Raw genomic sequence first — 112,075 nt, 5'->3', positions numbered from 1 at the left:
CGTGCGGTCTTCGGCATCCGGAACGATCACCGCAACGCCCTGGCGCGCCATCTGCTCGGCATAGAAGCCGTGCTCCATCGTGTAGCGGGTCGCCAGCAACAGCGGTCGCTGCCGCCCCGCCGCCTTCAACGCCTTGGCCGTTTCGTCGATGATGTTGATCACCGGCACGCCGACGGCCGCCTGCACGGCGTCGGCCACGATGTGCATCGTGTTCGTGCAGATCAGCGTGCAGGAGGCCCCGGCGCTTTCGAGCCCCCTGGCGACCTCGCCCAGGCGCTTGCCGGCGCTGTCCCAGCGCCCGGCCTTCTGCAGGTCGACGATGCTCTGGAAGTCGACGGAATGAAGGACGATTTCGGCGGAGTGCAGCGCGCCGAGCCGGTCTCGCACCGCCTCGTTGATCATGCGGTAATAGACCGCCGTGCTTTCAAAGCTCATGCCGCCGATAAGGCCAATCGTCTTCATTGGGTTGCCTTTCCTGTCGAGGTCGATCCGAAGGCGATGATGAAGCGGAATGCGCGCCGATTGTTCGCAATCTTGTGCGCAATAATTTGGTGTTGGCGCAAAAAATTCGCTCGTTCTATAATCTATGCGCGAATTATGATCGAGAACCGGAGTGAGCACGATGCCCCTCGACGAACGGGACCGCAAGATTCTTGCGCTGCTGCAAACGGATGCGGGCGTGCCCGTCGCGGAACTGGCGGAGCGGGTCAACCTGTCGCTGTCGGCGTGCGCGCGACGGATCCAGCGGCTGGAGGAGAGCGGGCATATCGCCGCGCGGGTGGCGATCCTCGACCGCGAGCGCATGGGGGTGCCGACGACCGTGTTCGCCCTGATCAAGACCGCCCATCACAGCGACGAGTGGATCGAACTGTTCCGCAGGGCGATCAGCGGGATCGCGGAGATCGTCGAGGCGCACCGACTCACCGGCAACTACGACTATATTCTCAAGATCGTCTTGCCGCGGGTCGAGCACTACGACGTCATCTACAAGGAAATCGTCCGGCGGGTCGAGCTGTTCGACGTCTCGGCCTCGATCTCGATGGAGGTGCTCAAGAGCGGCAACGCGGTGCCGGTCGATCATGCGCTCTAGGCGATGCCTGCCGAGGGCGGCGGGCAATAAAAAAGGCCGGACAAATGCCGGCCTTTCCTTCATTTCCTGTCGCTGCCGGTTCATCCGTGGTCAGCGCGGAAACATCGAGCCTGAGATCAGGCTGCTTCCAGCTGATCAGCCGACATCTTGCCCGACTTGCGGTCGCGGACGAGCTCGTAGCTCACCTTCTGACCGTCGTTCAGGCCGGCGAGGCCCGCACGCTGTACGGCAGAGATGTGAACGAAGACGTCCGGCTCGCCGCTATCGGGAGCGATGAAGCCGTAACCCTTGGTGGTGTTGAACCATTTGACGGTACCAGTTGCCATGACGAAACCTTTCCTATCCGGCATATCGTTTTCGATCTTCGGCCGTTTCGGCCGCGATCTGTTCGGTCGAAATTGAAAGGGAAGTTCGTCAAACTGTGCGCAGGGCACAAAAGCAAAAGTCGTCGTTCAATTCTCGATGGGCGTGAAGATAGGTGCTTTGCCGTGAAAGGTCAAGGCAAAGACCGCGGCGGCATGAGCCGGGGGAAATGACCGGGCGGCCAAACCATCCGCCGCCGCATCCCGTCTCGGATTGCGGCGGCGGATCGGCGCACCGAGGGGCGACAATGTGGTCAGTGCAGCTGCTGGCAGGCGCTCTGCTCGGCGGCGGCGAGGACGGCGAGCGTCTGCCCCTCCTGCAGGCGGCGCTTGCGGGTCAGAACGCCCATGATGCGGGCGGCGGTGGAAAAGGTCATGGCGTCGAGGGGGCCGTCGCCGTCCCAGGGCTTCGTCAGTCGCTCGGCGACCATTTCCTTGACGATCTTGGGAACGATGTCGCTGCATGCGCGCATCGCATCGAATACGGTGCTGATCGGCACCATCGAGCCTTCATGCATGACGGATGGCTCGCCTTCGCCGACCTTCCAGTCGTCGAAAGCCTCGATCGCATCGCGAAAGAGGTGCTGCAGGGTGATCGGAGCATGTCCTTCGTGAAGGTCAGGCAGGATGTTCATCTCTGTCTCCTTGGCGTCGGGTACGGTCGCTGTCTCCAGCAGCGATCACCATCGATGCCGGTACAAACCACCACGCACGACGAGTGACATCACCAATTCTATCGAGGCGTAATGTCTTGGGAAGCGAAAAATGATGCTCCTATCGGCGAAACTTTCGCGGAAAATTGCAACATTGTTTCAATTCAAACGGTTGATGTGGGTCGCTCATGTGGTGGTGGATGCGGGCCAACGGACACTCCACGCCCGCTTTCCGACATTGTGGCGACCGAATCACGGCTCCGCGCCGCGGGCACGGCTCGCCCGGCGGGCTGATGGAGGCAGAAGCGGGCAGTCCGTTTTTTGCTGTTGACGGGGTGTGGCAATGGGCCTAGAAGGGGGGCCGAACCGTACCGTACGGTACGCATAAGGAGCAGCGGCGTGCAGGTTGTCGAGCATAGCAAGGTGGCGGGGGAGCGGGGCGGCATGACCGACCGCCAGAGCGCCGTGCTCGAGAGCGCGCTCAACCTTCTGGTGGAGGGGGGCGAGAAGGCGGTGACCACCGCCGGGGTGGCGCGCGCCGCCAACTGTTCCAAGGAAAGTCTCTACAAGTGGTTCGGTGATCGCGACGGGCTGCTGTCGGCGATGATCGCCTACCAGGCGGGCAAGGTGCGGACCGTCGAGGTGAAGGCCGAGGTGCTGACGGGCGAGGGCCTGCGCGCGCATCTTCATGCGTTCGCGCGCGACCTGCTGGAGGTGTTGTCCGGCGACGTTTCGCTGGCGCTGAACAGGCTCGCGATCGGCCAGACGGTCGGCCGGCGCGCCCGCGGTGGGGCGGGGCGGGCCGGGCCGACGCTCGGCCGGTTGCTGGAGGAGCGTGGCCGCCGCCAAGTCGGGCGCCGGGCCGCCAGCCTGCTCGAGGCCGGCCGCCGGGCCGGACTGCTGGCCTTTGACGACGCCGGCGAGGCCTATGGCACGCTTTACGGGCTGATCGTCACCGACACGCATCTGCGCATGCTGCTCGGCGAGGACAGCCAGGCATTGAAACAGGAATTCGCCGGGCGGGCGGAACGGGCGGTGGCGTCCTTCCTCGCTCTCTACGGCGCGAAGGCAATGGCGGACGCCTAGGCGGCCGTCGTGGGAAAATCGGACAAGCAAGGGAAGGAAACATCGATGCGCGTCTATTACGATCGTGATGCCGATCTCAACCTCATCAAGGCCAAGAACGTTGCCATCGTCGGCTACGGCTCGCAGGGCCGCGCGCACGCGCTGAACCTGAAGGATTCCGGCGCCAAGAACGTGGCGATCGCACTGAAGGCCGGTTCGCCGACGATCAAGAAGGCCGAAGCCGACGGCTTCAAGGTAATGACGGTTGCCGAAGCGGCGAAGTGGGCCGACCTCCTGATGATGGCGACGCCGGACGAACTGCAGGCCGACATCTACAAGGCCGACATCGCCGGCAACATCCGCGACGGCGCGGCGATCGCCTTCGCCCACGGCCTCAACGTCCATTTCGGCCTGATCGAGCCGAAGGCCTCGGTTGACGTCGTCATGATCGCGCCGAAGGGCCCGGGCCACACGGTTCGCGGCGAATACCAGAAGGGCGGCGGCGTGCCCTGCCTCGTCGCCGTTCACCAGAACGCGTCCGGCAACGCGCTCGATCTGGCGCTGTCCTACGCCTGTGGCGTCGGCGGCGGCCGCTCCGGCATCATCGAGACGAACTTCAAGGAAGAATGCGAAACCGACCTGTTCGGCGAGCAGGTCGTCCTCTGCGGCGGTCTGGTCGAATTGATCCGCGCCGGCTTCGAGACGCTGGTCGAGGCCGGGTATGCCCCGGAGATGGCCTATTTCGAGTGCCTGCACGAAGTGAAGCTGATCGTCGACCTGATCTACGAGGGCGGCATCGCCAACATGAACTACTCGATCTCCAACACGGCCGAGTGGGGCGAGTACGTCACCGGCCCGCGCATCATCACCGACGAGACGAAGGCGGAGATGAAGCGCGTGCTGAAGGACATCCAGACCGGCAAGTTCACCTCGGAATGGATGCAGGAGTACCGCTCGGGCGCGGCCCGCTTCAAGGGCATCCGCCGTCTCAACGACAGCCATCAGATCGAGGAAGTCGGCACCAAGCTGCGCGGCATGATGCCCTGGATCGGCAAGAACAAGCTGGTCGACAAGTCGGTCAACTGATCGATCCCTCGTCCGGCGAGCGGACGCAACGACATCGAAGCCGGGTGGGCGACCACCCGGCTTTTTGCTTTTCGAACCGGCTCGGCCGCTCCGCGCCGCCGCTGTCTCCCGCCGGCAGGTAGCTTCAGCCGGACTGCTGCTGGCCCGACAGTTGTGCGGCGTCTTGAATGCTTGCATAAGTAGCATCAATTCACTATATTTAACCTTGGATTGTGGTGGGGGTGAGCCCGAGGGAGACCGACCGTGAAGCTGGAATCCGCGCTGGAGCTGCAAGGCGAGATTTTTCGCAAGGTTCTCAATTTCGAAGAGGTGCCGATGGCCACGATCGACGGGGGGCCGACGGCGGCGACGTTCGTCGATCCGCTGCTGACCGACGAAACACGGGCTAGCCGTCGGCTCCTGACGCGAGCCCGCCGTCGCGTTGCCGAGGATATCGCCCTCGGGATTGCCGAGGGACCGGGGCACGAGGAGGCGCAGCTCGCCGTGCTGGTGCAGAACCGTCAGCTGATGAACAGTCCGGCGATGGAGGAGATACAGTCCCTGGCCCGACAGGAGACGGAAATCATCTACATCGGCCGGCAGGTTCCGTTCTGGACCCGGATGCGGAACCAGCCGCTACGCATCGGATGCAGTGCCTCTCCGTCGACGGTGACCTACAGCGGCACGCTGGGCTGCTTCTGCCGTGACGTGCAAAACGGCAAGATCGGCATGCTGTCGAACAATCACGTGCTGGCCGACGTGAACCGGGTACCGATCGGCACATCCATCATCCAGCAGGCCGCCGGGGACCTCGGCCATCCGATCAATGACGTCGTCGGCCGACTCACGCGTTTTGTCCACATACAGTTCGGCGGCGTGCCGAACGCGGTCGACGCGGCTTTCGCCGAACTTACGCAGCATAATCGCGGCATGGACACGCGCGGCATCTTCGACGGAGGCTCGCCGCCGACGCAAGTCCTGACATTGCAGCCGGGCGGCGTGTCGCCAGCCGTGCCGGGGATGCTTGTCTATAAGACCGGGCGGACAACCCGACACACCGCCGGTCGCGTTCGTGCGGTGAATGTCAACAACTATGTCGTCAACATGGGTGTCGGGCTGGCGCGCTTCGACGGCCAGATCGTCTTCGACGCCATGAATGTTCCGTGGCATTTTTCGCAGCCGGGAGACAGCGGATCCCTGATCGTCGACAGCCAAGGTGTTCCGGTCGCGCTTCTGTTTGCCGGCTCCCGGTCCGGCGGCACTGGAAACCTTGGCATTACCGGCGGGAATCCTATATCCTTGGTCAAAGCCCAGTTGGGCATAGACTTGATCTGAGGATATCCGGATGGGCGGATTGCGGCACTCGCTGGAGCAGGCAGTCGAAATCCAGAAGAACTTTGAAAAGCTCTACGCCAACGACACCGGTGTCGTCGGTATTGGCATTGGCCTGAATAATACTGCCGACGATCTGGCACTGAATGTTCAGGTCGCCCGCGCCGCAGTCGGGCAAAACCTGCCGGAGACGTTTGATGGTCTCGACGTGGTCGTCGATGTGGTCGGCACCATCAAGGCATACTGACCAGCGGCCAACGCTCCTCCGACGTTCAAGATAGCGCCACTTCTTCGGCTGAAACCCGGCCGCCCGGCCGGAGGGGATGCATCTGTCTTTTGTCCTTGATGTCCGGACCGCCTAGGTCGCCGCACCGGCGGGGCGTTCGGCACAGACCTCGCGAATGCAGCCCCGCAGCCATCGATGCGCGGGATCGGCATCCATCCGCGGGTGCCATAGCAGCGAGATCGTGACTGCTTCCATCGGAACCGGCAACGGAATGGTGGCCATTCCCTCGCGCAGCATGCCCGTCCAGCGTTCGGGAACGCTCGCGATCAGGTCGGTACGGCGCGCCAGCGCCAACGCCTCGGAAAAGCCGCTGACCACGGCGACGATTTCCCGCTTCAGCCCCAGCGCCTCCAGCCCGGCATCGATGCTGTCGCGGTCGCGCCCGTGGCGCGAGGTCAGGATATGACGGCCGGCAGCGTAGCGCTCCGGCGTCACCGGCCCGGCGCACAAGGGGTGTCCCGGCCGCACCACGCCGACGAAACGGTCGCGAAACAGCGCCCGGGTCCTGACCTCCGGGCCGGTCGTCCCGGCGACGACACCGGTCTCGAGGTCGACGCTGCCATCGCGCAGCGGCGCGCTGTCCTTGTCCAGCTTCGGCACGAACCGCAGCCGCACGCCCGGCGCCTGACCGGCGATGTGCGCAATCAGGGCCGGACCGAAGTTTTCGACGAAACCGTCCCTGTTCCGCAGCGTGAATGTGCGCACCAGCCGCTTAAGGTCGAGGGTCTCGACCGGGCGCAGGACCGCCTCGGCGTCCTGTACGATCCGGCCGACGCGCTCGCGTAGCATCAGGGCGTGCGGCGTCGGGACAAGGCCGCGTCCCGCCCGGACCAGAAGCGGGTCCCCGGTCGTCTCGCGCAGCCGGGCCAGGGCGCGGCTTGTCGCCGACGGGCTCAGGCGCAGCCGGCGGGCAGCGCGCGCGACGCTGCCCTCGGCAAGCAGCACTTCCAGCGTGAACAGCAGGTTGAGGTCGGGTGAGTTCATGAACGTACGATAGCACGTATGGCGTCCGATGACATAGCGTCGGATGCACGAATTGAATGCATATGCTGCGCGTTCCGCCATTCCAGGTAAGGACCTATCTTGCTCCGGTCCATTCATCCCTGCGGAAGGCCACTCCATGTTGAAGTCCCTGGATCAGTCCATTGCTCCCACCACGGCAGACCCTGCCCCGGACCGGCGACCGGCCCGCGGCGCTATCGCCAGCCTCTGCCTGTGTCTGTTGCTGTCCTCGCTCAGCACCAGCAGCGCCAACGTCGCCCTGCCGACCCTGACTTCGGCGTTTTCCGCGCCGTTCCAGCAGGTGCAGTGGGTCGTCATCGCCTATCTGCTGGTGGTCACCACCCTGACCGTCGGTGTCGGGAGGCTCGGTGACATTGTCGGGCGCCGGCGGCTGCTGCTATTCGGGATTGCCGTGTTCACGGTTGCCTCGGCGCTCAGCGCGATCGCACCCACGCTGTGGCTGCTGATCTGCGCCCGAGCGGTCCAGGGAGTGGGAGCGGCGATCATGATGTCCCTGACGATGGCCTTCGTCGGCGAGACCGTGCCGAAGGAGAAGACCGGCAGCGCCATGGGCCTGCTCGGAACGGTGTCGGCCGTCGGGACCGCGCTCGGCCCGTCGCTCGGCGGCATCCTGATCGCCGCGGCCGGCTGGCCGGCGGTGTTTCTGGTCAATGTTCCGCTCGGCATCGCCGCGGTCTTCCTGGCCTGCCGCTTCCTGCCCTCCGGATGCGTTACTACGCAGGCGGCGCGCCCGAGCTTCGACGGCGTCGGCACGCTTCTGCTTGCGGGCAGTGTTGCCGCCTATGCGCTGGCGATGACGATGGGGCGCGGCGACTTCGGCGTCGTCAATGCATCGCTGCTGCTGGCGGCCTTTGCAGGCACCGGCCTGTTCGTCCTTGCCGAAACACGGGTGGCATCGCCACTGGTGCAATGGTCGGCGTTCGGCGACCGGGAACTCGGCGTCGGGCTGGCGGCGAACCTGCTGGTGTCGACGGTGATGATGGCGACGCTGGTAGTGGGACCGTTCTACCTGTCGCTGGGGCTCGGGCTCAACGCGGCCCTTGTCGGGGCCGTCATGTCGGTCGGCCCGGTCGTCTCCAGCCTGAGCGGGGTGATCGCCGGCCGGGCGGTCGATCGCCTGGGCGCGTCGGCGATGGTCATTGCCGGGCTCGCCACGATGGTTGCCGGAGCGGTCGGGATTGCCGCGTTGCCCGGATTGCTCGGCATCTCGGGCTATGTTGCCGCGCTCGTCGTGCTGACGCCCGGCTACCAGCTGTTTCTGGCCGCCAACAACACCGCCGTGATGGGCGACGTCCCGGCCACCCAACGGGGCGTCGTCTCCGGCCTGCTCCATCTGTCGCGCAATCTCGGTTTCATCACCGGCGCCTCGCTGATGGGGGCGGTGTTCGCCTTCGCCACGGCCGCGACCGACATCACCGCGGCGGAGCCGGCAGCGGCCGCCTTCGGGATGAAGGTGACCTTTTCCGTCGCAGCCGTTCTGCTTGTGGTTGCAGTCGCCATCGCCCTCGGCTGCCGCCCGCCGCGTCGGCGGCGGGCTTGAGTGCTGGCGGTGGCGAGCCGGGGCAGGGCCTCCTACCGGTGGTACGGGCCGGCAGAAATCGTACCATCACACGTTGACCGTCGCCATGAAGCTGGTGCATCCTCCGCGGCGTCGTTGCCGGGTGGGACGCTCCGGGGGGAGTAATGCAGGGCGACGATGTCTCCACGCCGACACGGTCGGCCATTCGCATGCAAGCCGTTCTTTCTGGACTTTCTGGGAGTGTGCTGTGAAGCGAAGTGCATCGAACATTCTGTCAGCTTCCGCGCTTGCGGCCGTGCTCGCCGCGCCTGCCTCGCAGGCCGCGGATCTCGTGATCGCAGCGCCCAACTGGCCCTCGGGGCAGGCGACGGCCAATATTCTCAAGGTCGGCATCGAGAAGCAGTTCGGCCTGCAGGTCGAGGTGCAGGAGATGGGGACGATGAACTCATTCGTCGGCATCGAGAAGGGCAAGGTCGACATCCAGCCGGAAGTCTGGCGGCCCAACTACGACGACCTTGTCCGGAAGTTCGTGGACGACAAGGGCGCGGTGACGCTGACCAGGCGCAGTATTGCTGCCTGGCAAGGGTTGTGCGCGACGCCGGCAGCCGCAAAGACGATCAAGTCCGTCGCTGACCTCAACGATCCGGAGAAGACCGGGATTCTCGACACCGACGGCGACGGTCGTGGTGAATTGTGGATCGGTGCGGCCACTTGGGGGTCCACCGGAATCGAACGTGTCCGGGCCAACAGCTACGGCTATGCGGCGAACCTGACCCTGGTCGAGACCGAGGAGGATGTGGCGATGGCCGCCGTCGACGCGGCGATCGCGACCGACCAGGCGATGGTGTTCTACTGCTACGGGCCGCACCACGTGTTCGAACTGCATGACCTGACGATGCTCGATGAACCGGCGCACGATCCGGCCAAGTGGAAGCTCGTCTCCGCGCAGGACCCGCTTTGGCTGAGCAAGTCGAGCGCCACCACCGCCTGGGATGCGGCCCGCTTCCACATCGGTTACGGGACGAGCTTCGCCGGCAAGCATCCCGACGTCGCGCGCTTTCTCGAAAGCGTGGACTTTTCTCCCGAGGAGGTGACGAAGATGAGCTATGCCCTCGGGGTCGAACGGCAGCCGCCACTCGACTATGCGAAGCAGTGGGTCGAGCAGAACGCGGCGCGTGTCGAGGGGTGGGCCGGGCAATGAAGGCAATCCAGCAGATGTTCACCGCGCGTCGCGCCGGCATCGCGCTCCTGGCCGCCGGCGTCTGCCTGGGCGCGTTTGCGGCACTGGCGCAGACGCAGATCTACGATGCCCGTACCGGAAAGTGGATCGACTACGACCGGAAGAAGGCGCGGCAGCTCTACGCCCGCAACAAGCAATTGCCGGAGGCGTTCCAGCGACAGGTGGTGCGGTTCCGCACGGCCGAGGCACCCGGCACCATCATCATCGACGGCAACCAGCACTTTCTCTATCTGGTGCAGCCGGGCGGGCAGGCGATCCGCTACGGCATCGGCGTGGGGCGCGAGGGCTTCGGCTGGGCCGGCATCGTCCGCGTCGGACGCAAGGCCGAGAACCCCACCTGGACGCCGCCGCCGGAAATGGTCGCGCGCGATCCGCACGCCGCCAAGTGGGCAGGAGGGATGCCGGGCGGCCGGCCGGACAACCCGCTCGGTCCGCGGGCGATGTATCTCTTTGTGGGCGATACCGACACGATCTATCGGATCCATGGCACGATCGAGCCCTGGACAATCGGGCTCGACGTATCATCCGGCTGCATCAGGATGAACAACGACGACGTCATCGATCTCTACGATCGCGTCCAGGTCGGCGCCAAGGTGATCGTGCTGATGCAGGGGGCCGCGCTCTACAAGGGCGTGTAAGGCAGAGTGGGGACAATCGGTCAAACCGGAGGGCGGGTCGTGTCGAGAGCGAATTGGGGGAAAATTGTGGAATGGGCCGCTGCGGCGGCAAGCTGCGCGCTGCTTGCCGGGTGCCAGTCCGCGGCGACGCCCGCGCCGCAGGACATGGCGCGCACGAGCCTCGGAACGGCGCCGGCCGACCTGCAACTCATCTGCGCGAACGCCGCGGCCGGCTCCAGCGGCGTCGAAAGCGCCAAGGTCCTGCCGATGAGCTCGCGCCAGCTCGATGCCTCGTCCTATAGCGTCGACCTTGACGCTGGTGGGCGCATGTTCACCTGCGTGGTTGACGAGACCGGCTCGGTGAGGTCGGTCGCTCCGTCCGCCTGAGGCCTCACGGCACCGGCGTGTGCCGGCGTCCGGGTGCAGACCGCCAATCGCCATATGGGTTGCCATCGGCGCGCCATCGACACATTATTCTCCCATGTCGTTTCACGATCGGGAGGATAGTGTGATGACGACCTTCTTCTACCACTTCGCCTGGTTCGATTTCGCGATCCTGGCCGCGATCGTGGCGCTCGTGGTCGCAAGCCTGTTCGGCGACCGCAAGGCGTAGGCCCGAACGGGCAAATCGAGCGCTGGCAGACGGCCGGACGGTTCGGCCCGACTGTATGTGCGCGCAGGTCGAATCTCCACCGAAAGCCTTGAACGCCGACAACTGCGCCCCGCACGGCAGGCGGACGGCACGCCTGCGCACCGTCCGTTCGGCATGGCTCAGTCATTTGGGCGGCGCGACCGCCGCCTTGTGCTATTTCTCGGCAACCACCAGCTTGCGATAGAGATGCCATGTGGCATGGCCGAGGATCGGCATGATGACGGCCAGGCCGGCGAAGACCGGGATGGTGCCGATCACCAGAGCCACCGCCACGATCAGGCCCCAGAAGGCAACCGGGATCGGGTTGGCGAGGGTCGCGCGCAGGCTCGTCTCCACGGCGGAGACGGCGCCGACGTCGCGATCGAGCAGCAGCGGGAACGCCACGACCGTCGTCGCCAGGACCACGGCGGCGAAGCAGAAGCCGACCAGGTTTCCGACCACGATCAGCGTCCAGCCGGCGGAGGTGCCGAGCACCTGCGACAGGAAGGCCGAGACCGAGGCCGGTGGCTCGGGGCCGAAGAGGCTGACATAGAGATACTGGGCGACCAGAAGCCAGGTGACGAACAGCACGAGCAGCATCAGCCCGACCGTGAGGATCGCGGGCAGGGCCGGCGAGTGCCGGACCTTCAGCGCATGCGGCCAGGAGGTGTCCATGCCTGCCTCGCGCCGGCGGCTGATCTCGTAGAGACCGAGTGCCAGGAACGGCCCGAGCAGGGCAAAGCCGGCCATCAGCGGAAAGATGATGGGCAGCAGGTTTGCACCGGAACTCCACGTGATGAGGACGACGCCGGAGATCGGATAGATCAGGCAGAGAAACACGTAATGGGATGGCTTCTCGCGGAAATCGTCGAAACCCTTCCACAAGGCATCCCAGACATCGCCGATCCCGATCTTGCGGATCTGGGGATGGGCGACCCTGCTTTGCGCGTCCGACATGACGTGAAATGTGGCCATGCTCAGTCCTCCTTGCCGGTTGAACCGTCAGGGCCACCGCGGGCGGGAACCTTGCGCCACCACGCGGAGGTCCTTCACTGATGGCTAAACGATAGCATCCTTGCGAGGGATTGTCCTGCCCCTTGACTTCGCGGCCCGACGGACGCACATCGCCTGTCATGAAAGCGTCTGAAGCAGAGATCCTGATCGTCCCCGGCTACACCAATTCAGGGCCGGGGCACTGGCAGAGCCGCTGGGAAAACAAGCTGTCCTCCGCGCGCCGCGTCGAGCAGGCCGAATGGGCCAAGCCGGTGCGCGAGGACTGGGTGCAGCGGGTGGTCGAGGAGGTCGAGGCGGCCGAACGGCCGGTCGTTGTCGTCGCCCATTCGCTTGGCGTCGCCGCCGCGGTCCACGCGGTGCCGCAGATCGGTCACAAGATCGCCGGCGCCTTCCTCGTTGCGCCGCCGGACGTTGCCAATCCGATGATCCGGCCGAAACACCTTATGACCTTCGGTCCCTATCCGCGCGATCCGCTGCCCTTTCCCTCGCTCCTGGTGGCCAGCCGCAACGACCCGTTCGGCAGCTACGACCATGCCGACGACATCGCCAACGCCTGGGGATCGATGCTCGTGGACGCCGGCGAGGCGGGGCACATCAATACCGAGTCCGGGCACGGCCCCTGGCCGGAGGGCGGCATGGTCTTCGCCCAGTTCCTGAGCCGCCTGAAGCCGTGACGACCAGACCGGTCAGCGCGAGCGTGGCCGTGAAGGGCGGGCATTAATCGGAACTTCATTCAAATTTCGGAAGCTGCGCCGGTGTTTCCGCAAGCAGGCGTACCCATGGGTCTATCCAGCGTTCCGAAGTCGATGCCGCGCGAGAGCGACGCTTTGGGCCTTGTGGCGCAACACTCGCCGTTCGGCATCGGGCTCGTTGACGCCGCGCTGGCCATCACCGCCGCCAATCCGGCGCTTCTGCGGATGCTCGGTGCCGCCGAGGGCGCAGAACTGCCTGCGCTCGACCGGCTGGTGCATGGCGACGAGGTCGAGACGCTGGCGCGCTTGCTGGCGGCCGCGCTGGCCGGGCATCCCCCGGCGCAACCCGAGGAACTGCGGTTTCGTCGCGGTGACGGCACGTTTCTGTGGTGCCTGCTGGCGCTTGTCCATTGCGGCGAGGCCGGCGTTCCCGCCTTCACCGTCCATCTCGTCGACATCGACGAGCGCAAGCGCCGCGAGCTTGCGCTGGCCGATCGCGAGAGCCGCTGGAACCACGCGCTCGAAAGCGCCGGGCAGGGGGTCTGGGACCACGACTATGCGAAGGGGGAGATGTTTTACTCCCGCCAGTGGAAGACCATTCGCGGGCTCGCTCCCGACGCGGTGGTCGACGGCACGCTGGAGACCTGGATCGAGAGCGTTCATCCGGACGACCGCGAACTCGTGCTGCAGGAAATCGCCAGGCAGGAATCGGCCGAGGCGATCTTCAACGTCTTCGCCTACCGGGAACGGCATCGCGACGGGCACTGGGTCTGGATCGAAAGCCGCGGCGCCGTCGTCGAGTACGGCTTGGACGGCCGGCCGTCGCGCATTGCCGGCACCGACACCGACATCACCGAGCGCAAGAAGGCCGAGGAACTGCTGGCACAGATGTCGCGCCGGCTTGAACTGGCCCTGGACATTTCGCGCATCGGCGTGTTCGAGGTCGACCTCAGGACCGGTGTGGTCAATTGGGACGAACGGCTGCGGCAGATGTATGGCAAGGGTGCCGCACCGGTCGTGCACGCCGACTGGGAGGGCGCCCTCCATCCGGACGACAGGGAGCGCGCCGTTGCCGTCGTCGCGGCGGCGATCCGGGAAGGGGTCGAGTTCAGCCATGCCTTTCGCATAGTCCGACGCGACGGCGACATTCGGCATATCCGCGCGCGCGGAACCGCCTTCGTCGATGCCGAAGGCGTGCCGATGCTCATCGGTGCCAACTGGGACGTGACCGAGGATGTTCTGCTGCAGCAGGAGTTGCAGCGGTCGAAGGACCTCGCGGAGACGAGAAGCGCGGCACTGGAGGAGGCGCGGGCGCGGATCGAGTACACCGCCCTGCACGACCACCTGACCGGACTTCCGAACCGGCGCTTTCTCGACCGCGCGCTTGAGGAGCGCGCGGCTCGGGCGGTGCGGCAGGGAACGCGGCTTTCGGTCCTGCACATCGACCTCGACCGGTTCAAGGAAATCAACGACACGCTCGGCCATGCCGCCGGCGACGGCATGCTCACCCACGCGGCCGGGGTCCTGCAGGCGCATATGGGGCCGGACGACTTCGTTGCGCGAATCGGCGGGGACGAATTCGTCCTGCTCGCCTGCGGGCCGGAAAAGCGCAACCTCGGCGCGCTCGCCGAGCAGATCGTGACGGCCATGCGCCAGCCCGTAAGCTTTGACGGGCATGTCTGCCGTTTCGGCGCCAGCATCGGCATTGCCAGCGCCGCGGGCACCGCGATCGATGGCAAGCAGTTGCTGATCAACGCCGACCTGGCGCTCTACCGGGCCAAGAACAAGGGGCGTGGTCGCCACGAGTTCTTCACCAGCGACTATCAGGCGCAACTCATTGTCAGCCGGAGGACGGCCGACGAGATCATGGCCAGCCTCGAACAGCGCCGTTTCGTTCCGTATTACCAGCCGCAGTTTTGCGCGCGCAGCCTCGATCTCGTCGGCGTCGAGACGCTGGCGCGCTGGGACCATCCCGAGCGCGGCATGCTTGCACCCGACGCCTTTCTTCCCATCGCCGAGGACCTGAACCTGGTCGGGGCGATCGACCGGAGCATGCTGGAGCGCGCGCTGCGCGACGTCGAAGCGTGGGACGAGGCCGGGGTCCTTGTCCCGAAGCTGTCGGTCAACGTCTCCTCGCGCCGCCTGCACGATCCCGCGCTGGGGGCGTCCCTGCACCTGCTCCGGCTGCCGCCCGGACGGCTCTCCTTCGAACTGCTCGAGTCGACTTTCCTCGACGACTGCAACTCCACCGTGCTCGAGAACCTGTCCGAAATCCGCAAGCTCGGGATCGAGATCGAGTTCGACGACTTCGGAACGGGGCACGCCTCGATCGTCAGCCTGATGCGGCTGCTGCCGCGGCGGCTCAAGATCGATCGCCAGCTCGTCAAGCCGATCGTCCATTCGGCCGCACAACGCAGGCTTGTCGCCACCATCATCGAGATCGGCCGTTCGCTCGATATCCTCGTTACGGCCGAGGGGGTGGAGACCGCCGCCCATGTTCAGATGCTGCGTGACATGGGGTGCGACATCCTGCAGGGCTACGCATTGGCGCAACCGATGCCGGCCGAACAGCTTGCCGGTTTCGTGCGGGAACAACGCTGGCGCGATGGCGTCTCCGCGCCGGCGGACCGCTGGGACCGGCCGGCACCCGTGGCGCACCGCTGACGGCCGCCAGCTGTTCCTGCCGATGCTATTGCCGCCCGGAACGCGGGGTGCTACGGCCTGCCGGTGAGACATGATTTTAGGTCAGCAATGTTGACTTAATTCGGCCGCTGTGGTGCTCTCCCGCATCCAAGAAAATCCGAGGAAACCCTCATGCTGAAATGGGAAGACATCTTTGCCACGCGCGCGTCGCGGATGAAGGCGTCGGAGATCCGCGAACTGCTCAAGCTGCTCGATCGCCCCGACATCATTTCCTTCGCCGGCGGCATTCCGGATCCGGCGCTGTTTCCGGACCAGGACTTCAAGGCTTCCTATGCCGAGATCTTTTCCGGCAACGCCGTCAGCGCGGCCCTGCAGTATTCCGTCAGTGAAGGCTACAAGCCGTTGCGCGAATGGCTTGCCGCCGAAATGAGGAAGCTGGGCGTCGACTGCACGCTGGACAATGTCTTCATCGTCTCCGGCTCGCAGCAGGGGCTCGACTATCTCGGCAAGCTCTTCCTGTCTCCCGGCGACACGGCACTCGTCACCTGGCCGACCTATCTCGGGGCGCTGCAGGCCTTCAACGCCTATGAGCCGACCTACGACCAGCTGACGCTGAACGGCAACCGCACGCCGGAATCCTATCGCAAGGCGGCGAAGGATGCGGGCGGCAAGGTCAAGTTCGCCTATCTTTCGGCCGACTTCGCCAACCCGACGGGCGAGACCGTCGATCGGGAGAGCCGCGAGAAGCTGATCGCGCTCGCCGAGGAACTCGATATTGCCATCATCGAGGACGGCGCCTACCAATCGCTGCGCTACGACGGCGAGGCGATCCCGCCGATCCTGGCGCTGGAACTGGCGCGCAAGGGCTGTGACATCAACGCCTCCCGCACGATCTACTGCGGCAGCTTCTCCAAGACGCTCGCCCCCGGCCTGCGCGTCGGCTACATCGTCGCCAATGCCGACGTCATCCGCAAATTGGTGCTGATGAAGCAGGCTGCCGACCTGCATTCCTCGACGATCAACCAGATGGCGATCGCCCATGTCGCCGAGCGCGGCTTCGACGCCCAGGTCCGCAAGATCCGGGCGGCCTACAGCAAGCGTCGGGACGCGATGCTGGCGGCGCTCGAGACCTACATGCCCGCGGGCGTCAGCTGGACCCGGCCCGAAGGCGGCATGTTCATCTGGGTGACGCTGCCCGAGGGTATGGACGGGGCAAGTCTTCTGGCCAAGGCGATCGAGACGAAGAAGGTCGCCTTCGTGCCGGGCAAGGCCTTCCATGCCGACGGCAGCGGTGCCAACACCTTCCGCATCTCGTACTCCTGCGCCGACGAGGCCACCATCGACGAGGGCATCTCCCGGCTCGGCGCGCTCGTCCGCGACGAGCTTCCCTGACGCGGCTTTTCTGCCGCGGTACCGGTCCCGGGCATTGTCCATGCCCGGGATTTTCGTTTGCGCGAGCTCAGCTACGAAGGCAGGCGATCGCCGCCTCGTGGACCAGGTCCGGCAGCACGCCGAACGAATAGGGGGCATGAACCCGCTCCCATTTCTGGTGGTAGTCGCGCCCCCACGGACCGATGTTGACCACGGGGAAGGACAACAGATCGTCCGGTACCTCGTCGGAAAAGGCGGCCGCAGGCGTGTTGTCGGCCAGCAATGCCGCCTCTGTGCCGTCCGGGCGGTGCCCGAAAAAGCTCATGTCGGAAATACCGGCGAAGATCTGCTTGAACTTGATCGAGGTGGCGTGGCGTTGGCCGATGCGCTGCATCACCTGCGCGAGCGCGTCGCGCAGCGCGGCCCCGCGGGCCCCGAAGCGGTCGAGATGGACCAGCGGATAGTGCAGGCTGGCAAAGCCGGTCACCACGGCGGGCCCCTCCAGCCCGGCCTCGCGCACCATCGAGGCGACGAGCGCTCGGGTGACGGCGAGCGGATTGTCGCCGCCGGCGAGCGACTGCTCCAGCGCCGCAACGCGTGCGAGCGCCTCTGCGCCGCCGCGGTCGCGCACCAACCTGCGGAGCGTGGCATAGGACAGGACGGCTCCGGGGGCGTCCGGCACGTCATCGGCCAGCGCGCGACGCCGGTTCCGCGCCTGCCGGGCGAGCGCCTTCCCCAGTGCGTGGCCCACCTCGCGCTCGAAGTCAGCGAGCAATTCGGCCGCGCCGCGGCGATGGGTCAGCCAGTTGAAGGCGAGCCAGACGGCATCGGGCGTGGTCACGTCGTAGCCGTGGCGCATGTCCTTCATCTCGAGGCAGACCGGCGCCGGCGAGGCTTCCCCCAGCGCCGCGTCGCGCAGGTCCGGGTTGGTGTCGATCGCGCCAACGATGGCGGCGGCGATTGCGGTCGCGCTGGTTCCGTCGAAGGGGTAGCCGGCATGCGTCGGCCGCCCGACGACATAGGCGAAGGGCAGGAACTTGCCGACCGAGCCGAGATAGACCGCGCGGCCCTCCTCGCCGTCGCGTTCGCAACTCGAGGCGTCGAGATTGATGCCGGCGACGATGTCGAGGTCGAAGCGCCGGGCAAGCGCCGGGAAGGCGTCCCGCAGGCTGCGCATGCCGCGGGACAGCGCCTCCTCGTCCGGCGTCGCGACGAACAGCACGTTGCCGTCGAGCCGACCGTCCGCGGCGAAGCGTTCCATCGCCGCAATCCCGGCGGCAAGGCCGCTCTTCATGTCGAGCAGGCCCCGGCCGGGGAGGAATTCGCCGCCTTCGAGATCGGCGAGCGCCTTGTCCTCGGAGCCGTTGCGGCGGCGGCCGGCGAGCTCGGCCACCAGCGCCCTTGTCAGGTCCACGGGTTTCAACGCCAGCGGCTCGAGCGTGCCGTAGTTGCCGGTCGCGACGGTGTCGAAATGGCCGGCCAGCACCACCGTCCGGCGCCCGCGGCCGCGTACCAGCGCCACGACGCTGCGGGTGAGCGGATCGCCATGGCTGTCGACCGTCACGAGTTGGTCCGGATGCGCTGCGAAATACGGCGTACGGGCAAGCAATGCATGCAGCCGAGTCGAAAACTCCGCCTCACCGGGCGTGCCCGAGACGCTCGGCCAGCCGGTCAGCTCGAGGCTGAGGGTGCGGGCGCGGGCGGATGTGGCGGCAACGGCGCTGCCGGCGTCGACGGTCATGGCGAAGGTCCTCTCACAGGTGTTTGTCGAGACTATTTCCAGGCTAGTGAAGCCGGTGACCAAGCGATATGGGAATTTTTTGAGAAAATGTGCTATCGGATTAGCAATTTGTCATCAAACTTGAACAATACGACAGGGCTAGCATGGATACGATCGATCGCAAGCTGCTCGCCGCTCTGAGGGTCGACGGTCGTGCCTCGGTGTCCGGGCTGGCCGACGCGCTGAAGGTTTCGCGCGGAACGGTGCAGAACCGTATCGACCGGTTGACCGAGGAGGGCGTCATCACCGGATTTACCGTTCGGGTGGCGGCATCCGAAGATCCACATGCGGTGCGCGCCATCATGCTGATCGAGATCACCGGTCAGAAGACGCTGTCGGCGATCAAGGCGTTGCGCGGGATTCCCGAGGTGCATGCCCTGCATACCACCAACGGCGCCTGGGACCTCGTGGCCGAGATCCAGGCGGTGAATCTGGTCGAGTTCGACCGGGTGCTGCGCCACATCCGGGCGATGGACGGTGTGTCGAAATCGGAGACAAGCCTGCTCCTGACGACGCTCTGAGCCATCGGGCTCATCGCGGCAGGACCACGTCGATCTCGTCGCCGGAAGAGGCGTAGGTGACACGCCCATTCTTCTGTCCGTCCGGGCTCTCGACCCGGACCTCGAGGGTGAGCCTGCCGTCCGGCGAGGGGACCATGTAGATCCCGTCCGGCCCCATGAGCTGGCCGATGCCGAAGGTGTAGCGGCTGACCGGCATGGTGTTGCCGTCAACGCCGAGACGGCGGTAGGTGCGGTCCCGGAAGTCGGCAAGGCGGCCGTCCTTGACGAACACCGCCGCTGCGTCGAGCGCAAACAGGCGCCCGGGGCGAAACGCCTCGTCCCAGGGCATCAGATCGTCCGACCGGGTGATCCCGGTCGCATCCGCGAGGAACTCCGCCATCGCGCCCGGCCGTTCCGGGGCCTCGGCCAGCACCCGCAACTTGCTGCTGTCGAAGGTCAGTTCGGCGAACCGGGCGCCGGGCCGGAAGTCGCTGCCAATACGGGCGAGCGTGGCGGCGACGGACGACGGCGCGAGCCAGTCCTGATCCTCGAGGTCGGAGACCGGCCGGCTGACCTGCGCCACCTTGCCGTCGGGCGTGACCTCGACCGTTCCGCCCGCCCCTCCTTCGGCGCCCGGCTTGCTGAAGTAGACGACCCACCGCAGTTCCGGCGGCCCGGGCACGTCGACCGTACGCCGCAGCATCATGTAGTCGAGCCGCGCATCGCCGCCCCAGGCGTTGCGGGCGGCGTCGCGGACTCGGCCCAGCCCGGAAAGATCCACGTCCTCGAGCCCGAAAAGCTCGTCGCTGCCGGCACCATGGGCGAGCGGCGACAGGAGCGGGGAGCGGGTGACGCCCGAGATCGTCCAGTTGTAGTCCTCCTTGTGCCCTGCGACCGTGGGATGATCGACGGTGAAGGACAGGGCGTGCGAGCGGACGGTGAGGTTGCGCAGCCGCCGGCTGTCGCCGACGATCCCCGCGATCGCGTCCATCGCCTCCTGACGCGGCCAGTCGGCGTCGGAGAGCAGGTCCATGTTGCGGGCGCGGTCGGTGTTGGACAGGTCGCCCCCGATGATGTTGCCGGCGGCGTCGGCACGGATTTTCGCGCTTTCGCGCCCGGTCGTGACATAGATCGACCAGCGCACCTCGCCGAACGCGGCCTCGGGCAGGATGTCGACCTGCCGCGCGATCTCGATCGACTGCACATGCGCCTCGTCCTTGAGCTTCGCATAGGCGATTGCCCTGGCGGCGATCTCTGACACCCGCTCGAGGGCGATGTCGCCGCGGTCGAAGAAGCCGGCAGCCGTGTCGCTGACGAGGCCTGGCGATTGATAGGGGCGGGGACCGACGGTCGTCTCGAACTCGAAGAACAGGCGCCTGACGTGCCCGATCTGCCACTGGTCGACGTCGGTGGGCGCCGGGCCCCGGAGTTGGACGCTGACGCTGCGGTCGGTCAGTTGGACATTGAACAGGCGGCTTTCGCCCGCCTCGGCGATGATGCTGTCGACAGCCCGGGCCGCTTCGCCTGGATCGGCGATGTACGAACTCGCCGCGCTCGCACCCGGCGCGAGGCAGGCCAGCCACGCAAAAAGGCAGGCCGCGACGACGCCGCCCGCCATGGACGATACCTTCATTCCGGCCCTCCCAGACCGTTGCACCCGGCACCGGCGCGATGATGAGGGCCGCCTGCCGCGGATGCAAGACGCCTTGCCCGGATATGCCCCGTTTCCTTCGGGCGCGCCACGGGATCCGACAAAGTCTCTTTCCATCCGGTCCGGGGCAGATAAACTCCGGGACATTTCAATGGTTGTGCCCTCCATGTCGCTGCGCCTTGCCACCTTCAACGTCGAGAACCTGCTGTCGCGGTTCGATTTCACCGGTTTTCGCAACGAGGCCAGGCAGGACCGGGTGCTCAGACTGTTCAACATCCGCTCCGAGGACGAGTTCAAGCGGCTCGAGGCGGCGCGTTCGGTCGCGCTGACCGACGACGCGCGCCAGCAGACGGCGCTCGCCGTCGCCGACGCCGATGCCGACATCCTCTGCCTGCAAGAGGTCGACAATATGGAGTCGCTGCAGGCCTTCGAATACGGCTATCTGTTCCGGATGGTCGACAACGGCTATCGCCAGCGCTACCTGCTGGAGGGCAACGACAGCCGCGGCATCGACGTGGCCGTGCTGATGCGCGAGGAAACCCGCGACGGCCAGAAGATCGAGTGCGTCGACATCCGCAGCCATGCGACCGTCACCTACCGCAATTTCGGCCTCTATGTCCCCGAACTGGCGCCACTTGACCCGGATGACCGCATCTTCAAGCGCGACTGCCTCGAACTGGACCTGAGAATCGGCGGCCGGCCCCTGACCCTCTTCGTCGTGCACTTCAAGTCGATGGGGCCGGGCCGCGACGGCCTGGACGGGCGTTCCTCAACGATGCCGGTGCGCGTGGCAGAGGCCAAGGCCGTGCGGCGCATCATCGAGAACCGGTTCGGCGCCGGTGACACGGACCGAAAGCATTTCGCCATCTGCGGCGACATGAACGATTACCAGGAGCGACTGGTGGTGGAGGGCGACCGGCGCAACGGCTACAGCTTCCGCCGGGTGGCGGAGGATTTCAGTTCGATCGACGCGCTTACCGATGACGGCTTCGTCGAGAACCCGATGCTGCTCCGGCCCGAGGACGACCGCTGGACGCTGTTTCACAGCATGGGGCCGGGCGACCGGCACCTGTGCCAGCTGGATTATATCCTGTTGTCGCCGGCCCTGGCGCGGCGCAACCGGACCCGGGTCCCCGAGATCATCCGCGCCGGCCAGCCGTTCCGCACGATCTTTCCCCCGGGCCAGACGGTGGAACGCTATCCCCGCATCGGCTGGGACCGGCCCAAGGCCTCGGACCACTGCCCGGTCGTGATGACGCTGGACGTCTGATGGCCGCTTCTCCGCCCCCGCTGCACCCGTGGTCGCCGGAGGGCGTGCCGTTCGCGGTCGACCGGATCGACATCCGGGTGTCGGCGGATCCGCATCCCTTCTACCTTGCCGAGCGCTCTGCCATCGCGGAGAACTGGCTGGCCGAGAGCGCCGCCAATCCGCGCCTCTACGACGGCGAAATGCTGCTGCAGAGCGACGTCAGCATCGCGGACGGCACGATCCGTGCAACGGCGCATCGCGTGCCGTTCTCGACCCTGCTTCTGTGGCGCCGGCGGCGGCCGGCCGCCCCTGGCTATCACCTGTTCGGGCTTCCGCTCGTCGTGTCTGCGGATGGGGCCGTGATCGCGATCAGGATGGCCCCGCACACGGCCAATCCCGGCAAGGTCTACTGCGCGGCGGGCTCGCTCGACGGTGGCGACATCCGGGACGACCGCTGCGACATCGACGCGAACATGGCGCGCGAGGTGGCGGAGGAGACGGGGCTCGACCTCGGCGAGGCGCAGGCCGGGGCCGGCTATCATGCCGTCCAGATCGACCGGGTGCTGACCATCTTCCGGTCGTTCCGGTTTCCGGGCTCGGCCGACGAACTGCTGGCGCGGGCCAGGCGACACATGCGCGGCCAGGCCGAACCGGAGATCGACGACGCTGTCGCGATCTGGGACAGCGATCCGCACCGCCACGCCTATGCGCCGTTCATGCCGCCGGTGCTGCGCTGGTTCTTCGATCGGGGGGCGCCGTGATTTGCGCTTGCCGGGGGCGATGGCGTCGTGCAGTTTGCGGACGCAATGATTGATCAGGGAGCATGCCGTGTCGCGCCGATACGCCGTCTATGACGTCTTCACCGACCGCAGGCTCGCCGGCAATCCCCTTGCCGTCGTGTTCGACGCCGACGGGCTGGACGATGCCGAGATGCAGGCGATCGCCGGCGAGTTCAACCTGTCCGAGACGGTGTTCGTGCGCCGCGCGCACAATCCGGCCCACACGGCCAGCCTGCGCATCTTCACGCCTGCTGCCGAGTTGCCCTTTGCCGGCCACCCCACGGTGGGCGCGGCCGTGGCGATCGCCGAAACGCTGAACGGCGGCAGCGCCCGTCCGCTCGATCTCGTCAGCGTGCTGGAAGAGCAGGTCGGTCCGGTGCGCTGCGCGGTGAAGCTGCCGGCAAGCGGGGCCGCATTCGCCGAGTTCGACCTGCCGCGGAAGTCGGCGCGGCTGGACGCGGCGCTCGATCGCCAGGCCATTGCCGATGCACTCGGCCTGAAGACGAGCCAGATCGGTTTCGAGAACCACGTGCCATCGTTGTGGAGTGCCGGCGTCGCCTTCGTGATGGTCCCGGTCCACGACCTCATTGCAGCGTCCGCTGCCGAGTTCGATCCCGCGGTATGGCAGCGCTGCGTTCCCTTCGCCGAGGGACGGCTGGCATCGGCCTATCTCTACTGCCGCAACGGTGTGAACCATCTGGCGCGCTTCCACGCCCGCATGTTCTCGGCGGACATGGGGATCGCCGAGGATCCGGCCACGGGCTCGGCGGTGGCGGCGCTTTCGGGCGCGATCCAGCACTTCGACCAGCTTGTCGACGGCCATCACCCGATCCTGATCGAGCAGGGCGTGGAGATGGGCCGGCCGTCGCTGATCCACCTGCACCTCGACGTCGTCTCGGGGCAGATCGCCGGCGCGCGCATCGGCGGCCAGGCCATCCGCCTCGCCGCGGGCACGCTGGAACTCTGACCGGACCGGAGCACGGCTCTCCCTGGCACGGCAAGGTCCGATGCCTCGCCTTTGTTTGGCTGCCAATCCAACGGCTTACCCGACGCCCCGACGGCGCGGCCCGCGATGACGGCCGCGTCGATGAAGCTCGTCCGGATCGCCGGAAAAAAATCGTGCCGATCGCAAGAAATTTTCGAAGAGTGGCTAGACAAGCCCGGTCGCGGCCAGTATACGCCCCTCCAGACCGCAGCGACGCGGTCCTGGACGGGTGATTAGCTCAGTTGGTAGAGCAGCTGACTCTTAATCAGCGGGTCCACGGTTCGAGCCCGTGATCACCCACCAAATCTTTCAAAGACTTAGTTGTATAGTCTGGACGGCAGGCCGGCGATCCGTTCGCGCCACGTGATCAAAGTGATGTGCGTCAGCGCTACGCCGGTCACGGACGCGAGATCGACGCCGACCGCCTCCGGTCGATGGACAAACCGTCCGGCCCGCGGGAAGGCGGGGTGCTCCTTCCCCGAGGCCACTGTCGATCGGTATCGTCCGGCCGCCGCTGCAGGCTACGATCGCGTTTAGCGCCCAGTCGAAGGCGTCCTTGGACAGCGATTGCGCCAAACCTTGGTATGACTATTTTTCCCCGTACCCGCCGCCTACCATCCGTAACATCATCAAGCGATGAACAGGAGATGCGAAGTCTCGCGCAGGGGGCGCAATTTGAACCAGTTTCGCGCGATCCCTTTGAACGGTCGCGGTTTTGCGGCCCTTCCTGCTGCACCCGACCGCGCGGCCCCGCGTTTGCGCTAGGATCGTTCCATGACACCCCGTCGCAAGAGTGCAGTCACTCGGGCCAGTACAGCGGAAGAACTCGTGGCTTGGTTGATCGGTCCGGCGCGCCTATCCGGAGACGCGAATACCGTGATCTCCGGCTTCGCACAGCGGTTGACGGCGATGGGCGTACCCTTGCACCGGTTGCGTATCGCCATGCGCGTTGACAATCCACTCGTGACGGCCTGGGGCGTCATCTGGGTTCCGGAATCGGCGGCAGAGACTTTCACCATCAGCCATGCCCTCCTCGACACACGAACCTATGTCGGCAGCCCGGCGCAGCATGTGATCGAGACCGGCACCTGGTTTCGACGGCGGCTTAACCTGCTTGGGCCCGAGGAGCACTCCGTCCTACACGAGCTGACGCGAGCGGGCTTTACTGACTATGCGGCGGTACCGGTCGCCTTCGGCAACGGGATCATCCAGGCGGCGATGTTTGCCACTCGCGACGGCGATGGATTTGCCGAGAACCACCTTACTCTGCTTCAGAGCCTGTCCGTTCCGCTCTCCGCCGCACTTGAACCCGTCGCCATGCGCCGCTCTACCGCAAGCTTGCTGGCCACCTTTCTTGGCGACGGTCCTGCCGCGCGCGTGCAAGCAGGTGAGATCCACCGCGGTGACTTCGTCGAAACCGAAGCGGCAATTCTTCTTACTGACTTGCGCGGGTTCACGCCTCTCTCGCTCACGTCGTCACCCTCGCAACTCCTTGCGATCCTGGGACATTATTTTGAGGCGGTGGTGGACGCGGTGCGGGCAGAGGGAGGCGACGTTCTCAAATTTATGGGTGACGGCGCCTTGGCGATTTTCCAGTCGGCAGAGGGCGGCCGAACTGCTGCCTGTGTCGCGGCTGCGCGCGCCGTGTCGCGGGCGATCGCGGCTGCCCGCCGCGAGAACCTGCCTGCTTTCACTGCTGCCCTGCATTTTGGCCCGGTGATGTATGGAAACATTGGAAGCCCCACCCGACTGGACTTTACGGTGGTAGGACCGGCGGTGAACACAGTCGGCCGTCTGGAAGGGATCGCCAAGGCGACCGGCGAGACCGTGATTTGCTCCGCGATCGTCGCCTCTGTTCTGCCCGCCACCTTCAGCAGAAGCATGGGGCGTTTCGAGCTCAAGGGCTTGGCTGGGGAGCACGATGTCTTCGCCATGAATGTTGATGAGGTCAGCCAGGCATGAGCAACAAGGCTGTGCCACTGTCGCAAATCCAGAGCCTTTCTGATCATCACCAAGAACGGCGATCGCCCAGACACTCCGCCGCCGCTGGCTGCTGTGGCGCAATGTGGTTTGCACTGTTGCGGGTGGTGGCGGCAACCATGCGAGGGCGGGAGGCGCGATCGGCGGGGGCTGCTTCCGTTTGGGCTTGCCAAAGTCGCTCCGGCACCGCATCAGATTATGATCGCCAACCAGAGACCAAGGAATATTGTTTTGTCGGACGAACCAATCGTAAGGGACAGCAACGGCACCCAACTGGGCGATGGCGACTCGGTCACCCTGATCAAGGACCTCAAGGTCAAGGGAACCTCCGAGACGATCAAGCGCGGCACGCTCGTGAAGAACATCCGCCTCAACGGCAACCCGGGCGAGATCGAGTGCAACACCAAGCAGGTAAAGGGCCTGGTGCTAAAGACCGAGTTTGTGAAGAAAGCCTAGCTCCGGGAGCGCATCGATGGCCAGGAAACCGAAGAACGAGCATTCCGAACTCTCCGGCGAATTTACCGATGACGGCGTTACGGTCCTCGTCGACATCTTCAGGCCGGCCGACAGCAACAACGACTGGCGCATGGAGGTCGTGACGCAGGAGGACGACCTCATCGAGTGGGAGGAACCGTTCGCGACCGACCGTGAGGCGTTCGACGAATTTCTGGCGACCGTGGCACGCTACGGCATCCGATCATTCCTGGAAGACGAGCCGTCGGTGCATTGATGCAGATCTTCAAGCTGGCCGATCGCCGAAGGGCGCAGGCCGGGCAGGGGCGGGCGGTCAGCCGAGCAGCTCGCGCAGCCGCAGTGCAAGCTCCCGGGTGGTATAGGGTTTCTGCAGCCAGCCGCCTGCACCGTCGTCTTCCCCGCTGGCGCTGCCTGGCGTGGCATAGCCGGAAGTCAGCAATACCTTCACGCCCGGCCGCATAGCGCGAACGTGGTGCGCCAGCTCCGCGCCGGTCATCCCGCCCGGCATGATCATGTCGGCGAACACGAGCGCGATTTCAGGGTGGTCGGCGAGCAGTTCCAGGGCCGACGCGCCGGCGTCGGCCTCGATCACGTCGTAGCCGGCGTCGAGCAGCCGCAGCACCGCGATACGGCGCACCCGCGCGTCGTCCTCGACCACCAGGATCGTCCCGCGGCCCCTCGGAATGGCGGTCGACGGCGCATCCTCGGCCGGGCGCGCCTCATCGTCCTCGTCCGGCTGCGTCGCCGGCAGGAACAGGCGCACGCTGGTGCCCCGGCCGGGCTCGCTGTGCAGCTGGATGTGCCCGCCGGACTGGCGGACGAAGCCATAGACCATGCTGAGGCCGAGACCGGACCCAATGCCCTTTGTCGTGAAGAACGGTTCGAAGGCGCGCCGCCTGACCTCCTCGGACATGCCGATACCGGTGTCGGTGATCGCCACGAGCACGTAGCGCCCCATCCTGACCTCGGGGTACGCCAAGGCATAGTCCCGGTCCAGCGTCGTCGTCGAGATCTCGACCGCCAGCCGGCCTCCGGCCGGCATCGCGTCGCGTGCGTTCAGCGCCAGGTTCAAGAGCGTGTTCTGGAGCTGGGAGGCGTCCACGCGGGCGAAGTTGGCGCTGCCGCGGACCGTGGTGGCGAGTTCCACCGTCTCGCCGAGCGTCCGGGTCAGTAGGTTGGAGAAGTTGGCGACGAGTTCGCCGATGTCGACCAGCTTCGGCTGGAGCGACTGCCGGCGACCGAAGGCGAGCAGTTGCGCCGTCAGCTTCGCGCCGTCGTCGGCGGCCGCCCGCGCCTCCTGCAGCAATTCGGTCAATGTCTCGTCCTCGATGCGGGCGGCGAGCATCTCGAGGTTGCCGGCGATGACGGTCAACAGGTTGTTGAAGTCGTGGGCCAGCCCCCCGGTCAGTTGTCCGATCGCTTCCATCTTCTGCGCCTGCCGCAGCTCTTCCTCGATGCGCTGGCGGCTCGTCAGATCGCGGATGAAGCCGGTGAAGATGCGCTTGCCGGCGGAGGCGGCTTCGCCGACCGAAAGCTCCATGGGAAAGGTCGTCCCGTCCTTGCGCTGACCGGTGACGACGCGGCCGATGCCGATAATCCGGCGCTCGCCGGTGCGCAGATAGTTGCCGATGTAGCGGTCATGCGCCTCGCGGTCCGGCGACGGCATCAGCATCTTGACGTTCTGCCCGCGCACCTCCTCCTCGGCATAGCCGAACAGCCGCTCGGCGGCTGAGCTGAAGGAGGCAATCGCTCCCTTCTCGTCGATCACCACCATCGCCTCGGGAACGGTGTCGAGGATCGACCGCAGGTGCGCCTCGCGCGCCGCCAGGTCGGCCTGGGCGTCCTTGAGGCTGGTGATGTCACTGTCGGTCCGCATGATCATGACGCGCCGCCGTCCCTGCGAGCCGCGGCGTATCCACTGGCTCGTCACGTGCACATGGTGGCCGTTCCTGTGCTTGTGCGTCAACTCGCCGGTCCATGCGCCGTGCGATTCCAGCCGGCCGTGAATGCTGCGGATCGATTCGGGGAACGCCGTCACAAGCAGGTCGTGGACGATCTTGCCCTCGGCCTCGGCGCGCGGCCAGCCGTAGAGCGCCTCGCAGCCCTTGCTCCAGTGATAGATCGTGCCGTCGCTGCCGTGAACGATCAGGTTGGTGCCGTCGAGGGAGCGGACGATTTCCTCAAGGCGCTTTCCCATCACACCTGACTCGCAAGTCTCCGGGCCGGCGCCGGCGAGTGCCGATAGCCGGGCGTCGCCGGCGACCGTCGCCGGACAATGCCGTCGCCCCGCGCCAATGCGCGAAGCGCCTCCGGACGCAGGACCTCGATCGAGCGCCGACCGGGCGGGGAAATGATGCCGGCGCTCGCCAGCCTTGTGATCGTGCGCGACACCGTCTCGATGGTCATGCCGAGATAGTCGGCAATGTCGAGCCGGCTCATCGGCAGGTCGACCACCCGGGGGACGGCGCCGCTGCCGGCCATCAGCTGCAGAAACGCGGCGATCCTTTCATCGGCGCTTCGGCGGGAAACGAGCACCGTCTGGTCCTGGGCGGCGGACATCTCGTCGCACAACCGGGAAAACAACTGCTCGCGCAGCCGCGGCTGCCGGGCCAGCTCGTCATCGAAACGGCAACGCAGGACGCGCCGCACGGTAACGGTCGTCAGGGCCTCGACGGTATAGATGTAGCGCTCCTTCAACGATACGCCGAGCAGGTCGCCGGCACGCAGGAAGCCGACAATGACGCGCCGGCCGTCGGCCAGCAGGCGCAGGGCACGAACCATGCCGCCCGCGACGAGAAACACATGCTTGGCCTCGTCTCCTTCCCAGAAGATGGCCTGGTCCGCGGCGAATGCTTCCGTTGGCTGCTGGCTGAAGACCGAGGCGAAGTCGTTGGCGGGCAATTTCAACGCATGCGCCGGTCTTGTCGGTTGCTGGCCAACAGCTCGAAGCTTCATCGTCCTTCCTCCACCAGATCAGGGAAGAAGTTGACCGTCGGCGCGTGATCCCGGGACGACGTGCGTGTAAGAATTGGTGCTATATTGTGACGGTTTGTAACGGCGGCCATCGCTCGGCCGCGCTTGAGGTTGGGATGACCAGGCAGAACGCGCCCGAGCACATTCTCGTTGTCGACGACGATCCCCGGATACGGCAGATGCTGGCGCGCTATTTCGAAGGCGAGGGATATACCGTCAGCGTGGCGGGTGACGGCGAGGAAATGCGCAGGAGCCTGCATGCCAACCCCGCCGACATCATTCTGCTCGACCTGGTCCTGCCGCGCGAGGACGGCCTGGCGCTTGTCCGCGACCTGAGAAGCCGTTCGGACATTCCGATCCTGATGCTGACCGGCCGCAGCGACGTGGTCGACCGCGTCGTCGGCCTGGAAATGGGCGCCGACGACTACATCGCCAAGCCTTTCCACCTGCGCGAGGTGCTGGCGCGCGTCAGGACCGCGCTCAGGCGACGCCGGTCGGCGGAGGTGTCGCACCATGACGAGGCGGTGACGGAGGCCTACCGCTTCGACGGGCTGTGCCTGGACGTGGCCCGTCGCCAGTTGTCCTCGCCCGGCGGCGGTGAAATCGGGCTGACGACCGGCGAGTTCGACATGCTGTGCGTGCTTGTCCGGCATGCGGGCCGGGTCCTGCCGCGCGAGGTGCTGATGGACCTGACGCGGGGCCGCAATCTGGAGGCCTACGACCGGGCGATCGACGCCCAGATCGCCCGGCTGCGACGCAAGATCGAGCCGGATCCGAGCCACCCGAGCCTCATCAAGTCGGTTCGCGGCGTCGGCTACGTCTTCAGTGCAAGGGTGTCGCGGCAGGAGGGCTCGTCTTGCCTGGATGGCTGAAGCCGCGACGGTAAGGCGCCCGCTATCCGACCGGGATGAGCAGTGCCTGCTCGCCCCCCTGCGGAGCGCCGGGCCAGCCGGCCGGCACCGAGCCGGCGATCCGGACGAGGCGGCAATGCCTGCCGCGCGCCATCGCCATCGCGTAGCCAAGCAGGGCGTTGCGTGTACCGGCGGCGTTGGCGGTGCTGATGACGATGAACACGGGGACGTCGAGCACGCGGCCGAAGCGTCTGCTGTGCCGCACGCGCACGACGGCAAGGCCCGCGACATAGCCGTGCGGCGTTTCGACGGTCACGATGTCTTCGGCCGGGTGGCGGTTGACGGCGTTCGAACAGTATTTTCGCCACCGGGTCAGGCCGATATCGCAACCTACGGCCTCGACCAGGCGGTATGCTCGATCAACCTGGCCGCTAGCGATCGGGCCGACGATATATCCGGACGTCATCATGGCCCCTCCAGCCGAGCCCGGTTGATGGGGGTCCATTTCGCGCCGGCTGGCCGCGCTTGTCTTTGATGCCCATCAAGGAGCATTCTCCGATCGCGCATCGAGGGCAGGCCGGCTTTGACGCGCGTCAATGCGACGGCTTGCGATGGCGGCTGAAATTGCGCCCAGTACGCGGCAAGCGCCGATCGATTTGGCGCCGAGGAAAGGCAAAGCCGTACGTGTGCCGGCGTTGCGGTCGAGCGCCCCCGGGCGATGGTCGACCATCCGGCAGTCGGGCGCTGCTTTGCCGTGGTATCAGCGGGTGGACAGGCCATGGAATGGAACGTCAAGCTTGGAACCGTTGCCGGAACCGCCGTCCGCGTGCACATGACGTTCGTGCTGCTGCTCGTGTGGATCTGGTTCATGTACTACCGGATCGGCGGTGCGCCGGCAGCGTGGGAGGGCATCGCCTTCATTGTCAGCGTGTTCGCATGCGTGGTGCTGCACGAGTTCGGGCACATCACCGTCGCGCGCCGGTTCGGCATCAGGACGCCCGACATCATCCTGCTGCCGATCGGCGGCGTGGCACGGCTCGAACGCAATCCGGACAAGCCGATGGAGGAACTGCTGATCGCCGTTGCGGGCCCTATGGTCAACGTGGCGATCGCGGCGGTGCTGATCGTGGCGATCGGCGGCACCGTCGGCCTGGACCAGCTCACCAACCCGCAGGATCCCGGCCTCGGCTTCCTGGTCAGGTTGGCCAGCGTCAACATCGTCCTCGTCGTGTTCAACATGATCCCGGCCTTTCCGATGGATGGCGGCCGCGTGCTGCGGGCGTTGCTGGCGATGCGCTGGCCCTGGGCGCATGCGACCCGGATCGCGGCCACAATCGGGCAGGGATTCGCACTGGCGATGGGGGTGGCCGGGCTGTTTTACAACCCGCTGCTGATCCTCATCGCCGTGTTCGTCTTCCTCGCGGCGCAGGCGGAGGCGCAGAACAGCGAACTCGGGGCGATCTCCAACCAGGTCGCTGTCGGTGACGTCATGGTGACCCGGTTCGCGGTGCTCGAGCCTTCTGCGAACATCGGCAAGGCCGTCGAGCTTCTGCTGGCGACGAGCCAGAACGAATTCCCGGTCGTCGGTCGCGACGGCGAGTTCGAGGGGCTGTTGACACGCCATGGCATCATCGCCGCGCTGAAGGAGGGCGGGCAGGGCACGTCGGTGCGCAGCGCGATGCGTGTCGACATCCCCCTGATCGCAAGGGACACCCCGATCGATGCCAGTCTGCGCGTGATGCAGGCGGCAAACTCCCCCGCCGCCGCGGTGATCGATCGCGACCGGCGGCTGGTCGGGCTGATGAACCACGAAACGATCGGCGAGCTGCTGATGCTGCGGGGCGCAGTGGAGGACTTTCGTTTCGACACCTTGCGCCGGCCGAAGGCAGGCTCGCGCGGTTGAGGCCCGGTCGCCTGGTCCGGCCTAGCGTTCGCTGATCGCCACGCCGTCGGCAATGCGGTCGCTTGGATAGAGTACGACCTTGTCGCCGATCTCCAGCCCGTCTTTGATCTCCACCGAGAGGTTGTTGCGTTGGCCGACGACCACCGGGCGAAGCCTCGCCCGCATCCCGTCCGCCACGAATACGGCCCAGTCGTCGCCTTGCCGGAACAGGGCGCCGAGCGGCAGGCGCAGGACCTCGCCCTCGAACAGGATGACCCGAACGTCGACGCGGTAGCCGTGGCCGAGCGGCTGCCAGTCCGCCGGCGGTCCGGCAAAGTCCAGGATCACGTCGACGCGCTGCTCCTCGATCCCGAGCGCCGAGACCTTGGTCTGGCCGAACGGCTCGACCCGCCGCACCGTCGCCTCGAGATCGCCGCCACCCCAGCCGGTAACGATCGCCTGCTGACCGGGTCTGACCTTGACGGCATCTTCCGACAGCAGGTTGACGACGATCTCGAGGTCGGACGGGTCGCCGATGTCGAGCAGGGGCGTGCCCGTCTCGACCACGCCCTGGCTGCGCCGCATGACCCGCAGGACCACGCCGCTGACCGGCGCCGTCAGCGGTTCGCACTCGCACGGCCCGTCGAGGGTCTGCATCTCGCGCCGCGACAGCAGACGCGAACTCGCCTGGGTCAGCTCATGTTGCCGCACGTTCAGCGCCGCCTCGGCGGTCGCAAGATTGGCCTCGGCGACGTTGTAGGCGCGGTCGGCGTCGTCCATCGCGCGCTGCGAAATCGTGTTGCGGGCGATAAGCGTGCGGGCGCGCGCCCGTTCGGCCTCGGCGAAGGTCAGGTCGGCCCTGGCCTTGTTGAGTTCGGCCGCGGCGAGATTGTAGGCTGCGCGGGCCGCCTCGACGGCGGCCTGTTGCTCGGCCTCAGAGCGGGCATCCAGAAATGCCGGCGGCGCTGGCTCGATCTGCGCAAGTTGCGTCTTGCCGGCCTCGACGACATCGCCGGCATTGGCGGTGATGCGCTGCAACTGGCCGCGGACCGGCGCATAGAGCGTGTAGACGTCGCGCACCCGCGTTTCGCCCTCCTCGTCGATCGTCACGCGCAAGAGACCGGTCGTGGCGGCAGCGAGGTCGACCGGCACCGGTTGCGGCCGCAACGCGTAGACGATGCCGGCCACTAGCAGCACCAACAAAACGCCCCAGAACGTCAGCCTGCGTCTTGCCACCTGCACGCGCTACTCCCTCGTCTTCAGAACCGCCACCAGATCCAGCCGGTCGAGCCTCCGGCGCACGATCGCGGCGCAACCGATGGCGGCAGCGAGCACGATCAGCGCGGCCTTGCCATAGGTTGCATCACGCAGCACCAGAGGTACACGGTAAAGTTCCGTCTCGAACGCGTTCGTCATGTACCAGGCGAGGCCGAAGCCAATGACGGCACCCAGCGGGATGGCGACCCAGGTGAGAAGGCCAACTTCGCCCAAAAGGATGTAGGAGATTTCCCAGCGGCTGAAGCCGAGGACGCGCAGGGTCGCAAGTTCGCGCGCGCGCTCGGACAGGGCGATGCGGATCGAGTTGTAGGTCACGCCGAAGGCGAGCGTCATCGAGAAGGCGACAAAAAAGCCGATGAAGATCAGGATCGTTTCCCCCAGCGTCTGGTGGAAGGTGTCGATGGCGGCGCGCCGGAACAGGATGGCGGCGACGTCGGGGACATCCTTCAACTGCCTCAGAAGCCGCGCGCGGCTCGGGTCGTCGACCAGGATGTGCAGGCCGCTGACGACGTGGCCGTCGCCGGCCATCCGGTTGAGGGCCGCCATGTTCATGTAGGCGGGCTTGCCGACATAGGTCTCGAAGATCTGGACGACCGGCACCGCCTGCCGCCGCTGCAGTCCCTCCAGGAACTCGACGTCAACGGTGTCGCCCGTCGTGACGCCGAGGATCTCGGCCAGCTTGCGCGAGAGCACCAGACCGTCGGGCGGTATTTCGAGGCGCCCCCGCTCGGCATCGAAGACGGGACTGAGGATGGTGTCGGGCGGGATGCCGATGATGCCCTGGCGCTCGACGATGTGGCCGTGGCCGAGGCGTGCCGCGACGTTGCGGTACGGCTCGGCGGACAGCACGCCGGGCAGGCGCTGGAACTCGGCGATGACCTTGACGGGTTGCAAGTCGCTGAAGGCAATGGTCGCGTCCTGATGCTGTCCGCGCTCGAACACGCTCTCGGCCAGCGAGTCGATGGCATCGACCCACTGCAGCGCCATGATCAGCACGGCCACAGACATGGCCAGTCCCAGGCTGGCGAGAAAGGCCCGAACGGGCCAGCGGAAAATGCGCCGCAGGATCATGCGCGTCGGCTCGTCCAGCGCGCCGGCCAGTGCGGTGCGCGAGGCCCAGGTGCGGCGGTAGAGCGGCGGGGCTGGAGGAAGCATCGCTTCCGCCGGGGGCAGCCGCACCGCCCGGCGCACCGCCGCCAGGCTGCCGGCCAGGGCGGCGGCCAGGCTGACGATGCCGGCGATGACGAACCCGGCCGGGCCGGGTCGATAGAGCAGGAACGGGAAGCGATAGAACTGGGTGTAGAGCTCGGTGTTCCAGTGCCCGAGCCAGGCCCCCGCGAGTGAGCCGATGACGATGCCGAGTGCACCGATGACGAGCACCATCTTGGCGTAGTGCCAGCCGATCGCGACGTTGCCGTAGCCGAACGCCTTCAACAGCCCGATCTCGCGACGCTCCGTCTCGATCAGCCGGGCCAGCACCATGTTCGTCAGGAAGGCGGCGACGGCGAGAAAGATCGTCGGCATCACCCGGGACATGTTCTTCTGCTGCTCGATCTCGCTTTCCAGGAACCAGTTGGAGGTCTGGTCGGCGCGGCCATAGGCGCCAACGCCGCCGTAGGGGGCGAGCATGCCGTCGAGACGTCGGATCGCGTCATTGCCGTCGGCGCCGGGCAGCAGGCTGAGGGTCACGCTGTTGAAGGAACCCTGCAGATCGAAGGCCGCCGCCAGCGCATCGCGCCCCATCCACAGGATGCCGAAACGTTCGTCGTCCGGCATCAGCCCGCCCGGGGCAATGGCATAGACAAACTCCGGACTGAGCGCCGTGCCGACGACCTGCAGCGTGCGCTTGCGGCCGCGCAGCACGGCCACGAAGCTGTCGCCGGGCCTCAGCCGGTGCGCCTCGGCGAAGGGTTCGCTCACCACCACCTCGTCCGGCCGGCTCGGATCGGGCAGGCGCCCGGAGCGGACGACCAGCGTGTTCATCAGCTGCGGTCCGCTGTCCGGCAGCGAGATCACCTGGGCAACCACCGGTTCGGTAAAGAAGGCCATGTCGAGGATGGCGCCCTGCACGATGCGCGTCTCGACCAGACGCACACCCGGGATCCGGGCGATGTCGCGGCCGAGCGAGTCCGGCGCGCGCTTGGCCCGGGCGAAGACATCGGCAAAGCGTGTCCGCTCGTAGTAGGCCGCGGTCGTCTGCTGGAGCGATTCCATCGTCGTCAGGGCCATCACCATCAGCGCGGTGCCGGAGGCGATTACCAGCGCGATCGCGAGGACCTGGGCCTTCACCCGCCACAACTGGCGAAGCAGCTTGCGGTCGAGGCTGCTCACGGCACTCACCACTGCAACTCGGCGGGCTGGCGTTGAACGGCGTTGCGCCGTATCTCGACGATGCGGCCGTCGCCGAAATAGAGCACCCGGTCGGCAATCCCGGCAATGACGGCGTTGTGGGTGATGAGAGCGGTGGTCGTCTTCAGGCTGCGGTTGATCGCCACGATCGCGTCGAGCACGAGGATGCCGGTCTTGCTGTCGAGCGCGCCGGTCGGCTCGTCGCACAACAAAAGGTCCGGCCGCTTGGCGATCGCGCGGGCGATTGCGACCCTTTGCTGCTCACCGCCCGACAGCTGGGCGGGGAAGTGGTCGATGCGGTCGCCGAGGCCGACGATCGACAGCGCTTCGGCCGGCGGCATCGGGTCCCTGGCGATCTCGGTGACAAGGGCGACGTTCTCGCGCGCGGTCAGGCTGGGAATGAGATTGTAGAACTGGAAGACAAAGCCGACATGATTGCGCCGGTAGAGGTTGAGCGCGCGCTCGCTGTCCATTGCCAGTTCCCGGCCGCGAAACAGGACCTCGCCGCTCGTTGGCGTGTCCAGCCCGCCGAGAATGTTGAGCAGGGTCGACTTGCCGCTGCCGGACGGTCCCAGCAGCACCACCAGCTCGCCCTCGTTGAGGTCGACGTCGACACCGCGGAGCGCGTGCACCTCGACCGCTCCCATGCGGTAGGTCTTGGTGAGCGCACGCGCCTCAAGGGCTGTCGCCGATGACTTCCGCTCCACCGGTTGCTCCTCGGTTCGGGCCATACAACGCCTGTCACGTTCCGAACGATAGCGCCGGATCCGGGCGATTGAAAACCGTTGCGACAATCCCCGGCCGTTCAATGCGCCATCAGCACCGGGAAATTGGTGTTGCCCAGCATCGATCGCGTCGCCCCGCCGAAGACCAGCTCGCGCATGCGCGAATGCCCGTAGGCGCCCATGACGATCAGGTCTGCATCCATGTCGACGGCGTGCTTCTGCAAGGCGTCGGCCACCGTCCGGCGCGTGCCCGGCAGCGTGTCGACGGTGACGTTGACGCCATGGCGGGCAAGGTAGGCCGAGACATCTGCGCCCGGTTCGCCGCCGCTGGCGCGCAGGCCCGGTACCGGATCGACCATGGTGACGCGGACGGTCTCGGCGGCCTTCATGAGCGCGAGCGCGTCGCGCACGGCGTGGGCGGCCTGCGCACGGGAGTTCCAGGCGAGCAGAATGCGGCGCGGTCGCAGTGTCGTCGGCCTGAGCGGAGCGCCGACCAGCAGCGGCCGGCCGGCCTGGAAAATTGCGCCGCTGACGACCTGGTGTTTCAGGTCCTCGTCCTCGCAGGCGCCGGGACCGAGCAGCACCAGATCGGCATAGAGGGCGCGCTCGCCGATGTCGTAGCCCGTGCCGGCGACCTCCGCATAGATGCCGTCGATGTCGAACGAGATATCGGCTTCGGCAAGCCGCTCGCGCAGCTGTGCCACGTTTGCGGCGAGTTCTGTCCGGTCCCGCTCCCTGGCTTCGAGCCAGGACGGCGCCAGAGTGGCGTATCGTCCGCCGGGTGGCGGCGCCATTGCCGCGACGAGCGCGCTGAGATGGGCGCCGGTCTCGCCGCAAAGGCCGATCGCGATCTTCAGGTCACGCTCGGCCTGGGCCGTGCCGATCACGCTGAGGATGGTCTTGAACATCGTCACCTCCCGGGTGGACCTGTGCCGGCCGAGCGCCGGCTGCGACTCAGTTCGACATCAGTCGAGTGATGGTGGCGTCGGCGAGCAGCGACTGCGTCATCCCGCCGAACGCCCACTCGCGCAGGCGACTGTGGCCGTAGGCGCCGGAGACGATCAGGTCGGCGCCGAGCCTCCTCGCCGTCGTCACCAGGGTGACGCTGGTCTCCGGCTCATCCGGACCGATGACGTCGGCGCGCGCCCTGGCGCCGTGCCTGACCAGATAACGCGCGACATCGGCGGCGCTGTCCTTGGCCTCGCCGAGCCGCTCGCCTTCAAGCGTGACGACGACGACCTCCTTCGCATTGACGAGGAAAGGCATGGCGTCGGCGACCGCGCGCCTCGCCTCGCGGCTGTCCTTCCATGCCACGAGGACCCGCTCCGCCGTCACCGGTGCGGTGGCGGTGTTTGCAACGAGAACCGGCCGCCCGGCTTTGAGGATCAGTTCGCCGAGGTCGATCGACCGATGCGGGTCCCCAGTCACGTCCGCGGCCGGCGGCCCGGTGACAATCAGGTCTGCCGCCCGGGCCGCCCGCGTCAGCGCGCGCGTCGGATCGCCGACGTGAGGGTGCCACGACCGGTTCGCCTCGGACGTGAAGGCCTCCTCGAACCGGCTCTTCAGATCGCGAAGCCGGCGCTCGATGCTCTCGAGTTCCCGGCGATGCAATTCGGAGTCGGCGACCACGCCGGACGGCGGGATAATCGCCGAGCGCGTGTTGGCGGCGGCAAAACCGATGACGTGGGCGCCAAAGCGGGAGGCGAGTTCGCCCGCAAGCTTCAGCCGCGCCTCGGGCGAGCCCTCGATGTCGAACTGCACCAGGAGCGTGTTGTAGATCATTGCTTTCACCTCCACCCTCGACCCGCACTGCTGTTTTCATTCAGAGCCCCGACATTCGGGGCGGCCCGGCCGCGCGTTCTCGATGTCCGTCGCGCGTCTCGCCGATTTTCTCCGAAGCGGCAAAATCCTGCCACGTCTGACCAGCGCCCACTTTGATTGACGTCAAATCCGCGCCCTGGGAAGCGGGCACGGGTAGGCTGCCCGCTTCATGCCTTCCCGGGCGCCGCGACAGGCGGCGACCGTGATCTTGGCTTTGCTGCGGGTCAGGCGTGGTGTTCGCTCACGGCCCGCATCAGTTCGCCGGTGAGGCCTTTGCTGCCGCTGTGCGTGACGTCGCCGACGCTCAGCATGCCGACCATGCGCTTCTTGGCGTCGATGACCGGAAGCCGGCGGATCTTCTTTTCCTCCATCATCTGGACGGCCGCCTCGAGGGTGTCGTCGGTGTGACAGTAGGCGATGCCGGGCGACATGACGTCGCGCGCCGTCAGCGACGCTGTGTCACGTCCGTTCGGCATGGCGCGGATGGCGATGTCGCGGTCTGTCACCATCCCGATCAGGCGGTCGTTCTCGCCGACCGGAACGGCGCCGATATCGCGTTCCCTCATGATCCTGGCAATTTCCGGAATGGGCATCGTCGGCGGTACCCAGGCGACGCTCCTGTGCATGGCTTGCTCGACTTTCATTGCTTTCCTCCTTCTTCAGCCTCCTCCCTCCCTATGGGAGCGGGACCCGGGGCCCGGGACCGAAACGGCCGCGGCTGGAGATGCTGCCGCTCGAACTCGCGCCTTGATGATGACGGAACCAATTGCCGGCGAGAGCGTCAGGTCGACATTTTCCGCGGCGGTGCGTGGGCCATGATTGGCATCCCGGGACGCATCTTACTCGCAGCCGCTCCCGGAAGACATCCCGGGCGTTCGGCATCACACGCCTTTGATCCGCGTCAAGCCGACGCCGCTTCGATGGGATAGACTGTCGAGGACGGGAAGGGTGGATCGTGTGCAAGACGTTCGTGCATCCTGGGTGAACGAAGGAGACTCTGAATGACCGGCAACATCGTACTGTTCGTCACTGGCCCGAACGATAGCGATCGCGATCTGCGCGCGGCGATTTCCATGTGCGCCGCCTGCGATGCGCATCTGTCGGTCCTGATTGTTGCGATCGCCGCGCCGCCTCCCATCGGAGACTACGCCGCCGCCGTGTCGGACGCGTGGCACGAGGAACGCCAGCGCGACCTTGATGGGCTTGCCGCCCGCGAGGCGGACGTATCTTCCTTGCTCGAGGCCGCTCAGGTCTCCCGCGAAGTCGCCACGGTGTACTGCGAGTTGAGCTGGGCCGAGGGGGAGGTGGGCACGCGTGCGAGCTATGCCGATGTCGTGCTCGTGGGCGAGGAACTGTCCAACGAGCGCAGCCTGCGCACGAGCGTTATCAACGGTACGCTGTTCAACTCTTCCGCGCCACTGCTGGTGGCGTCCGGCGAGCGCTCGCCCGCGCTCGATCCCAAGGTCGTTCTTCTCGCCTGGGATTCCAGTCTCGAGGCGTCGCGGGCCGTCCGGCACGCCCTCGGGCCCATGAAGGCCGCCGGGGAGGTTCATGTCACGCTCGTCGATCCCAAGGCATCCGAGAGCGTCAACGGCGAGGAACCGGGGGCGGATATTGCCACCTACCTCGCCCGCCACGGCGTCAACGTGACCGTGGACCGCGTTTCCAGCGGCGGGCGGCCGGTCGCCGAGACGCTGAAGCAGCAGGCCGCCGATATCGGCGCAGACCTGATCGTCATGGGCGCCTATGGGCATTCGCGCCTGCGCGAGCGCATCTTTGGCGGGGTGACGCACGATATGCTCGAGCACCCTGCCGTTCCGGTGCTGATGGCGCGCTGAACGGCGTTCGAGTTCGTTGCGGGGCGGTGTCAGTCGAACGGCTTGTCGCGCTGCGCTGCGAGCACGTCCAGCACGTCCCGGTCGGAGAGCTGCGGAAAATCCCGGTAATGCAGGCCGACCGCGTGGAAATCCTCCGGCACCTCGAGGCAAACGACGTCATCGGCTTCGCGACGGACGAGGGCGAGAACGTCGCCGGCGGCGACGGGGACGGCGAGCACGATCTGCAGCGGATCACGGGTGCGCAGGGCCTTGATGGCGGCACGGGCCGTCGCGCCGGTGGCCAGCCCGTCATCGATGACGATCGCCGTCTTGCCCTTGAGGTCGCGATCGGGCCGGTCGCCGAGATAGAGCCGCCGACGTCGCCGGATCTCGGCCAGTTCGTCTTGGCAGCATTCCCGGAATTCGGCCTCGGTGATGCCCGTCGCGCGGATGACCACATCGTTGCGGATGATTGCCGGGGGCTGCCCGTCAACGACGGCGCCCATGGCCAGTTCGGGCTGGAAGGGGAGGCCGATCTTGCGCACCAGCGCCAGGTCGAGCGGGGCGTTCAATGCGCTTGCAACCTCGGCGGCGACCGGCAAGCCGCCGCGCGGCAGCGCAAAGATGACGACCGGCTTTCCGGCATAGGCTTGCAGCGCATCGGCGAGCAACCTGCCGGCTTCGGCCCGGTCCAGAAAGGACATGGACATTCTCCCGACCCTTGCTGGTGATAACCCTAGCAGGAAAACGCCATCCGTTCCCGGATGCATTGACGCGGCTCAATGAACAGTCGTGAGGTCGGGCGCGCCGCCATCACATCATCCCTTTTGCGGCCGATACTAGGGGCACAGCAAAGGGGGATCGATGCCGGACCAGCAGATCTTCATCGATACGACACTGGATGCCTATCGACGCGCCCAGTTTGCCTTTGCCGACGTGCTGCGGCGGGCGCAGGGCGACGCCGTCGGCGCCCTTGGACTGGACCCGCAGGAATGCGTCCACCGGGTGATCGCGTCCGGACCGCATTGGCGGCTTCGCGACTACGGCAGCCACATGCGGTCGGACCGGCCGCTGCTCGTGATCGCGGCGCCGATCAAGCGCCCCTACATCTGGGACCTTGCACGCGGGACAAGCGCCATCCGCCATTGCCTCGGGCAGGGCCTGCATGTCCATCTGCTCGAGTGGAGGCCGGCATCGCACGACACGAGCGATTTCGGCCTGGACGAGTACGTGCAGGCGATCGCCGCAGCGGTAGCGACGATCTCGGAGACAACCGGCGGCAAGCCCGTGCTCGCCGGCCACTCGCTCGGCGGCACGCTTGCGGCAATCTACGGTGCCTATGCGCCGCAAGGCGCGGCCGGTCTCGTGCTGCTGGGCGCTCCGCTCTGCTTCCAGCCCGGCAGCAGCCGGTTCCGCGACGGGCTGGTTTCGCTGGCGCCGGCCAGCCTTTCGGCGGCGGACCCGTTTCCGGGGTCGCTGCTGACCTTTATGAGCGCGCTCGCCTCGCCCTCCACCTTCGTGTGGTCACGCCTGGTCGACGCCAGCCTCAGCTTCGCCGACAAACGGGCGATGGAGATCCACGGACGGGTCGAGCGCTGGGCGCTCGACGAGGTTCCGCTTCCCGGCCGGCTCGTCAACCAGATCATCGAGTGGCTCTACCGCGACGATCGGCTCCTGAAGGGGACACTGCCGATTCTTGGGACCACGGTCGGTCCCGGACGGATCACCATGCCCACGCTCCTGGCCGTCAACACGGACGACGACGTGGCATCGCCGGAAGCCGTCCGTACCTTCGCCTTGGCCATGCCGTCCGCGGAAACGCGCATGATCGAGCACCCCGGCGAAAGGGGCGTCTGCCTGCAGCACCTGGCCATCCTTGTCGGGCACCAGGCCCAAAGAATCGTCTGGCCAAAGATCATCTCCTGGATCAAGTCGCTTCGGCAGTCGGCGTCCTGACGGACGCTGGCGCACCGAAGCCTGCCCGAACCTTGCCGGCGCTCGCCTCGGGAGCGCGAATGCCGGTCGCTCGGCCGGGGCGTTAACCATTTGTTAACCGTGAATCGCGTAGATCTGGGAAACGAAAAATTAACGAAGATTTCCAACGTGTTAACAGAAGCTCGCTCGATCCGCATCAAGGGCCGATCCTTTCTGGCGCTGATGCTTTCCCCGGAATTGCCGCTCGATGAGTGGCTTGTCCGGCTCGATGATCTCGCCGCGCGTTCGGCGGGGTTCTTTCTGGAGCGGCCGATCGTGCTCGACGTGGCCGATCTCGATATCGACCGGTCGCAGCTGAAGGGGCTGCTCGAGCAGCTTGCGCAGCGCAACGTGCGGGTCATGGGAATCGAGGGCGGGCGGCCGTCGCTGCACGAGCCCGGCATGCCGCCGGCGATGCGGGGCGGGCGGCCGGCACCTGATATCGAGGTTCCGACGCCGCAGCCGAGCAAGGCCGCCACGCCGCAGCCGGACGTCCAACCGGCGCGGACGCCGGCTTCGATGATCGTCCGCGAGCCGGTGCGGTCGGGACAGTCGGTGATCTTCCCAGAGGGCGACGTCACCGTGGTCGGGGCGGTCGCCTCCGGTGCGGAGATCATCGCCGGCGGATCGATCCATATCTACGGCACGCTGCGGGGGCGGGCGCTGGCGGGGTCGGTGGGCAATGCCTCGGCGCGGATTTTCTGCCGCCGGCTCGAGGCGGAACTCCTGGCTATCGACGGTGTCTACAAGACGGCCGAGGACATGGCTCCCAACCTTCGCGGGCAGGCGGTCCAGCTCTGGCTCGAAGACGAATCGATCATGGCGGAAAGACTTAACTGAGCCGGCTGCCGGCCAGAAACAGGAGCGGAAGATGGCGAAAGTAGTTGTTGTCACATCGGGCAAGGGCGGTGTCGGTAAGACCACTTCGTCCGCAGCGCTCGGCGCGGCGCTGGCCCAGCGCAACGAGAAGACCGTGGTCGTGGACTTTGATGTCGGCCTGCGCAACCTCGACCTTGTCATGGGCGCCGAACGCCGGGTCGTCTACGACCTCGTCAACGTCATCCAGGGCGATGCGAAGCTGCCGCAGGCGCTGATCCGCGACAAGCGCCTCGATACCCTGTTCCTGCTGCCGGCCTCGCAGACCCGCGACAAGGACAGCCTGACGGAAGAAGGCGTCATGCAGGTCATGAACGACCTCAAGCGCCATTTCGACTGGATCATCTGCGACAGCCCGGCCGGGATCGAGCGCGGCGCCACCCTCGCCATGCGCCATGCCGATGTCGCGGTGGTCGTGACGAACCCCGAGGTCTCGTCGGTGCGCGATTCCGACCGCATCATCGGCCTGCTTGACGCCAAGACCGAAAAGGCCGAGCGCGGTGAGCGCATGGAAAAGCACCTGCTGCTGACCCGCTACGATCCCGCCCGCGCCGACCGCGGCGACATGCTGAAGGTCGACGACGTGCTGGAGATCCTGTCGATCCCGCTGCTCGGGATCGTTCCGGAGAGCGCGGACGTGCTGAAGGCCTCCAACATCGGCGCGCCGGTCACCCTCGCCGACAGCCGCTGTGCGCCGGCAATGGCCTATCTCGACGCTGCGCGGCGGCTCGCCGGAGAGACGGTGCCGATGACCATCCCGGGCGAGAAGCGCGGGCTGCTGGGCAAGATTTTCGGACGGAGGGCTGCATGAGCATGTTTAGCTTCTTCCGCAAGCAAACTTCCGCGCCGATGGCGCGGGAACGCTTGCAGGTGCTGCTGGCGCACGAAAGGGCGTCGGTCGGCAAGTCGGACCTTGTCGCAGTGCTGCGCGAGGAGATCCTTGCGGTCATCGCCAAGCACGTCCAGATCGATGCCGACAAGGTGAGCGTGAAGATGGATCGCGGCGAGCACGTGACTACGCTCGAGGTCGACATCGAGATCCCGGTCAACGTCACCATCCGCGCCGCCTGAGCGGCATTTCTGCATGGTATTTCGGCCGGCGGCAGCCCACCTGGCTGCCGCCGGCCCAATTATTTCGAGGCACGCCGGTCCTTGCCGAGCGCCGGCCTCCTGTCGCCCTCCAAGACTTTTCGCGTCGAAGGCGCCCTTCGGTGCTATGATGGATCGATTGGGTGCGCGCGTTCACAAGCGCGTTACCCCCATCGTCGACGCGGCACAAACGGCCGGCTGGCGCGTTTGCGTGCAGAAAGGCAGATGGTGATCGAGATGAAGCTACTTGCAGTCATCGGCCTGTCACTGGCCACCACCCTGTCGGGCGCGGTGCCGGCACAGGCGTTCCCGACGGTACCGGCGTTGCAGGGCGAGAGCATCCGTGTTTCCGACGTGCAGCAGGTGAGGGACGGACGGGGATCGCGGAAATGGTATCGCCAGGGCAACCGGAACTGGAGGGGCGACCGCGGTCGGTACGCCCGGAATTATCGCGGCGGATACCGGAACGGCTATCGCTACAAGCGGAACGGCTATCGCTATAACCGCTACTATCGCGGTTATGACAACGACTACAACGATTTTGGCCTCGTGATCGGCGGGCTTGCCGCCGGTGCCATCATCGGCGGCATCATCGCCCAACCGCAATATTACGGTGCGCCATACTATGGCCCGCGCTACTATGGCGGCAGCAGCCATGTCAGCTGGTGCTATGCGCGCTACCGGTCCTACCGGGCCTACGACAACACGTTCCAGCCGTATTACGGTCCGCGCCGCCTGTGCATCTCGCCGTATCTCTAGGGCGAGGGACGACTTGCGGTCGGGCCTTGTTTCGGCCGCATTGGCTTCCTATATGGCGTGCATCGGCCTTGCTGATGCGTCCCACACAGTTCGCGGACGCTCGCAGGGTCGGAGCCGCCAACTGCCTTTGACCACGGATGTACTGGCACTGGGAGAAGAGCGGCGCGAGAAGGTCGGTGCGGTTTCGCCCCGGCCTTTTTTCTTTTTGCGCGGATCGATCCGCCCGACGCCCCGCTCAGGCGACGTGAGCCTCGGTGGTTTGCAGAGGCTGCTCGAGCCCGCGCTGGAAGAGGGCGGCGATCAGGTCGGACTGCGTGACGATGCCGACGACGCGGTTGGCCTCGTCCACCACCGGCATGTGATGAAGGCCCATGTCCGCCATCGGCGGCACCAGTCTGGCGATCATCGTGCCCGGGACGGCCGACTGAACGCGGCGGGTCATGATCTCGGAGACGTGGCGGGGACGTTTCGACCGCCCGCCAAGCACGAGGCGTACCTTGTCGCCGATACCGAACCGCATCTGGCCGTTGTTGTTCAGCATGGCGCTGTGCATGAAGTCGGTCTGCGTGACGATGCCGACCAGGCCGGCGCCAGGCGTGACGACGGGCAAGGCCTTGATGCGGTGGCGCAGAAGCAGGTTCCAGGCATCCTGCAACGGCGTTTCGGGGGATACCGTCGCCACGTCGCGCGACATCACCTCCGCACAGGTGATCTCGCCGGAATGGCGGTTGTAGGCCCGGATCTGCGCCTGATGCAGCAGGCCATCGAGCACGTCGGGGCTGATGTTCACCACTTCGTCGTAGTGCGCCAGCACCGCCTGCAGGTCGTCGGGGACGACGCCGAGACGCTGGGTCGGTACCGGGTCGTTGGTCTGATGCGGGTTCGCCGGCGCCGGCGGCGCCAGGTGCGGGTAGCGGCGGCCGGTCGCGTTGTTGAACAGGATCGCCACCGACAGCATCAATACCGAGTTGACGCCGACGGGCGTGATCACGAACCAGTAGCCCGCTTCCTGTACCGCCGGGCCGCCGAGAACGGCGGTCAGCGCCACGGCCCCGCTCGGCGGATGCAGGCAGCCGAGCATCATCATGGTGCCGATCGCAACGGCGACGGCGATGGCCGCGGCGACCAGCGGGTCACCGATCAACAGCGCGCTTGTCACACCGATGGCCGCGGCCAGCGTATTGCCGCCGAGAACCGACCAGGGTTGCGCCAGCGGGCTTGCGGGGGCGGCAAAGAGCAGCACGGCGGAGGCGCCCATCGGCGCGATCAGAAGCGGCAGGTCGGCGGGGCCGACGGCGAGGGTGCTGACGAGACCGGTCAGCAGAATGCCGACCAGCGCGCCGGTCGCCGAGCGCAGCCGTTCAAGTCGGCTGACCGGGGCGAGGGCAGGGACCAGCCGCTTCAGAAAGGCGATTGTCTTGGACATGAGAACCCGCGAAACGCATTGCCTTGATGGGAGTGGTGCGCCTCGTTAGCACGCCGGATACAAGACAGGCACGCAATACTGACCCAAAAAAAGCAGGTTGGCGGAAAAATGTGCATTCGCGTCCAGGTGCGCGTCAGCCCCGCTTCACGTACTGCCGCCAGCCGTGTTTCGACTGGAACCCCAGCATTGCCTTGGCCTTGCGGTTGGACAGGAGCGTCTCGAACTCGCCGAGGTCATGCTTGAGCGGCACGTCCGGATAGAAGCGCCGCAGCAGTTCGCTTGTCGGCAGGTCGGATGAGGTGTCGTCATTGGCGGCGTTGAAGACCTGATAGCCGAGCCCGTCCTTCTCTATCGCCAGCGCGGTCATCTGGCCGAGGTCGCGCGCGTCGATGTAGCTCCAGGCGATGCGCTTGCGGAAGCCGGGGTCGGCGAACCACCTCGGAAAGAGGTCGTACTCGTGCGGTTCGATGACGTTGCCGATCCTCAGCGCGTAAATGTCGGCGCCGCTACGCAAAGCGAAAGCGCGCGCGGTCTTTTCGTTGACCACCTTGGAGAGCGCGTAGCTGTCCATCGGATCGACGTCGTATTCCTCGTCCAGCGGAAAATAGGCAGGGCTGCGCGGCTCGTTGGCGAAGACGAGCCCGTAGGTGGTTTCGCTGGAGGCGATGACGATCTTGCTGATGCCGAGCTTCACCGCGGCCTCGATCACGTTGTAGGTGCCGAGCGCATTGACGCGGAACAGCTCGTTGTCCGGCGTGATCATGATGCGCGGAACGGCGGCGAAGTGCACGACGGCATCGACCGACTGGGCGCGCAGCGACGGGTCGAACTCGTGCAGGCCCATGTAGCTGGAGAGGGCGTTGAAGACCTGCCCGCTGTCGGCGATGTCGGTGATCAGCGTTCGGACCTTCGGATTGTCGAGCGGACGGGTGTCGAGATTGAGCACCTGGTAGCCCTGGTCGACGAGGTACTGCACGACATGCCGTCCGGCCTTGCCGCTGCCGCCCGTAAACATTACCCGCTTTGCCATGTTTCCCTCCTGATGCCTGCCACCTTGCGTTGGCATCGCTGTAGCACGTGCGACGCCACGGGAGAACCGGAACGCCGTTCTTCGTCAGGGGAACGGGACGCCGCCGTCGCGGCGCCCCGGCACGGCCGTCACTTCTGGATGCAGGTGTCGGCGGTGTCCTTCGTGCACTCGTCGAGGCCGGTGAAGACCGGGTCGTCGACCATCTTGCCCTCGATCAGGTCGATCATGACCGTTGGCGCCTTGTAGCCCATCTCGAACGGCCGCTGGCCGACCAGCGCTGTCACCAGCCCCTCCTTGGCGATTGCAACCTCCTCGCCGATCGTATCGGCCGCGCCGATCACGAACTCGTTGCTGGCGATCTTGTCGGCCATCGGTCCGAACAGGTCGCGGTAGGGCTGCGGGGCGCCGAACAGCGGCCAGCCCCCCATCACGCCGAAGGCGTCGAGGTCGGGGTTGGCGGCGAGGATGTCCGTCATCGCCTGCACGCCCTTGGCGCCGTCGTCGTTGGTGAATACGGGGCAGCCGGCCACTTCCGTCCAGCCGCCTTCGCCCTTCAGTTCGGTCAGGCCCTTCTGGCCGGTGAGCGCGTCGCGCATACCCTGGGCGCGGCGCAGGATGTTGTCGGCACCCGGATTGCCCTCGATCGTGCAGATCTTGCCGCCGTCGGGCTTGCCGTTCTTGATGTATTCGCCGATGCGGTACCCCATCAGGTAGTTGTCGGTGCCGAGATAGGTCTTGCGCAGGGCCGAATCCTCGGCGGCGAGGTCGGCGTCGAGCGTCATCACCGGCACGGTCGGGTTGGCGGTCTTGATGGTCTGGGCGATCAGCTTGGCGTTGGACGGCGAGATGGCAATGGCGGCCGTGCTCGCCTTGCCGAGCATGTCCTGAACGATCTGCGCCTCGCCGGCCTCATCGGACGTCGATGCCGGACCGGTGTAGAAGCACTCGTACTCGGAGCCGGCGTTCTCGTTGTTCCACTTCTGGCAACCCTGGTTGATCGCCTCGAAAAACGGATTGTCGAGCCCCTTGACGACGATCACGAGCTGCTTCTTCTCCTGGGCCACGGCCTGGCCGGCGATCACCGCTACGGCCGCAACTGCAAGCAATAATGCCTTCCTCATTGGTTCCTCCCATTGAAAACAGGCGGGCCCAGCTGCCCGCCGACGATCAACCCGGGTACCAGACGATGCGAGGGTCCTCCTTCGAGCGCTCGTAACGCCAGGCCGAGTCAATGAGCATTTCGAGGTCGTAGCGCGGGCGCCAATCCAGCAGGTATTTGGCCTTGCTGTTGTCCATCCAGTTGGAATGGTACCGGCTCGGAATGTCCACATGACCGAGCCCGCGGGTGCGGGCGAGATGGGCCGCCACCTCGCCGTAGTCCACCGGCCGGTCCATGCAGATGTTGAACAGTTGCCCCCGCGCCCGGGGATTGTCGAGGGCCGCCAGCAAGGCGGCGACGAGGTCGTCGACATGGACGAAATTGCGCCGCAGCGGCTCGCCGTCGGCATCGCGCAGCAGCGGCACGGTGCCGTCGCGTGCGAAGCGTTCCGCGTCCGCCGCCGCAACGAGCGTCTTCCAGTCAGGCCCGCCGAACACATCGTCGCCGAAGGACAGCGAATAGCGGAAATCATCCTTCTCCATGATCCACGGTGCGCGCAGGCAGCAGGCATTGATGCCGTACTGGATCACGAACTGCTCCAGCATCACCTCCTCGAGCACCTTGGAAAGCGCATAGCAGCCCGGGTAGGCGCGATGCGGGGTCCTTTCGGTGATCGGGCCATCGTGGCGGTGGTAGAAGTGGCCGACGCCGGCGTCGCCGCCGATCAGGATGAATTGCCGCGCGGTGGTGCTGGCCCGGAAGCCCTCGAGAAGCCAGAACAGCCCCTTGACGGTTACATCGACGACATCGTCGGGGCTTTCCTTGCAGGTCGCGAGATGGACCACGTGCGTGACGCCCGCCAGCGCCGCCTCGACGGCTGCGCGATCGGCGATGGAACCGCGCCGGACGCTCAGGCGGCGGGTTTCTTCGAGCATACGATTGTGGCAGAGCGCGCGGATGCGCGCTCCGGAATAACGCGGCTCGTCGAGCAGGTTCGCGATAAAGTGCCGCCCGACCTTGCCCGTTGCACCGGTCACAAGGATCAGCATGCTCGCCTCCCACTACAGCTAATAACCACTCGTTGCGGGCGTCAACGTTTATTTGTCATACTATAATAATATTTGTTGGAGCGAGCGTGTTTGGCAGCCTGTCTCATTGACGCTGTTGCAGGCGTTTGCATAAATATGACGATCGCTTTCGGGAGGAGCGGGAAGCGAGGTTGCGGCCGTCCGGACCCACCGGTGCGGACAGGCGCTGGCGTTTCCGGGGAGGCTAGAAGCGGGTGACTGTTCTCGAACTCGCCAACATTTCCAAGCATTTCGGGGCCATTCAGGCCGTCAGCGACGTGTCGCTCACGCTCGGGGCGGGGGAGGTCGTCGGCCTTATGGGCGACAACGGCGCCGGCAAGTCGACGCTGGTCAAGATGATCGCCGGCAATTTCCGGCCGAGCAGCGGCGCGATGCGCCTCGACGGCCGGGAGATCGTGCTGCACCGTCCTGTCGATGCCCGCCGCCACGGCATCGAGATCGTCCATCAGGACCTGGCGCTGTGTGACAACCTCACGGCGGCGGCGAACGTGTTCCTCGGCCGCGAGATGCGCATCGGCATCGGCCCGTTCGGAATCCTCGACTACCGGACGATGTACCGTCGCGCCGGCGCACTGTTCAAGGACCTGAAATCGGAAACCCGTCCGCGCGACCTTGTGCGGCAGATGTCGGGCGGCCAGCGCCAGGCGGTGGCGATCGCGCGCACCATGCTCGCCGAGGCGAAGATCGTGCTCATGGACGAGCCGACGGCGGCTATTTCCGTGCGCCAGGTGGCTGAAGTGCTGAACCATATCCGTCACCTGCGCGACCGCGGCATCGCCGTCGTGCTGATCAGCCATCGCATGCCGGACGTGTTCTCGGTCGCGGACCGGGTGATCGTCATGCAGCGCGGCAGAAAGGTCGCGGACAAGCCGATCGCCCTCAGTTCGCCCGAGGAGGTTACCGGCCTGATCACCGGGGCGATCGAACTGATGTGACTGCAGCAGCCTTCCGGGCACCAGGAGAGCGAGGTCGAGCGTGGCAATAACCTTGGACCAGACCATCGAGCAGCGGCAAAAGTCCGTGATCGGTTCGATACTCGGCAGCCAGACGTTCTGGGTGCTGATCGCGGTGATCCTCGCCTGCCTGTTTCTCTCCTTTGCGACGGACGCGTTCGCAACGTCGAGAAATTTCTACAACATCACCCGCAACGTCACCTTCGTCGCCATCATCGCGCTCGGCATGACGATCGTCATCATCACCGGCGGCATCGACCTGTCGGTGGGCTCCGTCCTCTGCCTGTGCAGCATGGTGCTGGCCGTCGTCATGCATGCCGGCTACAGCATCGAGACCGGCATCGCCGCCTCGATCGCCACGGCCCTGGTGATCGGGGCCTTCAACGGCGTCCTGATCGCCTATCTCAACTTTCCGCCGTTCGTGGTGACGCTCGGCATGTTGTCGATCGCGCGAAGTCTGGCGATGGTGGCGTCCAACAACACCGTGGTGTTCCAGTTCGGGCCCGACCACGACAAACTGCTGGCGCTTGGCGGCGGTGCCTGGCTGTTCGGCATCGCCAATCCCGTTCTGTTCATGATTGCGCTGGCTTTGATCACCGGCTTCGTGTTGCGCTGGACGCGGTTTGGCCGCTACCTGTTCGCCATCGGCGGCAACGAGCACGCCGCGAGGCTGACCGGTGTGCCGGTCAGGCCGATCAAGGTCGCGGTCTACATGATCTCGGCGCTGACCGCTGGCATCGCCGGCATCATCCAGACCGGTTGGCTCGGCGCCGTGACGACCAATATTGGGGCCGGGATGGAACTGCAGGTGATTGCCGCGGCCGTGATCGGTGGCGCGAACCTTGCCGGCGGCACGGGTACGGCCTTCGGCGCGCTGGTGGGGGCGGCGCTGATCGAGATCATCCGCAACAGCCTCGGGCTTCTCGGGATCAACGCCTTCTGGCAGGGCACCTTCATCGGCGGCGCGACGATCCTGGCGGTGCTGTTCGACCGGATCCGCAACCTCCGCCAGAGCGAGTGACGCCTCAGCGCCTGAGGGTGGTGAGGTCCAGCAGCCGCTTGCGGAACAGGACGGCGAGCGCCACCACGGCAGCGACCGCAAGCGCGGCGATAAGCAGGTGCGGCGGCAGCGCCAGCCTGCCGAGCAAACGCTCGATGCCCTCGCCGGCATAGAAGCCGAGCGCCGTGAACAGCGGGCCCCAGAGCGAGGCAGCGAGCGCATTGAGGAGCACGAACCGGGCCGCGGGAATCCGGGTCGTGCCGATCGCGACCGGGCTGATCGTCCGCATGCCGTACAGGAAGCGGAAGGCAAAGACGAAGCCCGTCGGATGGCGCTCCAGCAGATGATCCACGGCCGCGATCGCCGGCTTTTTCAGCAACCGCTTCACGATGGCGCTCGAGCGCGCCCGGCGCCCGGCCAGGAACAGCAGTTGATCGGCAAGGAACGATCCGAGCGAGGCGGCGAGCGCGACCGGCCAGAATGCCAGTAGCTGGCGATGGGACAGGATACCGCCGATCAGGACGACGGTCTCTCCCTCAATCCCGGCGCCGAGGAAGATCGCCAGCAGGCCGTATTGTTCGATCAACGTTTCGATGGACACGGCTTGTCTCCGTCGCGCAGCGACCGTTGCGCGCTAGCCCGCTACCACCAGCATCAGATAGGTGGCGAACAGGGTCAGATGGACGGCCCCCTGCAAGAGGTTGGTCCGTCCGCTGGAAAAGGTGATCATGCTGACGGCGAGCGTCAGCACCAGCATGATCATCTCCGTGCGTCCAAGGCCGAGGATGATGGGGTGGCCGCTGATGCGGCTGATGATGAGCATCGCCGGAACCGTCAGGCCGATGGTCGACAGCACGGAGCCGAGGAAGATGTTGATCGAACGCTGCAGATTGTTGGCGACGGCAGCGCGCGCCGCCCCGACGGCCTCGGGCGTTGCAACGAGGACAGCCATGATGACGCCGCCGAAGGCCAGCGGCGCGTGCATCGTTTCGATGACATGATCGATCGGCTTGGCCAAATGCTCGACGAGATAGACCACCGGAACCAGATAGGCGAACAGCAGCACGATATGCTGGACCAGCGAGCGATCGGGATCCTCGCGCTCCTCGCCCGCCTGCGCGCTGCGATAGGAGAAATAGACCCTGTTGCGACCGGTCTGCAGCAGCAGGAACGTCACGTAGAGGCCAACGGAGGTCAGGATCAGAACCCGCTGGTGCAGCGGCGACAGCGCCGGGCCCGACGGGGAGGTCGTGAACTCGGGCAGGATCAGGCTTAGGCACGCCAGCGGCACGATCAGGCCGAGATAGGTGTTGGCCCCCTGAAGGTTGTGCCGCTGTTCCAGCCGCCGCCAGGCGCCGAGCAGAAGCGAAATCCCGACCATGCCGTTGAGGATGATCATGATCACGGCAAACAGCGTGTCGCGCACCAGCGTCGGATTGTTGTCGCCGTGAAACATGACCGCGGAGATCGCCACCACCTCGATCGTGGTGACGACCAGGGTGAGGATCAGCGTGCCATAGGGCTCGCCCAGCCGGTCGGCCAGATGCTCGCCGTGGCGCGACACCGACATCGCCGACGCAAGCACGATGAAAAACAGCCAGAGAAACAGGATTGCCAGGCCGACCGGGTGTTCGAGCAGCGATGACAGCCGGTCACCAAAGGCAACGAAGGCCAGCATGGTCAGGACGCTCAGGGGCAGGATCCGCTCCCGCCGGAAAAGCGGGGCGAGGTCAGGCAGCCAGCCGTGCGTCTTCTCGCCCATCAGCCTGCGGGCTCTCGTTCGATCGCTGGCCGGGTTTCCTGCGCCAGGATCCGCGCCACGATCATGTCGGCGATCGGAATGGCAGAGGTTGCCGCCGGCGAGGGGGCATTGCAGACATGCAGCATCCGATCGGTGCCGGCAAACAGGAAGTCATGCACGAGGCTGCCGTCGCGCCGCACCGCCTGGGCGCGGATGCCGGCAGCATGCGGCAGCAGGTCCGACAGTTCCAGGCTCGGGCAGTACTTGCGGCATTGCTCCAGATAGCCACGCCTCCACAGCGAGTTGCGCATCTCGGCCCAGGCCGATTTCCTGTTGCGCATGAGCGTCCTCCAGAACCCCGGGAACAGCACGTAGTCAAGCACGTCCGCGGGGTCGACCGACAGGCGCGGATAGCCCTCGCGCGCGAAGCCGATGACGGCGTTGGGGCCGACCGTGACGCTGCCGTCGATCATGCGGGTCAGGTGGATGCCGAGAAAGGGCAGGTCCGGATCGGGGATCGGATAGATCAGGTGTCGGACGATCCCGCTCTTGTCGGCGGGGAGGCGGTAGTACTCGCCGCGAAACGGGACGATGCGGTGTTCGATCGCAAGGCCGGCCATTGTCGCCAGCCGGTCCGACTGCAGCCCGGCGCAGACAACGAGCCTGCTCGCGCGCCAGCTCGCCCCGGCGGTCGCAACCGCGACCTCGTCCGGCCCTTCCTGGATCGCGGTGACGGCGCTGCCGCGGCGGATCTCTCCGCCCAGCGCCTCAATGGCCCGCCCCATGGCGCGGCAGACCGCGCCGTAGTCGACTATGCCCGTTGCGGGGACGAACAGCGCGCCAAGCCCGCTGATGCTGGGCTCGCGCTCGCGCAGTTCCTCCCGGCCGACACGGTGGACCTCGACGGCGTTGCTGCGCGAGCGCTCGAAAAGCGCATCCATGCGCTGCAGTTCGAGCGGGCTGGTGGCGACCAGGAGCTTGCCGCATACCTCGAAGGCGATGCCGTTCTCGGTGCAGAATTCCTTCGTGGCCGCCGCCCCCTTGCGGCAGAGCTCCGCCTTCAGGCTGCCTGGCGGATAGTAGATGCCGGCATGGATGACGCCGCTGTTGTGGCCCGTCTGGTGCCGCCCCAGCGCGTCCTCCTTCTCCAGCAGGAGCAGGCTGGCGCCGGGACGCTGCTGCAGAAGGCGCATCGCCGTGGCAAGCCCGACGATGCCGCCGCCGACGATGCAATAGTCGTAACGCATGGTTTTACAGCCCCCGGACGAACCACCGATGTTGTTCCCGCTGCCAGCATAACCCAAACCGGCGTCCGCGTGAGCCCATCTCGCACGGTTGTCGCGGCGTCAGCCGCTCGGACGCGTGAGGATGAACAGCACCGGCAGCGACATCACCGTCGCCACGATGACGGCCGTCGGCGGCTGCGGTGCGGTGAAGAACAGGAACAGGGCATAGCTTACCGCAATCATGGCGACGGCCGAGGCCTTGGCGCGGGCCGAGATCGCTCCCTTCTCGCGCCAGCGCCGGACCGCCTCGCCGAACACCGGATGATCGAGAAGCCAGCGCTCGAAGCGGGGCGACGAACGGGCGAACAGGCCGGCGGCCAGCAGCAGGAAGGGCGTGGTCGGCAGCAGCGGCAGGAACACGCCGACAACCGCCACCGCGACCATCAGCCAACCGAGGCCAAGGCAGAGAAACCGCAACGGCTGCTTCATCGGGACGGCGGCACCCTTTTGCTGTGAACGTCGTCCGAGTTGATACCATGGCTGGAGCGGGGACGACAGTTGCGCTGCCGGGAGCACGGGCGGAAGGCTTGTTGCCGCCGGACAATTTGCGTGTCAGGGTTGCGCAGGCGGGTTCCCATCACGCCACATCGCCACTACTGTAGGGCAGACGCACATAGAGCCGAGCCTTCCCGGCCAGGAGGATGCCGCATGCGGGTTCCGGAAGTTCTGATTGTCGTGGTCTCTTCGTTCATGCTGCTGGTCCTGTCCGCCCCCGTTGACGCGGTGCGGGCGCAGCAGGCCCCGCCCCCGGCGGTGGTGGTCGTCCCGGCCACTGTCATGGACCTGCGCGAGACCGCGGACTTCACGGGAAGATTGGTCGCCATCCAGAAGATCGACATCCGTGCCCGCGTGTCCGGGTTCCTTGAAAGCATCCACTTCAAGGAAGGCGACAAGGTCGAGGCGGGCGCGCTGCTCTACCAGGTGGAGGACGGCGCGTACAAGGCCGCGGTCCAGGAGATCGAGGGCTCGATCCAGTCGGCCGAGGCGCAGAAGGACCTCGCGATCATCGAACGGGACAGGGCTGAGAGGCTTCTTGTCAGCAAGACGGTGCCGCAGTCCCAGGTCGACGTCACCAAGGCGCAGGTGCAGAAGGCGGAAGCCGATCTCGTGCGGCTCAACGGGTCGAGGGCGCAGGCCGAGTTGAACCTGTCCTATACGCGGATCACCGCGCCCTTCGCCGGGGTCGTCGGGCTGTCGTCCGTCGACGTCGGCGCGCTGGTCGGGCCCGACACCGGCCCGCTCACCACGCTGACGCGGCTCGACCCGATCTATGTCGAGTTCGCCGTGGCGACGGCCACGCTCCTGACCTACCGCGAACAGGTCCGGCGCGGCACGGTGTCCGGGGGTGCCAACGTGCGCATCATCCTGCCCGACGGGACCGAATACCCGACCAGAGGGACGATCAACTTCGTCTCCAGCAACGTGCAACAGGGAACCGACACCGTCACCGTACGCGCCGAGTTCGCCAATCCGGACGGCGTGCTGCTCGACGGCACGCTGGTCAGGGTGACGCTCGAACAGACCGACGAGCAGAACGTGCTCGCCGTTCCCGAGGATGCGGTCCAGCGGGACCAGCAGGGCGCCTTCGTCATGGTGGTCGGAGCGGATTCGAAGGTCGAGCTTCGTCGCGTGGACATCGCACGTTCGAGCCGCGGCCAGGCCGTCGTCGCCTCCGGCCTGAAGGAGGGCGAGCGGGTGATCACCGACGGCGTGGGCAAGGTCCGGCCCGGCATTGTGGTCGATGCGGCCGACGCGCCCACGGCAACGGGTGGCTAGCCGATGCTCTCCGAGATCTTCATCGACCGCCCGCGTTTCGCCGCCGTCATTTCGATCGTCCTTACCCTTGCCGGGCTGATCGCGCTCACGCAGCTTCCCGTTGCACAGTTCCCCGACATCGTGCCGCCACAGGTCAGCGTCACCGCCAGCTATGGCGGCGCCGGCGCGGGCGTGGTCGAGGCGACCGTGGCGCAGCCGATCGAGAGCAAGGTCGTCGGCGTCGACGACATGCTCTACATGAAGTCGACCAGCGGCTCCGACGGCTCCTACAACCTTACCGTCACCTTCGCCGTGGGGACCGACCCGGACATCGCCACCGTCAACGTGCAGAACCGCGTTTCGCTCGCCGAGGCCGGGCTGCCCTCCGAGGTGCAGCAGAGCGGCGTCAGCGTGCGCAAGAAATCCTCGGCGCTGATGCAGGTGATCACGATCTATGGCGAGGGCGAGGCGTTCGATGACCTGTTCCTGTCGAACTTTGCCACCATCAACGTGCTCGACACGATCAAGCGCGTGCCCGGCGTCGGCGACGCCGCGCTGTTCGGCGCGCAGGACTATTCGATGCGGATCGTCCTCGACGTCGACCGGCTGACCAGCCTGCAGCTGACGCCGACCGACGTCATCAACGCCCTGCGCGCGCAGAACGTGCAGGCCGCGATCGGCCGCATCGGCGCCCAGCCGATGACCGACGACCCGCTGTTCCAGCTCAACATCCAGACCCAGGGGCGGCTGACCGACCCGAAGCAGTTCGAGGCGATTGTGCTGCGGGCCGAGCCCGACGGCTCGTTCGTGCGCATTCGCGACGTCGCCAAGGTCGAACTGGGCTCGGTCAGTTCGGACTCCGAAGCGCGCTTCAACGGCAAGCCGGTGGCGATGATCGGCACCTACCAGGCGCCGGGCGCCAACGCGCTCGCCGCCGCCCGCGGCGTCCAGGAGGCGATGGAGCGCCTGTCCCGCAATTTCCCGGCGGGGCTGACCTATGCGATATCCTACGACACGGCCCAGTTCGTCGAGGCGAGCGTCGACAATGTCGAACACACGCTGATCGAGGCCTTCGTGCTCGTCATCCTCGTGGTGTTCCTGTTCCTCGGCAACTGGCGGGCGGCGCTGATCCCGCTGATCGCCGTGCCGGTGGCGCTGATCGGCACGTTCGCGGTGATCCTGGCGATCGGGTTCACGCTCAACACCGTGTCGCTGCTCGCGCTGGTGCTGGCGATCGGCATCGTCGTCGACGACGCGATCGTGGTGGTGGAGAATGTCGAGCGCGTGATGGAGGAAAACCCGGGCATGGAGGCGGCGCAGGCCGCCCGGCTGGCCATGGGCGAAATCACCGGCGCCATCGTCGCGATCACGCTGGTGCTTCTGTCGGTGTTCGTGCCGGTCGCCTTCATTCCCGGCCTCAGCGGGCAGTTGTTCCAGCAGTTCGCGGTCGCGGTTTCGGTGTCGATGGTGCTCTCGGCGATCAATGCGTTGACGCTCAGCCCGGCCCTGTGCGCCATCCTGCTCAAGCCTCACCATGGACCGAAGCGCGGCATCCTCGGCTGGATCTCGCGCGGCATCGACGGCGGGCGTGACGGCTATGTCTTCGTCGCCGGGCATATTGCGCGCCGGGCGGTGATCGGGCTCGTCCTGCTGGCGCTGGCCGGCGGCGCCGCCGGCTGGCTGTTCCGTATCGTCCCGACCGGATTCCTGCCGAGCGAGGACCAGGGCGCCTACTTCGTGGAGATCCGGCTGCCGGAGGGGGCCTCCTTCAACCGCACCGATGCCGTGGTCAAGCGCGTCGAGACGATGCTGACGGGCATGGACGGCGTCGCCGACGTGATCACCGTCAGCGGCTACAGCTTCCTCGACGGGCTGTCGAAGTCCAACAGCGGCTTTGCCCTCGTGACGATGAAGCCCTTTTCCGAGCGTACGGACCCGAAGGCCTCGGTCAATGCCGCGGTGGCGGCCACGATGGCGCAGGGCGCGGCGATCCGCGAGGCGCAGGTCTTCGCCTTCAACCTGCCGCCGATCATGGGGCTGGGCACCGGCTCCGGGTTCGAGTACCAGCTGCTCGACCTCGAGGGGCGCCCGCCGGCCGAGCTGGCCGCGACGGCCCGCGGGCTGGTGATCGCGGCGAACCAGAATCCGCTGCTCGGCCCGACCTTCACCACCTACTCGGCCAGCACGCCGCAGCTCTACCTCGATCTCGACCGCGACCGGCTGCAGGCGCTTGGGGTTTCCGTCAGCGATCTCTTCGCCACGCTGCAAGGCACGCTCGGATCCTACTACGTCAATGACTTCAACCTCTTCGGTCGAAGCTGGCGGGTGACGATGCAGGCCGCGCAGGACAACCGTCGGACGGTGAACGACATCTCCCGGCTGCACGTGCGCAATGCCACGGGGGAGATGGTTCCGGTGGCCTCGGTGGCGCGCGTGCAATACGTCGTCGGGCCGCAATCGATCGTGCGCTACAACAACTACCGGTCGGTCACGCTGAACGGCGAACCGGCGCCGGGGGTCTCGTCCGGACAGGCGCTCGCGGCGATGGCGGCGCTGTCGGCGGCAACGCTGCCGGCCGGCTACAGCTTCGAATGGACGGGGACGGCGCTTCAGGAGCTCGAGGCCGCCGGCAAGACCCCGATCATCCTCGCGCTCGCGGTCCTGTTCGCCTACCTGTTCCTGGTGGCGCTGTACGAGAGCTGGACGATCCCGGTTCCGGTGCTGCTGTCGGTCACGGTCGGGGTCGCCGGCGCGCTCCTGTCCATTCTCGTGGCCGGACTGTCGTTCGACATCTATGCCCAGATCGGCCTGGTGGTCCTGATCGCGCTGGCGTCCAAGAACGCGATCCTGATCGTCGAGTTCGCCAAGTTCCGGCGCGAGCGCGGCGAGAGCATCGTCGAGGCGGCGATCGACGGAGCGCGGACCCGATTCCGTGCCGTGATGATGACGAGCTTTGCCTTCATCGTCGGCCTGATCCCGCTGGTGACGGCGCAGGGAGCCGGCATGTTGAGCCGCCGGGCGGTGGGCACCGGCGTTGCCGGCGGCATGCTGGCTGCCTCGCTCATCGGGATCTTCCTGATCCCGGCGCTCTACGTGATCTTCCAGTGGCTGCGCGAGCGGGCGCAAGGGCTCGCCGGACTGTCGCAGCCGAAAGGCGGCGGCGACGTGCCGGCGGCTTCGACCGGCCCTGAGGGCGCCGAGGCGTCGAGGCACGGCGCGACCGAGGCTTCGCCCGAGGGCAGGGCGGCGCCGGCGGAACAGTCGGCAAGCTGAGTTTGGCGGCGACGGGACGCCGCGCGGGGCACGTGGAGGCGGATCGGCCACAGCGCTGCGTCCTGCGCATAGCGGCTCTGCCGAGCGACGGTTGCTCACCTGGCGCGAAAGTCGATATCTGCTCCGGTGATGTCTTGCATCGGCGCTTCGCTACGACGGGCACGTCAGCCGGGGATCGATCCTGCGTACGCAAAGTCTATAGACTTGGTGGAATATTTCCGCGAACCCGGCTCACGGGAGCAAATTTTCCTCCTCCGGGCCGCCCGATCCGTCGGGCGTTCTTTGCCTGGTCGCGGCGCATTTGCGATCTTGCCGCCGTCGATACGAGACGAAAATGGTCCTCCCAGACCCGAACGTGAGAATGAAAGCAGGTACCTTCATGTCCAAGATCCTCCTGAAACACCTTGACAGCGTGCGCTTCACCCGCCGGGCGGGACTGGCCGCTCTGGCCGCCGTCGTCGCGACTTCGATCGCTGCGATGCCTGCGCCGGTGGCCGCCGAGGACAAGACCACCGTGCGGGTCGGCATCATGAGCGGCGAGGACGAGGATCTGTGGCGCGTGGTCGCCGCCGAGGCCGAGAAGATGGGGCTGACCGTCGAGACGGTCACCTTCAACGACTATACCCAGCCGAACGAGGCGCTCGAGCGCGGCGAGATCGACGCCAACGCCTTCCAGCACGGCCCCTATCTCGAGAACCAGATCCAGGCGCACGGCTACAAGATCGCCATCGCCGGCTACACCGCGGTCTGGCCGATCGGCGTTTACTCGAACAAGCACGCCACGATCGCCGACCTGCCGGAAGGTGCGGTGATCGGCGTGCCGAACGATCCCTCCAACGAGGGCCGGGCGTTGCTGGTCCTGCAGGACCAGGGCATCATCAAGCTCAGGGACGGCGCAGGCATTCTCGCCACCATCGTCGATATTGCCGAGAACCCGAAGAACGTCGAGATCAAGGAACTCGACGCCGGTGTGGTCGGCCGCTCGATCGAGGACCTGGATGCGGCCGTGGTCAACACCGACTGGGCGCTGAAGAGCGGGCTGACGGTGGAGAACCGCATCGCCCAGGAGAAGATCGCCGACAACCCCTACCGCAACTTCATCGCCGTGCGCGAGGCCGACCTCGACGCGCCTTGGGTCAAGACGCTCGTCTCGTCCTACCAGAACGACGTGGTGAAGACCGAGTTCGACCGCATCTACAAGGGAACCGGCACCATCGCCTATTGACCTGACCTGCGATCGGACCTGAACATCAGGTGGCCCGCGGCCGTAGTGCCGCGAGCCACCTCGTCATTTGCGGAAATGGCGGAAAGGAAAGACCCATGACCTCCCAATCTGATGCCGGTGCCGAGCCGGCAGGCGCGCAGGCTGCGCGCGAGGCCGTCGTGCGCCTGTCAGGCGTGCAGCGCCATTTCGGCGACACGGCGGCGATCGACGGCATATCGCTGACGGTGCGCAAGGGCGAGATCCTCGGCCTGATCGGCCGCAGCGGCGCCGGCAAGTCCACCCTGATCCGGTGCCTCAACGGGCTGGAGCGCCCCGACAGCGGCTCGATCCAGATCGAGGGCCGCGAGATCACCGGCCTGAGCGAGGAACAACTGCAGCCGGTTCGCCGGCGGATCGGCATGATCTTCCAGCACTTCAACCTGCTGTCGGCCAAGACGGTCGAGGACAACGTCGCCCTGCCGCTGAAGATCGAGGGCTGGGCGAAGGAGAAGCGGCTGGCGCGTGCGGCCGAACTGCTCGATCTCGTCGGCCTTGCCGGCAAGGCGAAGAGCCATCCGGCATCCCTGTCCGGCGGCCAGAAGCAGCGCGTCGGCATCGCCCGCGCGCTTGCCGCGAGCCCGGCGCTGCTGCTGTCGGACGAGGCGACCTCGGCGCTCGACCCGGAGACGACCGCCTCCATCCTCGAACTGCTGAAGGACATCAACAGCCAGCTCGGGCTCACCATCCTGCTGATCACCCATGAGATGGAGGTCATCCGCACGATCGCCGACCGGGTCGCCGTCATCGATGCCGGGCGCATCGTCGAGGAGGGGCCGGTCTGGTCGGTCTTTGCCAATCCGCACACCGAAACCACCCGCAACCTGCTTTCCGGCATCCGGCCCAGGCTGCCGTCACACCTGGCGGGCAAGCTGGCCGGCGAGCCGGTCGGCGAGGCGATCCTCGGCGTCGACCTGTCGGGCCCGGACGCCGGATACCTGCTCGCGGGCCTGTCGGCGGTTCTGCCGGGCGGCTTCCGGCTGATTCATGGCGGCATCGATCACATCCAGCAGCAGTCGGTCGCCCGCTTCTTCATCGGCGTGCCCGAAGGGGCCGCGCAGGCGATCGCCTATCTCGAGCGCCACGGCGCCAAAGTGGAGGTCCTCGGCCATGTCGCCGGTCATGCTTGAGCTGTTCATCCGTTCGTTCTGGGAAACGGTCGTCATGACGGTCGCGTCCGGGTTCATCTCGCTCGTGGCCGGCCTGCCGCTCGGCCTCGCGCTCGTCGCCACCGCAAGGGGCGGGATCGCGGAAAACCTGTGGGTCAACCGCATCCTCGGGGCGATCGTCAACGGCTTCCGCTCCGTGCCGTTCATCATCCTGCTGGTGGCGCTCATCCCGGTGACGCGCTTCATCGTCGGCACCTCGATCGGCATGTGGGCGGCGATCGTGCCGCTTTCGATCGCGGCCACCCCCTACTACGCGCGCATGGCCGAAGTGTCGCTGCGCGAGGTCGACCGCGGCCTGATCGAGGCCGTGCGGGCCATGGGCGGCAACCGCTGGACGATCGTACGCGAGGTGCTCGTGCCCGAGGCGCTGCCGAGCCTCGTCGCCGGCTTCACGGTGACGCTGATCACGCTGATCGGGGCGTCGGCGATGGCGGGCGCGATCGGCGCAGGCGGGCTCGGCGATCTCGCCATCCGCTACGGCTACCAGCGTTTCGAAACGACTGTGATGGTGGCGGTGGTCGCCGTGCTGATCCTGCTCGTCTGCGCCATCCAGTGGGCCGGCGACCGGCTGGTCGCCCAACTCGACCACAAGGGCTGACGCAATAGCCGACGGCCTGGGCGGACCGGCTACGGCGGCGGGGCCGGGGGCCTTGCGCCTGCGGCGTCGGCCGCCGTCGGCGGCAGCGGCCGGTCCTCGTCGTAGAGAATGCGCTCGGCGGCTCCGTCGAGGTCCTCGTACTGGCCGCTGCGCAGCGACCAGAGAAACAGAGCGAGGGCGCCCGCGCCGAGGACCAGGGACAGGGGGATCAGGAAGGCGAGAACGCTCATGTCATTTCCTCGCCTCGGTCGAGGGCGGCGCGGGGGCTGGCGACCCGAGGCCGCGCCGGCGGCTCAAGCCGGATCCTTGATCGCCTGGTAGGCGTGCCAGGTGGCATGGCCGAGCAAAGGGAAGGTGACGATGAAACCGAGCATGCCGGTCAGAAGGCTCGCCACCGTCAGCACCATGACGATAAAGCCCCAGGCGATCATCACCGGCAGGTTGTTCCAGGTGAGCGAGATGCTGGTGCCCATCGCGGTGAAGGCGTCGACGTCCCGGTCGACGACCATCGGTACGCCGAACACGCTGATGGCGAAGGCGAAGGCGGCGAAGAGCGCGCCGACCGCCGAGCCCACGATGAGCAGCGCCCAGCCCGCCGCCGTGCCGAACAGTATCGGCACGATCTGGGCCAGACCCAGGAACGGCTGCCAGCCGGCAAACAGCGCATAGAGGATGACGGCCGCGCGCATCCACAACAGCATCAGCCCGCAGAGCACGGCGCCGACGAACAGCACGTGCTGGCCGGTCCCGGGCTTGGGCCGGATCATCGCCGCGAGCGAGACCGGCAAGCCCTCCTCGAGGCGGCGGCTCTTCTCGTAGAGGCCGGCGGCGAGCACCGGGCCGACGACGAGAAAGCCCGACAGGGCCGGGAACAGCGCGTAGTCGAAGCCGAACGAATAGAGGCCACCGACGATGATGATCGACGCTGCGGCGACGCCGAAGCCATAGAGCAGGCTCGGCAGCGGCACGGTCCACAGATCGCGCCAGCCCTGTGCGAGCCAGTCCAGCGCCCGGCTCGCCGGCAAGTGGCGGTTGCGGTCGACCGCCTTGGGCAGCGGAGGGACGGTCTCTGGCATTCTCATGTGTAGATCCTCCTGTAACCCTTTGATGCGCTGCATGTTTTCAGCAGGAAGACCGCGCTGCGCGGTATGTGTCGGGCTCGCCCGATTCCGTTTTGAGATGCGGCACGCAGTCCGGTTGGGACGAAAGCGAGACGTAGACCAGATGGGCGTTGGCCAGCGCCAGCAGCGCCACCGTCGCGCCCGCCAGCAGCAGCGCGAGCATGCGTCCGCGCATGCCCCCGGTCGCCATCATGTTCCGCTCGCGCCGGCCGCACGTTGCTGCTCCCTGAGGTCGGTGACGTAGAGCGTCAGTATCTTGATGTCCAACGGCGACAGCCGTAGGCCCCAGCTCGGCATCTGTCCCTTCCGGCCGCTGTGAATGGTCCGGTAGATCGCGTCGCGATCGGAGCCGTAGATCCAGTGGCGGTCGGTCAGGTCAGGGGCGCCCAGATCGGCCTTGCCTGTGGCGTCGTCGCCGTGGCAGGCGGCGCAGTTGTCGACGAAGAGGCCGCGGGCCGCGTCAAGGTCTGCGGCATTGGCCTCGGTCGGTTCCTCCAGCCCCGAGAGCGAGCGCACATAGCTCACGAGCTTCAGGATGGAAGGGCGGTCCAGGATCTGGTCGCGGCCGAAGGCGAGCATTTCGGCAACGCGGGTGTCAGGGTCGGCGCCGTTGATGCCGACGCGGATCGTCTCGGCGATCGTCTCCGGGTCGTCTCCCCACAGCATCGGTGCGGCCGCGATGTTCGGATAGCCCCTGTTGCCAGACCCGCCGATGCCGTGGCAGGCGGCGCAGTTGTCGCCAAACAGCGTATGGCCGGTTTCGCGCACGCCCCCCATTAGTTCGGGGTCGGCGAGGATCGCAGCGTAGTCTTCCGTCTCGATGCGGGCCACCCAGTCGGCGCGGTCGGCCGCGCCCTGCTCGAGGTGCCTTGCGACGGTCGCCTTCTGGTCGGCCCCCAGCCAGCCCCTGAAGTAGCCGGTGCCGTAGGGCCAACTCGGCATGAACAGCGTGTAGACAAGGCCGAACAGTGTGAAGGCGATCAGGAAGAACCAGACCGGCTTCGGCACCGGCGTGTGCAGTTCCTTGATGCCGTTCCACTCGTGGCCGGTGGTCATGTGACCGGTGATCGGGTCGCGCTCGCCTACTGGCATGGCCGGTCCTCGTCGTCGGAGATGATCGAGTTCGCCGCGTGGTCGAACCGCGCCTTGTTCCTGGGCCAGTAGGCGTAGACCACCACGCCGATCGACATGGCGACCAGGTAGAACAGCCCGAACGACTTGGCGAAGGCGACGAGGGTGTCGTGGTCCAGGGTCATGGCGTTACTCCACCTTGGCCTGTTCGGCCCGGTAGGCGACATCGGTGAGGCGGCCGAGAATCTGCAGGTAGGCGACGACGGCGTCCATTTCCGTCAGCGTTTCCGCCTTGCCGTCGAACAGGCTGACATTGGTGGCCTCGCCGTAACGTTCGGCAACGCCCGAGGCGGCGTCGCTGTCCGGTGCCGCCTGGCCGTAGGCGTCGGCCGTCGCGTTGGCGATCATCTCGTCGGTATACGGCACGCCGACCGCGCGCAGCGCGGCCAGGTGCGCGCCGAGGTCGCGGGTGTCGAGTGCATTGCGCAGCAGCCAGCGGTAGGCCGGCATGTTCGATTCCGGCACCAGATCGCGCGGATTGTAGAGATGCGCGACGTGCCATTCGTTCGAGTATTTGCCGCCGACGCGGGCGATGTCCGGGCCGGTCCGCTTCGAGCCCCACAGCATCGGGTGATCGTACTTGGACTCGACCGCCAGCGAATAGGGCCCGAACCGGTCGACCTCGTCGCGCAACGTGCGGATCATCTGCGAGTGGCAGGCATAGCAGCCTTCGCGCATGTAGATGTTGCGCCCCGCCAGTTCCAGCGGGGTGTAGACCCGCATGTCCGGTGCCTCCTCGACGGTCTCGTCGATGGTGAAGAGCGGGGCAATCTCGACCAGGCCGCCGATGGCGGCGACGCCGATGATGGCAAGGACGAGGCCGATGGCGTTGCGCTCGAGACGGTAGTGGAAGTTGAACATCGGTTACTCCCCGGCCTCGGCCCAGGCCTTCGGCGCGGGCGGTTCCAGCGGCAGGTCGGCGGCGGTTCCCTCGCCGGCCGGCGCGGGCAGGCGGATCGTCATCCAGATGTTGTAGAAGGCCACGACGGTGCCGATCAGGAACAGCAGGCCACCGATGGCACGGGCGATGTAGTAGGGATACATGGCGACCAGCGTGTCGACGAAGGAGTAGGCGAGCGTGCCGTTGCCGTCATAGGTGCGCCACATCAGGCCCTGCGTGATGCCGGCATTCCACAAGGAGAAGACGTAGACGATGGTGCCGGCGAGGGCGAGCCAGAAATGGACCTCGACCAGCCTTGCCGAATAGAGCGCCTGGCGCTTCCACATCCAGGGGACGAGCGCGTAGAGCGAGCCGAAGGTGATCATCGCCACCCAGCCAAGGGCGCCGGCATGCACGTGGCCGACCGTCCAGTCGGTGTAGTGCGACAGCGAGTTGACGGACCGGATCGCCATGAACGAGCCCTCGAAGGTGGCAATGCCGTAGAAGATCGCCGCCAGCATCATGAAGCGCAGAACCGCGTCGTCCCGGACCTTGTGCCAGGCGCCGTTCAGCGTCAGCAGCGCGTTGCCCGCCGAGGCCCAGGACGGCACGAGCAGCACCAGCGAGAACACCATGCCGAGGGTCTGCACCCAGTGGGGCAGGGCGGTGTAATGCAGGTGGTGCGAGCCGGCCCACATGTACAGGAAGGTGATGCCCCAGAAGCTGATGATCGACATGCGGTAGGAGTAGATCGGCCGCCCGGCCCGCTTGGGCAGGTAATAGTAGAGCATGCCGAGAAAGCCGGCCGTCAGGAAGAAGGCGACGGCATTGTGCCCGTACCACCATTGCGTCATTGCATCCTGGACGCCGGAGAACAGCGAGTAGCTCTTGGCCTGGCTGAAGGAGACCGGCACGGCCAGGTTGTTGATGATGTGCAGCATGGCGACGACGAGGATGAAGGCCATGTAGTACCAGTTGGCGACGTAGATGTGCGGCTCGCGGCGTCGCGCCAGCGTTTGCAGGTAGATCGCGAAGTAGACGAGCCAGACGACCACCAGCCAGAGGTCTGCATACCACTCCGGCTCGGCATACTCCTTCGACTGAGTGACGCCCATCAGGTAACCGGTCGCGGCGATAACGCAGAAGAGGTTGTAGCCGATCAGCACGAACCAGGGGCTCAACTGCCCCGGCAGCCGCGCCCGCGTCGTGCGCTGCAGCACGTGGAACGAGGTCGCGATCAGCGCATTGCCGCCGAAGCCGAAGATGACGCCGCTGGTGTGGAGCGGCCGGAGCCTGCCGAAACTCGCCCAGGCGGCGTCGATGGTCAGGTTCGGCCAGGCCATGAGCGCGGCCGCCCAGACGCCGACGAACATGCCGACGACGCCCCAGACCAGCGCCAGCACGATGCCGACCTTCGTCGGGTCGTCGTAGTATTCGCTGAAACGTTCTTTCCCGGGCTCCGGGGAGTCGACGCCGCGTAGAAACAGAACCATCACCACGAGGCCGAAGATCGCGACGACCCAGCCGTGGACGCCGAGGTCGTCGCCCCTGCCGGCCACGGCCATGACGATCCCGACGCAGATGACCGACACCAGCATCATCGCGGCAAATACGCGCTCCAATGCCGTCAGTTGTCCAACCATGCCCACATCCCCCTCAAAGGCCGAACCGTGTCGTATGGACCACCGGGAATTGTGCTGTTTTTCGCCGACCGCTCAACTTCCCCCGCCATGGGTAGCAAGCTGCTCCGCAGTCGGCGCTAGCACACTGATGGTTGCACGATTTCCGCTGTTCGGCAATTGGTTTCACGCTCATTCTGATCTTTGACTAAATCTATGGTTGCAATAAAGGAAGTCCAAGCGCGGCCGGCCCGGACGGTTGCGTGCGCCTTCTGCCGGTAGTCTGACGGACTAGCCCGACACCGTCATGACGAATGCCGGATTGCCGCTGATCGTGTTGCTGACGGTGCAGATCTCGCCCTCGGCGGCGTGGGCGATCGCCTCTCGCGTGGAAGCGTCGATATCGCCGCGGATAGTGAAGGCAATGGCGAACTCCTTCACGCGGGAAAGGCCCTCTTTCGCCTTCTCGCCGGTTACGACGACCGTGATTTCGGTGATGTTTTCGATGACCCCCATCTGGCTGGCGGCGATGCGCGCACTCATCGTCAGGCAGGCGGCAAGAGAGGCATAGAGCAGGTCCAGCGGATTGAAGCCCGGTTGCGAGGGCCCCGTGACGATGTCGAGACGACCGCCGGTCGCCGAGGTGATGGTCGGGAAGCCGGTTCGGCCGAGGGTCGCGGTGGCGCCGGTCGGCCTGGTCCTGATCTTCGCATCGCCCATCGTCTGCCCGCCCCTCATGCCTGAACGCCACCAGAAATAGCGGCGTGCCCCGTCATCGGCAAGGCACGCTAAGGTTTATCTGGACGGCCGGCGCGTTCTCTCGGTGGCGGCGCTTCCCGCGCCGGTGTTCCTGCGGCTTGAGGCGCAGACAGCACTATCCCGTGGTACGCAGACTGTCGTATGATTGTCCGTTGCAACAGAGGGCAGGGTCATGACGCAGGGGTTCGTCCGCAGCTTGCGCGCGTTGATTGTCGGCTTGTGGGCCGTTGTCGCCAGTGCCGGAGCGGTGTTCGCCGATGAGGCAACATTGCCGGCCATCACCGAAAGGCACGTCATCGATCTCGACGCCATGAAGGAGCGGCGGATCATCCGGGTGCTCGTGCCGTTCAGCAAGACCATCTATTTCGTCGATCAGGGTCGGGAACTCGGCACTGCGGTCGAATTCGGCCGGGCGCTGGAAGAGAAGATCAACAAGGGGACGAAGAAGGAGATCGAACGCGTCCGGGTCGTCTTCCTGCCGACCCCGCGCGATCACCTGCTCGGCGCGCTCGCCGAGGGCTATGGCGACATCGTGATGGCCAACATGACGATCACCGACGAACGGCTCGGGCAGGTCGATTTCACCGACCCCCTCTTCAGCGCGGCAAAGGAAATCCTGGTCACGGGTCCGGCCGCCCCTTCCATTGCCACGATCGACGACCTCGGCGGGCAGCGGATCGACGTCCGCCAGACCAGCAGCTACCGCGAGCACCTTCAGGCGCTGAACGCGCAGCGGCAGGCGGAAGGCAAGGCCGAGATCATCATCGGCGCCGCCGACGAAAACCTCGAGGACGAGGACCTGATGGAGATGGTCAACGCGGGGCTGCTGCCCTGGGCGGTCGTCGACGAGCACAAGGCGACGATCTGGTCGAAAGTGTTCACCGACCTGACTGTTCGCGACGACATCGTGCTTGCCGACCAGGGGCGGATCGCCTGGGCGATCCGTAAGGACAGCCCGCAACTCAGGACCGAGCTCAACGCCTTCATCGCCGACCACAAGGTCGGGACGACGTTCGGCAACATCATGCGGAACCGCTACTACAGGAGCGACAAGATTGTTCGACGGGCCTATGCGCCGGAGGACGTCGAGCGGTTCCAGCGCCTGGTCGAGATCTTCCGCCGGCACGCCGATACCTATTCTTTCGACTACCTGATGCTTGCCGCGCAGGGTTACCAGGAGTCGCAACTGGACCAGAAGCGCCGGAGCCCCCGGGGCGCGGTCGGGATCATGCAGATGCTGCCATCGACGGCACAGGACAAGGCGGTCGGCATCACCGGCATCGAAAAGGATGCGGACCGCAATGTCGAGGCGGGGGCGAAATACCTGCGCCACCTGATCGAGACCTATATCGACGACGATGGGCCATCGGCGAAGGATCGGCAACTGTTCGCCTTCGCGGCCTACAATGCCGGTCCGGGCAACCTCAGGAAGTTCCGCAGGAAGGCTGAGGAACTGGGGCTTGATGCGAACGTCTGGTTCGGCAACGTCGAAAACGGCGCCTCCTCGATCGTCGGCCGGGAAACGGTGCAGTACGTCGCCAACATCTACAAATACTACATCGCCTACACCATGCTGTCGGAGCGGGCCGAGGACCGCGCGGAAGCGAAGGAAGGCCTGGGCGCGGACGTGCAGCCGGCAGCCGCAGGCGGCGATTGAGGCCTCGCGACTCCCGTCCTAGCCGGACACCGGCCGAAACCGCCTGAGCGACAGGAAGCCCGCCGTGACGAAGGCGAGCAGCACGATGCCCTGGGTGACGGCAAAGGGCGGCTCGGTGCCGCTGGGCGCCAGGGCGTTGAGAGCCTCGACCTTCAGGAAGGCCTGCACGACGAGGACGAAGACATTGAAGTAGAGCGCCGCGATGGAACAGATCAGAAAGGTCGCGCGCCAGCGGCCTTCGATGCGGAATAGATAGAGTGCGGCGATCGCCACCAGGAGAAAGGCGGTGGTGATGATCCCGACCCCGATCGCGGGCGTCATGGCCGTGATTGGAAACAGAAAGCCGGTTATGGTGGTCCCCAGCGTCGTGGCCAGGAAGGTCGCCGTCCAGCCCGGTCGGAGTTCGGCGGCAAGCCAGCCGCGCAGCGCCGCGAGCCCGGCGACGATGCCGATGAGACTGAGGACAACGTGAAACAGGGTGAAGGGTGCCATGCCTAGAATCATGATCATGTTTCCCATGTTGTGATGCGCCGGCGCGCGCATTAGATGCTCAAGATTGACATTTGTAAATTCGAGCGTGACGCGGGCCGGCTACAGTTGGGATTGTAGCTGCGGCGGGCCACGGCGGCGGCGGCTGAGACGGGAGGGATGCTCGGTGCAAAAGGAAGAGACGGTGCGTGCGGACGGCGACATGGCGGAGCCGGCCGAGGTGATCGAATTCTGGTGCGAACTGCTGGCGCCGGAGCATTGGTTCAGCCCTCCGCCGACGCTCGACGCCCACATTCGGACGCGCTACGCGGCGACCCACCTGGCGCTGTCGCGAAAGGTTCCCGATGCCTGGCGGGCGACGCCAGAGGCACGGCTGGCGGCGATCATCGTGCTCGATCAATTCCCCCGCAACATGTATCGCGGTTCGCCGCTCGCGTTTGCCACCGACTGGCTCGCCCTGCGCGAGGCGAAGCTTGCGCTCGAGGCCGGCGCTGACGCGAAGGTTGCCTTCCAGCGCCGGCACTTCTTCTACCTGCCGTTCGAGCATTCCGAGGACATTGGCGACCAGGATCGGTCCGTCGCCCTCTTCAGGGCGTTGGGGGAAATGACCTATCTCGACTACGCGCAGCGCCACCACGCCGTCATCCGCGACTTTGGCCGGTTCCCGCATCGCAACCATCTGCTCGGCCGGACGTCGACGCCGGCGGAGCTGGACTACCTCGCCTTGCCCGGATCCGGCTTCTGATCCGGGGCTGCCTTCACTTCGCCGCCGTCTGACAATAGCGTGCCGCGCGATTCACTGTGCGCAACCGCTAGCGTGCGGGGAGATGCGCTTGTCTTCCGGTCTCGCGGCGACGCATGATCTCCGCCGACCGGGCCACGCGCCAAGATTTGACAGGGTTGTACGTGCCGACGCTCAGACACGCCATTCTCATGCTTCTCGTAGCCTTGACGTTGCTCCTCCCGGTGGCGGTGGTGGCGCAGGAACCAGCTCCGGCGAGCCAGCCCGCGGCCACCGCAAATGCGCTTGCCGAGGCGAACGACAAGCTCGACAAGGCCCGCCGGCAACTGGCGGAGCTGCGCAACCAGTTCGAGGCCGCCAGTGAGGATGATCCGAAGCTGGCCGAGCTCAAGCTCAAGGCGGAGCAGCTCGGTCGTTCGGTGCTCGACGCGTCGGTCTCCACGCGCCATCGCTTCAACGAGATCAAGGCGCGACTCGACGCGCTCGGACCACCGCCGGCCGAGGGGCAGCCGGCCGAATCGGAACTGATCCGGGAAGAACGCGCCCGTCTTGCCGACGAGCGGGCTGCGATCAATTCCGTAACCGGCGACGCGGAAGGCCTCTCGATCGAGGCGACGCAGCTTGCCAACCAGGTCACCGAGATGCGGCGCAAGCTCTTTACCGAGACGCTGCTGAACCGGATGGACATCAATCCTTCGGTGTTCCAGGACGTGCTGGCCGCCGTCGGGGAGGAGGGCGCGGACTTCAAGCGCACGGTCGGCGGCTGGCTTCGCTTCGTGTGGTCGTTCAAGCGGGAATCGCTGCTGGCGGCCGTCTCGCTGTCGCTGCTGATCGGGCTGCTCCTCTATTCGGTCGGGCATCGCCTCGCGGGACCGTTCATCCAGCGCAACAAGGCCATCGAAGAGCCCCATTACATCACGCGGCTGATGGTCGCGTTCTGGGCGACCACCATCCCGACGCTCGCGGTCGCCGCCTTCGCCTGCGCCTGCTATTCCCTGCTCCACAGCTTCAATGTCCTGCGCCCGGACATTTCCCCCATGGTGTCGACGCTGCTGGCGGTGTCGGTCGGCCTCTATTTTGTCTCGGCGCTCGGTCGGGCGGTGCTGGCGCCGAAGCGGCCCAAGTGGCGCCTGATCAACGTGTCGAACGAGGGGGCGAGGCGGCTCGAATGGTCGATCTTCGCAATGGCGCTCGCCAACGGGCTCGACTACTTCGTCGGTGCCGCCAGCGTCGCCCTCGGGTCGCCGGTCGCCCTGACCGTCGCCAAGAGCCTGATTGCCTCGATCGTGATCGGTCTCATCCTGATCTCGATATCCTTCATCCGGCCGATGCTGAGGCGCGGCGAGGATCCGGCCGGCGAAGGGCGGCCATGGCCCAGGACGGTGTCGACGGCCCTCATGGTCACCGGCTTCGGTCTGATCGCGCTGGTCCTCGTCGGCTATGTCGGCCTCGCCCGGTTCATTGCGACGCAGATCGTGGTGACCGGTGCGATTCTGGTGACGATGTATATCGGCATCCTCTCGGGCCGGGCTGTCGGCGTGCAGGGCGCCTTCGCCAGGACCTATCTCGGCCAGCAAATGGCCGAGCGCCGCCAGATGAACGAGGTTGCGCTCGATCAGGCCGGGCTTGCCGCCAGCCTCGGCATCTATCTCATCGTGATGCTGCTCGGCGTGCCGGGCATCCTGCTGACCTGGGGGTTCCAGTTCGGCGACATCGAAAGCATGGCCTACCAGCTCTTCACCGAGATCAGGGTCGGCAGCATCTCCATCTCGATCGTCGGGATCGCCGCAGGGCTGGCCCTTTTCGCATTCGGGCTGACGGTGACGCGCTGGTTCCAGCGCTGGCTCGACGGCACCGTCATGGTGCGCAGCCACCTTGATCCGGGCGTACGCAACTCGGTCCGGACGGCGGTCGGCTATGCCGGCGTCGGGCTCGCCGGCCTGATCGGCATTTCGGCGGCCGGAATCGACCTCTCCAGCCTCGCGCTGGTGGCCGGTGCCCTCTCGCTCGGTATCGGTTTCGGCCTGCAAAACATCGTGTCGAACTTCGTCTCCGGCCTGATCCTGCTTGCCGAGCGGCCCTTCAAGGTCGGCGACTGGGTCGTCGCCGGCACGACCGAGGGTTACGTCAAGCGCATCTCCGTCCGTGCGACGGAAATCGAGACCTTCCAACGCCAGACGATCATCGTGCCGAACTCCGTCCTGATCAACGGCACGGTCGGCAACTGGACGCACCGCAACAAGCTCGGGCGCATCGAGGTGCCGGTCAGCGTGCATTCCGGCAACGATCCGCGCGCCATCATCGCGCTGCTGCAGGAAGTGGCCGCGACGCAACCGGTGCTGCGCAACCCCGAACCGACGGTGAGCTTCGTCAACTTCACCGCCACGACGCTCGATTTCGAACTGCGGGTCTTCGTCGCCGACGTCCTCGATTCCGTCTCCGTGAGGACGGAACTGCGAACGGCGATCCTGGAGCGGCTGCGGAAGGAGGGAATTCCGCTGACCGGGCCGGCGGCCGCGACCGTTCCCATCACGATCGATCCGGAAGGAGCCCGGATGATCAGCACCATTCTGGCGGGGGTGCGCGACGACCCGTCGTCGCCCGCTGCCGGCAAGCCTCACCTTTGGCCGGTCAAGGAGGAGATCGAGGAGACCGGTTGAGGCTGAATGCCGCATTCATGCCCCATTCACAGGCGGTGTCATAAAAGACATGCAAATCCATCGAAGTGAGGCTAGGGTCTCACGGGGTTTGCAACAGGGGCGGCGCCAGGCGCCGGGCATATATGACGCGAATGCTTGCAGTGCTGCTTTTCTCGGCCGCCACGGTCGCGCCGGGCTATGCGGCATCGATCACCAACAAGGAAGGGGCGGCCATCGTCCTCACCATCGTCGAGGACGGCAACCGCTCCGAGCTTGCGCTCGGGCCCGGCGAAACCGAGTCCGTCTGTGACTCCGGCTGCTTCGTCACGCTGCCCAACGGCGACCGCGTGGGCCTCAGCGGTAACGAGACGATCGAGATCACCGGCGGATCGGCCGTCATCAAGTAGCGCCGTCCGTTGCGCCCATCCGATCCTGGAAACGAGAAGGCGGCCGCACGGCCGCCTTCGCCGTTTGTCAGGGCGAAGGCTTAACGCTTTCGCAAACAGTCCGCGCTTACCTCTAGCTGAGGGTGGATGACCGCTTCGGAGAGGACCATGCGCAGGTCCGGTGCTGTCAAGTTCCGCGACACCTGCCGTCGACGTGCCAGCATGCAGAACGCTCACGTCAGAAGGCACGAAATGTCATTCATCGGTATCTCCGGCATGCAATACTCCGGCGCCTCGCTGTCCCATCATCGGATATTGCTGGCCGAAGACTCCAACGTCTTCACCTCGATGATCGGCGCACGGTTGAAGGAGTTGTTCGGCCTGTCGGTCGAGGTCTGCCGCAATTTCCAGGAGCTGGAGGAAGCCTATGATCGCTCGAGCGATCCGATTACGCTCGCGGTCTCCAACATCAATCTGCCGGGTGCCGAAAACGGCGAGGCGCTGAACTACCTGGTCGACCTCAGTATCCCGACGATCGTCTTTACCGGCTCCTTCCAGAAGCAGACGCGTGACCAGCTGCTGTCGAAGGAGATCGTCGACTACATCATCAAGGACAACGTCTTTGCGGTCGACATGCTGGCGGAATCGATCTGCCGCTTCCTGACCAACCACCAGCACCACGTCCTGATCGTCGACGACAGCGCCACGGCACGCGCGCTGCTGACCACGCGCCTGAAGCGCTACAATTTCCGCGTCAGCACCGCCGACAGCGGGGCGGCCGCGCTCTCGGTTCTCAAGGCCAATCCGGACATCGGCCTGGTGGTGACCGACTACAACATGCCCGACATCGACGGTTTCGAGTTGACCCGGCGCATCCGCGCCTCGGTCGGCTCCCATCAGTTGCGCATCATCGGCGTGTCCTCGTCCACCGACCGCCTGCTGTCGGCACGGTTCCTGAAGGCGGGCGGCAATGACTTCATTCTGCGCCCCTTCATCGACGAGGAGTTCTATTGCCGGGTCAACCAGAACCTCGACACGCTGACGCAAATCAGGATGGCGACCTCGAGGCAGGCCGCCTGACCGTTCTCCGCCTTGGCCTTACGTAGCGTAAGATAGTTGCCCGCGGTTAACCGCTTGGTAAGTCCCTGTCGTTGTAATGCTGGTACCGTAATGCAACCACATGCAGGAGAGGGCGCGGCCGTGGATCTTGACCCGCAGCGGGAGGCTGCGTTCCTGCGCCACTGCGGCCGGTCCGTCCTGCTGGTGGAAGGCTCGCGTATGTTCTCGACCGCGATCCGGTTCCGGCTCGAGTCGGAACTCGGGGTGCAGGTCACCCACTGTGCCGACATGGCGAGCCTGCGCAGCGTTCTCGACGGCGAGGCGGCGAACTACGCGCTGGCTGTCGTCGATATCACCCTGCCCGGGGCGGCGGACTGCGAGGCGCTCGACCACCTGCTTCGATGCGACATTCCGCCGATCGTCTTTACCGGCTCGTTCGGCGAGGAGATGCGCAGGCGGGTTCTGGCGCGGGACGTGCTGGCGCTTATCGTCAAGGACAGTGCCGCCGGGATCCAGCAGATCGTCTCGACCGTCGACCGCACGCTGGCCGGCAACCGCGCCGGTATCCTCGTTCTCGAGGCCGCGCCGGCCGAAAACTCGCTGGTGTCTCTGCTCCGCCGCCGCCGGTTTACGGCACTGGCGGCATGCGATGGCGCGGGCGTGCTGGAACTGCTCGACACGCAGCGCGACATCGACGTGGTCGTCATCGATCTCGATCACGCCGATGGCGACGGCCTGCTGCTGTTGTCCGAGATACGCCGCCGCCACTCCGATATCGGCGTGCGCGTCGTTGGCCTTTGCGGGCGGGACGACGACACTGCCCTGCGGTTCCTGCGAACCGGCGGCGACGAATGCATCCGCATGCCGTGCTGCCCGGAGGAACTGGCTTGCCGACTGCTTCGGCTGGCGTCGACACAGAAACGCTTCCAGGCGCTGAACCTGCTCGCCTCGCGTGACTACCTGACCGAAGTCTACAACAGGCGCTACTTCTTCGTGGCCGGAAAGCGCCTGGTTGATCAGGCCGTGCGCCGCGGAGCGCAGGCGGCGATCGCGCTGGTCGACATCGACCATTTCAAGCGGCTGAACGACACCTACGGGCACGAGGTCGGCGACTGCGTGCTCAAGGCGGTCTCGCGCCAGTTGCGGGCGCGGCTGGGCGACCGGCATCTTCTGGCGCGGCTGGGTGGCGAGGAGTTCGGCATTCTGTTCTCGGGGCTGGATCTGGCGGCATCGGTGGCGACCTGCGACGCCCTGCGCGCCGAACTGGCCGCGGCGCCGATCGAGGCCGACGGCGAACCCGTGACCATCACCGTATCCATGGGGATTGCAGCGATCGAGGGGCAGGAGGCGTTCGACAACCACGTCAACGCCGCCGACCAGTATCTCTACATGGCCAAGCACGCGGGCCGGAACCAGGTCTTTTCCGAAATGTCGCTGCCGAGGGCACTGGCGGGCTGAGGCGACGGGCCGGCGCCAAGGCGCTGGCGGTCTCTTGCCTGGCCCGCTCTGCCGCGTGCTGCTTCTCAGCGGGCGGCGGCTGCGGCCGCCAGCGTCAGCTTGCGATCGGCGCGCTCCTGCTGCGGCGAGCGGTTGTAGAGTTCGCGGTAGCACTTCGAGAAATGCGAAGCCGACACAAAGCCGCAGGCGACCGCCACCTCAACCACAGGCATCGACGACTGCACCAGCAGGTGGCGCGCGCGGTCGAGCCTGATCTCGAGATAGTAGCGGGCGGGAGAACGCCCCATCTCCTGGCGAAACAGGCGCTCGATCTGCCGGCGGGACAGGTCCGCGCTCTCGGCGATTTCCAGCAGCGACAGCGGCTCCGACAGGTTGTTCTCCATCAGCTCGATGATCGAGAGCACCTTGGCGTTCTGCACGCCCAGGCGCGCGCGCAGCGGCAGCCGCTGGCGGTCGTGCGGGCCACGGACCCGGTCGGTGAGCGCCTGTTCGCAGACGCGGTTGACCAGGTTCTCGCCGAAGTCCTGGTCAATCAGGTTCAGCATCATGTCGAGCGAGGCCGTGCCGCCGGCGCAGGTGTAGATGTTGCTGTCGATCTCGTAGAGATCGGCATAGACCTCGGCCTGGGGATAGGCCTCGGCGAAGCCCGGCAGGTTTTCCCAGTGGATGGCGCAGCGCTTGCCGGACAGCAGCCCGGCCTGCGCCAGCACATGCGCGCCGGTACAGAGCGATCCGACGGCCACGCCCCTGTTGTAGGTCTCGCGCAGCCAGGCGTTGACCGACTTGTTGCAGAAGTCCTCGACATAGACCCCCGAACAGACCAGTACCATCGACGGCCGGTTCTCGCCGCCGAGAAACTTGCGTTCGTCCGCCAGCGAGGAATTGACCTCGATGCCGATGCCGCTCGAGGACTGCACCTGCTGGCCGTCGGCCGAAGCCAGCCGCCACGTGTAGGCGTCGTAGCCGAGCATGCGATTGGCGATGCGCAGGGTCTCGATCGCGGCCGATAGCGGCAGCAGGGTGAAATTCGGCACGAGGAAGAACACAAGCGAACGCTTCTTCGCAGCTGTCTTGTTCATGGGGGGTTCCGCTCTGGTGTTTATTGCCCCAAGCGTCTCTTGAAGGTGGGGTCTGTGGCTTTCCTATTTGCGACATTTGCATGGAATGGTGCGACTGTAAAGCTGCCCGCAGGTTCTGTTCCTCAAGACTTTTGCCCGTTTGGCGTGCCGCGGCTGCGGCAGCAATACATTTGCGACATGGCCGCGGATTGCTTTACGCTTGTGCAACAGGAATTGTTCGTCCATTTTCCGGCGCGGACCGCTGCCGGGAACGGACGGCTCGGCGAGGCGCGAACGGAGATGACGAAGGGATGAGGATGCTCGCAGACGGATATTCGAAAGTGCCCCCGGGCAAGCTGGTTGCGGCGGTCACCTGCCTCGAGATGCTGGCGCCGGTAGCGGCGGTGCGCGACGTCGGGGTCGACGGACTGGTGCTCGAACGCGTCGAGCGGCCAGCTCTCGATTGGTATCGCGCGCTCTATCGCCTGATCGGGACCGACTGGTTGTGGAGTTCGCGGCTGGCGCTGGCGGACGAGTCGCTTGCGGCCATCATCCACGATCCGGGCGTCGAGGTTCGTGCGGTCATGGCGGACGGCCGTGCGCAGGGGCTGCTGGAGCTGGACTTTCGCGAGCCGGGACAGTGCGAGCTCGCGTTCTTCGGCCTGTCGAAAGCGATCATCGGCCGGGGCGCTGGCCGGTGGCTGATGAACCGGGCGATCGAGCATGCCTGGTCGCGTCCGATTTCGCGCTTCTGGGTGCACACCTGCAGCCTCGACAGCCCGCAGGCGCTGGCCTTCTACGTGCGCTCAGGCTTCGTTCCGTTCGAACGCATGGTGGAGGTGTTCGACGACCCGCGGCTTGCCGGGCTGCTGCCGGCCGATGCCGCACCACAGGTGCCGCTGCTTCGCGGGTGAGGGGATTGTCGCGCGAGCCGGCGTCGCGGTCACCGACACCAAAACGCCAGGCCGTCAATAGTCGGGCCTGGCGTCAACAATCAGCTGTCATGGCAGGTTCGGGACAACAGCAGGCCGTCATCGAGCCTTCCTGACGCTCAGCGTCGGTGCGGCCCCATCATCCACGGACGGAAAGCCGATGTCCTTGCGCAGGTCGAAGGGCAGGTTTTCCATTTCGAACTCGTCGCGATGATGCCGCCAGGCGCTTGCGACCCTGCCGGCAAGGTCACGGAACGTCGAAGCATAGCCGCCGGATCGAGCGGTCCGCCCGGCCGATCCGAAGTGGAAGTGCGAGAGACTGGTCATTTCAAGGTTCCTTTCGAGCTTGGGAGGTTTCGAAAGGTCGCGACCCTTGGCGATGATAATGTCGCGGCCACATCCATCAATCAATCGAATATAATTGATCTCTGGCATCAGTGTTTGTCATGTATCGCGCGACCCGGCCAGCCGACGTCGCGCTGCAGTTCCGGCGACAGGTTTTCAAGTTCGCGCTCCCCCCGGCGCCGGCGATGCCGGGCGGAGAGGGTGTCGACATATTGCCTGATTGTGAGCGCAAATCCCTTTCCGACAGCGCGAAGGGCAAACGATGCGGCGCTGATATGCGAATTTCCTGCGGTCATGGCGTTTATCCTTTCCGATCAGGTTTCCATGGATTGACTATCGCGCCGGATGGGTATTCAATCAAACGAAATGAAGTGACGTATTGGATCAAATATTCTGAATGAGGACGGAGCCATGAACCTGATACTGCGCCAGACGCTTCCTCTTCTCGAACTAGACATTTTGCGGACATTCGTCGCGATCGCCGAGACCGGCAACTTCACCACGGCGGCCGAAACGGTGCACCGGACCCCGTCGGCGGTCTCCATGCAGATCAAGAAGCTGGAGGAACTGCTCGGCTGCACGATGTTCCGGCGCGACGCGCGCTCGGTCGTGCTCACCCACCATGGCGAGGTGCTGCTTTCCTATGCGCGGCGGCTGCTTGCGCTCAGCAACGAGGCGGTGTCGCGGTTCATGATGCCGGAAATGAACGGCATCGTCCGCCTTGGCGCCCCCGACGATGTGGGCGAACTGATCCTGCCGGAGGTCCTTCGGCTGTTCGCCGACACCTTTCCCTCGATCGCCGTCAACGTCTCGATCGATACGAGCAGCAACCTGCGTCGGGCAGTGGCCGAGCGCCGGCTGGATCTGGCGATCTTCAATGCCACCGACAACGCGACGCCCGCGCCCGGCGAGGTGCTGATGAAGGAGCAGCTCGTGTGGGCCGGCAAGAAGTGCGGCACGGCGCACCTGAAGAATCCGCTCCCGGTTTCGGTCTGGGAGGAGGGCTGCATCTGGCGCGCGCGGGCGCTCGAGGAGTTGAGCAAGTCGGGACGCGAGTTCCGCGTCGCCTATTTCTGCGCCCACCACATGGGCCAGCGCGCCGCGATCCGCGCCGACCTGGCGGTGGCGCCGCTGGCGCGGTTCCTGGTCCAGGACGACATGGTCGCGCTCGGGGTCAAGGACGGGCTGCCGGAACTGGGCCACTACAACATCGGCATGGTCGTCAGCGACGACGCGGAAGCAACGGCGCTTGCGGTCGCAGACCACATCCGCGCCGCCTTCGCCCGCTTCGAGCGCAGCCCGAAGGAGGTCCTGCCGCTCGCCTGCTGATGGCATCCGATCCTTGGCCGGCGGCGTTTCAGCTTTCCGCCGGCCTTAGCGCACCGAGCCGGCGCATGATTGCTTTCTCGATCTCGAGAACGATCATCACGAGAATACCGACCGCGATGATGACGGTGCCGTCGACGGCCCCGACCGGGGTGCTGCGGAACAGCGCGTTCATGAATGGCGCGTAGGTGAACCCCAGCTGCGCGACAACGACGACGAGGAGAGCGATCAGCACCGCCGGCGTGCCGAGCAGGCCGCGGAGGCTGAACGAGGTCGTGTGCAGGTAGCGCACGTTGAACAGGTAGAAGACCTCCATCACCACCATCGTGTTGACGACCATGGTGCGGGCGGCGTCCTCGCCCAGACCCTTGCTGATTGCGTATTCGTAGATGCCGAAGACACCGACCGTGAAGAGGAGCGAGACGAAGACGATCCTCCAGGCGATAAAGCGGGTCACGAGCGGGGCATAGCGTCCGCGCGGTGGACGCCGCATGACGTTGGGCTCCGGCGGCTCGAAGGCCAGCACGAGCCCGAGGGTGGAGGCGGTGATCATGTTGATCCAGAGGATCTGCGCCGGCGTCATCGGCAGGGCCAGGCCGAGGGCAATGGCGAGAACGACGCTCAGCACCTCGCCGCCGTTCGTCGGCATCGTCCAGGCGATGACCTTGCGGATGTTGTCGAACACCGTCCGGCCCTCGTGCACGGCGGCGACGATGGTGGCGAAGTTGTCGTCGACCAGCACCATCTGGGCGGCCTCCTTGGCCGCCTCGGTGCCCTTGCGGCCCATGGCGATGCCGACGTCGGCCTGCTTCAGCGACGGCGCGTCGTTGACCCCGTCGCCCGTCATGGCGGCCACGTTGCCGCCGGCCTGGAGGGCGCGGACGATCCGCAGCTTGTGCTCCGGACTGGTGCGCGCGAACACGCTCGTTTCGGCGATGATGGTGCCGAGATCTGCCTCCGCCACCGCGTCGAGTTCCGCCCCGGTCATCGTCCTCGGCGCGTCGGCGATGGCCAGCTGGCGCGCGATGGCGGTGGCGGTGTCGGCGTGGTCGCCGGTGATCATCTTCACCGCGATCCCGGCCGAGCGGCAATCGGCGACGGCGGCGACGGCCTCGCCGCGCGGCGGATCGATGAAGCCGACGATGCCGAGAAAGACGAGGCCGTCCTCGACATCTCCAAAGGTCAGGCGCTCGATTGCCGCCGGCGTCCCCGCCGATGCGAATCCCAGAATGCGCTCGCCATTGCCGGCGGCCGCGGCGATGCGGTCGCGCCAGTAGTCCGCGTCGACCGTCGCCGCCGCGCTGCCGGCCTGGGTGACGCACATCGCCAGCACCCGCTCGGGAGCGCCCTTGACGAAGATGCGGCCGCCGCCGTCCGGATCGCGGTGAAGCGTCGCCATGTACCGGTGCTGCGCGTCGAAGGGGATCTCGTCGACCCGGCTCCAGCGGGACCGCTCGGCTTCCGGGTGGAGCCCGGCCTTCAGCGCCAGCGTCACCAGCGCGCCTTCCATCGGATCGCCAAGCACCGTCCAGGTGCCGTCCGTCTGGACCAGCTGCGCGTCGTTGCAGAGAAGCGCGGCCCGGACGAGTTCGGCGGCTGCCGGGTCCGCGCCGATCGTATCGCCGTCGATCCGACCCTCGGGAGCATAGCCGGAGCCGGTCACCGCACGCTCGGCGGCAGCGGTGGCGAGGCGGCACGCCGTCATTTCGTTCCTGGTGAGCGTGCCCGTCTTGTCCGAGCAGATCACGGAGACGGCGCCGAGCGTCTCGACGGCCGGCAGCCGCCGGACGACGGCGTTGCGCCGGGCCATGCGCTGGACGCCGATGGCAAGGGTGATGGTGATGACCGCCGGCAGGCCCTCCGGGACGGCGCCGACCGCCAGCGCGACCGCGATCATCAGCGCGTCGACCCAGGTATATCCGTGCACGAGCATGGCGAACGCCATGAGGGCGGCCGCCATGGCGATCGCGACGGAGGTGAAGATCCTCCCGAACCTGTTGATTTGCGCAAGAAGCGGGGTCTGGAGCGTCTGGACGGCGCCGATCATCGCGGAGATGCGACCGATCTGCGTCCTGCCGCCGGTCGCGACGGCGATGGCCGTCGCCTGGCCGGTCGCGACGATCGTGCCGGAAAAGAGCATCGAGTGACGGTCGCCGAGGGCGGCCTCCGCGGGCACCGGCTCCTCGCGCTTTTCCGCCGGGACGGACTCGCCCGTCAGCGCGGCCTCGTTGACGAGCAGGTTGCGCGCACGCGCCAGCCGGACGTCTGCGGGCACCCGGTCGCCCGCCTCCAGCAGCAGGATGTCGCCAGGGACGATGCCGCGGGCATCGACGTCGTGCCATCGTTCACCGCGCAGGACGCGGGCGTGCGGGGAGATCATGTCGCGGATCGCGTCGAGCGCCTGCTCGGCCCGGCCCTCCTGCACGAAGCCGACGACGGCGTTGACGAGCACGACGGCGACGATGACGCCGGCGTCGACGAAATGCGCGAGCACTGCCGCGACGAGGGCGGCGGCGAGCAGGAAGTAGATCAGCGTATTGTTGAACTGGCCGAGAAAGCGCAGCAATGGATGGGGCGGAGGTGGTGCGGGCAGTTCGTTCGGCCCGCAGGCTTCGAGCCGCCGTTGCACCTCGTCCGGCGCAAGGCCCTGGCTGCTCGTACCAAGCATGGCCATCACTTCGGCGACAGGAAGCGCATGCCAGGCCTTTGCCGCTTCCGCCCGCGTGTGGTGCATCACATCACCGTCCGAAATCCTCGTTCGAATGTCCACTTCCGATCTCCGCGCTGCACGGCTCGGCCCGGCGGGCCGCCGGGCGTCATCGAAGATCACGAGCTATCAGGAGGATAGTGGCGCGGGCATGATCCAGGTCAAGCATCGCCGGGCAAAGTGCTGCGCATGGGCCGCCGGCGTATCCCGGCGGCGGGGCCGGTGCGCTATTCGCGGCTGCGCCGGCGGCGGCGGCCACCGCCGTCGCCGCCCTCGTCCGACAGAACCTTGCGCGCCGGCAGGGTGACGACGGCTTCGAGGTGCGGGAACGAATCCACCTTGTTCGGCATGGCCATGGCGTTGACGAAGAGCTGCTGGAAGTTGCTCTCCAGCGCGGTTTCGATCTTCTCGATGCGGCCGACGATCTGTTCGATCTCGCGGCGATGCCCGCGGTTGAGCAGGGCCATCAGCGCCCCGGTGCCGGCGGCGTTGCCGACCGCCTTGACCTCGTCGAGGTCGCAGTCGGGGATCAGACCGAGCACCATGGCGTATTTCGGATCGATGAACGATCCGAAGGCGCCGGCGAAGCGGATCGTGTCGACCCGCTCGACGCCCTGCTTTTCCATCAGCAGCTTGATGCCGGCATAGAGGGCGGCCTTGGCCAACTGGATGGCGCGGATGTCGTTCTGCGTCACCGTGATGCGCGGCTCGCCGTCGTGGAGGAGGTAGGAGAAGGTGCGGCCGTTCGGGATGATGCGCGGGCTGCGCGCCGCCATCGCGCCGTCGACCACCCCATCGGCGGAGATGACGCCGGCGAGGTACATCTCGGCCACCACCTCGATGATCGCCGAGCCGCAGATGCCGGTGACGCCGACGGCGGCCACCGCCGCGGCGAAGCCCTCCTCGTCCGACCACTGCTCCACGCCGATGACGCGGAAGCGCGGCTCCAGCGTTTCCGGATCGATGCGCACGCGCTCGATCGCGCCGGGAGCGGCGCGCTGACCGGAGGAGATCTCCGCGCCCTCGAACGCCGGACCGGTCGGCGAGGAGGCGGCGACGACGCGGGCCCGGTTGCCGAGCACGATCTCGGCATTGGTGCCGACATCGACGAGCAGCATCATCTTGTCCTGGCGGTGCGGGCCTTCCGCCAGCGTCGCGCCGGCGGCGTCGGCGCCGACATGGCCGGCGATGCAGGGGAGCGTGTAGATGCGCGCGCCGCGGTTGACGTCGATGTCGATGTCATGGGCCCAGTATTGCAGCGCTCCGGAGACGGCCAGCGCAAACGGCGCCTGACCGAGTTCGGTCGGATCGATGCCGAGGAACAGGTGGTGCATGATCGGGTTGGCGACGAACACCAGGTCGAGCACGTCGTGGCGGTCGACGCCGCCCTCGTCGCAGACCTTGCCGATCAGGCTGTTGACGGCCTCGCGCACCGCCTTCGTCATGGCTTCCCGGCCGTCCGGGTTCATCATGACGTAGGAGACCCGGCTCATCAGGTCCTCGCCGAAACGGATCTGCGGGTTCGAGGTGCCGGAGGAGGCGACGATACGGCCGGACAGCAGCGACACGAGGTGCATCGCGATCGTCGTCGAGCCGATGTCGCAGGCGATGCCGTAGGCCTCGTTCTTCAGGCCCGGCCACAGCCCGATGATGAACGGGCGCGAAGAATCCATGTCGCGGTGGATCGCTGCCGTCACGCCCCAGTTGCCCTTGCGCAGGATCGGCTGGATGTCGGGAATGAGGTGAGGAGCGATCAGCAGGTCCTTCCAGCCCCAGTCCTTCTCCAGCATCACCTTGAGCCGGTCGAGGTCGCCGAGCGGCTTGTGCATGTCCGGCTCGTCCACCTCGACATAGCAGAGCTGGACGGCGGCGTTGCGCTCGATCACCCGGTCCGTGGCCGCCTTGCGCACGACCTGGGCGTTGACGACCGTGTCCTGCGGCACGTCGACGACGAGGTCACCGAGGATCTGGGCGGAACAGGAGAGGCGCCGGCCGTCGGTCAGGCCGCGCACCTTCTCGTAGCGCTGCTCCTTCGGTCCCTTTTCGGAGATGTGGTCGAGGGAGGAGACGATCTTGTGCTTGGCGAAATTGCCTTCCTGCACCGAGATCTGGCAGCGTCCGCAGGTCGCTCGACCGCCGCAGACGCTCTCGACGTAGACGCCGAGCTTGCGCGCCGCGTCCAGCACCGGCGTTCCCACCGGGAAATGGCCGCGTTTGCCGGACGGCATGAACAGCACCAGGGGGTCCTTCTGCGCAGCTTCGGTCATGTTGGTCTCGTTTTCGGATGTGCCTTCGATGCGCATGCTGTTCGGTCTTTCCTGCCGGCCTCGACGCGGGGGCGCGAAACATGGGTAAACGGGACCAGACTGCACCGGAACGGCACCTGATAGTTGTCAAATCCCGACATGAAAAGATCTGCCAGCATCATTTTGCGGGGATGGCCGGCTTTGCGCGGATCCGGCGACTCAGGACTTCTTGCCGGACAGGCGGCGGGCGTTGTGGCGGACCCGCCGGCCATAGGGCTGGAGGGCGGCCGAGGCGATCGCCGTGCCGCTCCTGGTGGCGGAGGCCTGGCCTCCGGTCATGACGCGCAGCGTCGTGTCGAAGGCCGTGCGCCAGAGCGCGATGTTGACGGCGACGGCGCTCTCGGCGGTGGCCGCCACTTTCTCCGTGATCATGCGCTGAAGCTCGGCCGCATCCTGCGACTTGCCGGCGAGCGCGGCCATCTGCATCTGGTGCAGCCGAAGCGCGATCACGAAGGGCGCATCGAGCCAGAGCGTGGCGGCGTTCATCCGGAGTCGGCGCGGCGTCATGGCGGTTACTCCCGTCCTTGGCGATCAGCTTGGCGCAAGCTGAGCACAACTGCCGCTGCCATCGCAAGGACAATCGAACCGATGCAGACGAAAGTGCATGACGCCGCCGGCGCGCTTACTCCTTGGTGGCGGCAGCCCCGGCACGGGCGGCACGACCGCCGCGACGGCCAGCCGCTGCGGCCGGGGCGGCGGATGCGGCCGCAGCGCCGCCCTCGGCGGGCTTGTGGTCGCGGTAGGTCATGATCCAGTTGGTGCAGTTGGGGTCGGTGCCGCTCAGCACGTTGGCGGCGCGGACCGCTTCCATCTCCTGCGGGCGGCACGGGTTCATGATCGCCGAGGTCATGCCGGCGCCGATGACCATCGGGATGAAGCCGGCGTTGATGCCGTGGCGGTGCGGCAGGCCGAAGGAGATGTTGGAAAGGCCGCAGGTCGTGTTGACCTTCAGCTCCTCGCGCAGGCGGCGAAGCAGGGCGAATACCTGGCGACCAGCGTCGCCGAGTGCACCGATCGGCATGACGAGCGGGTCGACGACGACGTCCTCGGGCTTGATGCCGTGATCCATGGCGCGTTCGACGATCTTCTTGGCGACGGCGAAGCGGACGTCCGGATCCATCGAGATGCCGGTCTCGTCGTTGGAGATGGCGACCACCGGCACGTCGTACTTCTTGACGAGCGGCAGGATCGCTTCGAGCTTCTCCTCCTCGCCGGTGACGGAGTTGACCAGCGGACGACCCTTGGCGACCTTGAGGCCGGCCTCGATCGCCGCGGTGACGGAGCTGTCGATCGCGAGCGGGATATCGACGAGGCCCTGGACGATTTCGAGCGTCTGCACCAGCAGGCCCGGCTCGGTCTCGTTCGGGTTGACCGAGGTGACGCCGGCGTTGACGTCCAGCATGGTGGCGCCGGCGGCGACCTGCTCCAGCGCGTCCTTGATGACGGTCTCGAAGTTGCCCTCGATCATTTCGGCGGCCAGCTTCTTGCGGCCGGTCGGGTTGATGCGCTCGCCGATCACGCAAAAGGGCTGGTCGAAGCCGATGACGATTTCGCGGGTGGCCGAGGCGACGATGGTACGGGTCATGGGAAGTCCTCTGGTCTTGCGCGAATGCCTATCGCGCGGGTGTGCGGTTCATGCCAGCGATCCACGATCGCGGCGGCGGGGCGTCAATGCGGGTGGTGGGCAGCAATCTCCGCCATTTCCTGCTGGTTCTGCTCGTTGCCGGCGCGAACCTCCTCGATACGCTCGGCGACCAGCTGGTCGATCGGGTTGGGTTCGCGCTTCCAGGGCTTCCTGTCCTTCAGCACGCCGGATTCGTGGACGATCTCAGCGACATACTCCTCCTGGCGGTAGGCCATGACGTGGATGCCGGAGACGCCCTCGATCTCCTTGACCTCGTTGATGATGTCGATGCAGAGTTGCTTGCCTTCCTTCTTCTGGTCCTGGGCGCCCTCAAGGCGGGCGACGACCGAATCAGGAATGTGGATGCCGGGGACGTTGGAGCGGATCCAGCGCGCCGTCTTGGCCGAAGCCATCGGGCCGACGCCGACCAGGATGTAGCACTTCTCGTGCAGGCCGAGGTCACGCACCTTCTTCATGTATTCCCGGAACATCGGCACGTCGAAGCAATACTGGCTCTGCACGAACTGGGTGCCGGCCTCGATTTTCTTGGCGAGGCGATGGGGGCGGAAGTCGTAGGGCGGCGCAAACGGGTTGATCGCCGCGCCGAGGAAGACCTTCGGCGGCGTCGTCAGCTTGCGCCCGGACAGGAACTTGGCATTGTCGCGCATGTTGCGCACGGTCTCGAGCAGCGACATGCAGTCGAGGTCGAAGACGGGCTTGGCGCCCGGCTGGTCGCCGGCCTGCACGCCGTCGCCCGTCAGGCACATGATGTTGCACACGCCCATGGCGGCGGCGCCCAGGACGTCGCCCTGGATGGCGATGCGGTTCTTGTCGCGGCAGGCGATCTGCATGATCGGGGCATAGCCCATGCGCGTCAGCAGCGCGCAGATGCCGACCGAGGACATGTGGCAATTGGCGCCGGAGGCGTCGACGGCGTTGATGCCGTCCACCCAACCGTCGAAGATCGCAGCGCGCTCGTAGACGTCCTCCGGGTTGGCGCTGTCGGGCGGGTTGAGTTCGGCGGTGACGGCGAACTCGCCGCGCCGCAGCACGCGCTCGAGACGGCCGAGCGAGGAGTGGCCGGGCAGCGGGTCGAGCGGCAGGTGGACGCCGAGCGGGTTTTCATCGATATGGGCCATGGCTTAGGCGTCCTTTCCGGATGCGGCTTCGCGCTCCGCGGCAGCCTCGGCCGTCACGCGCAGCCAGGACGAGGTCTCGCGCAGCGACTGGTTGACCGGTTTCTGGACGTTCATGATGGCATTTCCCTTGACCATGTTCTGCGAGCCCTTCCAGGCCTGGACCCAGACGCAGGGCATGTCCGGCTCGACCTCGCAATTGCCGTTGGCGCGGACGCCGCCGCAGGGGCCGTTGCGCAGTTGCTTGGGACAGTTCATCGGGCAGGACATGCCGGTGGAGGAGAGCGCGCACTGGCCGCACATGCGACAGTCGAACAGGAAGCCCTTGACGTGCCGCTCGACGAAGGTGATGGGGCGCTCGACCCGCTGGTAGCCGAACAGCTTCCACACCGGGTGCAGCAGCAGGAACATGTCGGCGAAGCGCATGTAGAACCACTCGAGGAAGCGTGAGTGGCGGACGGCCCACAGGCGCACGGTGTATTTGTGGCGCGAGCGGCGGCTCGGCGACACGCCGGCCGGGGTGAAGGCGCCGGTCTTGGCCTTCGCCGCAGCGCCGGCATTGCCCGGCTTCTGGCGTACTTCAGCCATGGTCACGGCCTCCGGCCTTGACGAGGGCGACGAGGCGCTCGCGGTCGTAGGCGGCCTCGAGTTCGGCCGCTGCCGCCTCGGCTTCCGCCTCGAGGTCGTCGGAGACCGCCACCGGATCGGCCTTGCGCCACTCCGCGAGGTAGTCGTCGGTCTCGGCGGCGCCGGTGCGCATGGCGCACATGTCGATCGCCTCGGTGAAACGCAAGGATAGCTCGCGCTTGGCCGTCTTGCGACCCTGCTTGATGATGACCTGCGCGGGGATGTCCCGCCAGTAGACGATGATGCGATCTGCCATTCGGATGTTCTCCTCGGCCCCGACAATGCTTCCAGAGCGGGCCTGCGGGCTGCACTCGCCACGACCGGGCCTCGCCCAAAAGCGACGTTGGTTGCGGCAGTGCCGGCGACATTGCGGCCAGCTGCACCTGCGAGGGGGCGTCGGGGCTACCAGATGCCGCGGCGGACGCCGTTCCAGAGCCATTGCCATATCGGCGGATGGTACCATTGGCGCGACTGCGCCACATGGACCTCTTGCGGGCGGAGTTCGCCCGACAGTGCGTCGGCCACCGCTCGGACCGCAATCCCGGCGCCGGCCGCGGTCAGCAGCAACGGATAGGTATGCATCGTGTCCCTTGCCGCTGGCGCTACCCGCGCCTGGTAGAGCACGGCGCCGGTGTCGACGCCGGCGTCGACCAGATGAACGGTGGCGCCGAAGTTCTTCTCGTCCCGCATCACCCGCGCCCAGTAGCCGCCCTGCTGGCCGCGATAGGCCGGGTTGATGCCGGCATGGAAGTTGAGGACGGGGCAGGGCACGGCCGCAAGCGTCGCCGGTGTCAGGATGCGGCAGCTGACGAGAAACAGGACGGCCGGCCTCAGTTCGGCGAGCAGACGCCTGAACTCCGGGCCGTTGGCGCTGTCGATCTTCCGGCGGACGAGCGAGGGATCCTGCTGCGGATCGACGGCGAACTGGCGGACGATCTCCTCGGCGCGGCGGCGCGCGAGCGGCTTGCCGAATTTCGACGCCGCCATGGTCGCCATCTGCCCGATCGCCTGCGGCCAGCCGAAGCGCTTCGCCTTCTGCCGCAACATCTGCTTCTTCGATTCAGAGCGCTCTTCGATGATGACCAGGTCGGAAAATCGGTGCTTCAGGGCATTGATGAGGATTTCGGGGTTGGGGCCGCCCTGGGTCAGGACGAGAACGCGCGGACCGGTTCCGGGCGCTGCGCCTGTCGTCTCGGACAGGGCGCCGGCGGCTCTATCCTCCGCCTGCTGTCCGTAAAGTGTCGCGTCCACCATGCATGCGCCCGCTTGTTCGATCCGAGGAACATTCCTCGGACCAAGCAAGGCGCAAAAAGGTTACGATTCCCTGAGGTTCGAGCCTAAAGCTCGGCCATTGCGCCGGTGAGGTCGCCGTAGCCGGTGAAGCGGTACTCGTATTCGAGCCCGAGATAGGCGGCGGCGTCCTTCGCCTTCTTCTGCAGCTCCTCGTCTTCCAGTTGCGAGAGGTAGACGAGCTTGCGGTAGTTGCCGAAATACATCGGCAGGAGCTGCGGGTGCCGGTCGAGCCCGAGCGGCTCGATCACGAAGGCGTTGAACTGACGGGCAAGGAAATCGGTCAGGAAGAACGAGGTGACGTCGTCGTCTCGCGCGGCGAAGGCATCATTGCCGGTGAAGAACGAATAACAGTGCGGCCCTTCGATCCGGGCGACGCCCTCGCGCCGGCACAAGGCATCCAGCGCGCCGCCGGTGCCGCAATCGGCATAGCCGACGAAAATCCGCTCGATCCCCTCCGCGCGCGCCCCGGCGATGGCGGCCTCCAGGCCAGGCGTTATCTTCTCCGGGTAGGCGTGCCAGATGGCCGGCAGGCATTGGAGGTCGATATGGTCGAGGTGGTTGGCGTCGCGGATGGCGATGATTTCGCGCGCAATGGCACCGCATGCAATTACGCGAACTTTTTCTTTGTTCGCGCGTTGAAGCGGGACCTTTTCGCCCCATACTTTTTTTGTGTAAGCCGCGTCCATCGAGAGGAGCTCCGACCATGACCGCAAATACCGTGACAAAGATCAGCTTCGTCCTGGCGACTCTGCTCACCTTGAGCGCCTGTGGCAACACCATTCGCGGCATCGGGCAGGACGCGGCCAATACCGTCAACGCTACCGAGGACGCCGGCAGGCGCGTGGCCCGGGCCGCGCAATAGCAGTCAAGCGCAAACCGGCGGCGTGCGCGAAGGGGCGCCGCCGCCGGTCTTGTCTCAGCCCGCCAGCGCGTTGTGCTTGCGCTTCATGAAGTCCTTGGCGGTCTCGACGGCCACGGCGGCATCGCGGCAGTAGGCGTCCGCGCCGACGGCCTTGCCGAATTCCTCGTTCAGCGGCGCACCGCCGACGAGAACGACGTAGTCGTCGCGCAAGCCCTTTTCCTTCATCGTGTCGATAACGACCTTCATGTAGGGCATCGTCGTCGTCAGCAGGGCGGACATGCCGAGGATGTCGGGCTTCTCGCGCTCGATCGCTTCGAGATAGTTCTCGACCGGGTTGTTGATGCCGAGGTCGACCACATCGAACCCGGCGCCTTCCATCATCATGCCGACGAGGTTCTTGCCGATGTCGTGAATGTCGCCCTTGACGGTGCCGATCACCATCTTGCCCTGCTTCGGCGCGCCGGTGGCGGCCAGAAGCGGGCGCAGGATCGACATCCCGGCCTTCATCGCATTGGCTGACAGCAGCACTTCCGGGACGAACAGGATGCCGTCGCGGAAGTCGATGCCAACGATGCGCATGCCTTCGACCAGCGCCTGGGTCAGGATGTCGTAGGGCGCCCAGCCGCGCTCGAGAAGGATGTTGGTGCCTTCCTCGATCTCGTCCTTCAGGCCGTCGTAGAGGTCGTCGTGCATCTGCTGCACGAGTTCGTCGTCGGAGAGTTCCGCGAGAATGATTTCGTCGTCAGCCATCGTGTTTCCTCGTCTCCATTAGGCGCGGCAATCGTATGTCAGTGTTAGCGGGGTTGGCCGTCCAATCCGATGTTGAAAGCGACGTCGCGCAGCGCGAAAAACGACCAAGTCCACCCTTCCATGCATAGTGGCCGCCTTGCCGGATTGACAGGCCGGCAGATGGCGGCGAATTCGGGAGCGACATCGGTATCCCGCGTGCGCCACGTGTTGGCGCATTGAGGCCCGCCCCGAGTCGATCACTTGCTAGCATATGGGCCACAGGCGCCGCAGCGCCAGGCGAAACTTGAGGAAACACGACATGAGTTTGACGACAGATCAGCCGGAAGGCGAAGGTGGCGGTCGCCGCGCGCGCGGCGAGGGTCGGGGTGCAGCAGCGCGCCGCGCATCACGTTCCGGCGGCGGTCCTGGCCCGTCCTTGCCCTATATCACGCGCAAGATCCGCGAATATGAGGTGCTCGACGAGGAAGGCCTGCAGCTCATCGAACGCAACGCCGACACCGTGCTCGAGGAGATCGGCATCGAGTTCCGCGACGACGCGGAGGCGCTGGCGCTGTGGAAGGAAGCCGGCTGCGAGATCAAGGGCGAGCGGGTGCATTTCCCGAAGGGGCTCTGCCGCGAACTGATCAAGACCGCGCCCAGCACCTTCACCTGGCATGCCCGCAACGGCGCCCGCAGCGCCCAGATCGGCGGCAAGGCGACCGTGTTCGCGCCGGTCTATGGCCCGCCCTTCGTGCGCGACCTCGACGGCAACCGCCGCTATGCGACGATCGAGGACTTCCGCAATTTCGTGAAGCTGGCCTACATGGCGCCGTCGATGCATTCGTCCGGCGGCACGGTGTGCGAACCGGTCGACGTGCCGGTGAACAAGCGCCACCTGGACATGATCTACAGCCACATCAAATACTCCGACAAGCCGTTCATGGGCTCGGTCACCGCGCCCGAGCGTGCCGAGGACACGATCGCCATGGCGAAGCTCGTGTTCGGCGAGCAGTTCGTCGAGCAGAACACGGTGACGCTGAACCTGATCAACGCCAACTCGCCGATGGTGTTCGACGAGACCATGGTGGGCGCGCTCAAGGTCTATGCCCGCCACAACCAGGCCTCGGTGGTCTCGCCCTTCATCCTGTCGGGCGCGATGAGCCCGGTGACGGTTGCCGGCACGCTGACGCAGATCCTCGCCGAGGTTCTGGCCGGCGCTGCGTTCACCCAGCTCATCCGGGCCGGTTCACCGGTGCTGTTCGGCACCTTTGCCGCCTCGATCTCGATGCAGTCCGGGGCGCCGACCTTCGGGACGCCGGAGCCCTCGCTCGTCTCCTACGGCGCCGCCCAGCTGGCCCGCCGCCTCGGCCTGCCGTTCCGGACCGGCGGCTCGCTCTGCGGCTCGAAGATTCCGGATGCGCAGGCCGCGCACGAATCGTCCAGCACGCTGAACATGACGCTGCTCGCCGGAACCAACTTCGTCCTGCACGCGGCCGGCTGGCTCGAAGGCGGCCTGGTCAGCTCCTACGAGAAGTTCATGATCGACCAGGACCAGCTCGGCATGATGCAGAAATTGGCCGCGGGCGTCGACCTTTCCGAGAACGCCCAGGCGATGGACGCCATTCGCGAAGTCGGACCCGGCAGCCACTATCTCGGCTGCGGCCACACGCAGGCGAACTTCCAGACGGCCTTCTACCGCTCGCCGCTGGCCGACAACAACTCGTTCGAGCAGTGGGAAATCGAAGGCAGCAAGCGCATCGAGGAACGGGCCAACGCCCTGTGCCGATCCTGGCTGGAAAGCTACGAGGCGCCGTACCTCGACCCGGCGATCGACGAGGCGCTGCTCGAGTACGTCGCCAAGCGCAAGGACTCGATGCCCGACGCCTTCACCTGAAAGGCTCCCGAACGCGCCAGGGAGCAAGGCGGAGCTGCTAAGGTGGCCGACATGATCCAGAAGGAGGTCTGGCGGCCACACTACGAGCTGCAGGGGCCGAAGCCGAAATGACGGCCAAGCCCGGCATGAGCGAACTGGTCCGTGCGGCTTTCGAGCCGCACGGACTTTTTTTGCGCGGGGTCGTCAACTTTGACGGCGGCGAGGCCGCGCCGCTCTTGGCCGACGGGCGACAGGCGGCGAGCGTGGCGCTCATCGGCAACGTCGGCAGCTCGCTCTGGCCGGCGTTCCGCGCCTGGCGGGCGACCCGGCCCGACGGCGGCGGAACCGATCCACTGGACGCCTGGTCGAAGGCGGTGATCGGCCGCGTGGCGCGCGACCTCGGCGCCACGGCGTGGTTCCCGTCCGATCCGCCGTGGCAGCCGTTCCAGCGCTGGGCGATGCGGGCCGAGGGACTGCGCGCCTCGCCGCTCGGCATCCTGATCCATCCGCAATTCGGCCTCTGGCACGGCTATCGCGGCGCGCTCGGTCTCGCCGCTCGGCTCGATGCACCGGCGAGGCGACACGACCATCCGTGCGACGGCTGCGCCGACAAGCCGTGCCTGGCGTCCTGCCCGGCCGGGGCCGTCGCGGTCTCGGGCTTCGATGTCGGGACCTGCCGCGACCATCTGCGCAGCAGCTCGGGGCAGGGCACCTGCATGCGGTCCGGCTGTCTCGCCCGCAACGCCTGTCCGGTCGGCGCCGGCCATCGCTACTGCGAAGAGCAGTTGCAATTCCACATGAACGCGCTTTCCCTGTGACGGATGCCCCACCGGAAGAGGGAACGCGAATGAAGCACTTGCTGCGCCACCTGTCTGTTGTCGTGGCGGCAATGGCGATGGCCGCGCCAGCCGCCGGCACCGCCGTGGCCGCGTGCCGGGATGTCGCGCACCTGTCTGCGCGCTATACCGTCTGCAGCTTTGATCCGGCCATCGACACGATAAGGATCGTTGGCGTGCCGGACGGGGCGGGCGCTTCGGCAAGCTTCTGGTCGGTGCGCGACATCCTGCGGGAAGACAGGGAATTCATGGTCTTCGGCATGAATGCCGGCATGTACCACCCGGACTTTTCGCCGGTCGGCCTGCTGGTCGAGAACGGCAAGATGCGCAGGCCGCTGAACCACGCCACCGGCACGGGCAACTTCTTCCTCAAGCCGAACGGGGTGTTCTTCGTTGGCGATGGACGGGCCGGGGTGATGGAGACCGAGACCTTTGCCGCGGCCCGGCCGGAGGTGGCCTACGCTACCCAGTCCGGGCCAATGCTCGTCATTGACGGCACGATCCATCCGCGCTTTCTGCCGCGAAGCGACAGCCTCAACATCCGCAATGGCGTCGGCATCCTGGCCGACGGGCGCGTGGCATTCGCCATCTCGCGCGCGCCGGTGCGGTTCCACGACTTTGCGACGCTGTTCAGGGACGAACTTCGATGCCGGAACGCGCTATATCTCGACGGCAGCATTTCCAGCCTCTACGCGCCGGACGTGTTGCGAAACGACCGCTTCGCGCGAATGGGGCCGATGGTGGTCGTTGCCGGTGCGCTGCCGTACTGAACGCCGGCTTCAGGCCTTGGGGTAGGCGTTGGCCAGCCCGCCGGACCGGCTGAGGCCGGCGCGGAAGGCCTGGTGGACGGCGTGATGGCTCGATCGCGCCGCTTCCATCAACCGGCCCTGCAGCCGCGCCGGGGCCTCCCGCCCGATCCATTCGCCGAGCCGTTCCAGCTTGAGCGCGTTGACGAACGGTTCCCGTGCGGCGCGATCGAGATGCAGGTTCAGGCCTTCGACGAGGCTTTCGTCCCTCTGCTGATCTTCCATCAGCAAGTGCAGAAACGACTGCTCCGCCGCGCCGAGCCCGGACAGCTTGTCTGCGATCGTTTCCCTGTCGGCAACGGTGGCATCTGCAGCGTTCATCGGCCCGGTCTCCTCAGCGAATCTGTCTACCCGAATCTGGATAGGACAAGGGCTCCGCAGGCGCAAGGCGCGAGAACTGCCCATCCCGGACCGGGTCGCGGCGTTTTCCGATGTGTAGATTAAAAATCCAATATTGACAAAATGGTCAGAAATGTGGATGTCGACATCATGCTTGAACATTCCTCCAGCCAGGCCCTGATGGCGCTGCACGGACCGGCGGCGGCGGCGATCAGCGCGCTGCTTTATCCTCACGCCGAAGTGGTCCTGCACGATCTGGCGACGCGAACCATCGCGGGAATCTGGAATGCCTTCTCTGGACGCAGGCCGGGCGCCGATTCGCTGGTCGAGGACGACTTCGCCGAGCCGGGGGAGGCGACGCTGCTCGGCCCCTATGAGAAAATCGGCGCCGACGGCAGCAGGTTGAAGTCTGTGACGGCGGTCCTGCAGGACGGAGCGGGCCGATCGATCGGCCTGTTGTGCGTCAACCTCGACGTCTCGCGTATCGACGCGGCGGTGCGGCTGCTTTCGGCTTTCGCCGGCACGCCGGAGCCGCAGCCGGCCTCGCTGTTTTCGGGTGACTGGCGCGAGGCCATGAATGCCGCCCTCCACGACTGGCTGAGGGAGCGCGGCCTGTCGCTCACGGCATTGAAGCGCGCCGACCGCGTCGACCTCGTCGCCGCGCTCGACGCCCGCGGCCTGTTCAAGACGCGCAACGCCGCCGAGCACCTTGCCAGCCTGACCGGCACCTCGCGCGCTTCCATCTACAACTATCTCGCCGATGCCCGCCGCGAGACCAGCAGGGAACCCCAATGATGACCACGCTCCCGGACTTCCGCCTCGAGACCCATTTCTCACGCTGGGAGTTCACCGCCCGCCACAACATGGCTGCCAGCGACTGCGAGACCATGGAACTTTCCGACCTGCTCAAGCTTGCGGACGACGACGACCGCGAGGCGTGGGATCGGGTGACGCTCGGCTACACGCCGACCTGGGGCTCGCCGGAACTGCGCGAGACAATCGCCGCCACCTATGACGGGCTTTCGGCCGCCGACGTGCTGACCTTTGCCGGGGCTGAGGAGGGGCTCTATTGCGCCATGCTGGCCCTGCTCGGGCCGGGCGACCACGCGATCGTCACCGTCCCGAACTACCAGTCGATGGAGACGCTGCCGGTGCGGGTCGCCGGTGCGGTGACCGGGGTGCCGCTGCGCCCCGAAAACAACTGGCAGCTCGACCTCGACGACGTGCGCCGCGCGCTGCGCCCCGAGACCAGGCTGATCGCCGTCAATTTCCCCAACAACCCGACCGGCATGGTGGCCGACCGCGAAATCTACGACGGCCTTGTCGACCTGTGCCGGCAGCGCGGTATCCATCTCTTCAGCGACGAGGTCTATCGCGGGCTCGAGCGCGACGCGTCGCGCCGGCTGCCGCAGGCGGCCGAGCTCTACGAGAGGGGCATGTCGCTGAATGTCATGTCCAAGGCCTACGGCCTGCCCGGCCTGCGCATCGGCTGGATCGCCAGCCGCGACCATGCCGTGCTGCAGCGCATGGAGCGGATGAAGCACTACCTTTCGATCTGCAATGCCCGGCCCTCCGAGGTGCTCGCCAACATCGGGCTGAAGGCGCGCGAGACCCTGCTTGCGCGGACGCGCGGGTTCTGCGCGGCGAACGCCGACACGCTGGCGGCGTTCTTCCAGGCCCATGATCATCTCTACGCCTGGACGACGCCGGATGCCTGTGTCGGCTTCGCCCGCTATCTCGGCGGCGACGGCGTGGAGGAGCATTGCCGACGGCTGGTCGAGGAGGCTGGCGTGCTGCTCCTGCCGTCGAGCCTGTTCGTGTCCGAGCTCCTGCCGGTGGCGCAGGACCGGTTCCGCGTCGGCTTCGGTCGAAAGGAGATCCAGCCCGGGCTGGAGGCGTGGAAGGCGTTCCTGGATCGGGCCTACGGGCGCTGAGCGCCCGCAAACGGCTGCAGGTGGCCTTCCGACCGGGCGCGGCCGGAAGGCGATGGCTGGGTCAGCCGCGGGCGCGGCGGCCCCGTTCGCGCACCGGCGCGGGCGCGGCCTCGTTCGCGCTCTTGTTGCGCAGCGGCCCGATGACCTCGATGATCGTGTCCAGCGTCGGCCGTTCGCGCGGCTCGTGCGCGTCGAGCGCCTGACGCATGGCGGCAAGATGCTCGCAGGAAGTGCCGCAGCAGCCGCCGATGATGCGCGCGCCGGCGTCGCGGGCGAGCCGCGCATATTCGGCCATCAGCGGCGGCGTGCCGGAATAGTGGATCTCGGCGCCGCGATACTCGGGAATGCCGCAGTTGCCCTTGACCACGATCGTGGCCGACGGATCGGCGCCGGTCATGTCGAGCAGCGAGGAGAGGATGTCGGAGGCGCCGACGCCGCAATTGGCGCCGACCGCGAGCGGACCGGAGCCGATGTCGCCGGCAACGCCGTGAATGTCCTTGGGATGCAGGCCCATCATCGTCTTGCCGGCGGTGTCGAACGAGCCGGTGTAGACGAAGGGCAGCCCGACCTTGACCGCAGCCTCGGCGGCCGCGCGGATTTCCTCCGGCGAGGACATGGTCTCGATCCAGGCGACGTCGGCGCCGCCGGCCTTGAGGCCCTCGATCTGCTCGACGAAGGCCGCGACCGCGTCCTCGTAGGTCAACGCGCCGAGCGGCACCAGCAGCTCTCCCGTCGGGCCGACCGAGCCGGCGACGATGATCTTGCGCGCGTCCTTGTCGGCGACGGCGCGCGCGATCCCGGCGGCCGCCCGGTTGAGCGCGAACACCCGGTCCTGCGCCTGGTGCAGTTTCAGCCGGTGACGGGTGCCGCCAAAGGTGTTGGTGAGGATGATATCGGCACCGGCGTCGACGAAGTCCTGGTGCAGCTTGGTGATGTTTTCCGGCCTTGACTCGTTCCACAGTTCCGGCGCTTCGCCGGCCTCAAGGCCCATGGCGAAGAGAGAGGTCCCGGTGGCGCCATCGGCAAGCAGGAACGGCTTTTCGGCGAGCAGGGCCGCCAACGCGTTGGTTGTGGGGGTCATCTGGCTATTTCCTCATCATGCCGGGGACGGTTCGCCGCGCGGTATCGTGCGCCACGAATGACTTAAGGATATAAGCATTTCTTTATATGATGGCAACCCTGCTTGCGCATGACCGGGGCGCCATGGGCCGAATCAAGAAGGGCGCCCTGCGGGCGCCCTCGTTTGCCGGCTAGGCCGCCTGGGGATGGTCCTCGTGGCTGGTGGGCGTCACCATCGAGGCGATGATCGCGTTGAGCGTGATCGATCCGATCGGACGCTTTGTCTCGTCGATCACATGCGCGACCGACTGGTTCGCGTCGGTCATCGCGCGCGCCGCGGTCTCGAGCACCGTGCCCTTTTCGATCGGCATGCCGTCGGGACCGCCCGAAAGCGGCGCCATGATCGTCTCGACGTTGACGACGCGGCCGCGGTTCACTTCCTTGACGAAGGCGGTGATGTAGTCGTCGGCGGGCCGCAGCACGATCTCCTGACCCGTTCCCTGCTGCACCACGGCGCCGTCCCGCAGGATGGCGATCTTGTCACCGAGCCGGAGCGCCTCGTCGAGGTCGTGGGTGATGAAGACGACCGTTTTCTTCAGTTCCTTCTGCAGGTCGAGCAGCACCGTCTGCATGTCGACGCGGATCAGCGGATCGAGCGCGGAGTAGGCCTCGTCCATCAACAGGATCTCCGCGTCGTTGGTCAGGGCGCGGGCGAGGCCGACGCGCTGCTGCATGCCGCCCGAGAGCTGGTTGGGGTAGTGGTTCTCGAAGCCGGCCAGGCCGACGCGCTCGATCCAGTAGCCGGCGCGCTTGCGGCTTTCCGACGACGGAATGCCCTGGATTTCCAAACCGTAGACGGTGTTCTCGATCACGGTCCGGTGCGGCAGCAGCGCAAACTTCTGGAACACCATCGCCGTCTTGTGGCGGCGGAACTCGCGCAGGTCGCTCTCGTTCATGCGACAGATGTCGACCCCGTCATACAGCACCTCGCCGGCGGTCGGCTCGATCAGGCGGTTGATGTGGCGGATCAGCGTTGACTTGCCGGAGCCGGAAAGGCCCATTACCACCATGACGCCGCCGGCGGGCATCGAAATGTTGATGTCCTGCAGGCCGAGCACGTGGCCGTACTTCTCGTTCAGTTCGGCCTTGGAGAGACCGCCCTTCACCTGTTCGATGTAGTCCTGCCCGCGCGGGCCAAAGATTTTGTAGAGATTCTTCACTTCGATTGCATGACTAACCATGTACGACCTCCGAATGCTTCTGCAGCCGTCTGCCGTAGGCCTGGCTGGTTCGATCGAAAATGATGGCGATCGCGACGAGCGCGAAGCCGTTGAGAAACCCGACGGTAAAGAACTGGTTGTTGATGGCGCCGAGTACGTTCTTGCCGAGACCGCCGACGCCGACCATCGAGGCGACGACGACCATCGCCAGCGACATCATGATCGTCTGGTTGATGCCGGCCATGATGGTGGGGAGCGCCAGCGGAAACTGCACGTTCTTCAGCTTCTGCCAACTCGACGAGCCGAAGGCGTCGGCCGCTTCCAGCACCTCCTTGTCGACCAGGCGGATGCCGAGGTTGGTCAGCCGGATCATCGGCGGAACGGCGTAGATGACGACGGCGATCATGCCGGGCACCTTGCCGATGCCGAAGATCATCACCACCGGGATGAGGTAGACGAAGCTCGGCATCGTCTGCATCACGTCGAGGATCGGATTGATGATGGCCTGCACCCGGTCGAAGCGCGACATCAAGATGCCGATCGGAATGCCGATGAGGACGGCGAAGATCGTGCAGACCGTGGTCATCGCCAGCGTGATCATCGCGTCGCGCCAGAGGCCGAACAGGCCGATGAGAAACATCGCGGCGGCGGTGCCGATCGTCACCTTCGCGCTGCGGCTGCCGGCATAGACGACGACCAGCATGATCGCCATCACGAACGGCCACGGGGTGGTGACGAACAGACGCTCGAGAAAGTTCAAAAAGACCTGCAGCGGATGGACGGCCGCATCAATGATGGAGGCATAGGAGCGCACCAGCCCCTTGAAGCCGTCGTCGATGACCTTGCGGCCCGCGCGGATCGTGGAATCGCTCAGCGCCGGAAACTCGCAAAGCAATGCCGGCATGTAGTCACACAATGCCATTTCCGTCCCCTTGTTCTGCCGGCCGCGTCATGGACGCTCTTAATTGTTGTTGTCGTTCCGGCGATTGTCCTCTTGTCACATGAAGCGGCGCGCATTCATGTGCTGTTTGCGACCTAGGTTTTCCTCATACCAATTTCGCGGCAGGTCATGGTTCCGTGGCGCGGGCGGGAGTGGACGGGCGCGCGTGCGCCGGTCCGCCCCGCAGGCCGCGTCACAGCGCGGCCTTGACCTTCTCGGCGACTTCCGGCGTGACCCACTTCGACCACACGTCGGGATAGGTCTCGAGGAAATGCTGTGCGGCGTCCTTGTTCGTGCCCTGGTTCTCCGACATCCAGGCCAGGACCTTGCTGACCGTCTGGTTGTCCCACTGGCGGGTCTTGACGTAGTCCATCGCGACGCCGGCTTTCTCGACGAACTCCTTGGTCGCGATCGTATAGACGTCGGCGACCGGATAGGCGTTGAGCTTCGGGCTCGCGCAGTCGGCGACGGCGGTGCAGGTATCCCATTCCTTCTTGTCGTGTTCCACGCCGAAGGGAAGCTTGATCATCTCGTACTTGCCGAGGATTGCCGTCGGCGCCCAGTAGTAGCCGAGCCAGCCGGTCTTCTTTTCGAACGCGTTTGCGATCGAGCCGTCGAGGCCGGCGGCCGAGCCGGTGTCGACCAGGTCAAACCCGTGCGTCTCCCCGTCCAGGGCGTTGTAGATGTTGGCGGTGGAAATCTGGCAGCTCCAGCCCGGCGGGCAATTGAACACCGCACCGCGCGAGGCATCCTCCGGCGCCGGGAAAAGGTCGGGATGCTTCAACGCATCCTGTACGGTCTTGATGTCGGGGTGGGCGTCGGCCAGGAATTTCGGGATCCACCAGCCCTGCACGCCGCCCTCGGACAGCAGCGGCGCTGCCTGGATCAACCGGCCCTCGGCGACCGCGGCCTGCAGCGCCGTGCGCACCGAATCGACCCAGAATTCCGGCGCCAGGTCCGGCTGCGCCTTTTCGTTCATCGAGGTGAAGGTGGGCATGGTGTCGCCCGTCACCAGCGTCACGGTGCAACCATAGCCGCTCTCGAGGATCATTTTGTCGACATGCGCGGCGACGCCGGCCGAGGCCCAATTCATCTCGGCGATCGACACACTGCCGCAATCGGCAGCCTGCGCGGACCCGGCAAGAACGTAGACACCTGCGGCGAGGACGGTTGAAGCGAACAGCTTCTTCATGGTCGTAAGACCTCCCAGTCTTGGTGCAGTGGTCATCTGGGCAGGCGCAGGGCACTGCAACTCCTGTCTGCCGTCGTCTCCTGTCTGCCGTCGCCGCGTTCGACAGGCCCGGTCGATAAGCGGTCAGGCAAGTCGATACTCTGCTTGCGTGACATACCTGTCTCGCCCCGCTCCCCGGCGACCACTTCGCCATTGGGCCGAGCGCATTTCGATCGCAGCGTCAGCGTAAGGATTCCGACAAATAAATCAACCTTTCAGGGGTGGCCGGCCGGCCGCATCCGGGGTGCCGAAATCGGGAGCCTGGCATCGAGTGGCAGGCCGACCGCAACCGCAGTGCCGCCATGGGCCGGGCCGTCGCAGCCGAGCCCGCCGCCGGCAATGGTCCGCCGGGTCATAAAATGCTTCTGCTTCAATTATTCAGGCGTGATTCACCATTGCTTAAGCTCTCAATAACGATCCGGTAACGATGAGCGGCTATTGCTGTGTTCACGGCAGCGAAGCGACTGCCGGTCCCCGGATCAGGTATCGCGTACCGGGGTCGATTTCGCCGGTGCGTTTTTCCGGCCTTGTCCATGTATCGGACCAGCCGCGGGCATCATTGCGATGTGCTGCGGCTTTTTCTTTTCGAGCCATCCCCTCGATCGGACGCATCGGTGCCGGATCCGGCCGGCGGCCGGGGCGCCTGACCGCATCGGCGCGGCGCTTTCAGGACTTTGCCGCCGTGCGGGCCGATGCTAGGGAAGGCCGATGACACGCAAGATCATGTTGCAGGGAACGGGCTCCGATGTCGGCAAGACGGTACTGGTCGCAGGCCTGTGCCGGATCGCCGCCAATCGCGGCCTGACGGTCCGGCCGTTCAAGCCGCAGAACATGTCCAACAATGCCGCCGTCTCCGCCGACGGCGGCGAGATCGGCCGCGCCCAGTGGCTGCAGGCGCTGGCGGCACGGGTGCCGTCCTCGGTCCACATGAACCCGGTGCTGCTGAAGCCGCAGTCGGACACCGGCAGCCAGATCGTCGTGCAGGGCAAGGTCTACGGTCAGGCGCGGGGGCGCGACTACCAGGCGCTGAAGCCGAAGCTGCTCGGCGCGGTGATGGACAGCTTCGAGACGATCGGCGCGGGCGCCGACCTCGTGGTGGTCGAGGGCGCCGGCTCGCCGGCGGAGATCAACCTGCGGCCAGGAGACATCGCCAACATGGGCTTTGCCACCCGGGCCGGCGTTCCGGTCGTTCTCGTCGGCGACATCGACCGCGGCGGCGTCATCGCCTCGCTGGTCGGTACGCAGGCGATCCTGGCGCCGGAGGACCGCGCCATGGTGACCGGCTATCTGATCAACAAGTTCCGCGGCGATGTCAGCCTCTTCGACGACGGGATCGCCGCCATCGCGCGGCACACCGGATGGCCGTGCTTCGGTGTCGTGCCCTGGCTGAAACACGCCCGGCACCTGCCGGCCGAAGACTCGGTGGTGCTTGAGCGGCTGACCGCCGGGCGGCCGGGCGCGCTGAGGGTGGCGGTGCCGGTCCTGTCGCGCATCGCCAATTTCGACGACTTCGACCCGCTGCGCCAGGAACCCGACGTCGATCTCGTCTTCGTGCGCCCGGGCGAGCGGATCCCGGCCGATGCCGGGCTCGTCGTCCTGCCAGGCTCGAAATCGACCATTGCCGACCTGAAGGATCTTCGCGCGCAGGGCTGGGACCGCGATCTCGTCCAGCACCATCGCCGCGGTGGCCGCATCATCGGCATCTGCGGCGGCTACCAGATGCTGGGCCGGCGCGTCGCCGACCCGCTCGGCATCGAAGGCGGCGAACGGGCGGTGGAGGGGCTCGGCTTCCTCGATGTCGAGACCGAGATGGCGCCGGCCAAGACGGTGCGCAACAGCAGCGCCCGGTCGCTCGCCTATGATGTGCCGCTCGACGGCTACGAGATCCATCTCGGCCGCACGAGCGGGCCCGACTGCGCTCGGGCCCCGGTCGAGATCGCCGGCCGCCCGGACGGGGCAACCTCGTCCGACGGCCGTGTATTCGGCACCTATCTGCACGGGCTCTTGTCCAGCGATCCGTTCCGTGCCCGGCTCCTGGCGGAGTTCGGCATTGCCGGCGGCGGTTTCGACTACCGCGGGGCGGTGGACGCGGCGCTGGATGGGGTGGCCGCCGAACTCGAGGCCGCCCTCGATCCGCGCTGGCTGGATGCGCTGATGAAAAGTGACTGAGAAACGACGATTATCCCAGCGCGCCGGGCCGTCATTTCCAGTGGACTAGTCTGTAAAGCCGTCATCTTCATCCGGCAGGGTAGCCACCAAAGTTGCGCCCGATTCCGATGCAAATGCCTAGAATGGCGTCCAGCCGTGGCGGACGCCCGCAGTGTGAAAGGGAATTCTGCATGACCAGCGCTCATTTCGCAAAACTCGGTCTGACGGCTCTGCTCGGACTTGTCCTTGCTGGCAGTCCCGCGGTGCGGGCGGAGGACGGCAAGCCCGGCGTCAGCGCCAGCAAGCGGTGGGAATCGGAGTTTTCTCTGTGGCAGAAGGTTTCGTCTGGCAGCGATCCGGCAGGCTATGAGGACTATCTCAAGCAGTATCCGAGCGGCACCTTCGCCTCGATGGCGCGGCTGCGCCTGGCCGAACTGAACGCGGCAGGGGCCGCCAAGGCGGCAACGGGCGCGCAGGGCGCGGCCGCCGGCAAGACGACCGGTGCAGCCACCGACAAGGAGAAAGCGCAGGCGGCGCAGAAGGCGGCCGAGGCGGAACGGCTGCAGGCAGAACAGGATGCCCGAATCGCTGCCGAGAAGGCCAAGGTCGACGAAGAGCGGCGGGCCGCCGAGGCGGCCGACCGGCGGGCGGCCGAGGCCGAGCGGCTGCGCAAGGAGCAAGAGGCGCGCGCGGCCGAGGAGGAAAGACGAGCGGCCGAAGCCAAGGCGGAGGCTGCGCGCAAGGCGGCCGAGGCCGAGCGCAAGCGCGCCGAAGCGGCGGCGGAGGCGGCGCGCGTGAAGGCCGAGCAGCAGGTGCGGGCCGAGGCAGCGCGGTTGAAGGCCGAGCAGGAAGAACAGGCCGCGGCCGAGGCGAAGGCGCGAGCGGACGCGGCCGCCGCTGAACGGGCCAAGGCCGAGGCTGCCATCGCCGCGGCAGAGGCCGAGCTCAAGCGGGCCGAGGAAGCGGCGGAGGCGCAGCGGCTGAAGGCCGAGCAGGAGGCGCAAGCGGCCGCCGAGGCCCGGGCGCGGGCGGATGCGGCCGCGCAGGCAACGGCGAACACGGACCCCGTGACGAGCGATGAGGCGGCGGACGCCGATCCGCCCGAAGCCGCCGACGGAGCCAGCGATTCCGAAGAGAGCGCCCATGTACGGCCGCAGGCCGAGCGCGAGGGCGGGTCAGGTTCCATCACCGAGGTAACGACCGGTAGCGGCGAGGCGGCCGGCGCCGAGCCGACCAAGGCCGACGATGCAGCGACGGAACGGCTGGCGCGCCGCGAGGACAACGCCTGGAGCCGGGCGGTGCTGAACGGCGACGCCGAAGCCTACCAGGCCTATCTCGGCGATTTTCCCGAAGGCAAGTTCGCGGCGGAAGCGCGCCAGCGGTTGGCGGCGCTGGAAAAGAAGCCGGCCGCGGAACGGCCGGCCGAGGAAGGCGCAACCGCGTCCAGCCCGGCGCCCCAGCCGGCCGCGCGGCAGCAGTTGCAGTCGCGGACGACGATCTACGAGACGTCGCCCGATGCACGCGAGGCCTACCTGGAGCCCGGCACGCGGGCGCAGGCGCAGCGCTGGCTGAACACCCTCGGCTACGGTACCGGCGGGATCGACGGCGTCTATGGTCCGCGCACCCGCGCGGCGATCGCCGCCTGGCAACGCTCGGCCGGTCAGCGCGCCGACGGCTATCTGACGCGCAAACAGTTCCGGCAACTGCGCGAGGCGGCGCAGTTCGTCGAGAACCGCAATCGCCAGCGGGTGGCGCGGCAACGCTACCAGCGCGACCCGTATTACGGCGGCTATCGCGTCTACGAGGGACCGGTCGACGGCTACCTCGAGGGACCGGTCGGCGGTTACTACGAAGGTCCGGTCGACGGCTACTACGAGGGGCCGGTCTATCGCGGTGGCCTCGGCATCAGCGGTCCCGGCTATTGACGGCGCCCACGCCGGTATTCGAAGGATGGATGGCGCTGGCAGTCGATTGACTTCGACGGCCGGCGGGCATAATCATCCCACTATTGGATGGTGCGCCTGTCCGGAGACGGAACGGCGCTTAAATGGGAACGTGACGGGGTGGACCCAATCAGGGCGCTCCAATCACGGCCGACCCCGCGACTGTAGAGTGGCGAGGCCGATCCGGCCGGTCGAACGACCGGCAAAGCCACTGGGTGGCGGCATGATGAACCGGGGTCTGGACGCCTCTATTTCTACGAATCGTCCGCCTTTCATGCCGCTCACAACCCGGGAAGGCGAGGAGAGGCCGTCGGCGCGAATGCGCCGGACGCCGCGAGCCAGGAGACCTGCCGGCCAATGAAGGGCATCGTGCCCGATTCCGGGAATTTTCCCCTACGCCAGCACGGAGGTTGTCATGGCTGCTTCTAACGTTTCTTCTACTTCTCTCTCGCTCAACGATCGCCTCTACGCAGGAATCACGGCACTGCTGCTCGGCGCTTTCCTGGTGTTCGGCGCTGGGCTGGCCAATTCCTCGGTGCTGCACGACACCGCGCACGACACGCGTCACTCCTACGGCTTTCCCTGCCACTAAGGGGCGCGTGACATGATCGTTCGATATCTCCTGGCCGCTCTGGTGGCCGGGCTGTTTTCCGGCGCCCTCATGACCGTGGCGCAGGAGGCGCGGGTGATTCCGCTGATCCTTCATGCCGAAGAGTATGAAGGCGGCGAGGCTGAACCGGCGCCCGCGGGCGCCGAGACCGAAGCGCAGCCGCAGGCGACCCACGAGCATTCGGCGCTCGGCATCGGCGCCGCCGTTGCCGAATTCGCCGCCTACCTTTCGCCCGTAACGCCGGCCTATGCGCATGCGGGCGAGGTGCATGAGGGCGAGGGCGGCATCCTGTTCGGCATGAGCCGCTTCTCCGGCACGCTGTTCGCCAACCTGGTGACCGGCGCCGGCTTCGCCCTGCTGCTGGCGGCCGTCAGTCTTCTGGCCGGCAATCCGATCACGGTCGCAAATGGCGCGATCTGGGGAGCGGCGGGCTGGCTGGCGGTCCATCTGCTGCCGGCGATCGGCCTGCCGCCGGAACTGCCGGGCTTTCCCGCCGCCGACCTTGCCAGCCGGCAGGGCTGGTGGCTGGCGACGGTCGTCCTGTCGGCCGGAGGGCTCTACCTGCTGATCCTGAAAGAGGGCATCGCCGCGAAGGTCCTGGGCGTCCTCCTGGTCGCCGCGCCGCACCTCTATGGCGCGCCGCAACCGGATGACCTTTCGAGCAACGTTCCGGCCGTGCTCGGAGCGGAGTTCGCCGTGGCGGCTTTGGCAACGACGCTGTTCTTCTGGATCGTGCTCGGCCTGTCGCTGGGCTTTGCCAACGAGAAGATCGCCAAGGCCGACCGATGATGACGACATCGCCCGGAGCCGTCCTGGTTCTGGGCGGTGCCCGTTCCGGCAAGTCCGCCTTTGCCGAGCGGCTGGCCGCGGAGACCGGCCTCTCGAAGCATTATATCGCCACCGGCCGCGCCTGGGACGAGGAGATGCGCGCGCGAATCGAGCAGCACCAGGCACAACGCGGCGGCGACGGCTGGGTCACGCACGAGGAGCCGCTGGCGCTTGCGGACCGCATCCGTGAAACAGCGCGCAAGGACCGGGTCCTGCTCGTGGACTGCCTGACCTTGTGGGTGACGAACCTGATGCTCGAGGGCCGCGACATGGCGGCGGCTTATGACGACCTCGCGGCCGCGATCGTGCATTCGCCCGGAAGGCTCGTGTTCGTCTCCAACGAGGTCGGATTGGGCATCGTGCCCGACAACCGGATGGCGCGCGACTTTCGCGACCATGCCGGCCGGCTGCACCAGAAGGTGGCCTCGCTTGCCGCCGAAGTCTATTTTGTCGCGGCAGGCCTGCCGCTGAAAATGAAGGGTTGAGCACATGCTCCAGCAAAAGATTCCCGCAACCGTCATCACCGGCTTCCTCGGCGCCGGCAAGACGACGATGATCCGCAACCTGTTGCAGAACGCCAACGGCAAGCGGATCGCGCTGATCATCAACGAGTTCGGCGACCTCGGCGTCGATGGCGAGGTGCTGAAGGGCTGCGGCGCGGAGGCCTGCAGCGAGGACGATATCATCGAGCTGACCAACGGCTGCATCTGCTGCACCGTGGCGGACGACTTCATCCCCACCATGTCGAAGCTGCTGGAGCGCGAGAACCGCCCGGACCACATCGTCATCGAGACTTCCGGCCTGGCGCTGCCGCAGCCGCTCGTCGCCGCGTTCAACTGGCCGGAGATCAAGACGCAGGTGACCGTCGACGGCGTCGTCACGGTGGTGGACAGCGCGGCCGTTGCCGCGGGACGCTTTGCCGACGACCACGACCGCGTCGATGCGCTGCGCGTCGAGGACGACAATCTCGACCACGAGAGCCCGCTGGAGGAACTGTTCGAGGACCAGCTGACCGCCGCCGACCTGATCGTGCTCAACAAGACCGACCTGATCGACGCCGCCGGCCTGAGGACGGTGCGCGAGGAGGTCGCCGCCCGCATCGCCCGCAAGCCGGCCATGATCGAGGCCCGGAACGGCGACGTTGCCGCCGCCGTCCTGCTCGGCCTCGGCATCGGCACGGAGGACGACATCGCCAACCGCAAGTCGCATCACGAACTGGAGCACGAAAACGGCGAGGAACACGATCACGACGAGTTCGACAGTTTCGTCGTCGAACTCGGCGCCGTCGCTGAGCCGGCCCGGTTCGTCGAGCGGCTGAAAGGCCTGATCGCCGAGCACGACGTGCTGCGCCTGAAGGGGTTCGCGGACGTGCCCGGCAAGCCGATGCGCCTCTTGATCCAGGCGGTCGGCAGCCGCATCGACCAGTATTTCGAGCGCGCCTGGAAGCCCGGCGAGGCTCGCGGCACGCGCCTCGTCGTCATCGGCCTGCACGGCATGGACGAGGCCGCCGTGCGCGCTTCGATCACCGCCGCGGCGGCCTGACGCCATGCATCTCCTCCTCGCCCAGAAAGGCACGATCGCCGACGGCAAGGAGGCGATCGACCTCGGCCAGTCGCCGGGCGACATTCTGTTTCTCTCGGCGGCGGACACGGAACTGGCGTCGATCGCGGCGGCCCATCGCGGCCGCGAGGGTCGGGGGCGGCTGCGGCTCGCCAGCCTCGGAACGCTGGCGCACCCGATGTCGGTCGACACCTATGTCGAGCGTACGGCGCGGCACGCGAAGCTGATCGTCGTGCGCGCGCTCGGCGGCGCGAGCTACTTCCGCTACGTGCTGGAGGCGCTGCACGCGACCGCCGTGGCGAACGACATCGCGATGGTCGCCTTGCCCGGTGACGACCGGCCCGACGCCGGGCTTGTGCCGTTCAACCGCATCGGCGAGGCGGACCGGGCGCGGCTGTGGGCCTACCTCAACGAGGGCGGGGCGGAAAATGCCGCCCGTTTCCTCGCCTATGCGGACGCGCTCGTGTTCGGCGGCGAGCGGCCGGCGCCGGCGGTGCCACTGGAAAAGGCCGGAATCTGGTGGCCCGGCCGCGGCGTCGTCGATGCCGGGACCTGGGCCGGACTGTGCCCGGCGCCAGCTGCATTGGAAAAGGTTGACCGCAAGGCCGGACCCGCAGGCGCGCCTGGGGATGGCGAGGTGGCGGTCGAACCTGTGCCGACGGTGGCGATCTGCTTCTATCGCGCCTATGTCCAGAGCGGCGAGACGCGGCCGGTCGAGCTGTTGATCGAGGCGCTCGAAGCCGAGGGCGTGCGGGCCCTGCCGCTGTTCGTTTCCAGCCTCAAGGACCCCGCCTCGATCGAGACGGTGCGGGCCGCCCTTGTCGCCGCCGGACCCGAGGTCGTCCTGAACGCGACCAGCTTTGCCGTGTCGGCTCCCGGCGCGCGCCGCAAGCCGACCGTCCTCGACGAGACCGGTGCGCAGGTGCTGCAGGTGATCTTCTCCGGCTCATCGCGCGCGGCCTGGCAGGACTCGGCCCAGGGGCTGACGGCCCGCGACCTCGGCATGAACGTTTCGCTGCCGGAGGTGGACGGGCGGGTGCTCGCCCGCGCCGTCTCCTTCAAGGCGGCGGCGCGCTGGGATGCGGCGGTCGAGACCAATATCGTCAGCCTCGAGCCGGCCGAGGACAGGATCGCGTTCTCGGCCCGGCTGGCCGCCAACTGGGCCCGGCTCCGGCGCGCGCCGGCCGGCGGGCGGCGCATCGCGCTGGTGATGGCGAACTATCCGAACCGCGACGGCCGGCTCGGCAACGGCGTCGGCCTCGACACGCCCGCCGGCACGCTCGAGATCCTGCGCGCCCTGCAGGCGTCCGGCTACGCGGTCGGCGACCTGCCCGGCGACGGCGATGCACTGATGGCGTACCTGATGGCGGGGCCGACCAACGCCGCCGGCGAGGGGCGCGAGGTCCGGGAAACGATTTCCCTGAATCAATACAAGACATTCTTCGCCTCTCTTCCAGCAGAGGTTCAGGAGGGTGTGACGGCGCGCTGGGGCGCACCAGAGGCCGATCCCTTCGTCGCCGGCGAGGTGTTCGCGCTGCCGCTGGCCCGCTTCGGCGGCACACTCGTCGGCATCCAGCCGGCGCGGGGCTACAATATCGACCCGAAGGAAACCTATCACTCGCCCGACCTCGTGCCGCCGCACGGCTACTTCGCCTTCTACGCCTACCTGCGGCAGGCGTGCGGGGTCCACGCGGTCGTCCATGTCGGCAAGCACGGCAACCTCGAATGGCTGCCGGGCAAGGCGCTGGCCCTGTCGGAGGCGTGCTATCCGGAGGCGGTGCTCGGGCCGGTCCCGCACCTCTATCCGTTCATCGTCAACGACCCCGGCGAGGGCACCCAGGCCAAGCGTCGCTCCGCCGCGGTGATCATCGACCACCTCACGCCGCCGCTCACGCGCGCCGAGACCTACGGGCCGCTGAAGGACCTGGAAGCGCTGGTGGACGAATACTACGACGCGTCCGGCGGCGACCCGCGCCGGATCAGGCTGCTCAGCCGGCAGATCCTCGATCTCGTTCGCGACATCGGCCTTGACCAGGACGCGGGCATCTCAAGGTCCGACGGCGAGGAGGCGGCGCTGCAGAAGCTCGACGCCTATCTCTGCGACCTGAAGGAGATGCAGATCCGCGACGGCCTGCATGTGTTCGGCGTCTCGCCGACGGGGCGGCTCCTGACCGACCTGACGCTGGCGCTCGCGCGCGTGCCGCGCGGACTGGGCGAGGGCGGCGATGCCAGCCTGCAGCGCGCGATCGCGGCGGATGCACTGGCGCCGGAAGGGACCGGCTTCGACCCGCTCGATTGCGTTCCGTCCGATCCCTGGGAGGGCGACAGGCCGGACATCCTCGCTCGCCAGGTCGAGGCGCCGTGGCGCTCCGCCGGCGACACGGTCGAGCGGATCGAGCTACTGGCGGCCAAGCTCATCGCCGGCGATTTGCCCTGTCCGGAGGGCTGGGCGGCGACGCGCGCGGTCCTGGAGCAGGTCAGGACGACGATCGGGCCTTCGATCGAGGCCTGCGGCGCGGCCGAGATGGCGGCGCTGCTGCGCGGTCTCGACGGCCGGTTCGTCGAGCCCGGCCCCTCCGGCGCGCCGACGCGCGGACGGCCGGACGTGCTACCGACGGGGCGTAACTTCTACTCGGTCGACAGCCGCGCCGTGCCGACGCCGGCGGCCTGGGAACTGGGGCGGAAATCGGCCGAGATGCTCGTCACCCGCTATGCCCAGGACCACGGCGAGTGGCCGACCTCGTTCGGCATCACCGCCTGGGGCACCTCGAACATGCGCACGGGCGGCGACGACATCGCCCAGGCGCTGGCCCTGATCGGGGCGAAGCCGCTCTGGGACACGGTCTCCCGGCGCGTCACCGGCTACGAGATCATTCCGCCGGCGATGCTGCGCCGGCCGCGCGTCGACGTGACGCTGCGCATCTCCGGCTTCTTCCGCGATGCCTTCCCTGAGCAGATCGCCCTGTTCGACCGGGCGGTGCGGGCGATCGGCGCGCTGGACGAGGACGACGAGGACAATCCGATCGCCGCGCGCATGCGCGCCGAGGCGGCCGAGCTTGCCGCCGGCGGCGTTGCGGAGGGCGAGGCGCGCGCCAAGGCGGGCTACCGCGTGTTCGGCGCCCGGCCGGGCAGCTACGGTGCCGGCCTGCAGACGATGATCGACGAGGGGCTGTGGACGGATCGCGCCGACCTTGCCGAGGCCTGGCTCGCCTGGGGCGCGCATGCCTATGCCGGCGAGGGCGAGGACATCGCCAGCCGCGACCGGCTGGAGGCGCGGATGCGCAGCCTGCAGGCGATCGTCCAGAACCAGGACAACCGCGAGCACGACCTGCTCGACAGCGACGAGTACTACCAGTTCGAGGGCGGCATGGCCGCGGCGGTGGCGCACCTGACCGGTGACCAGCCGGCGGTCTACCACAACGACCTGTCGCGCCCCGAACGGCCGGTGGTGCGGACGCTGGAGGACGAGATCGGCCGCGTGGTCAGGGCCCGCGTCGTCAATCCGAAATGGATCGAGGGCGTGATGCGCCACGGCTACAAGGGCGCGTTCGAGCTGGCCGCGACGGTCGATTTCATGTTCGCCTTCGCCGCCACCACCGGCGCGGTGAAGGATCACCATTTCGAGGCGGTCTATCAGGCGTATATTCTGGACGAGCGGGTCCGCAGCTTCATGTCCGACAGGAACCCGGCGGCGCTGAAGGAGATGGCGGACCGGCTGCTGGAGGCGATCGACCGGCGGCTGTGGTCGCCGCGCTCCAACTCGGCGCGGTTCGACCTCGAGACGCTGGC

Annotated in this window: 107 protein-coding genes, 1 tRNA gene and 1 riboswitch (2 of these 109 running past the window's edge); of the genes, 56 read left to right on the top strand and 52 right to left on the bottom strand. The window is 66.6% G+C overall.

Translation table 11 applies throughout. From position 1 onward, the window contains the following. Positions 1–462 carry the 5' portion of an aspartate/glutamate racemase family protein gene (locus tag ACXAGF_RS11845; RefSeq protein ID WP_475017239.1) on the bottom strand. It extends 261 nt beyond the left edge of the window, so only the first 462 of its 723 coding nucleotides appear in the window; it begins with the start codon at positions 460–462; its stop codon lies beyond the left edge, outside the window. A 160-nt stretch (positions 463–622) separates the two neighbouring features. Here ACXAGF_RS11845 and ACXAGF_RS11840 point away from each other — a divergent pair, with 160 nt between their 5' ends. Next, positions 623–1,090: an Lrp/AsnC family transcriptional regulator gene (locus ACXAGF_RS11840; protein WP_475019272.1), complete on the top strand. Its 468-nt coding sequence runs from the start codon at positions 623–625 to the stop codon at positions 1,088–1,090. 116 nt (positions 1,091–1,206) lie between these two features. Here the strand turns inward: ACXAGF_RS11840 and ACXAGF_RS11835 are convergent, their stop codons facing one another. Next, complete coding sequence (locus tag ACXAGF_RS11835) at positions 1,207–1,416, bottom strand: cold-shock protein (RefSeq protein WP_192245584.1); 210 nt, start codon at positions 1,414–1,416, stop codon at positions 1,207–1,209. A 290-nt stretch (positions 1,417–1,706) separates the two neighbouring features. Beyond that, entirely contained in the window at positions 1,707–2,087 is a 381-nt protein-coding gene (locus tag ACXAGF_RS11830; protein ID WP_475017238.1) for a BRA0787 family protein, read from the bottom strand. 417 nt (positions 2,088–2,504) lie between these two features. On the opposite strand from ACXAGF_RS11830, the gene ACXAGF_RS11825 reads away from it, so the two are divergent. The 4 genes from ACXAGF_RS11825 (at position 2,505) to ACXAGF_RS11810 (ending at position 5,814) form a co-directional block, all read left to right on the top strand. Next, on the top strand, positions 2,505–3,191 hold the full coding sequence (locus ACXAGF_RS11825; protein ID WP_475017237.1) for a TetR/AcrR family transcriptional regulator C-terminal domain-containing protein: 687 nt from the start codon (positions 2,505–2,507) through the stop codon (positions 3,189–3,191). Between the two features lie 45 nt (positions 3,192–3,236). Further along, a complete protein-coding gene (gene ilvC / locus ACXAGF_RS11820; protein WP_475017235.1) occupies positions 3,237–4,256 on the top strand; it encodes a ketol-acid reductoisomerase in 1,020 nt (339 codons plus the stop codon). A gap of 243 nt (positions 4,257–4,499) precedes the next feature. After that, on the top strand, positions 4,500–5,570 hold the full coding sequence (locus ACXAGF_RS11815) for a hypothetical protein (RefSeq protein ID WP_475017234.1): 1,071 nt from the start codon (positions 4,500–4,502) through the stop codon (positions 5,568–5,570). A 10-nt stretch (positions 5,571–5,580) separates the two neighbouring features. Beyond that, on the top strand, positions 5,581–5,814 hold the full coding sequence (locus ACXAGF_RS11810; RefSeq protein ID WP_475017231.1) for a hypothetical protein: 234 nt from the start codon (positions 5,581–5,583) through the stop codon (positions 5,812–5,814). Positions 5,815–5,925: 111 nt separating this feature from the next. Here ACXAGF_RS11810 and ACXAGF_RS11805 read toward each other — a convergent pair whose 3' ends face one another. Beyond that, positions 5,926–6,837, bottom strand: a complete 912-nt coding sequence (locus ACXAGF_RS11805; RefSeq protein ID WP_475017230.1) for a LysR family transcriptional regulator — start codon at positions 6,835–6,837, stop codon at positions 5,926–5,928. Positions 6,838–6,973: 136 nt separating this feature from the next. Between ACXAGF_RS11805 and ACXAGF_RS11800 the strand changes: the two genes are divergently transcribed. The 4 genes from ACXAGF_RS11800 to ACXAGF_RS11785 all read left to right on the top strand — a co-directional run bounded on the left by ACXAGF_RS11800 (position 6,974) and on the right by ACXAGF_RS11785 (position 10,639). Then, positions 6,974–8,416 (top strand): MFS transporter, encoded by a 1,443-nt coding sequence (locus tag ACXAGF_RS11800; protein ID WP_475017228.1) that lies wholly within the window; start codon positions 6,974–6,976, stop codon positions 8,414–8,416. A 226-nt stretch (positions 8,417–8,642) separates the two neighbouring features. Beyond that, positions 8,643–9,596 carry an ABC transporter substrate-binding protein gene (locus ACXAGF_RS11795; protein WP_475017226.1) on the top strand — a complete coding sequence of 318 codons (954 nt, stop codon included), beginning with the start codon at positions 8,643–8,645 and terminating at the stop codon, positions 9,594–9,596. Next, positions 9,593–10,273, top strand: coding sequence for a L,D-transpeptidase (locus ACXAGF_RS11790; RefSeq protein WP_475017224.1), 681 nt, complete (start codon positions 9,593–9,595; stop codon positions 10,271–10,273). The genes ACXAGF_RS11795 and ACXAGF_RS11790 overlap by 4 nt, the downstream gene beginning before the upstream one ends. A gap of 66 nt (positions 10,274–10,339) precedes the next feature. Further along, complete coding sequence (locus tag ACXAGF_RS11785) at positions 10,340–10,639, top strand: hypothetical protein (RefSeq protein ID WP_475017222.1); 300 nt, start codon at positions 10,340–10,342, stop codon at positions 10,637–10,639. Positions 10,640–11,057: 418 nt separating this feature from the next. On the opposite strand, the gene ACXAGF_RS11780 is transcribed toward ACXAGF_RS11785, so the two are convergent. After that, the gene (locus tag ACXAGF_RS11780; RefSeq protein WP_475017221.1) at positions 11,058–11,858 is read right to left on the bottom strand and encodes a DUF2189 domain-containing protein; all 801 of its coding nucleotides are present in this window, start codon (positions 11,856–11,858) and stop codon (positions 11,058–11,060) included. A gap of 158 nt (positions 11,859–12,016) precedes the next feature. Here ACXAGF_RS11780 and ACXAGF_RS11775 point away from each other — a divergent pair, with 158 nt between their 5' ends. From ACXAGF_RS11775 to ACXAGF_RS11765, 3 genes are all read left to right on the top strand, one after another. Further along, on the top strand, positions 12,017–12,571 hold the full coding sequence (locus ACXAGF_RS11775) for an RBBP9/YdeN family alpha/beta hydrolase (protein WP_475017219.1): 555 nt from the start codon (positions 12,017–12,019) through the stop codon (positions 12,569–12,571). Between the two features lie 105 nt (positions 12,572–12,676). Beyond that, positions 12,677–15,253: a sensor domain-containing protein gene (locus tag ACXAGF_RS11770; protein WP_475017217.1), complete on the top strand. Its 2,577-nt coding sequence runs from the start codon at positions 12,677–12,679 to the stop codon at positions 15,251–15,253. A gap of 150 nt (positions 15,254–15,403) precedes the next feature. Continuing rightward, complete coding sequence (locus ACXAGF_RS11765; RefSeq protein ID WP_475017216.1) at positions 15,404–16,624, top strand: aminotransferase-like domain-containing protein; 1,221 nt, start codon at positions 15,404–15,406, stop codon at positions 16,622–16,624. Positions 16,625–16,691: 67 nt separating this feature from the next. Here the strand turns inward: ACXAGF_RS11765 and ACXAGF_RS11760 are convergent, their stop codons facing one another. Then, positions 16,692–18,344, bottom strand: coding sequence for a M20/M25/M40 family metallo-hydrolase (locus tag ACXAGF_RS11760; protein WP_475017215.1), 1,653 nt, complete (start codon positions 18,342–18,344; stop codon positions 16,692–16,694). 143 nt (positions 18,345–18,487) lie between these two features. On the opposite strand from ACXAGF_RS11760, the gene ACXAGF_RS11755 reads away from it, so the two are divergent. Continuing rightward, entirely contained in the window at positions 18,488–18,904 is a 417-nt protein-coding gene (locus ACXAGF_RS11755; RefSeq protein ID WP_475017213.1) for an Lrp/AsnC family transcriptional regulator, read from the top strand. A gap of 10 nt (positions 18,905–18,914) precedes the next feature. Here the strand turns inward: ACXAGF_RS11755 and ACXAGF_RS11750 are convergent, their stop codons facing one another. Further along, the gene (locus ACXAGF_RS11750) at positions 18,915–20,516 is read right to left on the bottom strand and encodes a Rossmann-fold NAD(P)-binding domain-containing protein (protein ID WP_475017211.1); all 1,602 of its coding nucleotides are present in this window, start codon (positions 20,514–20,516) and stop codon (positions 18,915–18,917) included. 184 nt (positions 20,517–20,700) lie between these two features. Between ACXAGF_RS11750 and ACXAGF_RS11745 the strand changes: the two genes are divergently transcribed. From ACXAGF_RS11745 to ACXAGF_RS11715, 7 genes are all read left to right on the top strand, one after another. Next, complete coding sequence (locus tag ACXAGF_RS11745) at positions 20,701–21,804, top strand: endonuclease/exonuclease/phosphatase family protein (protein WP_475019271.1); 1,104 nt, start codon at positions 20,701–20,703, stop codon at positions 21,802–21,804. Further along, on the top strand, positions 21,804–22,544 hold the full coding sequence (locus ACXAGF_RS11740) for an NUDIX hydrolase (RefSeq protein ID WP_475017209.1): 741 nt from the start codon (positions 21,804–21,806) through the stop codon (positions 22,542–22,544). Before ACXAGF_RS11745 ends, ACXAGF_RS11740 begins: the two co-directional genes overlap by 1 nt. Before the next feature lie 67 nt (positions 22,545–22,611). Further along, on the top strand, positions 22,612–23,529 hold the full coding sequence (locus ACXAGF_RS11735) for a PhzF family phenazine biosynthesis protein (RefSeq protein ID WP_475017207.1): 918 nt from the start codon (positions 22,612–22,614) through the stop codon (positions 23,527–23,529). A gap of 245 nt (positions 23,530–23,774) precedes the next feature. Beyond that, positions 23,775–23,850, top strand: a tRNA-Lys gene (locus ACXAGF_RS11730). A 525-nt stretch (positions 23,851–24,375) separates the two neighbouring features. Continuing rightward, positions 24,376–25,509, top strand: coding sequence for an adenylate/guanylate cyclase domain-containing protein (locus ACXAGF_RS11725; protein WP_475017205.1), 1,134 nt, complete (start codon positions 24,376–24,378; stop codon positions 25,507–25,509). A 249-nt stretch (positions 25,510–25,758) separates the two neighbouring features. Further along, positions 25,759–25,983 (top strand): alkylphosphonate utilization protein, encoded by a 225-nt coding sequence (locus ACXAGF_RS11720; protein ID WP_475017203.1) that lies wholly within the window; start codon positions 25,759–25,761, stop codon positions 25,981–25,983. A gap of 16 nt (positions 25,984–25,999) precedes the next feature. After that, entirely contained in the window at positions 26,000–26,257 is a 258-nt protein-coding gene (locus tag ACXAGF_RS11715; RefSeq protein ID WP_475017202.1) for a hypothetical protein, read from the top strand. Positions 26,258–26,314: 57 nt separating this feature from the next. On the opposite strand, the gene ACXAGF_RS11710 is transcribed toward ACXAGF_RS11715, so the two are convergent. Continuing rightward, the gene (locus ACXAGF_RS11710; protein WP_475017200.1) at positions 26,315–28,198 is read right to left on the bottom strand and encodes a hybrid sensor histidine kinase/response regulator; all 1,884 of its coding nucleotides are present in this window, start codon (positions 28,196–28,198) and stop codon (positions 26,315–26,317) included. Continuing rightward, complete coding sequence (locus tag ACXAGF_RS11705) at positions 28,198–28,956, bottom strand: helix-turn-helix domain-containing protein (RefSeq protein ID WP_475017197.1); 759 nt, start codon at positions 28,954–28,956, stop codon at positions 28,198–28,200. Before ACXAGF_RS11705 ends, ACXAGF_RS11710 begins: the two co-directional genes overlap by 1 nt. A gap of 134 nt (positions 28,957–29,090) precedes the next feature. Between ACXAGF_RS11705 and ACXAGF_RS11700 the strand changes: the two genes are divergently transcribed. Beyond that, positions 29,091–29,846, top strand: a complete 756-nt coding sequence (locus tag ACXAGF_RS11700; protein WP_475017195.1) for a response regulator — start codon at positions 29,091–29,093, stop codon at positions 29,844–29,846. Positions 29,847–29,868: 22 nt separating this feature from the next. Here ACXAGF_RS11700 and ACXAGF_RS11695 read toward each other — a convergent pair whose 3' ends face one another. After that, positions 29,869–30,294 (bottom strand): hypothetical protein, encoded by a 426-nt coding sequence (locus ACXAGF_RS11695; RefSeq protein WP_475017194.1) that lies wholly within the window; start codon positions 30,292–30,294, stop codon positions 29,869–29,871. A gap of 309 nt (positions 30,295–30,603) precedes the next feature. Between ACXAGF_RS11695 and ACXAGF_RS11690 the strand changes: the two genes are divergently transcribed. Further along, the gene (locus tag ACXAGF_RS11690) at positions 30,604–31,728 is read left to right on the top strand and encodes a site-2 protease family protein (protein WP_475017192.1); all 1,125 of its coding nucleotides are present in this window, start codon (positions 30,604–30,606) and stop codon (positions 31,726–31,728) included. A 21-nt stretch (positions 31,729–31,749) separates the two neighbouring features. Here the strand turns inward: ACXAGF_RS11690 and ACXAGF_RS11685 are convergent, their stop codons facing one another. The 6 genes from ACXAGF_RS11685 to ACXAGF_RS11660 all read right to left on the bottom strand — a co-directional run bounded on the left by ACXAGF_RS11685 (position 31,750) and on the right by ACXAGF_RS11660 (position 38,524). After that, positions 31,750–32,949 (bottom strand): efflux RND transporter periplasmic adaptor subunit, encoded by a 1,200-nt coding sequence (locus ACXAGF_RS11685; protein WP_475017191.1) that lies wholly within the window; start codon positions 32,947–32,949, stop codon positions 31,750–31,752. A 3-nt stretch (positions 32,950–32,952) separates the two neighbouring features. Next, complete coding sequence (locus tag ACXAGF_RS11680) at positions 32,953–35,316, bottom strand: ABC transporter permease (RefSeq protein WP_475017190.1); 2,364 nt, start codon at positions 35,314–35,316, stop codon at positions 32,953–32,955. 5 nt (positions 35,317–35,321) lie between these two features. Continuing rightward, on the bottom strand, positions 35,322–36,041 hold the full coding sequence (locus ACXAGF_RS11675; RefSeq protein WP_475017189.1) for an ABC transporter ATP-binding protein: 720 nt from the start codon (positions 36,039–36,041) through the stop codon (positions 35,322–35,324). A gap of 98 nt (positions 36,042–36,139) precedes the next feature. After that, a complete protein-coding gene (locus ACXAGF_RS11670) occupies positions 36,140–36,967 on the bottom strand; it encodes a universal stress protein (protein ID WP_475017187.1) in 828 nt (275 codons plus the stop codon). A gap of 46 nt (positions 36,968–37,013) precedes the next feature. Continuing rightward, complete coding sequence (locus ACXAGF_RS11665) at positions 37,014–37,841, bottom strand: universal stress protein (protein ID WP_475017186.1); 828 nt, start codon at positions 37,839–37,841, stop codon at positions 37,014–37,016. 263 nt (positions 37,842–38,104) lie between these two features. Next, on the bottom strand, positions 38,105–38,524 hold the full coding sequence (locus ACXAGF_RS11660) for a CBS domain-containing protein (protein WP_475017184.1): 420 nt from the start codon (positions 38,522–38,524) through the stop codon (positions 38,105–38,107). 357 nt (positions 38,525–38,881) lie between these two features. On the opposite strand from ACXAGF_RS11660, the gene ACXAGF_RS11655 reads away from it, so the two are divergent. Beyond that, positions 38,882–39,718 carry a universal stress protein gene (locus ACXAGF_RS11655; protein ID WP_475017182.1) on the top strand — a complete coding sequence of 279 codons (837 nt, stop codon included), beginning with the start codon at positions 38,882–38,884 and terminating at the stop codon, positions 39,716–39,718. A gap of 29 nt (positions 39,719–39,747) precedes the next feature. Here the strand turns inward: ACXAGF_RS11655 and ACXAGF_RS11650 are convergent, their stop codons facing one another. Continuing rightward, the gene (locus tag ACXAGF_RS11650) at positions 39,748–40,401 is read right to left on the bottom strand and encodes a phosphoribosyltransferase (RefSeq protein WP_475017181.1); all 654 of its coding nucleotides are present in this window, start codon (positions 40,399–40,401) and stop codon (positions 39,748–39,750) included. A 160-nt stretch (positions 40,402–40,561) separates the two neighbouring features. Here ACXAGF_RS11650 and ACXAGF_RS11645 point away from each other — a divergent pair, with 160 nt between their 5' ends. From ACXAGF_RS11645 to ACXAGF_RS11625, 5 genes are all read left to right on the top strand, one after another. Continuing rightward, positions 40,562–41,653, top strand: a complete 1,092-nt coding sequence (locus ACXAGF_RS11645; RefSeq protein WP_475017180.1) for an alpha/beta fold hydrolase — start codon at positions 40,562–40,564, stop codon at positions 41,651–41,653. A 138-nt stretch (positions 41,654–41,791) separates the two neighbouring features. Next, on the top strand, positions 41,792–42,511 hold the full coding sequence (minC, locus tag ACXAGF_RS11640; RefSeq protein ID WP_475019270.1) for a septum site-determining protein MinC: 720 nt from the start codon (positions 41,792–41,794) through the stop codon (positions 42,509–42,511). A gap of 31 nt (positions 42,512–42,542) precedes the next feature. After that, entirely contained in the window at positions 42,543–43,358 is an 816-nt protein-coding gene (gene minD / locus ACXAGF_RS11635) for a septum site-determining protein MinD (RefSeq protein WP_475017178.1), read from the top strand. Continuing rightward, on the top strand, positions 43,355–43,618 hold the full coding sequence (gene minE / locus ACXAGF_RS11630; RefSeq protein ID WP_475017177.1) for a cell division topological specificity factor MinE: 264 nt from the start codon (positions 43,355–43,357) through the stop codon (positions 43,616–43,618). Before minD ends, minE begins: the two co-directional genes overlap by 4 nt. Before the next feature lie 255 nt (positions 43,619–43,873). Beyond that, positions 43,874–44,395, top strand: coding sequence for a BA14K family protein (locus ACXAGF_RS11625; protein ID WP_475017175.1), 522 nt, complete (start codon positions 43,874–43,876; stop codon positions 44,393–44,395). A gap of 235 nt (positions 44,396–44,630) precedes the next feature. Here the strand turns inward: ACXAGF_RS11625 and ACXAGF_RS11620 are convergent, their stop codons facing one another. The 4 genes from ACXAGF_RS11620 to ACXAGF_RS11605 all read right to left on the bottom strand — a co-directional run bounded on the left by ACXAGF_RS11620 (position 44,631) and on the right by ACXAGF_RS11605 (position 48,999). Then, complete coding sequence (locus ACXAGF_RS11620) at positions 44,631–45,821, bottom strand: HPP family protein (RefSeq protein ID WP_475017173.1); 1,191 nt, start codon at positions 45,819–45,821, stop codon at positions 44,631–44,633. Positions 45,822–45,954: 133 nt separating this feature from the next. Further along, positions 45,955–46,851 (bottom strand): NAD-dependent epimerase/dehydratase family protein, encoded by an 897-nt coding sequence (locus tag ACXAGF_RS11615; protein WP_475017171.1) that lies wholly within the window; start codon positions 46,849–46,851, stop codon positions 45,955–45,957. A 128-nt stretch (positions 46,852–46,979) separates the two neighbouring features. Then, positions 46,980–47,972, bottom strand: a complete 993-nt coding sequence (locus ACXAGF_RS11610; RefSeq protein ID WP_475017169.1) for a substrate-binding domain-containing protein — start codon at positions 47,970–47,972, stop codon at positions 46,980–46,982. 46 nt (positions 47,973–48,018) lie between these two features. Continuing rightward, complete coding sequence (locus ACXAGF_RS11605) at positions 48,019–48,999, bottom strand: NAD-dependent epimerase/dehydratase family protein (protein ID WP_475017167.1); 981 nt, start codon at positions 48,997–48,999, stop codon at positions 48,019–48,021. Positions 49,000–49,232: 233 nt separating this feature from the next. Between ACXAGF_RS11605 and ACXAGF_RS11600 the strand changes: the two genes are divergently transcribed. Both ACXAGF_RS11600 and ACXAGF_RS11595 read left to right on the top strand, forming a co-directional pair. Further along, positions 49,233–49,973: an ATP-binding cassette domain-containing protein gene (locus ACXAGF_RS11600; RefSeq protein WP_475017165.1), complete on the top strand. Its 741-nt coding sequence runs from the start codon at positions 49,233–49,235 to the stop codon at positions 49,971–49,973. Positions 49,974–50,013: 40 nt separating this feature from the next. After that, on the top strand, positions 50,014–51,012 hold the full coding sequence (locus ACXAGF_RS11595; RefSeq protein WP_475017163.1) for an ABC transporter permease: 999 nt from the start codon (positions 50,014–50,016) through the stop codon (positions 51,010–51,012). A 4-nt stretch (positions 51,013–51,016) separates the two neighbouring features. On the opposite strand, the gene ACXAGF_RS11590 is transcribed toward ACXAGF_RS11595, so the two are convergent. The 4 genes from ACXAGF_RS11590 to ACXAGF_RS11575 all read right to left on the bottom strand — a co-directional run bounded on the left by ACXAGF_RS11590 (position 51,017) and on the right by ACXAGF_RS11575 (position 54,435). Further along, positions 51,017–51,592, bottom strand: a complete 576-nt coding sequence (locus ACXAGF_RS11590) for a DedA family protein (RefSeq protein ID WP_475017162.1) — start codon at positions 51,590–51,592, stop codon at positions 51,017–51,019. A gap of 33 nt (positions 51,593–51,625) precedes the next feature. Then, positions 51,626–52,753 carry a calcium:cation antiporter gene (locus ACXAGF_RS11585; protein ID WP_475017160.1) on the bottom strand — a complete coding sequence of 376 codons (1,128 nt, stop codon included), beginning with the start codon at positions 52,751–52,753 and terminating at the stop codon, positions 51,626–51,628. Further along, the gene (lhgO, locus tag ACXAGF_RS11580; RefSeq protein ID WP_475017158.1) at positions 52,753–53,979 is read right to left on the bottom strand and encodes an L-2-hydroxyglutarate oxidase; all 1,227 of its coding nucleotides are present in this window, start codon (positions 53,977–53,979) and stop codon (positions 52,753–52,755) included. The genes ACXAGF_RS11585 and lhgO overlap by 1 nt, the downstream gene beginning before the upstream one ends. Positions 53,980–54,078: 99 nt before the next feature. Continuing rightward, the gene (locus tag ACXAGF_RS11575) at positions 54,079–54,435 is read right to left on the bottom strand and encodes a YbaN family protein (RefSeq protein ID WP_475019269.1); all 357 of its coding nucleotides are present in this window, start codon (positions 54,433–54,435) and stop codon (positions 54,079–54,081) included. Between the two features lie 231 nt (positions 54,436–54,666). Between ACXAGF_RS11575 and ACXAGF_RS11570 the strand changes: the two genes are divergently transcribed. From ACXAGF_RS11570 to ACXAGF_RS11550, 5 genes are all read left to right on the top strand, one after another. Next, the gene (locus ACXAGF_RS11570; protein WP_475017156.1) at positions 54,667–55,794 is read left to right on the top strand and encodes an efflux RND transporter periplasmic adaptor subunit; all 1,128 of its coding nucleotides are present in this window, start codon (positions 54,667–54,669) and stop codon (positions 55,792–55,794) included. A 3-nt stretch (positions 55,795–55,797) separates the two neighbouring features. Next, positions 55,798–59,046 (top strand): efflux RND transporter permease subunit, encoded by a 3,249-nt coding sequence (locus ACXAGF_RS11565; protein ID WP_475017155.1) that lies wholly within the window; start codon positions 55,798–55,800, stop codon positions 59,044–59,046. A 379-nt stretch (positions 59,047–59,425) separates the two neighbouring features. Further along, a complete protein-coding gene (locus ACXAGF_RS11560) occupies positions 59,426–60,271 on the top strand; it encodes a MetQ/NlpA family lipoprotein (protein ID WP_475017152.1) in 846 nt (281 codons plus the stop codon). Positions 60,272–60,366: 95 nt separating this feature from the next. Further along, complete coding sequence (locus tag ACXAGF_RS11555) at positions 60,367–61,437, top strand: methionine ABC transporter ATP-binding protein (protein ID WP_475017150.1); 1,071 nt, start codon at positions 60,367–60,369, stop codon at positions 61,435–61,437. Next, positions 61,418–62,074 carry a methionine ABC transporter permease gene (locus tag ACXAGF_RS11550; protein ID WP_475017148.1) on the top strand — a complete coding sequence of 219 codons (657 nt, stop codon included), beginning with the start codon at positions 61,418–61,420 and terminating at the stop codon, positions 62,072–62,074. The genes ACXAGF_RS11555 and ACXAGF_RS11550 overlap by 20 nt, the downstream gene beginning before the upstream one ends. Before the next feature lie 29 nt (positions 62,075–62,103). Here the strand turns inward: ACXAGF_RS11550 and ccoS are convergent, their stop codons facing one another. The 8 genes from ccoS to ACXAGF_RS11510 form a co-directional block, all read right to left on the bottom strand. Continuing rightward, positions 62,104–62,304: a cbb3-type cytochrome oxidase assembly protein CcoS gene (ccoS, locus tag ACXAGF_RS11545; RefSeq protein WP_475017146.1), complete on the bottom strand. Its 201-nt coding sequence runs from the start codon at positions 62,302–62,304 to the stop codon at positions 62,104–62,106. Between the two features lie 63 nt (positions 62,305–62,367). Further along, positions 62,368–63,156, bottom strand: coding sequence for a DUF2189 domain-containing protein (locus tag ACXAGF_RS11540; protein ID WP_475017144.1), 789 nt, complete (start codon positions 63,154–63,156; stop codon positions 62,368–62,370). A 40-nt stretch (positions 63,157–63,196) separates the two neighbouring features. Then, a complete protein-coding gene (locus ACXAGF_RS11535; protein ID WP_475017142.1) occupies positions 63,197–63,388 on the bottom strand; it encodes a hypothetical protein in 192 nt (63 codons plus the stop codon). Beyond that, positions 63,385–64,287 carry a cytochrome-c oxidase, cbb3-type subunit III gene (gene ccoP / locus ACXAGF_RS11530; RefSeq protein WP_475017140.1) on the bottom strand — a complete coding sequence of 301 codons (903 nt, stop codon included), beginning with the start codon at positions 64,285–64,287 and terminating at the stop codon, positions 63,385–63,387. The genes ACXAGF_RS11535 and ccoP overlap by 4 nt, the downstream gene beginning before the upstream one ends. Continuing rightward, positions 64,278–64,451 carry a cbb3-type cytochrome oxidase subunit 3 gene (locus tag ACXAGF_RS11525; RefSeq protein WP_475017138.1) on the bottom strand — a complete coding sequence of 58 codons (174 nt, stop codon included), beginning with the start codon at positions 64,449–64,451 and terminating at the stop codon, positions 64,278–64,280. Before ACXAGF_RS11525 ends, ccoP begins: the two co-directional genes overlap by 10 nt. Positions 64,452–64,455: 4 nt before the next feature. Next, positions 64,456–65,187 carry a cytochrome-c oxidase, cbb3-type subunit II gene (gene ccoO, locus ACXAGF_RS11520; protein ID WP_475017136.1) on the bottom strand — a complete coding sequence of 244 codons (732 nt, stop codon included), beginning with the start codon at positions 65,185–65,187 and terminating at the stop codon, positions 64,456–64,458. Positions 65,188–65,190: 3 nt separating this feature from the next. Beyond that, a complete protein-coding gene (gene ccoN / locus ACXAGF_RS11515) occupies positions 65,191–66,849 on the bottom strand; it encodes a cytochrome-c oxidase, cbb3-type subunit I (RefSeq protein ID WP_475017134.1) in 1,659 nt (552 codons plus the stop codon). A 267-nt stretch (positions 66,850–67,116) separates the two neighbouring features. Continuing rightward, positions 67,117–67,545 carry an OsmC family protein gene (locus ACXAGF_RS11510; protein WP_475019268.1) on the bottom strand — a complete coding sequence of 143 codons (429 nt, stop codon included), beginning with the start codon at positions 67,543–67,545 and terminating at the stop codon, positions 67,117–67,119. 211 nt (positions 67,546–67,756) lie between these two features. Between ACXAGF_RS11510 and ACXAGF_RS11505 the strand changes: the two genes are divergently transcribed. Further along, on the top strand, positions 67,757–69,241 hold the full coding sequence (locus ACXAGF_RS11505; protein WP_475017132.1) for an MltF family protein: 1,485 nt from the start codon (positions 67,757–67,759) through the stop codon (positions 69,239–69,241). Positions 69,242–69,259: 18 nt separating this feature from the next. On the opposite strand, the gene ACXAGF_RS11500 is transcribed toward ACXAGF_RS11505, so the two are convergent. Beyond that, positions 69,260–69,751, bottom strand: a complete 492-nt coding sequence (locus ACXAGF_RS11500; protein ID WP_475017130.1) for a hypothetical protein — start codon at positions 69,749–69,751, stop codon at positions 69,260–69,262. 181 nt (positions 69,752–69,932) lie between these two features. Here ACXAGF_RS11500 and ACXAGF_RS11495 point away from each other — a divergent pair, with 181 nt between their 5' ends. The 5 genes from ACXAGF_RS11495 to ACXAGF_RS11475 all read left to right on the top strand — a co-directional run bounded on the left by ACXAGF_RS11495 (position 69,933) and on the right by ACXAGF_RS11475 (position 76,014). Further along, positions 69,933–70,475, top strand: coding sequence for a DUF924 family protein (locus ACXAGF_RS11495; RefSeq protein ID WP_475019267.1), 543 nt, complete (start codon positions 69,933–69,935; stop codon positions 70,473–70,475). Positions 70,476–70,636: 161 nt separating this feature from the next. Next, positions 70,637–73,132, top strand: coding sequence for a mechanosensitive ion channel family protein (locus tag ACXAGF_RS11490; protein ID WP_475017128.1), 2,496 nt, complete (start codon positions 70,637–70,639; stop codon positions 73,130–73,132). A gap of 122 nt (positions 73,133–73,254) precedes the next feature. After that, on the top strand, positions 73,255–73,518 hold the full coding sequence (locus ACXAGF_RS11485) for a hypothetical protein (RefSeq protein WP_475017126.1): 264 nt from the start codon (positions 73,255–73,257) through the stop codon (positions 73,516–73,518). A 231-nt stretch (positions 73,519–73,749) separates the two neighbouring features. Further along, positions 73,750–74,577, top strand: a complete 828-nt coding sequence (locus ACXAGF_RS11480; RefSeq protein WP_475017125.1) for a response regulator — start codon at positions 73,750–73,752, stop codon at positions 74,575–74,577. Between the two features lie 120 nt (positions 74,578–74,697). Then, on the top strand, positions 74,698–76,014 hold the full coding sequence (locus ACXAGF_RS11475; RefSeq protein ID WP_475017123.1) for a GGDEF domain-containing response regulator: 1,317 nt from the start codon (positions 74,698–74,700) through the stop codon (positions 76,012–76,014). Between the two features lie 65 nt (positions 76,015–76,079). On the opposite strand, the gene ACXAGF_RS11470 is transcribed toward ACXAGF_RS11475, so the two are convergent. Beyond that, entirely contained in the window at positions 76,080–77,093 is a 1,014-nt protein-coding gene (locus ACXAGF_RS11470) for a GlxA family transcriptional regulator (protein WP_475017121.1), read from the bottom strand. Positions 77,094–77,383: 290 nt separating this feature from the next. On the opposite strand from ACXAGF_RS11470, the gene ACXAGF_RS11465 reads away from it, so the two are divergent. Further along, positions 77,384–77,986 (top strand): GNAT family N-acetyltransferase, encoded by a 603-nt coding sequence (locus ACXAGF_RS11465; RefSeq protein WP_475017118.1) that lies wholly within the window; start codon positions 77,384–77,386, stop codon positions 77,984–77,986. A gap of 117 nt (positions 77,987–78,103) precedes the next feature. On the opposite strand, the gene ACXAGF_RS11460 is transcribed toward ACXAGF_RS11465, so the two are convergent. Together ACXAGF_RS11460 and ACXAGF_RS11455 are read right to left on the bottom strand one after the other, a co-directional pair. After that, on the bottom strand, positions 78,104–78,331 hold the full coding sequence (locus ACXAGF_RS11460; RefSeq protein ID WP_475017116.1) for a hypothetical protein: 228 nt from the start codon (positions 78,329–78,331) through the stop codon (positions 78,104–78,106). A gap of 107 nt (positions 78,332–78,438) precedes the next feature. Continuing rightward, complete coding sequence (locus ACXAGF_RS11455; RefSeq protein ID WP_475017114.1) at positions 78,439–78,645, bottom strand: hypothetical protein; 207 nt, start codon at positions 78,643–78,645, stop codon at positions 78,439–78,441. Between the two features lie 115 nt (positions 78,646–78,760). Between ACXAGF_RS11455 and ACXAGF_RS11450 the strand changes: the two genes are divergently transcribed. Further along, a complete protein-coding gene (locus ACXAGF_RS11450) occupies positions 78,761–79,678 on the top strand; it encodes a LysR family transcriptional regulator (RefSeq protein WP_475017112.1) in 918 nt (305 codons plus the stop codon). A gap of 28 nt (positions 79,679–79,706) precedes the next feature. Here ACXAGF_RS11450 and ACXAGF_RS11445 read toward each other — a convergent pair whose 3' ends face one another. From ACXAGF_RS11445 to ACXAGF_RS11405, 9 genes are all read right to left on the bottom strand, one after another. Further along, positions 79,707–82,409: an HAD-IC family P-type ATPase gene (locus ACXAGF_RS11445; RefSeq protein ID WP_475019266.1), complete on the bottom strand. Its 2,703-nt coding sequence runs from the start codon at positions 82,407–82,409 to the stop codon at positions 79,707–79,709. Positions 82,410–82,609: 200 nt separating this feature from the next. Continuing rightward, on the bottom strand, positions 82,610–84,649 hold the full coding sequence (locus ACXAGF_RS11440) for an ASKHA domain-containing protein (RefSeq protein WP_475017110.1): 2,040 nt from the start codon (positions 84,647–84,649) through the stop codon (positions 82,610–82,612). A gap of 198 nt (positions 84,650–84,847) precedes the next feature. Further along, on the bottom strand, positions 84,848–85,195 hold the full coding sequence (locus ACXAGF_RS11435) for a hypothetical protein (protein ID WP_475017108.1): 348 nt from the start codon (positions 85,193–85,195) through the stop codon (positions 84,848–84,850). A 115-nt stretch (positions 85,196–85,310) separates the two neighbouring features. Then, a complete protein-coding gene (locus ACXAGF_RS11430; RefSeq protein ID WP_475017106.1) occupies positions 85,311–86,273 on the bottom strand; it encodes a methyltetrahydrofolate cobalamin methyltransferase in 963 nt (320 codons plus the stop codon). Positions 86,274–86,356: 83 nt separating this feature from the next. After that, on the bottom strand, positions 86,357–87,451 hold the full coding sequence (locus tag ACXAGF_RS11425) for a methylenetetrahydrofolate reductase (protein WP_475017104.1): 1,095 nt from the start codon (positions 87,449–87,451) through the stop codon (positions 86,357–86,359). A gap of 3 nt (positions 87,452–87,454) precedes the next feature. Then, entirely contained in the window at positions 87,455–88,036 is a 582-nt protein-coding gene (locus tag ACXAGF_RS11420; protein ID WP_475017102.1) for a methylenetetrahydrofolate reductase C-terminal domain-containing protein, read from the bottom strand. Next, positions 88,029–88,331, bottom strand: coding sequence for a virulence factor (locus ACXAGF_RS11415; RefSeq protein ID WP_475017100.1), 303 nt, complete (start codon positions 88,329–88,331; stop codon positions 88,029–88,031). The genes ACXAGF_RS11420 and ACXAGF_RS11415 overlap by 8 nt, the downstream gene beginning before the upstream one ends. A gap of 146 nt (positions 88,332–88,477) precedes the next feature. Continuing rightward, positions 88,478–89,329, bottom strand: coding sequence for a formyl transferase (locus ACXAGF_RS11410; RefSeq protein ID WP_475017098.1), 852 nt, complete (start codon positions 89,327–89,329; stop codon positions 88,478–88,480). Positions 89,330–89,412: 83 nt separating this feature from the next. Then, positions 89,413–90,054 (bottom strand): DUF1638 domain-containing protein, encoded by a 642-nt coding sequence (locus tag ACXAGF_RS11405; protein ID WP_475017096.1) that lies wholly within the window; start codon positions 90,052–90,054, stop codon positions 89,413–89,415. Between the two features lie 17 nt (positions 90,055–90,071). Between ACXAGF_RS11405 and ACXAGF_RS11400 the strand changes: the two genes are divergently transcribed. Beyond that, positions 90,072–90,230: an entericidin domain-containing protein gene (locus tag ACXAGF_RS11400; RefSeq protein WP_475017094.1), complete on the top strand. Its 159-nt coding sequence runs from the start codon at positions 90,072–90,074 to the stop codon at positions 90,228–90,230. Between the two features lie 54 nt (positions 90,231–90,284). Here ACXAGF_RS11400 and ACXAGF_RS11395 read toward each other — a convergent pair whose 3' ends face one another. Further along, positions 90,285–90,980: a corrinoid protein gene (locus ACXAGF_RS11395; protein WP_475017092.1), complete on the bottom strand. Its 696-nt coding sequence runs from the start codon at positions 90,978–90,980 to the stop codon at positions 90,285–90,287. 298 nt (positions 90,981–91,278) lie between these two features. Between ACXAGF_RS11395 and ACXAGF_RS11390 the strand changes: the two genes are divergently transcribed. The 3 genes from ACXAGF_RS11390 (at position 91,279) to ACXAGF_RS11380 (ending at position 94,438) form a co-directional block, all read left to right on the top strand. Next, positions 91,279–92,853, top strand: a complete 1,575-nt coding sequence (locus ACXAGF_RS11390; protein WP_475017090.1) for a trimethylamine methyltransferase family protein — start codon at positions 91,279–91,281, stop codon at positions 92,851–92,853. A gap of 107 nt (positions 92,854–92,960) precedes the next feature. After that, on the top strand, positions 92,961–93,650 hold the full coding sequence (locus ACXAGF_RS11385) for a ferredoxin (protein ID WP_475017088.1): 690 nt from the start codon (positions 92,961–92,963) through the stop codon (positions 93,648–93,650). 29 nt (positions 93,651–93,679) lie between these two features. Beyond that, positions 93,680–94,438 carry a phosphodiester glycosidase family protein gene (locus ACXAGF_RS11380; protein ID WP_475017086.1) on the top strand — a complete coding sequence of 253 codons (759 nt, stop codon included), beginning with the start codon at positions 93,680–93,682 and terminating at the stop codon, positions 94,436–94,438. A gap of 9 nt (positions 94,439–94,447) precedes the next feature. Here the strand turns inward: ACXAGF_RS11380 and ACXAGF_RS11375 are convergent, their stop codons facing one another. Further along, complete coding sequence (locus ACXAGF_RS11375; RefSeq protein ID WP_475017084.1) at positions 94,448–94,795, bottom strand: hypothetical protein; 348 nt, start codon at positions 94,793–94,795, stop codon at positions 94,448–94,450. 168 nt (positions 94,796–94,963) lie between these two features. Between ACXAGF_RS11375 and ACXAGF_RS11370 the strand changes: the two genes are divergently transcribed. Both ACXAGF_RS11370 and ACXAGF_RS11365 read left to right on the top strand, forming a co-directional pair. Continuing rightward, entirely contained in the window at positions 94,964–95,608 is a 645-nt protein-coding gene (locus ACXAGF_RS11370; RefSeq protein WP_475017082.1) for a helix-turn-helix transcriptional regulator, read from the top strand. Further along, positions 95,608–96,747 carry a pyridoxal phosphate-dependent aminotransferase gene (locus ACXAGF_RS11365; protein WP_475019265.1) on the top strand — a complete coding sequence of 380 codons (1,140 nt, stop codon included), beginning with the start codon at positions 95,608–95,610 and terminating at the stop codon, positions 96,745–96,747. Before ACXAGF_RS11370 ends, ACXAGF_RS11365 begins: the two co-directional genes overlap by 1 nt. Before the next feature lie 61 nt (positions 96,748–96,808). Here ACXAGF_RS11365 and bmt read toward each other — a convergent pair whose 3' ends face one another. The 4 genes from bmt to ACXAGF_RS11345 all read right to left on the bottom strand — a co-directional run bounded on the left by bmt (position 96,809) and on the right by ACXAGF_RS11345 (position 101,158). Continuing rightward, the gene (bmt, locus tag ACXAGF_RS11360; protein ID WP_475017080.1) at positions 96,809–97,828 is read right to left on the bottom strand and encodes a betaine--homocysteine S-methyltransferase; all 1,020 of its coding nucleotides are present in this window, start codon (positions 97,826–97,828) and stop codon (positions 96,809–96,811) included. Positions 97,829–97,997: 169 nt separating this feature from the next. Then, on the bottom strand, positions 97,998–99,047 hold the full coding sequence (locus ACXAGF_RS11355) for a quaternary amine ABC transporter ATP-binding protein (protein WP_475017079.1): 1,050 nt from the start codon (positions 99,045–99,047) through the stop codon (positions 97,998–98,000). Further along, complete coding sequence (locus ACXAGF_RS11350; RefSeq protein WP_475017077.1) at positions 99,040–99,948, bottom strand: ABC transporter permease; 909 nt, start codon at positions 99,946–99,948, stop codon at positions 99,040–99,042. The genes ACXAGF_RS11355 and ACXAGF_RS11350 overlap by 8 nt, the downstream gene beginning before the upstream one ends. Positions 99,949–100,159: 211 nt before the next feature. After that, on the bottom strand, positions 100,160–101,158 hold the full coding sequence (locus tag ACXAGF_RS11345) for an ABC transporter substrate-binding protein (protein ID WP_475017075.1): 999 nt from the start codon (positions 101,156–101,158) through the stop codon (positions 100,160–100,162). Between the two features lie 747 nt (positions 101,159–101,905). Between ACXAGF_RS11345 and ACXAGF_RS11340 the strand changes: the two genes are divergently transcribed. The 7 genes from ACXAGF_RS11340 to cobN form a co-directional block, all read left to right on the top strand. Next, a complete protein-coding gene (locus ACXAGF_RS11340) occupies positions 101,906–103,366 on the top strand; it encodes a cobyric acid synthase (RefSeq protein ID WP_475017073.1) in 1,461 nt (486 codons plus the stop codon). 170 nt (positions 103,367–103,536) lie between these two features. After that, positions 103,537–105,270: a peptidoglycan-binding domain-containing protein gene (locus ACXAGF_RS11335; protein WP_475017072.1), complete on the top strand. Its 1,734-nt coding sequence runs from the start codon at positions 103,537–103,539 to the stop codon at positions 105,268–105,270. Between the two features lie 71 nt (positions 105,271–105,341). Beyond that, positions 105,342–105,657, top strand: a riboswitch (cobalamin riboswitch). Between the two features lie 46 nt (positions 105,658–105,703). Continuing rightward, the gene (locus ACXAGF_RS11330) at positions 105,704–105,880 is read left to right on the top strand and encodes a CbtB domain-containing protein (RefSeq protein ID WP_475017070.1); all 177 of its coding nucleotides are present in this window, start codon (positions 105,704–105,706) and stop codon (positions 105,878–105,880) included. A 12-nt stretch (positions 105,881–105,892) separates the two neighbouring features. Beyond that, complete coding sequence (locus ACXAGF_RS11325) at positions 105,893–106,687, top strand: CbtA family protein (protein WP_475017068.1); 795 nt, start codon at positions 105,893–105,895, stop codon at positions 106,685–106,687. Then, positions 106,684–107,211 carry a bifunctional adenosylcobinamide kinase/adenosylcobinamide-phosphate guanylyltransferase gene (gene cobU, locus ACXAGF_RS11320; protein ID WP_475017066.1) on the top strand — a complete coding sequence of 176 codons (528 nt, stop codon included), beginning with the start codon at positions 106,684–106,686 and terminating at the stop codon, positions 107,209–107,211. The genes ACXAGF_RS11325 and cobU overlap by 4 nt, the downstream gene beginning before the upstream one ends. A gap of 4 nt (positions 107,212–107,215) precedes the next feature. Further along, positions 107,216–108,268 carry a cobalamin biosynthesis protein CobW gene (gene cobW, locus ACXAGF_RS11315; protein ID WP_475017064.1) on the top strand — a complete coding sequence of 351 codons (1,053 nt, stop codon included), beginning with the start codon at positions 107,216–107,218 and terminating at the stop codon, positions 108,266–108,268. A 4-nt stretch (positions 108,269–108,272) separates the two neighbouring features. Then, positions 108,273–112,075, top strand: the 5' portion of a protein-coding gene (gene cobN, locus ACXAGF_RS11310) for a cobaltochelatase subunit CobN (protein WP_475017062.1). The gene runs 22 nt beyond the window's last position; only the first 3,803 of its 3,825 coding nucleotides appear in the window; it begins with the start codon at positions 108,273–108,275; its stop codon lies off the right edge, out of view.

The sequence above is a fragment of the Mycoplana sp. ABR4_002 genome, assembly GCF_056159645.1.
The sequence above is the reverse complement of the archived record's forward strand: the minus strand, read 5'-3'. Positions and strand labels throughout refer to the sequence as shown.

Bases quoted from the DNA above. Each gene is read 5' to 3' on its own strand.
- ACXAGF_RS11840 (WP_475019272.1), top strand. From the start codon at position 623: ATGCCCCTCGACGAACGGGACCGCAAGATTCTTGCGCTGCTGCAAACG.
- ACXAGF_RS11835 (WP_192245584.1), bottom strand. From the start codon at position 1,416: ATGGCAACTGGTACCGTCAAATGGTTCAACACCACCAAGGGTTACGGC.
- ACXAGF_RS11830 (WP_475017238.1), bottom strand. From the start codon at position 2,087: ATGAACATCCTGCCTGACCTTCACGAAGGACATGCTCCGATCACCCTG.
- ilvC (WP_475017235.1), top strand. From the start codon at position 3,237: ATGCGCGTCTATTACGATCGTGATGCCGATCTCAACCTCATCAAGGCC.
- ACXAGF_RS11810 (WP_475017231.1), top strand. From the start codon at position 5,581: ATGGGCGGATTGCGGCACTCGCTGGAGCAGGCAGTCGAAATCCAGAAG.
- ACXAGF_RS11805 (WP_475017230.1), bottom strand. From the start codon at position 6,837: ATGAACTCACCCGACCTCAACCTGCTGTTCACGCTGGAAGTGCTGCTT.
- ACXAGF_RS11800 (WP_475017228.1), top strand. From the start codon at position 6,974: ATGTTGAAGTCCCTGGATCAGTCCATTGCTCCCACCACGGCAGACCCT.
- ACXAGF_RS11790 (WP_475017224.1), top strand. From the start codon at position 9,593: ATGAAGGCAATCCAGCAGATGTTCACCGCGCGTCGCGCCGGCATCGCG.
- ACXAGF_RS11780 (WP_475017221.1), bottom strand. From the start codon at position 11,858: ATGGCCACATTTCACGTCATGTCGGACGCGCAAAGCAGGGTCGCCCAT.
- ACXAGF_RS11775 (WP_475017219.1), top strand. From the start codon at position 12,017: ATGAAAGCGTCTGAAGCAGAGATCCTGATCGTCCCCGGCTACACCAAT.
- ACXAGF_RS11770 (WP_475017217.1), top strand. From the start codon at position 12,677: ATGGGTCTATCCAGCGTTCCGAAGTCGATGCCGCGCGAGAGCGACGCT.
- ACXAGF_RS11765 (WP_475017216.1), top strand. From the start codon at position 15,404: ATGCTGAAATGGGAAGACATCTTTGCCACGCGCGCGTCGCGGATGAAG.
- ACXAGF_RS11760 (WP_475017215.1), bottom strand. From the start codon at position 18,344: ATGACCGTCGACGCCGGCAGCGCCGTTGCCGCCACATCCGCCCGCGCC.
- ACXAGF_RS11755 (WP_475017213.1), top strand. From the start codon at position 18,488: ATGGATACGATCGATCGCAAGCTGCTCGCCGCTCTGAGGGTCGACGGT.
- ACXAGF_RS11750 (WP_475017211.1), bottom strand. From the start codon at position 20,516: ATGAAGGTATCGTCCATGGCGGGCGGCGTCGTCGCGGCCTGCCTTTTT.
- ACXAGF_RS11745 (WP_475019271.1), top strand. From the start codon at position 20,701: ATGTCGCTGCGCCTTGCCACCTTCAACGTCGAGAACCTGCTGTCGCGG.
- ACXAGF_RS11740 (WP_475017209.1), top strand. From the start codon at position 21,804: ATGGCCGCTTCTCCGCCCCCGCTGCACCCGTGGTCGCCGGAGGGCGTG.
- ACXAGF_RS11715 (WP_475017202.1), top strand. From the start codon at position 26,000: ATGGCCAGGAAACCGAAGAACGAGCATTCCGAACTCTCCGGCGAATTT.
- ACXAGF_RS11710 (WP_475017200.1), bottom strand. From the start codon at position 28,198: ATGGGAAAGCGCCTTGAGGAAATCGTCCGCTCCCTCGACGGCACCAAC.
- ACXAGF_RS11705 (WP_475017197.1), bottom strand. From the start codon at position 28,956: ATGAAGCTTCGAGCTGTTGGCCAGCAACCGACAAGACCGGCGCATGCG.
- ACXAGF_RS11700 (WP_475017195.1), top strand. From the start codon at position 29,091: ATGACCAGGCAGAACGCGCCCGAGCACATTCTCGTTGTCGACGACGAT.
- ACXAGF_RS11695 (WP_475017194.1), bottom strand. From the start codon at position 30,294: ATGATGACGTCCGGATATATCGTCGGCCCGATCGCTAGCGGCCAGGTT.
- ACXAGF_RS11690 (WP_475017192.1), top strand. From the start codon at position 30,604: ATGGAATGGAACGTCAAGCTTGGAACCGTTGCCGGAACCGCCGTCCGC.
- ACXAGF_RS11670 (WP_475017187.1), bottom strand. From the start codon at position 36,967: ATGTTCAAGACCATCCTCAGCGTGATCGGCACGGCCCAGGCCGAGCGT.
- ACXAGF_RS11665 (WP_475017186.1), bottom strand. From the start codon at position 37,841: ATGATCTACAACACGCTCCTGGTGCAGTTCGACATCGAGGGCTCGCCC.
- ACXAGF_RS11660 (WP_475017184.1), bottom strand. From the start codon at position 38,524: ATGAAAGTCGAGCAAGCCATGCACAGGAGCGTCGCCTGGGTACCGCCG.
- ACXAGF_RS11655 (WP_475017182.1), top strand. From the start codon at position 38,882: ATGACCGGCAACATCGTACTGTTCGTCACTGGCCCGAACGATAGCGAT.
- ACXAGF_RS11650 (WP_475017181.1), bottom strand. From the start codon at position 40,401: ATGTCCTTTCTGGACCGGGCCGAAGCCGGCAGGTTGCTCGCCGATGCG.
- ACXAGF_RS11645 (WP_475017180.1), top strand. From the start codon at position 40,562: ATGCCGGACCAGCAGATCTTCATCGATACGACACTGGATGCCTATCGA.
- minD (WP_475017178.1), top strand. From the start codon at position 42,543: ATGGCGAAAGTAGTTGTTGTCACATCGGGCAAGGGCGGTGTCGGTAAG.
- minE (WP_475017177.1), top strand. From the start codon at position 43,355: ATGAGCATGTTTAGCTTCTTCCGCAAGCAAACTTCCGCGCCGATGGCG.
- ACXAGF_RS11625 (WP_475017175.1), top strand. From the start codon at position 43,874: ATGAAGCTACTTGCAGTCATCGGCCTGTCACTGGCCACCACCCTGTCG.
- ACXAGF_RS11620 (WP_475017173.1), bottom strand. From the start codon at position 45,821: ATGTCCAAGACAATCGCCTTTCTGAAGCGGCTGGTCCCTGCCCTCGCC.
- ACXAGF_RS11615 (WP_475017171.1), bottom strand. From the start codon at position 46,851: ATGGCAAAGCGGGTAATGTTTACGGGCGGCAGCGGCAAGGCCGGACGG.
- ACXAGF_RS11610 (WP_475017169.1), bottom strand. From the start codon at position 47,972: ATGAGGAAGGCATTATTGCTTGCAGTTGCGGCCGTAGCGGTGATCGCC.
- ACXAGF_RS11605 (WP_475017167.1), bottom strand. From the start codon at position 48,999: ATGCTGATCCTTGTGACCGGTGCAACGGGCAAGGTCGGGCGGCACTTT.
- ACXAGF_RS11585 (WP_475017160.1), bottom strand. From the start codon at position 52,753: ATGGGCGAGAAGACGCACGGCTGGCTGCCTGACCTCGCCCCGCTTTTC.
- lhgO (WP_475017158.1), bottom strand. From the start codon at position 53,979: ATGCGTTACGACTATTGCATCGTCGGCGGCGGCATCGTCGGGCTTGCC.
- ACXAGF_RS11570 (WP_475017156.1), top strand. From the start codon at position 54,667: ATGCGGGTTCCGGAAGTTCTGATTGTCGTGGTCTCTTCGTTCATGCTG.
- ACXAGF_RS11565 (WP_475017155.1), top strand. From the start codon at position 55,798: ATGCTCTCCGAGATCTTCATCGACCGCCCGCGTTTCGCCGCCGTCATT.
- ACXAGF_RS11560 (WP_475017152.1), top strand. From the start codon at position 59,426: ATGTCCAAGATCCTCCTGAAACACCTTGACAGCGTGCGCTTCACCCGC.
- ACXAGF_RS11555 (WP_475017150.1), top strand. From the start codon at position 60,367: ATGACCTCCCAATCTGATGCCGGTGCCGAGCCGGCAGGCGCGCAGGCT.
- ACXAGF_RS11550 (WP_475017148.1), top strand. From the start codon at position 61,418: ATGTCGCCGGTCATGCTTGAGCTGTTCATCCGTTCGTTCTGGGAAACG.
- ccoS (WP_475017146.1), bottom strand. From the start codon at position 62,304: ATGAGCGTTCTCGCCTTCCTGATCCCCCTGTCCCTGGTCCTCGGCGCG.
- ACXAGF_RS11540 (WP_475017144.1), bottom strand. From the start codon at position 63,156: ATGAGAATGCCAGAGACCGTCCCTCCGCTGCCCAAGGCGGTCGACCGC.
- ACXAGF_RS11535 (WP_475017142.1), bottom strand. From the start codon at position 63,388: ATGATGGCGACCGGGGGCATGCGCGGACGCATGCTCGCGCTGCTGCTG.
- ccoP (WP_475017140.1), bottom strand. From the start codon at position 64,287: ATGCCAGTAGGCGAGCGCGACCCGATCACCGGTCACATGACCACCGGC.
- ACXAGF_RS11525 (WP_475017138.1), bottom strand. From the start codon at position 64,451: ATGACCCTGGACCACGACACCCTCGTCGCCTTCGCCAAGTCGTTCGGG.
- ccoO (WP_475017136.1), bottom strand. From the start codon at position 65,187: ATGTTCAACTTCCACTACCGTCTCGAGCGCAACGCCATCGGCCTCGTC.
- ccoN (WP_475017134.1), bottom strand. From the start codon at position 66,849: ATGGTTGGACAACTGACGGCATTGGAGCGCGTATTTGCCGCGATGATG.
- ACXAGF_RS11510 (WP_475019268.1), bottom strand. From the start codon at position 67,545: ATGGGCGATGCGAAGATCAGGACCAGGCCGACCGGCGCCACCGCGACC.
- ACXAGF_RS11505 (WP_475017132.1), top strand. From the start codon at position 67,757: ATGACGCAGGGGTTCGTCCGCAGCTTGCGCGCGTTGATTGTCGGCTTG.
- ACXAGF_RS11500 (WP_475017130.1), bottom strand. From the start codon at position 69,751: ATGATCATGATTCTAGGCATGGCACCCTTCACCCTGTTTCACGTTGTC.
- ACXAGF_RS11495 (WP_475019267.1), top strand. From the start codon at position 69,933: ATGGCGGAGCCGGCCGAGGTGATCGAATTCTGGTGCGAACTGCTGGCG.
- ACXAGF_RS11485 (WP_475017126.1), top strand. From the start codon at position 73,255: ATGACGCGAATGCTTGCAGTGCTGCTTTTCTCGGCCGCCACGGTCGCG.
- ACXAGF_RS11480 (WP_475017125.1), top strand. From the start codon at position 73,750: ATGTCATTCATCGGTATCTCCGGCATGCAATACTCCGGCGCCTCGCTG.
- ACXAGF_RS11470 (WP_475017121.1), bottom strand. From the start codon at position 77,093: ATGAACAAGACAGCTGCGAAGAAGCGTTCGCTTGTGTTCTTCCTCGTG.
- ACXAGF_RS11465 (WP_475017118.1), top strand. From the start codon at position 77,384: ATGAGGATGCTCGCAGACGGATATTCGAAAGTGCCCCCGGGCAAGCTG.
- ACXAGF_RS11460 (WP_475017116.1), bottom strand. From the start codon at position 78,331: ATGACCAGTCTCTCGCACTTCCACTTCGGATCGGCCGGGCGGACCGCT.
- ACXAGF_RS11455 (WP_475017114.1), bottom strand. From the start codon at position 78,645: ATGACCGCAGGAAATTCGCATATCAGCGCCGCATCGTTTGCCCTTCGC.
- ACXAGF_RS11450 (WP_475017112.1), top strand. From the start codon at position 78,761: ATGAACCTGATACTGCGCCAGACGCTTCCTCTTCTCGAACTAGACATT.
- ACXAGF_RS11445 (WP_475019266.1), bottom strand. From the start codon at position 82,409: ATGCACCACACGCGGGCGGAAGCGGCAAAGGCCTGGCATGCGCTTCCT.
- ACXAGF_RS11440 (WP_475017110.1), bottom strand. From the start codon at position 84,649: ATGACCGAAGCTGCGCAGAAGGACCCCCTGGTGCTGTTCATGCCGTCC.
- ACXAGF_RS11435 (WP_475017108.1), bottom strand. From the start codon at position 85,195: ATGACGCCGCGCCGACTCCGGATGAACGCCGCCACGCTCTGGCTCGAT.
- ACXAGF_RS11430 (WP_475017106.1), bottom strand. From the start codon at position 86,273: ATGACCCGTACCATCGTCGCCTCGGCCACCCGCGAAATCGTCATCGGC.
- ACXAGF_RS11425 (WP_475017104.1), bottom strand. From the start codon at position 87,451: ATGGCCCATATCGATGAAAACCCGCTCGGCGTCCACCTGCCGCTCGAC.
- ACXAGF_RS11420 (WP_475017102.1), bottom strand. From the start codon at position 88,036: ATGGCTGAAGTACGCCAGAAGCCGGGCAATGCCGGCGCTGCGGCGAAG.
- ACXAGF_RS11415 (WP_475017100.1), bottom strand. From the start codon at position 88,331: ATGGCAGATCGCATCATCGTCTACTGGCGGGACATCCCCGCGCAGGTC.
- ACXAGF_RS11410 (WP_475017098.1), bottom strand. From the start codon at position 89,329: ATGGTGGACGCGACACTTTACGGACAGCAGGCGGAGGATAGAGCCGCC.
- ACXAGF_RS11405 (WP_475017096.1), bottom strand. From the start codon at position 90,054: ATGGACGCGGCTTACACAAAAAAAGTATGGGGCGAAAAGGTCCCGCTT.
- ACXAGF_RS11400 (WP_475017094.1), top strand. From the start codon at position 90,072: ATGACCGCAAATACCGTGACAAAGATCAGCTTCGTCCTGGCGACTCTG.
- ACXAGF_RS11395 (WP_475017092.1), bottom strand. From the start codon at position 90,980: ATGGCTGACGACGAAATCATTCTCGCGGAACTCTCCGACGACGAACTC.
- ACXAGF_RS11390 (WP_475017090.1), top strand. From the start codon at position 91,279: ATGAGTTTGACGACAGATCAGCCGGAAGGCGAAGGTGGCGGTCGCCGC.
- ACXAGF_RS11385 (WP_475017088.1), top strand. From the start codon at position 92,961: ATGACGGCCAAGCCCGGCATGAGCGAACTGGTCCGTGCGGCTTTCGAG.
- ACXAGF_RS11380 (WP_475017086.1), top strand. From the start codon at position 93,680: ATGAAGCACTTGCTGCGCCACCTGTCTGTTGTCGTGGCGGCAATGGCG.
- ACXAGF_RS11375 (WP_475017084.1), bottom strand. From the start codon at position 94,795: ATGAACGCTGCAGATGCCACCGTTGCCGACAGGGAAACGATCGCAGAC.
- ACXAGF_RS11370 (WP_475017082.1), top strand. From the start codon at position 94,964: ATGCTTGAACATTCCTCCAGCCAGGCCCTGATGGCGCTGCACGGACCG.
- ACXAGF_RS11365 (WP_475019265.1), top strand. From the start codon at position 95,608: ATGACCACGCTCCCGGACTTCCGCCTCGAGACCCATTTCTCACGCTGG.
- bmt (WP_475017080.1), bottom strand. From the start codon at position 97,828: ATGACCCCCACAACCAACGCGTTGGCGGCCCTGCTCGCCGAAAAGCCG.
- ACXAGF_RS11355 (WP_475017079.1), bottom strand. From the start codon at position 99,047: ATGGTTAGTCATGCAATCGAAGTGAAGAATCTCTACAAAATCTTTGGC.
- ACXAGF_RS11350 (WP_475017077.1), bottom strand. From the start codon at position 99,948: ATGGCATTGTGTGACTACATGCCGGCATTGCTTTGCGAGTTTCCGGCG.
- ACXAGF_RS11345 (WP_475017075.1), bottom strand. From the start codon at position 101,158: ATGAAGAAGCTGTTCGCTTCAACCGTCCTCGCCGCAGGTGTCTACGTT.
- ACXAGF_RS11340 (WP_475017073.1), top strand. From the start codon at position 101,906: ATGACACGCAAGATCATGTTGCAGGGAACGGGCTCCGATGTCGGCAAG.
- ACXAGF_RS11335 (WP_475017072.1), top strand. From the start codon at position 103,537: ATGACCAGCGCTCATTTCGCAAAACTCGGTCTGACGGCTCTGCTCGGA.
- ACXAGF_RS11330 (WP_475017070.1), top strand. From the start codon at position 105,704: ATGGCTGCTTCTAACGTTTCTTCTACTTCTCTCTCGCTCAACGATCGC.
- ACXAGF_RS11325 (WP_475017068.1), top strand. From the start codon at position 105,893: ATGATCGTTCGATATCTCCTGGCCGCTCTGGTGGCCGGGCTGTTTTCC.
- cobU (WP_475017066.1), top strand. From the start codon at position 106,684: ATGATGACGACATCGCCCGGAGCCGTCCTGGTTCTGGGCGGTGCCCGT.
- cobW (WP_475017064.1), top strand. From the start codon at position 107,216: ATGCTCCAGCAAAAGATTCCCGCAACCGTCATCACCGGCTTCCTCGGC.